Source organism: Paenibacillus sp. FSL M7-0134 (assembly GCF_038007865.1).
Taxonomy (GTDB): Bacteria; Bacillota; Bacilli; order Paenibacillales; family Paenibacillaceae; genus Paenibacillus; species Paenibacillus polymyxa_B.
This window is the reverse complement of record NZ_JBBOXV010000002.1, coordinates 1-115,343: the sequence shown is the minus strand read 5'-3', so window position 1 is coordinate 115,343 and position 115,343 is coordinate 1. Positions and strand designations below refer to the sequence as shown.

The following is a 115,343-nucleotide window of genomic DNA, read 5'->3' as shown; positions in this document are numbered from 1 at the left end:
TCAGAAGCAGGCTCTAGCGGTAAAAGAACTATCCGAAGTAGCACGCAATCTGACCACACTATCAAACAATCTGCAGCGACATGCTGACCAGTTCCGGGTGAAAAATGCTGAATAGTAAAAAAGGGATTACCCATGCATGATGAATTGTGACTCGTAAGATGAACCTTTGAAAAAGCGTTTCTTTTACGGGTCATTTGCGTTTTCAACAGATGAATACAAGATGTGTCTGGAGCGGATCAGTGGCAGATGATCTATGCGTGCGTGTCGACTAAGAGGCACTTCTTTTCTTTACATACTAAACATGCATCTGTGCTGATTGCCCATGATTGGCTATTTGCGGCTTCAGTTCATCCATGATGCATTCAGCCGCTTCCTCGCCAGCCTCGACGCATTCAGGCCATTTTGTAAAATCAAACGCCGCAATATGTCCGACTTCAGGGCGAATAACAACGTCTGCTAGCCGGAGACTATTATGCTTTCGTTCGGCGGTCATCAAGCTGTAAGAGCGGTATACAACTTCCACCATATTTCGCGGCGGCTTCTTTTCATGTCCCCGTGCCACATCAACAGCAATTACTAAACAATCTGCTTCCCGACTCATCTCTTCTACAGGCAAATTGTTTAATACCCCTCCGTCGACCAGCATCTTGCCTTCATGCATCACAGGAGCGAATAAGCCAGGAAACGCCATCGTAGCCCGCAGTGCTGTCACCAAATCACCTTGTTCAAAAATGAATTGCTTGCCTTCCAGTAAATCGACAGAAACAGCTTCAAAACGGATAAGAAGATCCTCAATCTTCTGCGTATGCTGTCCATACTGCTGCAGTAGCTCATTCACCACCGTATTCATGCTGTTACCGCCAATTAAACCACGATGGCGTATGCCGATATCCAACAGGCGGTATTTAGGTGTCTTTTTAATACAATCCAATAGAGCATCCGTAGGAACACCCGCCGCATAAAGTCCGCCAACAATGCCGCCCATACTCGTACCGATGATACAATCGACCTGAATCCCGTGTCTTTCGAACGCTCTCAGTACCCCCAAATGAGCAAGTCCTCTGACTGCTCCCCCACCCAAAACCAATCCTACCTTCGGCATATACGCAACCCCTTTACATGTATTTACTGCATGCGTCCAAACACACAAAAGACCCAAAAACTAAACGTAAGGAGGCCAGCTTCCTCTCCTCACAAATGACTCATTCCTGTTATATTCAAAAATGAAAAGCCTCGCTTAGAAAATCGGAAAGCAACCCTTTTTCCTCGTCAGAAAGATCCGAAATGGATTGCAGAAAACGGGAAACCAGCTCCGTAATTTCAAGGCCTAGTTCATCGTTCATCGTTTGTAAGGCCATACCCAACACAGTGCCAACAAACATGGTCATGCCCATTTCCTTGCTTGGCGCTGTAAGGACAATCCGCTGAATCCAGGGACCTCTTTTACCTCCCAGCTTCTTCAAGTACATCAAAAGCAGCCCTATAATATAGGCGCAAAAATTGATTCTGACACTGGCTTCAGGAATTTCAGCCCAAATTTTTCGGACCGCCTCATTGGGACCTGTATTGTTCAAATCCTTGAGCAGTCCCGAGATATTCTCGACGGTTTTTTTCCAATCCACCAGATCCACTAATTCATTCCGGGACTGGTTGAACAAATCCGAAGCTTTATCTGTAGGTACAAATACAACCTGTGAACGTCCGGTTACCTTGGTATTCACCTCATAGCTGCGCGTAATAAACCCGAGCTTTTCAATTTCTTTCAGCATGTCATAGGCCGTCCACTTACTAACCCCTAATGATTTAGCCAAGGCCTCATAATGAATAGGTAGTTTTGTTTTTTGGTACAGTTCCACTAATGTATGCAAAAATTGCAGTCGGCGTTTAGTAAGTGACACGATAGCGTTGTAACCTCCCTGTGTAATTCTCTATGAATTCGTTTTTGGGTTTTTTGTGTCTAAATATTAGCACTGAATACCCATATAAGCAAGCCTCATAATGATTATTGATTCTCACACAGCGAGCTGCTCTTTTACATATTTCCTTTTTAATTGGCTTGTGTTATATTTTTATCCATATCGTTTTTTGGTTTTTTTGGTCTTTACGGTCTTTTGTGTGATTATTTTATTGGAGGGAAACGTTCATGCAATCAGCTCTCAAGCCCAACGGCATTACTATTACGGGTGCAGGATTCTATGTACCGGCATCACTATTCACCAATTTGGAATTAGCCGCATCTCTGGATACATCCGATGAATGGATCACTCAGCGAACAGGTATCCGTCAGCGATATATCGCAGAAGCATCCGCAGAAACCTCTGATCTTGCCGTCCTGGCTGCAACTCATGCTTTACACCGTGCTCAATTATCATCGGAAGATGTGGATCTTATTGTAGTGGCAACGTCCACCCCTGACTATGCTTTCCCTTCCACGGCCATGTTGGTCAAGCAAAAGCTAGGAAGCCGCGCACCTGCATTCGACTTATCGGCAGCCTGCTCCGGTTTTGTATATGCCCTCTCGATCAGCAGTGACATGATGAAGGCGGGTGCATACCACAACGTCCTGGTGATTGGAGCAGACAAGTTCTCCAAAATCGTAGATTGGCAGGACCGTAATACCGCCGTTTTATTTGGAGATGGAGCAGGTGCTGTTGTCCTTCAATCTCATCCCGGTGCTTTCTCGTCTTTTTCCTTGCTTGGCTCGGAAGAACGTGGAGCAGACATGCTGATCTCCCCCGTCACAGGGCCTATTACAATGCATGGACGAGAGGTTTTCAAGTTTGGGGTGCGCATTCTGGAATCTATGCTGACTAAAGTTATGGAGGAATTAAGATTAAGCATAGATGATATTGCTTTGATCATTCCGCATCAGGCCAATATCCGAATCATTGAACATGCGGCAGTTAAGTTGAAAATTCCACTGGATAAGTTCTTTATAAATATCGAAAAATACGGAAATACGTCAGCTGCTTCTATTCCCATTGCGCTCGCGGAAGCTATGGAACAGCAGCGAATTCAAGCTGGTGATATTGTCGTCCTGGCTGGCTTCGGCGCAGGATTAGCCTGGGGTGTTCAAGTTATTCAGATCGCATAAATTCTTCAGTTCAACAGACAAAAAGGAGTAAACTAAAATGGAGCATTCGCAAACGTAGCGAGTGCTCCATTTTTATGTTTTGAAAGCCAAGCAGAGTTCACCTTTATCCGAGTAGGTGCATACATATAACCTAGAAGTGTGTATTCAAGCACTCCAGACTCATACCTGTTCTTATGATGGAGGTAGCGCGGCTGTTTTCACCTGTTTCGTATAAGAAGGATAGCCTCCCGTATGCTGGAGCATTTCGATTTCACGCAAAATACGCGGCAAGTCAGCGACCGAGTTCATCACGATGTGGGCTCCTGCCCTTTTCAAACCATATACACTCTGTCTGCGCCGTTCCTCAGCCACTCTGTCATCCGCTTCATGGCTGGTCGTTTGAGCTGCGGTCGTCACGCTTTCGTTATGGTTCAACACACCAATCGTCCATACACCGGCGTTCCGTCCCTCTTGCATATCGGCTACTGTATCTCCTACTTTCACAATATCGCTAAGTGGGAATACCTGCAAGCGATGTGCAATTTCATAGATCATCCACGGATAAGGCCTCCCCTGCGAAACTTCACAAGGGGCTACCATACAATCCAACGTATAGGGTGACTGTGCAGGCGTAAACTTGTGACTGAGCATTTCCATCGGACAGGATGCAGTGGCGCCTGACTGAATGCGACGATCCTGCAACTCCTGCAGCGCCCTGTCTATACCGATAGCAGGCTCAGCCCCTTGGATCAAGGAGCGGAGAACAGGGACAAGCTCAAGATAAATATGCTCAATATCCGCTCTGCCAGGATGCGCACCAAAGCACTCCAGCCATTTTTTCCGAACCTCTGAAAGTCCCAGCACATTCGCAATATGATCCCGGATCGGCATTCCTCGCCCATGAGATACCTGTTCTTCAGTTACCTGTATACCTTTCCATCTGAAAATGTCACGCATTCCCTGGGTTAAGCCTCGTCCTCCGGGGTCTAACAATGTACTTTCGAGATTAAAAATAACCGCCTGTATCATGCAATCCCCGCCTTTCCGTACCGCGGCTATCCGCAATCTTTATTTTGCTTAGGAACATGATACACAGCTAACGTAAACTGAAGTGTCGTAAACGGTAAGCGGATTGTAATTGAAAATAAATTCCTTGATTGGTTATGAATACCGAGTGTGATAAGAGGAGGAGTCGCAACATGAGACAGCCTTGGAATGAATTTAATTCCAAAATGCCTTGGCGGATGGAGCTTGGTTGTTATGCGCTGAATAAACTGGCCTGTGGAGGATTGGTTTTTGGTCTCTTATGGGTCTACTGCTATCTGACAGAGGAAATAACAGGAATTCCTCTGACTATAGCAGGCAATAGTGGTGAACTGACCGCGCAGCTGTGGGCCTATGGTTTTGCCCTTCCTGCCGCTCTTGCCGCTGATGCGCTACGCGATCTTTTACCCTGGCTTCGTAAGCCCGAGCAACTCACCCTATACCTCGCTGCAGGATTCAGCGTCTTTCTCCTGCTAGGTTCTTTGATGTCGCCTGCCGGAACGGGCATTTCATGGAGCAACGGCATAGCAGGTGCAGGGATTACACTGCTGTATTATGGAGGAAGGTACTGGCTGAACCGTGAATATGGATTACAGATCATGCTGGCCTTCCTCCTGCCACTGCTGCTATGGCCTATAGGGCTTCAATAATGTCGCCAGCTATCACAGAGGCAGGATGCTGGCGATGACGTGCGGCTGTTTCTCCAGCCGCACCATGCAGATACACGCCAAAGGCTGCTGCCTGCGCAGCATTCAGACCCTGGGCCAGCAAACCTGCGATGATGCCTGTCAGCACATCGCCCGCACCGCCTGTCGCCATCCCAGCATGGCCTGTGGTATTGACGTAGGCTGTTCCGTCGGGACAAGCGATGACAGTGCGCGCTCCTTTGAGCACCAGCGTGACCCCACGTGTTCGGGCGTACTCCCGGGCATGGGTGATGCGGTCACGCTGCACCTCTGCTGTCGGTATGCCCAGCAGACGAGCCATTTCACCGGGGTGCGGCGTTAGTACGACCGCCGCACTTCTCGGCTTCCAAGCCTCCAGCTCAGGCCCCGCCGAGGCGAGGATGTTCAAGGCGTCCGCATCAAGCACGAGCGGACCGCCGTATTCTTCCCACAGGCGGCGCAGCCAGCCGGTGTCCCCTGCAAAGCGGCCGAGGCCGGGGCCGACGGCCAGCACATCACGTGCCTGCGCGAGCTGTAGCAGCTCGTCTGCGGAGTCGGCATTCCATTCGCCGTCTCCGCCTGCTGCTGCGGCAGCGAGCATCAGTTCCGGCGCGGCGCCAATGACGCGCGGCAACAACGCCTCGGGCACCGCCCACGTGACAAGGCCGCTGCCGATGCGCAGAGCGGCACGTGCGGCCAGCAAGCCCGCGCCGCTCATGCGCAGGCTTCCGGCCGCGACGAGAACATGGCCGTAGGTGCCCTTGTGCCCGTCCGGCACGCGGCTGCGGCTTACATCCACATCCAGTGCAGCGCGCAGCGTGTCACGGGTCAAGAGCCGCAGCTGCACGCCACACTCACGTGCAAGGCCGGGTGGAATACCGATGTAGCGTACCACCACATCGCCTGCAGTCCCGGCGCCCGGATATTGGACGAGCCCACGCTTCAAGTAGGCGAGGCATACGGTGACGCGCGCACGAATGCACGGCTCGTGCAGCGTACCTGTGTCGGCGTCGAGGCCGCTAGGCACGTCTACCGACACGAGCGGCACGCCGCTGGCATTGGCCTCGCGGATCAGCGAGGCGTAGGGTTCGCGCGGCGGGCCTTGCGTGCCCGTACCCAGCAGGGCATCGACGATGCCAGAAGCGCCGCACAGGTCGAGGGAATCCCGCCCATAGAGGACAGACGGGATTCCCAGAGCCGCGATGATATCGCGCTGCGCAGCCGCTTCACCGCGCAGCGTGTCTGGCGGCTCGACGTACACAACGGTGACACGCAGCCCTGCATCCGTTAGATGGCGGGCCGCTACCAGTCCGTCACCACCGTTGTTGCCTTTACCTACGAGGATATACCAGTGTTCTCGTTCCCGTAAGTCATGTCGTCCTTGACTCCACGACTCTGTCCGTATAACACCGCCATGTCCCGGTATATCCCCCGGCCCTGTGTGTGTAACCTCTTCTGCCCACTGCGGCCCTAACACTTCAGCACGCTCAATCCCACGTGTTAGATCAGAAGTGCCTACTGAGAAGCCGCCATTGCTCTTCCCACTTCTCTCGGCACGTAGCTTCAATACCTCGTCAGCTACCGCGCACCCGGCATTTTCCATCAACGTAAGGGCCGGGATACCCAGCCTGTCAATTGTGTACCGATCCAATTGCCGCATTTCTTCGGCGGTCACCATATACATGCTTTTCGCCTCCCATATGGCTATCCCTGCTTATTAATACCCGACTGTAAAACGGGAATTGACAAATTCCCCTTCTACTAACTCATCAATCAGGGCTACCGCATAATCTTCGACCGAGATACGGCTATGGCCTAATTCGTCAACCACCAAATGATCCAAGCCAATACGGAACTGTCCTGTACGTTTTCCCGATTCAATCATTCCGGCAGGACTACAATAGGTCCAGTCTACATCCGCAGCGCGGTACAGCTCCAGTGCATCTGCATGGGCAGCCGCCAGCGGCTTCACTTCCTCCGGAAACTCGGCGGTATCCATGAGGCGTTCACCGTTTTCTGTTTTCAGACTTCCCGCTCCGCCAACGACAAGTATGCGCTCCGCGCCGGAACGCCGGGTTCCTTCCAGCAAAGAACGAGTCGCTTCGAGCAGTTCTTCCTCTTCTCCAAACTTGGGACCGTACGCGCTAATGATAGCATCGTGCCCTTTGGCCACTTCCGTAACGGAATTCGGATTTAGAATATCTGCTTGAACCACCGTCAAGTATTCACTTCGCTCCGTCACACGTTGGGGGTCGCGGACCGCTGCTGTCACTTCATACTTGCGCTTGATTGCTTCCTTTACTAACGCTTGACCAATGGTTCCAGTTGCTCCAAAAATAATAACTTTCATATAAATATGCCTTCTTCCTGTCTATAATTTACTTACTGTTATTTATCCGTTTTATCTCCAGCTTAAACCCGTGCAAGATATCGATTCGATGTCTCATGATCTTCTGTTGCAATTTTTATATTTTTATCCATACCGAATCTACCCTCCTGCTTGTATCTTGTCTATTTTACCAAAAAATACTTCATATATCCTGGTCAAAGGTATACAAGCCCTTGAAATGCCTGTGTAGTCTGTGCAATAGTGTAGAAAGAACAATGGAAGGAGGGATTGCGGGTGTCCCCGACGGACTTCGCGGCGTTAGTCGCATATATCTCACCCGGTCTGATTGCCTTCCTGCTGGCGTTATCTTTGCTGGTATGGCTGTATGTTCACAGTGCAGCCCAGCTTCGAAATTCGCGTCAGCAGCGGCTGGAAGAATTACAGGAATCGCTGCGTATCTATGGACGATTAGCTGGTTGTCTCCAAACCGCTACCCAGAATGGGTTCAATAACAGCGAAAAGCAGTACCAGAACGGACTCATCCACGCTCTTCAGGAAGCCAAAGCTGCTCCCTATTTGACCCCTCACCTTCAAGAGCAGGTTCAAGCATCCCTTCGGGAATGTGATACGTTCCGCAGAGAATTGCTTCTCAAATCACTGGAGCGTGAAATGAACAAACTCATCGAGGAACGGCGTCTGGTTCTGCTGGAATCTCATGCTCCGGGCTGGGGAACAGCATTGTGGAAGCTATTACGTCCAGCAGCTGGTCCGTTGGCGCTGGCAGGAATCGTCTGGTTGGTCTCAAGGCTGGTTGTGGAACTGATAGCCTCCAGCCATGTCGATGTTAGTCTGCCCGACACTGTACAATCTGCCTCATGGCTCATAGGGTGTGCATGGATGAGGTTCGTTTCTGGCTTGATCGCCCTACTGTATGTATACCGGCTGATGACCCTGCGCAGGCAAAATGATCTGGACGTGACGGCATCCCATTTTCCAACAAGCCTGTTGTGCATGGTGATCGCCGCTGTCGCTCTGTTTCAATGGATCGGACCGGAAGCGTCTCCCTACATACTGGCTGTTCAGCTTGTGCTGTTCTTGATTGGCTTCCGACTTACCCGAGGCCGCTCGCGCAGTGATCGTCCTTATGTTGGTCACCCCGGCTTGATCAAGGCAGATGCTTCTCAACATCAGGATGTACACACAGCAGATAAAGATAAAACGGCTGACTCTTCTTTGGCAGAAGAACATATCCGGTCCTAACACCAATGGCACATGACTCTATCCCGTATCCACCCTGCAAATCACATACCATCACAGGACATCCCAACAACAAAGAAAGAGTTCATGGGGTGTCCTGTTTTTTGAACAATTTCCGGCTTTTTGAGGGGTTAGGCTTGTGCCAGTGATCAAGGAAAGGGTATATTGTTTATATAAATGTAAATCATATCGTTTTTTATGTATGATTATTGAAAAAAATCCATATATGTTAAACTACCATCAATTTATGATGTGCGTTAGAATTGGAGGAACTATGCAACTGGACATTTCTGAAAAATCACTTCCCGTTTATGAAGCGCTGGCCAGTGAGGTTCGGCTAAACATGATTGTTCTGCTTGCGGAGAAGCCTATGAATATACGTGAGCTGGCGGAAGCGTTGGGGCTCAGCAGTGCGATTATGACGATGCATGTCAAGAAACTGGAGAGAGCGTCCATTATTTCGACCAAAATGCTGCCTGGACGAGGCGGGGTACAGAAAGTGTGCTCACTGGCTACAGACAAAATTGAAATCGCCATGCCACGCTATCAGCAGGATGTACGACAATTCCATCAGACGGAAATTTCTGTCGGACACTTTACAGATTTTGAAATACAGGCGACCTGCGGACTGGCTACCGTCGAAAAGATCATTGGTGAATTCGATGAGCCTCGTTCATTCTTGGACCCTGAGCGCTTCAATTCCAAAATTCTGTGGTTTAGCCAGGGATATATGGATTATAAGGTGCCAAATTTCCTACTGTCCAGCCAAAAAGCTGAGGAACTGGAAATTTCGATGGAACTATCATCCGAGGCCCCTTTTACCAATGATAATTGGCCTTCAGATATCACTTTTTTCCTAAATGATGTGAATTTGGGTACATGGACCAGCCCAGGGGATTTCGGGGATAACCGTGGTAAATACACACCTGCATGGTGGCCTGATTTTATCAATCAATATGGTCTCCTTAAAAGACTTCGCGTTACCTCCGAAGGTACCTTTATGGATGGCAAGCAAATATCCGACGTGACTTTAAGCCAAGTGCTGATTGATCAGAAGCAATGGAAATTCCGCATTGCCATATTGGATGATGCCCAGCATGTTGGAGGGGTTACCCTGTTCGGTACCGGATTCGGTAACTACAATCAGGATATCCTGTTCCGTTTGTACTACAAACATACAGAAAATCATGCCAAAACAGTAGCGGTAGAAGCTGGCGATAGCAGCAAATAGCTTTTAGACCACTTCAAGACCTGAACACGGCGTTTGGCCCATGCCTTTCATGGGAAACAAAGCGCCGTGTTTTATTTTTCATCCACTTATATCGTACTCTTTTGCCACATGCTATCCGATTAGCGAACAGGTTCAATACATACAGGTGAAGGAACCTCCAGCACATATCCCGTTCGGGTCAGCCGTCCATCCTCACTATGGATGGCAAAGGATACGATGTTGTTTCCATCCTGATTCGCTACTACCAGATAACCGGACAGGATGTTGAAGTTACGGGGTGTGCTGCCGAAGGTTTCCACCCATTCAACCGTCTTCAGCTTGCCGCTGTCCAGATCGACATGGTATAGCACGATGCTGTCATGGCCGCGGTTTGACACATACAAAAAGCGTCCACAGGGCGTAATCCGAATATCGGCTGCTGTATTTTCTACATCTATAATGCCTTCTGGCAGTGTGGACAGGCTTTGCAGCAATGTAAGCTCACCATTACGTTCGTTATAACTAAACACAGCGACTGTATTGTTCAACTCATTGGCGACAAAAGCATATGGACGCGAAGGATGAAAAACCAGATGACGCGGTCCAGAACCGGGTGGCAAATCTGTCTCACGATGGGTCACCAGTTTTCCATCCTCCGTCAAACGGTATACCACAATCTGGTCCAGTCCCAGATCACATACCATGGCATACTGTCCTGAAGGATCTGGAATAATCGAATGCGGATGTGCCGCATCCTGGCGGTCCTGGCGAATACCTGAGCCGGTATGCTGAACTTGCCCCGACATGTCTCCTAATCCTCCTGCTTCCGTCGCAGGGAACACAACGGCATTGCCGCCTGAATAGTTAGAAGCCAGCACATATCGTCCATCGGTTGTTACGGAAACATAGCAAGTATGCGCTCCCTCCGTCCCTTTTCGATCCAAAGGATGTAATTCCCCCGTCTGGGCATTCACCTGATACGCATACAGCTCGCCTCCTTCTGTTTCACTGGTAGCGCATACAGCTTCGTCCCATCCGGGTGTAGAGCGAGAAAAGAAGGCCTCTCCATTCCTTCCACACCTCCAACAATGCGCAGATCACCATTGGTCACACACAAAGCACATACATATATTCCTCTTTCCTGACGAGACGCATAAGTTCCTGTATAAAATAACTGCTCATTCCGCTCTTCCATCGGCTCTCATCTCCTTCTAGCTGTTTTTTTACATATTATCTGGCTTTTAGCTCTACTATTTGTCTTGTTGTAAACTCATCATGCATTATTACCCAAGATTCTGTCGTTTCATTAACGTTTCGCGATGTATGCAAAAAAAATAGCCTCCTTCGGCGCCATCTGCGGTTCACAAGAACGTCACAGTTCACACCAAAAGAGACTAATTTCACGAAAAGAACAACATTAAACCGCTGTGGTTTGCGTATCTCTGCTTTTCCATTTTACAGCCAGACCCAAACTAAGAATGAGAATGGCTGCCCCAAAAATGTATGGCAAATTGATATGCACCTCGAACAATGTACCCGCAAGCGCAGGTCCTAGAATATTACCAATACTCATATAAGCATTGTTCATACCAGCTGCAACTCCCTGCTCATCCCCCGCCATTTTGGATAAAGCAGTATTAATGGCTGGCCGAAGCAACGACGTAGCGGTAAAGAAGATGAGCGATACCCCGAGTACATAATAAAAGTTGCCAGAGAGCAGCATAAGCACAAGGGAAATCGCCGAAAACAGAAAGGAACCGATGATGACACCTTTTTCGCCAAAACGGTTTAACATCGGACTGATTACCACAGCTTGAATCACGGTTCCGACCAGTGCACCTACGGTAATAATGATAGCAATATCACGCTCATTATAATGAAACTTCCCCGTCACAAAGAAAGGAAACATCGTTTCAAAATGTGTCAGTCCAAAGGTTAAGGTGAATATCATAATCAGCAGCATAAAGTAAGGCTTGCGGAAAGAAAGGGCAAACTGTTTAATCACATTGTCCCGTTTGGCCTTGACATTCCGAAACTTCAACTGTTTTTCCAGTGATAAGGTTTCGGGTAGCATAATCAAGGAAATCAGTGCAGCTACGCCCGATACGGCCGCCGAAACATACAAGGGCGTACGAATCGAGATATCTGCCAGCAAACCGCCCACACCAGGACCGATCACAAAGCCAAGAGACATGGCGGCACCCAACAGCCCCATTCCTCTACCGCGATTGTGGACCGTTGTAATGTCAGCAATATAGGCCATCATCGGAGGAATCATAAAGGCTGCCCCTGCACCACCCAGTAAACGGGAGATATACAATGTGGTCAACGATTCCCCAATAGCAAACAATACAGAAGAAGCCGTCATGATTACCAAACCGATAATAATCATTTTTTTACGTCCGTATTTATCGGACCATTCTCCCGCTAGCGGCGAAAACAGGAATTGGGTTAAGCCAAACACAGCAACCAAATAACCACCCGTTTCACCACTGCCTCCCAAGGAGCTCATAAACTTAGGGAGGATCGGAATAATGAGGCCAATTCCCAGCATGGCAATAAACATATTAATCATCAAAATGACCAGCGGTCCCATTTTCAACTGTTGTGAATCTGACATGTTGCGTTTTGTCCTCCTCAGGTTCTTTATTTCGTATACGAAAATCTTATTTTGCAACCATTTCAGCAAAACTCTTCATTATATTAATAGAGCGAGAGACAAATAACAATCATAAAATACTTCCGATAACCCTGAATCTTTCCTTTGACAGGACAGCAAAAAGGAACAACCTGAAATGGCGATGTTGTCCCTCTCATACGAACGACCAGGGTGAATTTCTGGAACGGTCTGGCGGTCCCTACGATCCCTATTGTGGATCTTCGAATAGCTCCTGTATCATCTTTTCCTTGTTATTCAGAAATTGCTTGGTGATGATAAAATGATCGGTTTCCTCCAGTGTCCGGATGTCGATCCCTTCATGTGTCAGATGATACAAGATGGAATCTGGATACGCCATCAAAATGGGGGAATGAGTAGAAATGATAAACTGTGAGCCCTGCTGCACCAGCTCGTGAATCCGTGCAAGCATGGCCATCTGGCGCAAAGGCGATAACGCAGCCTCCGGTTCATCCAAAATATACAATCCTTGTCCTCCAAACCGATGCACAAAGGCAGCAAAAAAAGACTCGCCATGCGACTGCTCATGCAGCGATTTGCCTCCGTAGGAGTTTCGAATAGGTGGGCCTCCACCTTCGCGATCCAGCTCGTCGATATGAGTCGCCACATTATAGTAGCTTTCCGCCCGGAAAAAGAAGCCATCCCTCGGCTTTTCTATCCCTCTCACCAGCCGGATATGCTCATGCAGTGAGGAATGCGTGGCTTGTGTAGAAAAATTAAAATTTTTAGTACCGCCCTCTGGATTAAATCCCCACGCGACCGCGATTGCCTCCATAAGCGTCGATTTACCTACACCGTTTTCTCCAATAATATAGGTAACGGAAGGATGGAATTTAAGTTCATTCCACTGGTGTAAGGCTTTTAAGTTAAACGGATATTGGCTCTTGTCAGCATCTGGAGGCCATATCAGCTCCAGGCGACGTATAAAAAGATTACGATCCCATATACTCATGTCCAGTTCAGCTCCATTGCCAAGCAATTCACTAGGTTTTCCATTATTATATTGGAATTATTTACAGCAATCAAACTGAAACCCCATTTCGTAACCCTTCTGTTGTTATTCAAACGATTATTACAGGTATAATATATAGTAATGTTCATCGGGCATGAAATCTAAGCACTTCATTCCGTGTACATCTCATTCTTTTCCAAGCAGGTGAATCTATGAAATCTAATCACAAACCGATTCAATCCTTTAAAATCGTACAGTTCGTGATGACCGTCTACAGGCAACGATTGACACGTATTCTGCTACCACTGGCTGTACTGGCTTTTATTATATGGGAGGCCGGACGAGAACTAAAAGACTTTAATCTGGCGCGTATGCTTCATGAGCTGCGGCGAATGGATGCCACCTTTCTGATCGAGATTGGCTTGTTCTCACTAGCTGCCGTGGCGGCTATGAGCGCATACGATTACGTAATCAGGCATCATTTCAAGCTTCAGGTCAAGCCTGGAACGACATTTCGCTATGCCTGGATCTCCAATACCTTCAATAATGTCTTTGGTTTTGCAGGCTTTACAGGAGCGGGACTTCGCACAGTGCTGTATAAAAAAAGCGGGGTGCCGTTGGGTGTCATCACCTCTGCGGTCGTATTTCTTTCGCCAGTCGTCATTACCGGACTATCTTTGCTGGCTTGGGGAGCCATTGTCCATCTGTATCCGGTACAGCCTGTACTGGATGCTCATCCGTGGCTTCAATGGGCGCTGTGGGGAATGGCATTGTACCTGCCGCTATTTCTGATCATGCAGCGCTCCAAACGGTACTCCACATGGTTCAACAAGGGAGAAGGACAGCTTTCCTGGTCCACCATCTCCGCTTCCATCAGTGCTTCCCTGCTGGAATGGCTGCTGGCTGGCCTTACCTTTGCATGGATCGGCTCGCACTTGCTCCATGAACTGCCGATGCATGCTGTGTTCGGCATTTATGTAATAGCCGCGATTGCCGGGTTGATCAGTCTTGCACCCGGAGGGGTCGGTGCATTCGACATCATTGCCCTGCTCGGGCTGCAAATGGCGGGAGCCAACTCAGATCGGGCACTGGCTGTGCTGCTGGTCTTTCGTGTCTTTTATTACATCATCCCGTGGCTCATCGGCTTGGTATTAGCCGCGCTGGAAATGATTCCGCGTAACGAGCGCCTGAATCAGCTAGCTGAGACGGGCTGGGACTACTCCCTTAATGCGTGGCAGAAGGTATGGGGCTGGCCTGGTCAATTCCGGTTTTTGGCAGATCTAGGAGTATGGGCGCTTGGTAAGCTGGTACTCATCTCCGGCGTGGTGCTTCTTTTGTCGGCAGCTACGCCAGGTCTGTTATATCGGCTCCGTTTTGCTGAGCATTTGCTCAGCCTGCCCGTCATGCGCTTGTCGCATGAAATCTCAGTCATCATCGGGATTATGCTTGTCGTCCTGTCCCACGGAATCTCTCTGCGTATTCGCAGAGCATTACGACTGACATTGATATTGCTGCTGGCCGGCGCCATTTTCACCTTCATTAAAGGTCTGGATTTTGAAGAAGCCTTATTCCTACTGTTCGTGGCGTTAATGCTATGGATCTCGCGCTCGCGGTTTTATCGGGTCAGTGCACCACTGAATCGGCACAATATTTTAATATGGGGCGGATTATCTCTACTCGTAACCGGGGCTTATTTTATCATTGGGGCAGGCTCCAATACTCCGTTTATGCGCCATTTGCACGCCAAGGTCCATCTGGACTTTTTTATGAACCGGAGCGATTACGGAGTTACTGCCGTGTTTAGTCTGATTTTGGCATGGGTTTTCCTGACGGTGTATTTCTTTCTTCGACCTCAGCGTGGTATCAGCAATCTACCCGACGCACAGGAGCTCGATAAGCTAAAAGAATTTTTGGAACGACAGGGTGGTAATCTCGTTTCCCACATGCTTTTTCTGGGCGATAAATATCTGTATTGGACCAAAAATGAACAGGTCGTCATTCCCTATGCCCGCAGTCGGGACAAACTGATTGTATTAGGTGACCCACTCGGTCCAAAAGAACGCGTGAGTGAAGCGATTCAGGAATTTCAGCGGTTCGCAGATCGGTATGCGTTAACGGCTGTATTTTATCAGGCATCACCGGAGTATTTGTCCATCTATCACGAGAACGGCTATCGCTTTTTCAAACTGGGCGAGGAAGCATTGGTGCCGCTGGAATCCTTTACACTGACGGGCAAAAGCAATCAAGCGCTACGCAGCGCCAAAAACCGCTTTGACCGCGATGGCTACTCATTCGAAATCATCCAACCGCCTCTAGAGGCGTCACTGATTGAGGAGATGCGACATGTTTCGAATATTTGGCTGGACGGGCGCAAGGAGAAGGGATATTCACTCGGCTGGTTCAAAGAGCCCTATCTTCAGTTGGCGCCGATTGCATTGCTAAAGGACTCTGAAGGAAAAGTTATCGCTTTCGCTACGATGGCCCCTGCCTATGATCATGGACGGACGGTCTCCATTGACCTGATGCGCCACTTGCCTGACACGCCAAATGGCACAATGGATTATTTATTCACACGGGTCATTGAGTGGGCCAAGGAGAGTGGATATACGACATTTAATCTGGGAATGGCACCGCTGTCCCAGGTAGGGCAAAGCGAAAAGGCATTGCGCGAGGAAAAGCTGGCTCGACTTGTTTTTCAATACGGGGGACATTTTTACGGCTTTCAGGGGCTTCGGCGCTTTAAGGATAAGTTCAAGCCGCAATGGGAGCCGCGTTATCTGGCCTATCCGGCTTCTGTCTTTCTACCGATCCTGACGCTGGAGCTGGTATATCTCGTGTCCAAACGCTCGGACTAAACAAAGGGCTAACCAAAAGGCTTTTGACACCTAACACGACGTAAAAAAGGGTGTTCCCCAACCACGAACGGTTGCAGGAACACCCTTTTACATTCACAAATCTTCTTAGAAGCTACCTTTTACAACAACTTCAGACAGTGGGAAACGTCCTGATGGACGTGCTGGTACTTGTGCCTTACCTACGCTAATAAGCAGGGTTGGCAGGTAACGTGCCGGAATATTGAATTGCTCGATCAATTGTGCTGGAATGAAACCGCCCATTGCGCAAGTGTCGTAGCCCAGAGATTTAGCAGCCAGCATAATGTTTTGTGCTGCAAAAGCAGAGTTCAGGATGGCGGCATCGCGAGCTACTTGCGGGTTTTGGTACGCGCCGTTGATTTGACCTACCAATGCGTCACGGATTTCCGCTGGCAGTGCGCCTGCTTCTACCGCTTGATCATAAATGACGGTGTTACGGTTTGCTTCCAAATCACCCAATACAGCAATCGTAACGGAACTTTCCACTACTTGACCCTGATTGTAGGCGATAGGTAGCAATTTTTGCTTGTCCGCTTCGCTTTCGATGACAAGGAATTTCCAATGTTGAAGGTTCCAAGCGGAAGGAGCTTCTATCGCGGCAGTCAAAATAGCCTCCAAATCTTCCTCTGGCAATTTAAAATCCTTAACATAGCTCTTTACCGCGTGTCTTTCACTAATAGTAGATAGAGTTTCATTTTTTGGACTGCTCGACATTCTAGGCACTCTCCTAATTTCTTAATATATATCTAACTTGAATCCTCATTAACTTCCCAAACTACTGCAATTATAAAAATGATAGTGAATGATGTCAATATGTTTAAGTATGACCCTGCACTCAAAATACAGTACAATACGGATAAAGACATGCATATCGGCATATGCCTGCCGATGGGACAAGACACGGGTGAGTTCATTTTGTTCTCATTTGAATTAAAAAAGGAGCGTTACTATGATTGGATCGTTTAAAAAAACGGATATTGCTTTGTTTGCCGCCTGGGTTGTAGCTTGTGTGGCAACTTTGGGCAGTCTGTATCTCAGCGAGATTTTGGGGTATGAGCCTTGTAAGCTGTGCTGGTTTCAGCGCATTCTGATGTATCCCCTGACCCTTCTGCTCGGAATTGCATATTTTCGAGGAGATTCGGGGATACGTCGTTACGTCATGCCGTTGGCTATCATTGGAGGCGCGATTGCGGCCTATCATTTTATCATTCAGCGCATCCATGCAGCCGCCAAAGCAGCTGCGCAAACTTCAACTTCCTGCGGCAGAGTATCCTGTGAACAGGATTACCTGAACTGGTTCGATTTTATCACCATTCCTTTTCTCGCACTGATCGCCTTTATCCTTATTATTGCAGCCATGGGTTATATCATGCGTCAGGAGAAAAAATCAGCTCAAGGAGAGGTACAAGCAAAGGAACTCGCATAAGTATGAAAGAGACCTAATTATAGGACCCGTTACCACCAAGAGGCGTATAATCCGCTTGCCCAAGGAAAGACTGTAACTAAATATATCCATTGCATATGTGCTATAATGTAAAAGGTTTGCAGTCTGTCCAATAACGCTTATATTCCTTATAGAGGGGGCCAGTCCATGTTTCATATTAGCACCCCATTGCTGCAATATGGCGCAACCTTCGGTATGATCTTAATCGCTATATCGGCTATTTTCATCCGTATGAAGACAGGTCATCGCCCGATTAATGCCAAAAAAATCATCATTCCTCCGCTCGGCATGAGCACCGGGTTTATGATGTTTGTGGTGCCAGAGGTACGGGTTCCCTGGCTTTGGGCGCTGGGCGCTTTTCTGGTCGGCTGGTTTATTTTTTCTTACCCGTTGATCCGCAGCACCAAATTTGAATTGCAAGAAGGGCTGGTTTTCGTGCAACGCTCACGTACCTTCTTTTTTATCCTGATCAGCCTGCTGATCATCCGATTGCTGTTGCATGAATTTATTCAGCATTACATTACCATTCCGCAGACAGCAGGGCTATTTTTCATCCTAGCCTTCGGGACCTTGTTACACTGGCGGCTTCGTATGTATTTCCAATATCGTCAGTTCGTTCCGAACGAGGCGGAAGTTCGCATCTGACAAACAGGTTTTTAACATGCATGCTCGCATGTTGCTGTATAGACCAAAAAGACACGTTCTCCTAACAGGAGCCGTGTCTTTTTGGTCTTTTAGTCTATCAGGTCTACATTATGCATTCCGGAAAAAGGAGCTACTCGATTGCGTCCCTCTGTCTTCGCAGTGTACAGCATTCGATCTGCCTGAACATGCCTGGGACTGGAACGGACATGCAGCGGATGCTTATAGCAAAAGAGACCGTCCTCTGGACAGCCCCTTTTTCTGTAACATGTCTAGCTCATTCAACCCGTTAGTCTGTATGTCACCGATGAATGCCTGCTTTTATTGCTGGGTCAAAATGATCGGACCCTCTGCCGTAATGGCCAGCGTATGCTCGTATTGCGCAGACAAGCCGCCGTCCAACGTACGTGCGGTCCAGCCGTCCGCATCAATTTTACTGCGGTATGTGCCTGTGTTAAGCATCGGCTCAATTGTAATGACCATGCCCTCTTTTAAGCGTGGTCCACGGTGCGGCGGTCCGTAATGTGGAACCTGCGGTTGCTCATGCATCTCTTCCCCGATGCCGTGCCCAATAAATTCGCGTACGACCGAGAAGCCTTCCGCTTCCGCGTAGGTTTGTATCGCATGGGAAATATCTCCGATCCGGTTACCGATAACAGCTTGCTCAATCCCTTTATACAGTGATTCCTTGGTAACGTCCAGCAGCTTTTGCGCCTGCTCAGACACATTACCTACCGCATACGACCAAGCGGAATCTGCCAGCCAGCCATTCAGGTTCACAACCATGTCGATCGTCACGATGTCCCCGTCCTTCAACGGTGTCTTATTCGGAAAGCCGTGGCAAATCACATCGTTAGGTGAGCCACATGTTGCAAACTGGTAGCCGTTATAGCCCTTTTGCTCCGGTGTTGCGCCATGCTTCTTCATAAAGGATTCTGCGAAAGCGTCGATTTCCAGTGTCGTAATGCCTGGCTTGATCATTTTGGCAATTTCCCGGTGGCAAGCAGCCAAAATGTCTCCAGCTTTTTTCATATTTTCAATTTGTTCTTTGGTTTTAATGATAATCATTAAACGGTCTCCTTCTTTTCCGTGTTCGTTCCACTTTTCACTGCTTCTTTTTTCTGCTTCTATTGTAACGCTAAAAGCAGCGAAATGGAACCGATGTCAACTGACACCGTTTACAAGGATCTTAAACGGGGTATATAATACTCCATAACTTGTATACCAGTATGCAAAATTATTTCCAAGATAGGAGTATCCTATGAAATATCCAACAACCTGGTTACAGGGCGCATCGCTTGGGGAAAGGATTGCTTGTGAACTTCGGCTTCAGATTATACGGGGTATTCAGACGCCAGGTACTGTGCTATCTGAGAATCAGATTGCTGCCGATTTTGGTACCAGTCGTTCTCCGGTGCGTGAAGCCTTGAAGGCACTCTCGGGCGAAGGACTGATCCGTTTGGAACGCATGGGGGCGGTTGTCGTCGGCATGACACCCGGTGATATGGAGGAGCTATTCGATGTGCGAATGCTGATTGAGCATTTTGTTGTACAAAGGTATGTACATAGTGATAATGCCACATTGGTGACTGTTTTGAATCAGATGATTGACAAAATGGAAGTCGCTCTCAAGTACAGGGATGTCGTTGAATTTTCTCTTCAGGATTTTAATTTTCATGAGGCTCTGGTTCTGGAAGCAGGCCATACCCGTATTCTTCATACCTGGAACGGTATGAGACAGTTAATCCTGACGGTCATGTTAGCTGCGACAGAACAACGATTTGCGTCCAACATCGAAGAATCACAAGTCACGATTCACAAACATCGAACCTTTGCAAACGCTTTAAATCAAGGGAATGCTCAGGAGTTGTCGGGATTTATTGAGGATCATTACCGTGATACCCGCAACGCGGTTAACGACAGCGTCCTGTCTCCCTACAGAAAGACATCGTCCTAGCCGCAACATGCGTGACAAAGAGCCGATGTACCGCGCTTCATGCGTTTCTTGCTGGCGCGGTTCTCTTTTACATTAAAGTTGTCGACAAGTATACATTTAACTACACATATAAGAATAAGGAGGCATACCTTCATGAACACATTATTCGGCTTAAGCCATAACGCGTCCCTGCTCATATGGGCGCTAGTTACCGTCATTCTTTTGATTTTGCTGATTGCCAAATTCAAATGGAATCCCTTCGTTTCACTGCTGCTTTCGTCGGTATTTCTCGGACTGGTTAACGGGATGCCGGGACATGAAGTTACTGCCTCCATTACCAAGGGGCTCGGTAGTACGCTAGGCTCCATCGCCATCGTGATCGGTTTAGGCACCATGCTCGGTAAAATGATGGCAGAATCCGGGGGTGCCGAACGCATCGCGACCACACTGATGGATCGTTTTGGTGAAAAACGCGTTCATTGGGCGATGATGATCGTAGGCTTTATCGTGGGTATTCCAGTATTTTTTGAGGTTGGTATTATTTTATTAATTCCCATCCTGTTCACGGTTGCCCGTAAAATGAATATGTCTCTGCTGAAAATCGGTATTCCAATGCTGGCAGGACTATCGACGGTACACGGCCTTTTACCGCCCCACCCGGCTCCGATGATCGCGATTGAAGCCTTTAACGCCAATATTGGACGCACGATAGGATATGCACTCATCGTGGGCATTCCATCCGCCATTATTGCAGGCCCGGTCTTCGGCGCTTGGATTGGCAAAAGAATCATGGTCAGACCTTCCGAGAGGCTGGACGAGCAGTTCAGAAATACGACGGGACGGTCGTTGCCTCCTTTTTGGATTACTCTGTTCACCATTTTGTTGCCTGTTATTCTAATGCTTAGCGGATCAGTCGCAGAAATCGTAGACCCGGCCAATACACATCCGCTCACTGTATTTTTCAAATTCATTGGTGATGAGGTTATGGCATTGCTGATTGCGGCTGTGTTCTCTTTTTTCTCGCTAGGCTATGCACGTGGTCTAAAGAAAGAGGACTTGTCCCGTTTTACCAGTGAATGTCTGGCACCAACAGCCTCTATTATCTTAATTATCGGGAGCGGCGGTGCATTTAAAACGGTATTGATCGACAGCGGTGTAGGTCAGGCCATTGCAGCGGTCGCTACAGGAGCCCATATGAATGTGATTGTATTTGCTTTTCTGGTCGCTGCGCTCATTCGTGTAGCCACTGGATCAGCGACAGTCGCGATGACGACAGGCTCCGGTATTGTCGCACCTGTGCTGGCACTTACTCCCGGCGCGAATGTCGAACTGGTCGTCCTTGCTACAGGAGCCGGGTCGCTGATCTTGTCTCATGTGAATGACGCCGGTTTTTGGATGATTAAAGAGTTTTTCAATATGACGGTTCCGCAGACTCTAAAATCATGGACCGTTATGGAAACCATCCTCTCCCTGGTCGCTTTCGGTTTGATTATGCTGCTGAGTGTGTTAATTTAACGATAATGAGCTAATAACGGTAAGTGAAGGGGAGATTGAATATGACAGACACCCGATATATGATCGGCGTCGATATCGGCACAACCAGTACCAAAGCGGTGCTTTTCGAAGAAAACGGCAATATTGCCGCCCAGCACCATGTGGGCTATCCGCTCCATACACCTGAGCCGGATGCGGCAGAACAGGACCCGGAAGATATTTTCAAAGCTGTCGTAACGACGGTGCAAGAGATCATGAAACAAAGCGGAGTGTCAGCCGAGCATGTGCTGTTCGTCTCCTTTAGTTCGGCCATGCACAGTGTACTGGCGGTGGATAAGAACGGCAAACCGCTGACCGCCTCCATCACTTGGGCAGATAACCGTAGCGCCAAATGGGCCGAAGCGCTCAAACATGAATACAACGGACACGACATTTACTTACGTACCGGAACGCCCATTCATCCCATGTCACCGCTAACGAAACTGATGTGGATTACACGGGATTTACCGGATATTGCGGCCCAGACGTATAAATTCATTTCCATTAAGGAGTACGTTTTTGCCCGGTTATTCCACCAATATGTCGTGGACCACTCGATTGCCTCTGCAACCGGACTTATGAATTTGCAGCAGCTGGACTGGGATGAGGAAGCACTGCACATTGCAGGTGTGACGAAGGAGCAGCTATCCGAGCTGGTGCCGACAACTCATGTGCTCAAAGGGCTGGATGAGACCTATGCGCATGACATGGGTCTACTGAAGACGACTCCTTTTGTAATCGGGGCCAGCGATGGTGTCTTGTCCAACCTCGGTGTGAATGCGATCAAACCTGGAGTTGTCGCGGTTACCATCGGCACCAGCGGAGCCATCCGTACCGTAGTTGATAAGCCGCTCACGGATGCCAAAGGGCGCTTTTTCTGTTACGCCTTAACCGAAAAGCTGTGGGTCATCGGCGGCCCGGTGAACAATGGAGGTATAGTCTTCCGCTGGATCCGGGATGAATTTGCAGCCTCCGAGGTGGAAACGGCCAAACGACTGGGACTTGATCCATATCATGTGCTGACCCAAATTGCGGAACAGGTACGTCCTGGCTCCGACGGTCTGCTCTTTCTTCCGTACTTATCCGGTGAACGTGCGCCCCTGTGGGACCCAAATGCTCGCGGCTCCTTCTTCGGTCTGTCCCTGCGTCACAAAAAAGAGCATATGATTCGCGCCGCTCTGGAGGGTGTGCTGTTCAATTTGTATACCGTCATGCTCGCCATGGAAGAAGTCATCGACAGACCGTCAGTCATTCACGCCACTGGTGGATTTGCACGCTCGGAGCTATGGAGACAGCTCATGGCGGATATTTTCGATCAGGAAGTCATTATCCCCGAAAGTCTGGAAAGCTCATGTCTGGGCGCAGCTATTCTGGGCTTGTACGCGCTGGGACGGATTGATTCGCTGGATGCTGTGTCCGGTATGATCGGTACCACTCACCAGCACAAACCTGTAGCAGAACACGTGGATATTTATCGCGATTTACTACCGATTTATATCCGCATTTCACGTAAATTCGAAGAAGAGTTCAAGGATATTGCGGAATTTCAGGCCAAGTCCCTACAATCTTAAATTAGTGGAACCTGTTCTAACGCTGCTGCGTATTACCTTTTTATAAAAACCTGTCTATGTCAGTTGGGCAGGGTAAGAAGGAGGATTAGACGATGCTTAAACAATTACTGCACCGCCTGCTACATTCCACCTCTCATTCTCATAAGCGGCGATACAGCAGCTCAGACCATTATTACGAACGTGAACGTAAACACCATTCTTCTTCAGACGGTTACAAGAATAGCCACAATGGGCACCGATATTACAAAGATAAACGCCGTCATTACTCCAGTTCTTAGCCAAACAACAAGAAGTAGCGACGGAATAGAGCGTACCACAAGAAGCATGCCACAGGCTCCTTCAAACCCTATAAAGCGAAGACCCTTCTCATCTCAAGGGCCTTCGCTTTATTGTTGTGCGCCCTTCGTTATGCAGGGCAACATCTGTGCATTTTACAGGAAATCGGTTATGACCGAAATTACAGAAACAGGGTTTTAGAGATGATCACCAGCAAAATAAACAGAACAAGAATCGCTCCTACAGAGGTCCATGCTCCTACGCCGCAACCCATACCGCCTACTCCACACATATGACTCATTTACAACACTCCCTTCGCTCATTTACAGAATCATTGTATGTAGACCTGGTCAAATGCGTAAGGGGGGCATTCCCCCATTTTTGCGGCGAATGCCTGTTTATTTTTAGGGACTATCTATGGGTTAATCTCAAGCAGCAACAATGCTTCCTCCAGCTCTTGCATAAACTGTCGGCTATTCTCATAACGTGGCCGAATCTGAAAAAGACGCTCCAGCATTTGACGCACAGGTGAACTCAGTTTCAATTCTTCCTGCCAGCTTGCTGGCGGTTGATCTGGCTGAGGCTCGTAACTGCTATACAGCATAAAAAGCATTAAATGTCCGACATCGTACAAATCGCTGTAGACGGCGACGTCTTGTCGCTCAGGTGCGCGCTTTTCCAGCATGGATTCGGTAAATACATCTTCCTGTCGCTCTCCCATCGCCAGAGCAAGACCAAAGTCGATCAGGTAAGGCTTCCCCTCGCGGTGAATCACATTGGGAATGCGGATATCCCGATGGATATAGCCCCGTTCATGCACATGCAGAACTCGCTCCATTAACTCCAAAATGTAGACAACGCATTCCTGTTCTGTAAAGGAACGCTCCTGTTCAAATATAAGCTCCTCCAGCGTCATGCCAGAGATGTATTCCATGACCACAACTATTCCGTTCGAATGCTCGACACTTTCGAGTAGCTTCGGAATATTGGGGTGTTCCATCTGCCGCATAATATGAGCCTCTCGCTGCAATAGCTGAACTGCCTTTGCCCGTTTGCTCGGTCTGGGCAATTTCACCGCCACCTCTTGTCCGCTGTGCCGATCCAAACAGAGATAGGTCAGACCATAGCTCCCCATGCCTAAAAGCGAACAAACATCATAACGTCCGCTCAGCAAGTCACCAGGCTGTTTCGGATAATCCATCCATGATTCAAATGCGTTCCGCAACCAAGCAAACATACTTATATCCTTTCCTCTACATGCCGCAGCAACGTTTCTTATGCGGCTTGTTCGTATTCTTGTATTCCGTTATTATACCATCCACGATAAAAGACCATCAGAACCGGGAAGGTCTGATGGTCTTTATCAGAAAAGATGCTGGTTATGCCTCTCTGCGTCTGCGCGGTGTCAGACCAAGCCAGGACAACAACGAACTGCGCGATTTTCGTTGCCTGCCCTGGTAGGTACGCAAATTCGTAATTAACTGCCGGTCCCGTTCCTCATCGATCCTTTCTTTCATCCAGCGTTTTTGGTCCTCCAGTTGGTTAGACAGGCTGATATTCTTTTCCACCAAACGGCTGTGCTCTGCTTCCAGCTCCTCCAAACGGCTCCGCATTTCCAACAATGCAGTTTGCACCATGTCCTGCATCTGCGCCAGTTCTTGCGGCTCTACGGACTCCTGCGTTTGTACGGATACAGGTGCTTGCTCCAATCTATACTCAATGGTAGATGCCAAAGTCTGGAACTCCTCCTGCGACTGTAGCTGCATCATGGGTTCCTCTGACAGTTCCTGAGCATTCATTTCATCCTGTAACTCTGTCAGTTCAACCGTAGCAGCAGCTTGCGCCTGCATGACCGTCTCTTCCCTGCCCTCAGCCGCCGCCATTATTTCTTCCCAGGTTGCGGTCAGTGACTCAGCATCCGAGATGGGTGGCAAGCGGAATTCCTCATCCTCCATTTGAAAGGGAGCGGTCACTCTCTCAAGCACCACCTGAACCGCCTGCTCCATCGTCATATGCTGTTCACGCAATGCCCAACGCATCACCTTCAAGCACTCAACATCCTCAGCACTGAACATTCTCGATTGATTCGCGGAACGCTGAAACACATACCCTTGCTCCTCCAGCGCCGCTGCATATTTACGAAGGGTACTCGCCCCGATTCCCAACTGCTTTGCTGCTTCCGTTGTCGATTTGCTTTCTTCCATTTAATCATTACCTCCCCGGATGGTATGGAAAGAAATTAGCTTGTATATGTAGAATTCGCGAAATCCATTGGAAACCCTTTGGCAAAAATGTTCTAATATTGCAGACTGCTAAGAACCTTTGTCATAACGGAATATTTGTAGAAATACAAGAAACGACATTGTAAGAGAATACTTTCGTTTTATGTACCCTTCAGACTCTTTAAAGAGCGTCACATAAATGTCACACTTTCATGATTTCTATGGCACCATTCCTTCCATCAACATGGTCCATGTTATAATTTATACAGCGGTCACCTTAAATATAAATTGAAACGTCCTCTCCTACCTTCCAGTAAAAGTATTGATAATTTACGTTCATTCTACAATTAATCCTAGAAAGACACCTCTATTTACAGTTCATTTTTAATTTTCCAGAATGGAGACAAAAAAATGGATATTTTCAAAAGATCAGCAATATGTTATGTTATGTAACGTAAAATGGATTTCAGGCATAATTTGTAGCATATTAACGTTCGCTGGAACGAGGAGGCAACATAGATGAAGGGGAAGGCAAGGAAAGTAGCTATTGTCGGCGCGGGAATGGTCGGTTCGAGCTGTGCCTACTCAATGGTTAATCAGTCCATTTGTGATGAGATCATGATGATTGACCGCACGTATGATCGGGCTTTGGCCCATGCACTGGATCTGTCCCATTGTATGGATTTTACGTCCACACGTACCAAGGTACGTGCAGGCACGTATGCAGACTGCACGGATATGGACGTTGTGATTATAACGGCTGGAGCCAACCCTAAACCGGGTCAAGACCGCCTATCTGTGCTGGATGACGCAGTGCTTATTACCAGAGAGATTGTAACAGCGATTATGGAGGGTGGTTTCGACGGTATATTCGTCATTGCCGCTAATCCTGTCGACATTGTAACGTATATGGTACAAAGTATATCCGGTCTGCCGCGCAACAAGGTGATCGGCACGGGCACCTCCATTGACTCATCCCGACTCAAGACGTTGCTTTCTGAGGTGTTTTCCATAGATCCGCGCAGCGTACAAGGATATGCGCTTGGCGAGCATGGCGAATCCCAATTCGTTGCCTGGTCACATGTCACGATTGGTGGTAAGCCACTCTTGCACATTTTGCGTCAGCATAAGGAACGATTCAGCCACGTCGATCTGGACGACATTGCCCGTAAAACTCGGGATGCAGGCTGGGAGATCTTCACCCGCAAAGGCGCCACTTATTTTGGTATTGCCAATGCGCTGGCGTACATTACTCGTTCCATTTTAAATGATGATGGTAAAATTATAGCGGTCTCTGCTGTATTGGACGGCGAGTACGGACACACCGATGTCTGCACGGGCGTTCCGGCGATTATCGGCAGCAGAGGAATTCAAGAGGTCATCGAGCTGGAGCTAAGTCCGGAAGAACAAGCCAAGTTCGACGCCTCTTGCCACCTTATCAGCAATAATATCCGTGCCATTTCAGGCTTAGTGTAAACCAATAGCACAGTAAAAAAACTCCTTACCCTCATTTAGGATAAGGAGTTTTTGCAATCCCCGTATTTCGCCCTATATCTCTTTATAACGAAATACTGTCAGTCCCGCCAACGTAAATACGACAAAGCTACCTATTATAACCGTCAACAGTGTATCAGTTGGCACCATGAACGCCCCGAAGTTGTCTCTTCCACTCGGCATCATCGCCAATAAAGGCTGTGTCCATGGATAGTACGGACCGTAGGTTTGAGAATTGGCGACCAGAATATTCGGCACGGTGAAGACGAAATTCAACGCAAGCGGTGCGGCAAAGCTGGACCACAGGAAGGACACCATCAACTGCAACGCAGCCAGCGGCAGGCAGGCTACCCAGCCGGCGAGCAAACTTTGAGCGATCACGGCCCATGGAATCGGTCCGTTCATACCCTGCACAGCTCCAACACCCAGCAACGCTCCTCCGAACAGTAGCTGGGTCAATCCGACCATAGCCATAATGATGGTCAGCTTGGCCGCATACAGACTCGTGCGGGACAATGGCAATGACATCAGCTGCTTCCAACCGCCGCCCCCATGCTCGAATCGGCAGACCAGAGATGCAAATACGGCGGTCAGCATCGGCATGAACAGCAGCGCATGAACTGTAAGCATGGCAGACAACAACACCTGCCAATTCCCTCCCGGGTTTGCCAGCAAACCAATCAAGACGGCAATGGCCGGGCTGACGAGCGCAAGGAGCCAGACGGGCGATTTCGCCATTTTCATACGTTCAACAGAAAGCAGCCGTACATATCCTCCGAACATTACGCCACATCCTTTCGGCTAAAATGGGCCGCTGTCAGCAGGCTCAGAAGCACACCCGTTCCGCACCCGACGGACGCAAACATCCACGCTTGAGGTGCAACCCATGCGAATTGAGGCCAGGCCAACGGAAACCATTCGGACAGCTGTGAAGCAAACAAGCTGCCGATGCCTAACGTAATGCCCAGTGTTACAGGCAGAGCCTGGTTATGGAACGTGACCGTTAACCACAACAATAATACGAGCATAGGCAGCGTGCCGCCTAAAGGCCAAAATCCAAGCCGCAGTAATTCTCCAATCGGCGCCGGCTCTCCTCCGAAGCCGAGTAGCATGCCCAACACCCACGTCCCTACCGTCAGGAGTACACAGGACACACACAGCATCCCGATCGCCAGCGTCAGCTTGGCCATATAGACGCTGAATTTGGAAATCGGCAAGGCCAGTAGCTGCTTCCAGGAATTAGACATATGCTCCACATTCGCCAACATGGAAGCGACCATAGTGGCTCCTAACACCAGCGCAAGGGGGACAAACATAGCGATGTTATCCATCAAGGATTCCCACAAATGGCCCTTGTATCGCGGAATCAGATAGTCATAGCGGAGTCCAAAGTTCAGCGCCTGCATCGCCACCAGCCCAAGGGGACCGAGAAACACCAGGAACCAGATTCCCTTTCTGCGTGCTTTGAGCAGATCCGCCGTGAGCGCCCGCAGCATCATAAGGAAGTTCCTCCTTTGCCCACCACTTGCATGAACATATCCTCCAGCGATTTGCGGCGTTCCTCCACACGGTATACGGCATGCGTATTTTCGACCAATCTTCTGACCAGCAGCGCAACAGCCGCATCATTCATGTTCTCGAAATCCAGCGCCGATCCGTCCTTCACTGAATGGTAGCCCTGCTCACGCGCAATCAACTGGGCTGCTTCCGGTTCCGACACTACGATCCGAATTCCTCCCGCAGATTCCTGACGGAGATTATGAATCGTATTTTGAAAGACCAGCTCTCCTTCACGGATAATACCCACAGTATTCGCCATATGCTCTACCTCGCTCAACAGATGGCTGGATACCAGCACGGTGATCCCCCGTTGCTTGGGCATCGCCTGAATCAATGTGCGCATTTCCTGAATACCCTCCGGGTCCAAACCATTCGTAGGCTCATCCAAAATGAGCACTTCGGGATTCCCAAGCAGGGCTGCTGCAATACCCAGTCTCTGCTTCATGCCCAGGGAGTAGCCTTTGACTGGACGTTTGGCATGCTTGGTCAGTCGGACGACCTCCAACACTTCCGCAATGTTTTGCTTGGGTACATTCAAAATACGGCGAATGGCCTCCAGATTTTCAATTGCGTTCAAATGACCATAATACGAAGGATACTCCACCAACGAGCCGACTTTACGCAAAATATCGAGCTTATGTCTGCGAATATCTTTGCCGAATATACGGATCGTTCCTCGAGTTGGGCGAATAAGTCCAAGCAGCATGCGGATTGTTGTCGTTTTTCCCGCTCCATTCGGACCCAGAAATCCGTAAATATCTCCTCGAGCTATTTTCAGGTCCAGCTGATTAACCGCCGCGCGGCCTTTGTATATTTTGCTGAGACTGTTCGTTTCAATAATGTATTCGTTCAAGTTCCTCACCTCGACACCTATCGTAACGTGCCAAGTTTAAAGCCAAGGGAACTCTGAGTTTAAGTTTTGTTTAAAAAACGGATTCGGGTCCCGGCTGATGAACTGAAAATCTCCCTCTCCAAATTCATTTCGCGAGCCAGCAGTTCTGTAATCGCCAAACCAATCCCTGCCCCTTTTTCACTGGACTGTTGCTCCATACCGGGCCCTTTATCTGTGATAACCAATGCCTCTGTCCCATTATCTTTCTGTACTTGAACACCGATAAATCGGCCTGAGGCAGCATGGCGAACTACATTTTGAAAGAGATTGTCCAGCAGACGACGGAAGCCTTGCTCATCGACATTCCACACCATGCTATGTTCGGGCAGGTCGATATCCACTTCAAAGCCCTCCTTTTCCCACACCGGATACCAGCTGGCTACACACTCCCGCACTAGCCGCAGGATATCACGCGGTGTGTTATTCATAGTGTATTTTCCACTAGCTAGCAGATTATAGGTGAGCAGATTGTCGATCAGGCTCCCAAGGTCTTTTAGCTTGTTTTCCATCAGTGTAATCGACTGTTTCCCTCTGCTGCTCAGATTTTCACCATCTAGTGTATACAGATGGCTACGCACGACCGTAAGCGGCGTTCGAATATCGTGTGACAGATCCGCGACCAGTCTCTTCCGCAGCTCTTCCTCCTGACGCTCACGTCCCCGACTCTCGGCCAACTGCTCGACCATCTGATTAAATGCTTCCTCCAGCTTGCCGATTTCATCCGGGCGTCCAGTGGTAACAAGAATAGGCAAGCCATCCTCTCCTCGCTGCGACATGGCGGCCTGAAGCTGCAACAGTCTTCGCCGAATGCCTCCAAAAAACAGAAGAGATACGAATATAAAAGTGCCCAGAATTAATACGATAAAAAAGAGATAGTACATGAACATGCTACTATCTGTAGGTGGCTGTTCAAAGAACGAACGAGGCACTTTTAACACCATATAGCCTTGATTCACATCATTCTTGCCCCCGCCAATAAAGGCTACTACCGTAAACGGCCCCTCATAGCTTGCTTGCTTCATAAAAGCTATAGCCTGCGCAGCGTTCCATTGTTTTGGCATGTTAGGTTGTGTCGGTAACTCCAACCTTGTTTTACCTGCGGGATCCACCCAAAATATTTGTGAGTTAGGGAACATATCTTGTTGTATTTTGCGCAGATGGACTGAGATTTGCTCTGGTGTGGCTCCCTTCAAGGCTACAGCTTCGCGATGCCAGCTATTTTCGGTGTGAGTAGCAGAGGGATAGTAAGCGTTTTTAGGCTTGATATCCGCCCCCCAATTCAAAAACACGCTATATATCAAGGCTGTAGCAGGCAACACAATGGGCAACAGCATCATAGCAACCACAATAATGACCAGATAACGGAACAACAGTGAACTGCGAAACCGACCTCCCTGACCTGGCCTAGAGCTGGGGTGTAGCCTCCTCCAATCCTTGCGCGTCCTGCTCATTATGCTTTCACCCGATATCCTACACCACGGATCGTCTCAATGATGCGGGGTGTCGCAGGATCAATCTCCAGCTTTTCGCGAAGGTGTCGGATGTGGACCATTAAAGTTTTGTCTCCGTCAATATATGGGTCCCCCCACACTGCTTCATACATTTGCTCTTTCGTCATAATCTGGCCCAAATGCCGCAGCAAATAAGCAAAAATGTGATATTGCTTGCCTGTCAGTGTAATTTCCTCCCCGGTATCACGGTTCACAATACGGTTATCAGGAGAGAAGACAGAGAGATGCCCCAGTTGTAAGGATTCTTCCGGCACGGTTCCCGATCGGCGCAGCAAAATCTCCATACGTGCTATGAGCTCGTCCGGGTGAAAGGGCTTGGTTACATAATCGTCGGCGAAATCCAGTCCTTGCAGCTTATCGTCAATGGATGTACGGGCAGACAACATGAGAATGGGAAGCTCCGGGTACTCTTTTTTGAGCCGCTTCCCCATGGTGAATCCATCCAGACCGGGTAACATCACATCCAAAATCACGAGTTGGCACGTACGGGCTGCTTCCACAGCCCCCTCCCCGCTGCGAAGCCATACTACAGCGTAATTCCGCTCTTCCAAATACTGATGCGTCCAAGCACCAATATCCTGGTCATCTTCGATGTATAACACATTTGTTTTCATCATGGGCACCTACTTATCGTTTTTCTTTTATGTAATGGGCATTATAGCATTTATGGTACATGACCCACTTAAAAAGGTTAATAACTACCTTATACGACATACGCTTCACATTTTCAAATTTGAATGCTCGTGAAAAAAGGAGGCCTACCCGATGCTGCTGGAAGCGATATACCATCACCCGAAACGCAATTGGGCTTTTGGTTATAATGATGAAACGATATTTCTACGGCTACGTGCGAAGAAAAATGACCTGAATACCGTTCATGCTCTCACCGGAGATAAATACGATTGGGACCGCACCCGACAGCTTGTCCCGATGTCCAAATTCGCTACCGATGGCAGGTTTGATTACTATGAATGCAGCGTAAAACCTACTCATCGTCGGCTGAAATATGGATTTTTGCTAGAAGACGGTGAGGAACGTATTTGGATGAACGAGGACGACTTCACCACCCTGGAACCTCAAAACGCAGACAGTCTGTTCCAATATCCGTTTTTGAACCCGATTGATATTCTGAAGCCACCTGTATGGGTGAAGGATGCTGTATTTTATCAGATTTTCCCGGAACGTTTTGCGAACGGTGACCCCTCCATCAGCCCAGAAGGTGCAGAGACATGGGGCGGAACGCCACAAAGAGACAATTTTTTCGGTGGCGATCTACAGGGGATTCTGGATCACCTGGATCACTTGAACGAGCTAGGGATTAACGCCATATATATGACCCCTGTCTTCAAGGCAACGACCAATCATAAATATGATACAGAGGATTATATGGAGGTGGACCCGCATTTCGGGGACAAAAAGACATTAAAAAAACTGATCGATGCCTGCCACGAACGAGGAATTCGGGTGCTGCTTGATGCGGTTTTCAACCATTCAGGGCGTACGTTTAAACCGTTCGTTGACGTGCAGGAAAAAGGCGATGCCTCACCTTACAAGGACTGGTTCCATGTACATAGCCTTCCCCTGGAAGTGGTGGATGGCACACCGACTTATGATACATTCGGGCTGGAACCAATGATGCCCAAGCTGAACACCGAACATCCTGAGGTGAAAAAGTACCTGCTGGATGTAGCAAAACATTGGATCGAAGAAATCGGCATCGATGGTTGGCGGTTGGATGTGGCAGACGAGGTGGATCACGCCTTTTGGCGGGAATTCCGTACTACGGTCAAGCAGGCCAATCCAGATGCGTACATTTTGGGTGAAATGTGGAATGAATCGTCTGAATGGCTTCAGGGGGACCAATTCGATGCAACGATGAATTATCCGTTCACCTACGCGGTGAATGATTTTTTCGTCAAAAAAGTGACCGATGCCCAAAACTTTGCCTTCGCCATCGGACGACAGCTGGCCCGCTATCCGCAGCAAGCATCCGAGGTTGCCTTCAATCTGCTGGATAGCCACGACACACCACGCCTGCTGACACTGTGCGGGGATGACAAGCGGCTGATGCGACTGGCCGCCCTGTTCCAGTTCACGTACATGGGCGCACCCTGCATCTATTACGGCGATGAGATCGGTCTGGATGGAGATGCCGATCCAGGCTGCCGCAAGTGCATGGAGTGGGACACCGACAAGCAGGACCGCGAGCTGTTCGACTTTTACCGCGAACTGATTGCGCTTCGTAAGGGGCACCCTGTCCTCCGTGATCAGGGAAGCATCACCTTTTTGGAGGCACAGCCAGAGGGCACCTCACTTGCCTACGAGCGCCGCAGCGAGGAAGAAGTAATGCTCGTGCTGCTCAATCGTTCCGATGAGGAGCACGTTTTTGAACTGGACATTCCTGAGCAGGAATGGCAATTAGCTTTTGGCGAAAGCCAGTGGTCCAAAGGAGCGAAGGGGTTGCACGCCAAGCTTCCACCCTACGGATACGCTGTACTGAAGGCAGCACCTGCTCGGTCAGTAAAACCTGCTTAAGAGGACGATGTCAAGACGGGAAGCAAGGCATCCGCCTATATAGGCGGATGCTGATGAAGGTACCTGCCGAATAACGGCAAAAAAAGCGAGACCACCGGGAACAAGATGTTTACTTGTTCCTGATGGTCTCTTTACGTCGAATAAGAACTTCTATCCAAGCCGTTTATTTATTTTTAACATCTGTTCTTACTACCCCAACATCCGAAGCATTGATCGAAATGGGGTTACCGCCTTGTCCTGTCTGAGCTGAAGAAGATTGTCTGACGACCACCGAAACTCTTTTATTCTTAAATCCAGTTCGTCTTGTTCTCCCCAATGCAATACCTCCTTAAATATATACGTGAGTTCCTTAAACCTCTCAATTACGACTCAACCGTGAAGAGATATGCTATATGAATATGCCACTGTAGAAAACAGGTAGCGGCGAATAGCGGATCATAGAGAAAAGAGGCTCGGTGATTCACACAAAAAAACGAAATTTCCATCCATGCAAAAAACCGCTCCAAGGAGATACCTTGAAGCGGTTTTTTAGCGCTACCTGAGCCAGTAGAGCAGTTTACGCAGGTAGCGTCTGTGTTTTCAATTGCACGTACAACTGGTGCGTCACCTGCTGCGGCTCAATACCCAACTCATCTTCCAGTATTCTGACGAAGCTTTCATAATGCTTTTGAGCAGCGGTATAATCGCCCAGTTGGGCATAGGCGGTCAGCAGCAGACCGCAGATATCGTCTGAGTACGGCTCCCGTTGCTGGAGGCTGAGTAAGCGCTGAACAGACTGCCGGGTACGACCTGAGCGAAGCTCGTCTCTCGCCAGCTCAGAAGCACATGCCAGATACATACTGCGCAGCTTCTCCCTTTTTGCATACGCCCACGGGTAATCGTACTCCTCCAGATAGTTGCCACGGTATAGAGCCAACAGGCTCTCAATACGCGGCGTACCGCCGCTACCGGATGCAGCCCATTCGGATATTCCCCGCTCGAATAGCTCCACATCTGTAATCCAGCCATTGCGGTTCAAGCGGTAGCGATCCAGATTGTATTCCAGCTTCGTATCTTGCATCCGTTCTTTCAATGCCTTGCGGATTTGGTAAATGGACGTGTGCAGGTGAACAACAGCCTTGTCCAAATGATATTCAGGCCATAGCGCATCCAGCAATTGTTCTTTGCTCACCCATTCCCCTTCATGGTGTAGTAAAAAGGAAAATAGCTCCTGTGACTTTAATGTGCGCCATTTGAAGGGTTTCGCTCCTACGGCTTCCTGTCCATCCTCCAAAATTTCAAGCTTTTGAAAACAACGTACCTTGGGGGATTGCTCTGCTGTAACTCCCAAGCTGGAAGAACGGGGATCAGCCAGCGTGGCTGCAATCCGATCTAACGTTTTGGATAGCCGCCGGGCATGAACGGGCTTTAACAAGTAATCCAGTGCTTGCAGCTCGAACGCTTCAATAGCATATTCCGAGTACGCGGTCACAAAGACGATATGAATATGGGAATCCAGCTGTTGAATCCACTCGGCGGCCTCCAGACCGTTCATCTCTGGCATTCCGATATCTATAAAAACAATATCCGCACGTTCTGCCGCCAGATGATCCAGCCCCGCTTGTGCAGACGTATATTTGCCCATTACCGTTAACCGTCCGTCCGCCTCCAGCAACCGTTCCAAGTAGGTTAATGCCGACCGCTCATCATCAATCAAAATCGCCTTCATTTGTGTCTGTACTCCCTTCCTGCTGCAACCATCCATCATGATGCTCTATTTACATGCTATCTGCTTTATCCTTACAATTTTTAATTCCTTATATTTTATATATCGTATCATCGCGGACGCGACATTAGCTTTTCCGACAAATGTACTGTACTTTTTTTATTCATCGGTATTCCGGGGCGAGATCGTTTCCGGCACACGGAAGCTTACCGTCGTCCCTTGCATTGAATTACTTTCAATCCGCAATCCTTCTCCATACATATGGATAAGACGGCGATGGATATTCCGCAGTCCCACGCTGGAAGATACATGATCCTCCGACAACAGCTGTTCCAGTCGCTCGGACGGAATCCCTACGCCGTCATCGGTCACGCTGACTACAAAATCGGTTCCATCCTCCTGCACAACCACTCGCACGGTTCCACCTGTTGCCCGTTGCATCACACCATGTCGTATCGCATTTTCCACGATGGGCTGAATGCTTAATGGCGGGATAAGCGACCGGATGTTCCTTCCTACCTCTACGGTCACCTGCAAACGTTCTTCAAATCGTGCTTTTTCCAGTGCCACATACGATTCTACCAATTCCAGCTCCTTGGATAACGGTACCGTATTCTCCCTGTTCTGAAAATCAAAACTGCCCCGCAAATACTGACTCAGCTCCATGAGCAGCTCCGCTGCTTTATCCGGGTCTACGGCTACGGTCGATACAATAACATTCAATGCATTGTACAGAAAATGTGGCTTGATTTGTGCCTGTAAAAAGGCCATTTCCGAACGCACCGCTTCCTCCGCCGAATGACGCATGTTCAACAGCGTGCGCACACGCGCCTTTAATTCCTCAGCATCAACAGGCTTACGTAGAAAATCATTAGCTCCCGCCATAAAACCCGCGCGGATATCGCCGGGCAGGTCGCGTGCCGTCAGCAGCAACACTGGTAGCTCGGACAGGGAATACCGTTCCCGTATCCGTCGGCACAGCTCAATACCGGACATTTCCGGCATCATCCAATCCGTAATGACTAGGTCAAATCGGGTACGGCCATTCAGCATGTGAAGTGCCTCCTCGGCATGATCCACTGCCACCACGCTACAACCTGTGGTATATAATAGCTCCTCCAGCACCCGAAGATTAACCTCATCATCATCCACAGCCAGCACTTTGTAGGGAACAGTCTGAACTTGCTCTTGGGCATCCTCTTCATGCGGAATCACATTCTGACCCGACGTCACGCCAGGCTGCAATATAACCGCAGACGAAACATCTTTTTGAGCTTCATGTGCCAACGTTCCGGTCTGCGCCAAGGGTAGTGTAAAATAAAAGGTCGAACCCTTGCCCAATCTAGATTCTACCCGGATATGACCACCATGCAGCTCCACTAGACGACGGACTATGCCTAATCCAAGCCCTGTTCCACTGTATCCTTCATCCTCAGCATTCGCCCCTCGGTTAAAAGGTTCAAATATATGCGAAAGATGCTCCTGGGCAATACCGGACCCGGTATCCTTCACACTGATTTCCATTTCGCGGTTCCCCGCTTTGGCAGAGATTACGATTTCGCCTTCCTCCGTAAATTTCACCGCATTACCCAACAAATTGTACAAAATCTGAATCAGCCGATCCTCATCCGCATCCACCTTGGGTAACGAATTGGGCCATTCTTTGACGAATTGCAGCTTTTTCTTACCCACCGTATGACCCAATACCTCCAGCACGGAATTTACAGCTGCCTGTACATTAACAGGCCGGCGATTTAAGGCTAATCTTCCATTTTTCAAATTAGAAAAATCCAGAATATCGTTAATTAAATAAGAAAGTCTTCGTCCTACATTCGCAATCAAGGACAAGTTGTGCTTTTGCGGCTCATTGAATTGTGCCCCGTAACGGTCTAGCATGGATTGAGCGATATTAATAATTCCATGTAGAGGAGTGCGCAACTCATGTGACGTGTTCGCCAGGAATTCGTCCTTTAACCCATCCAGTGTTAGCAACCGTCGTGACAGGTTCTCAACCTCCATAAACGAATGTACAAAACGTTTGGCCAGCAGAAGCGTTTGAGCCAATACGAATATGAGCATTTCATAGGCTGTCACCCCGCGCACATCTCCCCAGCCCAAAATATACACAAAACTAGTCACTACAATCATAAGTATGCTCATAATACTAATGACTAGCAGTGCAGCGTCATCCGTCCGTTGAAGAAGTCCACGAATCAAGATCAGTAATACATATCCCACACTGACTACGCCAAAAAGAAGAATAAACGCTTCAAAGGATGAGAGTATCAGTGTAGGCAACATTAGCCCCATACCTAGCATCAGTGCGGTTGTAATATTATAGAGGCGCAGCACGATCCGATTCATAACAATCTGCGTCGAAAGATGAACATACCGGATCAAAAAATAGTAGAACAGCGTTGAAGAGAACGACTGTATTTTCAGTATCCATTCATAAGGTAAGTCCGGTATTCCCCAGACCAGCAGCTTTTCTCCATGTGTCAGAATGTAAAATAAAGCCGCGATGCAAAAGCATCCTAAGTAAAGCAATGCCTTCTCCTTTTTACGTAAAAGATACAGCATGATAAAAAATACGGTAGGCATAAAAAAACCCGCTATCAGTACGGTGTCCTCTGCCATTGCAACTTCCCGGCTATGCGTAATACTCTCGTAATCCCCAAATAACAATGGGTAAATGATCCCACCGGAGGAATAACTATAATTAGCCACATGCACGGTAATATCTACCGATTGTCCATCTACCGCTGCAAATCCAACATAAGGAGCATTGCCCTGCTTGCCTTTGTCGGCAGAAACAGAGGGAATACCACTCGCTCCTACCTCTGCTCCGTCAATCCATACTCGGCTGGAACTCCGAATGTTTTGCATATAGATGCCGTACAGATTTTCCGCTTTTTCAGGCAACAGGATACGAATATGATAGGTTCCATATCCGGTCGCCTGTCCCTCAGGCATCCACTGATTCCATCTACCAGGCACATCCACAATCTTGGTAGAATATCCCGTTTCCATCCCCAATTCTGAAGAACTCTGATGATTTACCCAATCCTTATCTTGCAATTCATGAAAGGCTGAAGGTTGCACAAGCTGGTTGGGGTAAAATTCCCACTCCCCTCCCAGCTGTACAGGGCCTTCCTTTTCGGGATGCCAATTACGCAAATTTATAACGCCGTTATGAGCTTTCCAATGACTGTTTCCAGATAATACACCCGACACCAACGGATACACCGGCAACGCAACCGCAAGCAGAAGTATAATAAAAAATAAAACACCCTGTTTTTTCATAAATCCCCCGCTCTTTTCAATATCGTCTATCTTTTAGTATCGGTTATTCTAACCAGCTGTATTAGAAGCGCCCCCCATGCAAAAAGGGACGCCCGCCGCAGACAAAAATCTGTGCGGAATCGTCCCCTTCTATACATCCTTTACTTCCTTTATTTCCCTTATTAAGGAATCATGCCTTCATCATTACCACCGCCAGGAATCGAGCCTGAATCGTCTCCGCTGTTATCGCTTGGTGGCGTTGCTCCACCACTACTGTCGCCGCTTCCTGTTCCGCTGCTATCGCTTGTTGGTGTTGCTCCACCACTACTGTCACTGCTTCCTGTTCCGCTACTATCGCTTGGCGGCGTTGCTCCACCACTACTGTCGCCGCTTCCTGTTCCGCTGCTATCGCTTGGCGGTGTTGCTCCACCACTACTGTCACTGCTTCCTGTTCCGCTGCTATCGCTTGGCGGTGTTGCTCCACCACTGCTGTCGCTGCTTCCTGTTCCGCTGTTTTGTTGCTGGCTGGCTACAAAATCTTTATACTCCTGAATCGCATCTTCCAGATTCATATAATTTTTCTTAATTTCCGGCATAGGATAATACTGGTCCAGACGATTGAATGCATCCACTACTCTGTGAAAGTAGACCGTCGTAGGATCTGTACCATTTGCTGTGAGCAGATTGTTCGCAATGGTCTTGAGCTCATTGATATCCTGATCAGTTACTATCCATTTGGATTGGTAGTTCGCAAACGCTGTAATCAAATCCGTGTTCGCCTGGTCTACCTGCAGCTGTGTGCTATCCGGATTATTAAGCACAAGGCTTGCCTGATTAATTGACCCTTGAAGTTCTTCGTTATCTTGTTCGGTATAATGACGGCCGAACGTCTGAACTTCATTATTAGCTAAATTTATGTTGTAATTCAACAACGTGGTATCCACCGCTATTGGTACGGCATACTGGCTCTGTACCTGTTGCAACTCCTCGTATACAGGAACAACGTCTTGTAATTCAAAGCTGGACAAACCCAAGAAGATGGAGGCATGCTCTGATGCAGAAGACAAGGCTTGCTGGGCTTCAGCGCTTAATGCGCCTGAATTTTGCACCAAAATTCCATTGATCGATGCCTGCATTTCAATGATTTCGGCTCTCAATTGTAGTCTTTTCTCGTTATATTTTTCAATATAGGTCCCTTTAGCCTGACTTAATTGATTATAAGAGATCACCAATTGCTCCTCAGGAGTAAACGGCATAATGAGTGCAAAGTTGGCTTGTGCTGTTTGTTGCTCTAAAGACAGCATTTCCGTATTCAAGTAATTACGAGCTACAGGGTTAGACAGCAGTTTTAGATGAATGTCTTGAACCAGCTGCTGCAGTTTTTCCCGAATTGTAGCAGGCACTGGAGCAGTGAATTCCGCAAGTCTTTGACTCAGCTCCATGTTCAAGGTCAATACGTCCTGCTGCGTCATAGCGGTGTGCATCTTCTCTGTATATTCCTGAATGAGGTTGCCCAGTTCAACATTTTGAGAGCCACTCTGATCGTAGATAACCTGCGCTTCTTGTAAAGTATTTTTAAGCACTGAAAAGTCTGCTGCTTGCAATGCCAGAAATGCTTCTGTCGTATCTTTTATTTTTCGTGTCCATTCGTCCAACTGCTCAGTTGTAGCTAATGGGTTCACATATACACTTAATCCTTCCCTCACTAAGGACTTGTAACGCGCTTTGTCAGTTTTCATATTCTCCACACGATCCGTTACATCGAGAAAATGCAGATAGGTATCTCTGAGTTTTACTGATGCATTGTAGACTTCAATTACTCGACGCAAGCTTACTACTTCCCGATCCACAATATTTTGAGGAGCATTCCCTTCCAACACATTGTTGCCAAATTGAATAGCTTGACTTAGTGATTCATCCCAAAGAGGCGGGAATTCGTCGCCAACCATTCGGTTTTGTTCAAGGGTAGTCGAAGCTACCTGAATCAGTCTAGTTAATTCCTGTGTCCCAATCACTGGTTTTGTGGCTGAGGCTGTGTACACAGAAACATCCTGCTTCAATGTGCTGAGCGCTTGATCTACCTCTGCCTGTGTAGCTGCTGTATTGTTCAGTACCAGCATAGCTTGATTGATTGCTATGGACAGGCTTTCCTTCGCTGCGGCCGTGTAAAGCGCCTGATCCGTTCCACCCTCACCTGCACGCTCCAGTAGTTCTTTGGCTGCATGGACTTCTGTCTCCAGCTGACTGCGGTCTACGCTGATAATGTCACTATCGTGTTTTTTCTTATCTTTGCTATCTGTGTCCGTGACAACCGATCCAGCAGAGGATGAGTTCTTCGTACCATTTACGAGACTAACAGCTTCTTTCATCGCATCATAGTTAATGATAACATCCTGCGGCTGTTTTTGTTCCGGCAGGTTAAGCTGGTTGATTGTAGCTCCCTTAGCCAGCGTAATAAAAGGAACGCCCACATATTGTGATGCATCCAGCAAACCAATACTACCGCTAACCAACAGCTTGCCCAGTCCCTGTTGCAAAGAAACGCGGCTAATCGCGGCATTTCCTTCGGTCACGATCGATGCATCATCTTTCAGCGTCAGGTTGTCAATCTTCGTTGTCCCGGTTGCTGTCAGCTTGGCATCCTTAGAGCCCAGCTCCACACCGGACCATGCCGTATTTTCTAAAATGGCCGATACAGGCTGATTCCCTGTACCTTTGATTTCCAATACCCCTGTGGAGGACATGTTCTTCAAGGTTACCGAGCCATTAACGATCAGGCGCCCCTCAAAAGACACACCCTTGCCATCAAAAACGCCACCGTCTGCGTTAATTTCCAGCTTATTCACACCTGTCAGCGTACGCAAGTTACGGTTAAGGTCGAATTTCGCCCCTTTTAATACAGCTTTGTTATTTTCACCGAACAAACCTTGCAAAGACCCTTCCAACTGGTAAGGGATATTTCCGATGCGAACGGTATTGCCCTCTGATTTCACTTCTCCTACCGGATGATCCAGCAGGCTGACGAATACTTCTGCACCACTCTCCCGGTTCAATGGATTTTTCAAATCCGTTGCAGAAGCATCCTCTGATAACAGACCGTAAGAGCGGGCAACCTGAACTGCATTTTGCTGTACATTCGCTGTGCTGGCATCCTGTAAGTCCATTGCACGTACTAGCGATACGATCAGTTCTTCCTTGGTAATGGCATCCCCCGGACGGAACAGTTCCCCGTTGCCTGTCATATACCCGGCTGCACGTACAGCCTCAATATAGGGAGCGCCCCATGCATCGGACGATACATCCATAAAAGAAGTTTGCGGCTGATTGTTAACTTCCAACTGGAACAGACTGCACAAAATTTTAGCCGCCTCTGCGCGGGTCAAATTCTTTTGCGCCATAAAATCGCCCTGCTTACCGCCTGTCATCAAACCCAAGGTGCGAGCTTGTGCTACAAATCCAGTTTCGCTTTGCGTATCTGCTGTTGCTGCATAAGCAGTCTGAGCGCCGCCCATCCAAGGCAGAGATACGATTGAGCCTGAAGCAATACCCAATACCATCGCAGATGCAATCCATTTATTTCGTTTTACAAGTTTCAACATTTCCACTCCTAGACGCTATTTATTGGCATATATCCTGCTTTATCAAAGTCTTTAGTCATGTTTAGTTCTACGGATTATGCAACCAAGGAACTATGCTAAGAGAATTATACGAAGTCCCACTGAACCAATTCTGAACAATAAGACCTATATGATGGCATCACGCAACAAAATCGCTTGACTTGGAGTGAACTCCAAATGTAATAATATCCGGTGTAAGTAGCTGGAGTAGACTACATTTGAAGAAAACAATATCTAGGAAAGCGAGGTATAATTAAATGGACTATGTGAAACTTGGAAATACCGGCTTGGATGTATCCCGCCTTTGTCTTGGGTGTATGGGCTTTGGGGTTGCAGAACGGTGGATTCACCCATGGATACTAGATGAAGAGCGCAGTCGTCCAATTATAAAAAATGCCCTGGAGCTAGGTATTAATTTTTTTGATACCGCGAATGTATATTCAGATGGAACTAGCGAAGAAATTGTTGGACGGGCTTTAAAGGATTATGCGAATCGAGATGAAATTGTCCTCGCGACAAAGGTTCATTTCCGTATGCATCAAGGCCCGAATGGTGCGGGACTTTCCCGAAAGGCTATCATGAGTGAAATAGATAAGAGCCTTAAGCGACTGGGGACAGATTATGTGGATCTGTACCAAATCCATCGCTGGGATTACAATACCCCTATTGAAGAGACGATGGAAGCATTACATGATGTTGTGAAGGCCGGGAAGGCAAGATATATTGGTGCTTCTGCCATGTACGCATGGCAGTTTCTGAAGGCGTTACATGTTGCTGAAAAGAATGGATGGACCCAATTTGTATCAATGCAGAATCATTTAAATCTCTTATATCGTGAAGAGGAAAGAGAGATGCTGCCGCTTTGTAAAGAAGAAAAAATCGGTGTGATTCCATACAGCCCGCTTGCAGGTGGAAGATTGACGCGTGATGTGCAGGAAACAACACATCGTTCCGAAACCGATCAGGTTGCGAAATCTAAATACGATGCGACTGCCGATACCGATCGATTGATCGTGGAGCAGGTTGCGGCCATCGCAGAAAAACGTGGAGTTCCTCGCGTTCAAATCGCACTTGCCTGGTTGCTACAGAAAGAACCGGTAACAGCTCCCATTATCGGTGCTACGAAAACGTCTCATCTCGAAGATGCAGTAGCTGCTCTTTCGATTACGTTAACACCTGAAGAAATTGCATTGCTGGAAGAGCCATATGTTCCTCATCCGGTAGTTGGCGCTCAGTAAATATGGATGAAATGACAGTTTCGAAATAAGAAACGACAAGAACGCCCTATCCATTTACATAGGGCGTTTCTTGATCAGAAATCAGGAGGTGAAGTCAACATGTTGATCGCAGAAGTAAGCAAAAAATTCGAACTATCTCAGGATACACTCCGCTATTATGAACGCATCGGACTTATTCCGCGTGTGAACCGTAATAAAAGTGGAATCAGGGATTACACGGAAGAAGACTGCAGATGGGTTGAATATATCAAATGCATGCGAGGCGTAGGGCTTCCCATTGAAATTTTGATTGAGTACGTTAGGTTGTTCCAGCAGGGTGATGAAACGATAAATGCTAGAAAAGAACTCCTAATGGAGCAGCGTAAGCAGCTCATTGCAAAAATGGAAGATATGAACAACGTATTGGAACGCATGGATTATAAAATTACAAGCTATGAACAGACAATAGGTAAAAAAGAAAAACATCTAATTTAACCCCTACGTGCTTTGCGGGAGAGCAGGTTTCCCAAGGACTGAACACCTTGAACAAACAAGACTAGAATGATGACGGTAATCAGCATAACCAGCGTATCAAAACGTTGATAGCCATACGCGATCGCCAGATCGCCAATTCCGCCTCCACCGACCGCACCAGCCATAGCAGTAGCACCAATCAGACCAATAGATGCTGTCGTTAACGACAAAATCAGAGAACTGAATGCCTCAGGAAGCAAAAAGTATCGAATGACCTGGAATGGAGTCGCCCCCATCGCATCTGCTGCCTCCAGTATCCCCGGATTCACCTCCAACAGCGAGTTTTCGACCAGCCTGCCGATATATGGCGCAATATATACAATCAAGGGGACAATTGCCGCACTGGTCCCAATGGATGTATTCACAATCAGACGGGTTAACGGAATGATCGCAATCAGCAAGATAATAAACGGTAAGGAACGAACAATATTAATAATCGGATTCAAAATATTGTGCAGCCATTTGTTCTCCAGAATTCCACCCGGACGAGTGATGACGAGTAAAATACCGATAGGGATACCGATCAGGGCACCAATGAATAATGATATGCTGACCATGAGCACGGATTCATACAAAGCTTCCCACAGTTGATCCCAGGTGATCGTAGTTCCTGTAATCATCATAGACTCTCTACCTCCTGAATATGGACTCCTTTGCTCTTGAGAAAATCAACAGCCTGCTGAACGGCATGCTGTCCGCCGCGCAGTTGTATCGTCATATAGCCAATTGTCGTTTCTTGAATCTCCGTCATGTTGGCAAACAAAATGTTCACGTGGATATCATGCTGCCGAATCAATTCATGAACCACCGGATCAGAAGCAACCTGCCCTATAAATTCCAGCTTGTATATTCGCTGTGATTCTTGCTGTTCGAACGTTTGCAGCACACTCTCGGGTACCGTATCGTGAATGACCGTGCGTACAAAGCTCTGTGTCGTCGGGTGCTGCGGCTGCCCGAATACCTCCAGGACATTGCCCTGCTCGATGATTTCCCCCTTTTCCATTACGGCAACCTTGTTGCATATTCGCTGGATTACCGACATCTCATGGGTGATAATCAAAATGGTAATCTTGTATTCCTTGTTAATTTTGTGAAGCAAGTCGAGAATAGACTGTGTGGTCTGCGGATCAAGTGCCGAGGTTGCCTCATCACAGAGCAAAATGGACGGGTTGCTCGCAAGCGCCCGTGCAATCCCTACACGCTGCTTTTGTCCGCCGGAAAGCTCGTTGGGATAGCTATTCGCCTTGTCCGACAATCCTATGAACGCCAAAAGCTCTTTTACACGCCCCTCTATTTCCCGTTTGTTGCGCTTAAGCAGCACCAACGGAATTGCAATGTTGTCGAACACTGTTTTCGATTCCAGCAGATTAAAATGCTGAAAAATCATTCCGATCTTCTTCCTTACCTTCCGAAGCCCAGAGGTCGAGTAGGTATTTAACTGCTCCCCCTCAACAAGAACCTCTCCGCTGGTTACCTTCTCCAGACGATTAACCAAACGGATCAGCGTACTTTTCCCTGCGCCACTGAATCCGATAAATCCGAAAATATCTCCTTTATCCACTTTGATATTTATATTTTTCAACGCTTCAATACTTAGGCCTTTTCTCACGTAGGTTTTGGATACATTCCTAAGTTCAATCATGAGTCCTAACTCCTTCCGTTCTCACAAGTATGTAAGATGTTCTGAGCTGATTGCTTTTCTTTGCCATGAACGATCGAATTAAATCCGAGTATTCTAGTAAGTTTTATAAAGTATACTACTTCGATTTAATATTCATGTCAATATGTGTTTTGAGTCTGGTTAGTCCATGTCCTTGCATAAATCAGCATGATATTGCAGATGGTATGAAATATGCCGAAGCATACACACCTTACCCGAACGGGACGGAAGCGGAGGAACATAGATGAAGCGAATATTTACCTTGTGGCTATGCGTTGCAGTTATGGGGATGTTGGCAGTTACGGCGGAACCCGCATGGGCCACTCAGACTGTTGACGGACAGCCTTATCATTTTGGATTTAAAAAAAGTAAGGGAGGGGAGCTGCCTTCTATCGCACAAGAAGGCTTTATGCACCTGATCGAAAGACAAGGTGGCATCTTTCTGGGGGATACGACTAAAAAAGAATTATTTCTCACTTTCGACAACGGCTATGAGAATGGGTATACTCCGAAAGTGCTGGATGTATTGAAGGCCAAAAAGGTCCCAGCCGCCTTCTTTGTGACAGGGCATTTTGTAAAAGACCAGCCTGCTTTGATGCGACGCATGGCAAGTGAGGGTCATATTATCGGAAACCATTCATGGAGCCATCCTGATATGAGCACCATTTCTTCGGCAGAGATCCGGTCTGAGCTGGATCGGGTACGAAATGCATCGGCAGAGCTAACCGGGCAAAAAGAAATGAAATATGTCCGACCGCCTCGCGGCATTTTTAGTGAAAAAGCTTTGGCTTCCTGTCGAGAAGCCGGATATACGAGCGTATTCTGGTCTGTAGCTTACAAGGACTGGGACACAAATATTCAGCAAGGAACGGACTATGCCTATCGTCAAGTCATGCGTCAGCTCCACCCTGGTGCGGTCATTCTGCTCCATTCCGTATCCAAGGACAATGCCGAGGCGCTTGCTTCCATCATCGACGAGGCTCGCAAGCAAGGGTATGAGTTTAAAAGTCTAGACGACCTTAAGGTGAAACATTATCACTAAATAGTAATTGAATTTAATGAGTCGATATCATAATGAGCCCGATCCACACCTGCCCATGGTAGCCAGTGTGAATCGGGCTTTTTAGTTTACGACCAAGGAAGGTAATGGATATAATGACTGTAAGAAATGAATTGGAAAGCACTATTTTTTGGAGGTACATCATGCATTTTGTATTTGATCTGGATGGAACGATTTGCTTTAAGGGTCAGTGTGTGTCGGATAAGATCGCAAGCTGTCTGGAACAATTGTCCCGATCGGGACATGAAGTCATTTTTGCCTCGGCACGGCCGATTCGCGACATGTTACCCGTACTTCCTAAACGCTTTCACACCTATGCTCTGATTGGTGGCAACGGCTCTATGATCTCCCAACAAGGCAGTATAACTCACGTGGAATCCTTTTTACCAGATGTGAAGAATGCCCTGCTCGCACTACTGGAGGAACACCAAACCACCTACCTGATTGACAGCGAGTGGGATTATGCATATACGGGTGCAGCTGATCATCCTATACTCAACAATGTGGATATCAGCAAGTTGGCGCAAAAGCTGCCTTTGGCTTCCCTGAAATCCATCGTAAAAATGCTCATTTTAACTGCTGACGATATGGATGAGCTGGCCGCCAAGCTTTCGCCGCTCGGCGTGGTCATCCATCAACACCGTAATGAACAAGTGCTGGACATCAGCCCGCAAAATATCCATAAATGGAACGCACTTCAGAAGCTTGGTGTGCAGCCCCGTCAATTTATCGCCTTCGGCAATGATGCGAATGATATACCGATGTTCAGGGAGGCACACCATGCTGTCATGATTCATCAACATGCTGAACTGGCTGCCTTCGCGACTGAATCGATCCCTAATGAGGGGGAAAATCAAGAAGACCTGATTATCGCCAAAATACGTGAGTTGGCTGAAACAGTTACCATTTAGCCAAACGCCAAGAAAGGGAAGGTCTCTCTATGAACCTTCCCTTCCTTTTACCATTCTACAGATAGCAACGCCTATTGCACGCTTAGCTTATACACTCGGGCTTCATAGGGGCGCAGCTTCAAGGCATGCAGTTGTTCCCCTTGTACCGGCTCGTAGTTGGACAGCAGCAACTCCGCTTTAGCAACAGGAAAGTCCTCCTCGGGCCAGTGGTACACCGGATCACGATCAAAGAAATTCAAAATGACCAGCAAACGCTCTTCTCCCAGCAAACGAGTGAATACATACAGCTCCGTATCTAGCGGCAACAGCAGCTTGTATTCGCCATAGACTATGACCTCATGTTGTTTGCGCAGAGCAATCAACTTGCGATAATAGTGGAAAATCGAGTCCGGATTATTTCTTTCTGCCTCTGCATTAATGTGCGTGTAGTTATCATTAATCTTCATCCACGGCTCTCCATCGGTAAATCCGGCTGAAGGGCCAGCATTCCATTGCATGGGAGTACGCGCATTATCCCGACTTTTCCGCCAGATCTCCGCCATAATCTGTTCCTCAGACTCACCGATCTTCCGTTGCTGCTCATAATAATTCAATGTTTCCACATCCCGGTAATCATCAATTGACGGGAATGCGATATTGGTCATGCCAATTTCCTCACCTTGATAAATATAAGGCGTACCCTCTAACATATGTGTGAAGGTTGCCAGCATTTTGGCTGACTCTACGCGATATTGTCCATCATTAGCAAATCGCGAGAGGGCCCGCGGCTGATCATGATTGTTCAGATAATTGGCATTCCATCCTTCCTCATGAAGCACTGTCTGCCAGCTGCTCATTATTTTTTTCAGCTCCACCAGTGTCCACGGCTTGGATTTCCATTTTTCCGTCCCTAGCCCTTGTGCATCAATAAACATGTGTTCAAACTGGAAAACCATATTCAGCTCATGCCGCTGGTCCCCCACATAATCAAGCGCCTGTTCCGGTCCTAAACCAGACGTTTCGCCAACTGTCATTAAGGGATAACGCTCCAGTAATTTTTCATTCAGCATCCGTAGAAGTACATGTACCTGTTCTAGATTGGAAAAGAGCTGATAGGCACGTACCAAGGTTCGTTTGTCAGGATTATCGGCATCCGGCAGCCCCTCCGCTTTGACAATATGGGCAATGGCGTCAAAACGGAAGCCATCGACTCCCTTTTTCAGCCACCATTCCACCATGCGGTAGAGCTCGCCCACCATCTCTTCATTTTCCCAGTTCAGATCTGGCTGATGCTCGGAATATAGATGCATGTAATATTCGTCTGTAAGCTTGTCATATTTCCACACTGAACCGGAGAAATACGATTCCCAGTTGTTCGGATATCCGCCATTTTTGCCTGTTCGCCATATGTAGTAGTCCCGCTTCGGATTATCCTTGGACGAGCGTGACTCCGTAAACCACGGATGCTCATCCGATGTATGGTTTAATACCAAATCCATCATGATTTTGATGCCTCGTTCATGCGCCTGGTGAAGCAGTTCGTCAAAATCCTCCATCGTTCCAAACTCATCCATAATGGCATAATAATCGCTAATATCATATCCGTTATCGTGATTAGGCGATTTATATACCGGACAAATCCAGATTACATCAATACCCAGCTCACACAAATAATCCAGCCTGGACAAAATGCCTCGCAAGTCTCCTTTACCGTCTCCGTCAGAATCCTGAAAACTGATCGGGTAAATCTGATATACAACGGCTTCCTTCCACCATATTTTTCTAGGCATGTTTCCCTCCTGTAGCTTCTCTGTACATCCAATAGCTTATGCTCTTAACATACACGCAATACCTGTCTGCGAATCGTTGGTGTAGGGGAACAAGAGTCTTGTAAGCTTGCTTCGACGCATTAGCAGAGCCGCTATAACCTACGGAGATTTATTTTAAAAAAATATTTTGCAAAACAGGTTGTAAAAGTGGACCTGGCGTTACCTATATTTATGAACTGCCCATATACATGTACTCAAAGCGGTGCCACTTTTGAATAAAAGGAGGAATTTACATGAACCATCGACCCAAGGAGCCAAAGGATCTGATTGTGGAAACTGCTGTGATCCCGCCCAACATCCATGTGGACGTGGAGTCAGCCACTGAGGGGGGAACACGCCGCCTGATGCTTAGCGATAACCCGGAGACGCTTACCCATGTGACGGTACCTACCGAGCAAGCCACCCTGTGGCATGACGTGGTTCGCACGACAACCCGAACAGTCAAACATCGCATTTTCGGCTGGCATTATAACAAAATCGGCAGCGCTGTTAAACTGGGCATCACCGTAGAGAACAGAAGCGCCGCTAAACTAGAAGTACGACATATTGAACGTGCCCTTAAGATTGTGCCTGAAGACGGCAACTGGATTATAGATGTCGGGCAGTCTATTGCCAAAAGCTGTTTGGCGGGTACGATGGAACGTCTGAAGCCAGCAGACCGTCATAAATTCGGCAAAGGCACCGCCCTGCTGGAGGAATTTGAGCTGGCCGAAGGATCGCTGGCCGGATTCATCTATGACCTCACAGTAGAATTTGCTGAAGGCCACGGTACGCTGGATTATGTGATTCGCACCGTGATCAGCAAGGATACGCAGACGGATCTGCGCCAGATTCATATGGATGCGCTTCCTCCCGTACCTCCACCACAGGCGCATCCACGAGGGGTGTGGTCCTTTTCCGAAACGAATGCGCGGATGCCAGAGTACGTGGTGGGGCAGAGCGCCAACTATCGGGCGTGTGCCACCAAAAAGCTGAACGGCGAGACTCCTGCCGATCTGCTGTTTACCGGGGCACGCAGCGAGCTGGGGCCTGCGCTAGATAATCGCGGACAATTCGGAACCATATACAACGCGACGATTCCCATCGTTAATGACAGTGACGAGGTACGTATCGTACGAATCTATGCCAATCCACGTGGGGGCGCGTTCGCCGGGTCTGTGCGTGTGGATGATCGTGTATATGGTATCCCTCTGCTACGAGATAATACCAAGGTATGCCGATTGGCTGATATCAGCGTCCCTCCCGGCAGATCTAGCTATGATCTCAGCTTCATGGTTGCAGGGAGCGCAACCACACCCTTGGGGCTATACGTCATTACACTATAGCTGTGCTCACGATGACTGAATGAGCGAACGTGGAGCCAAAATTTTCACAGAATATGGTCTGCTCTATAGTAAATGGAGCTGTCCCAAAGCTGGTTTTAAACTTTATTGGACAGTCACGCTTCGTCATTAGTATAAAAAAGCGCGAGTGCAAGGGTTATTCCCCCCTGTAGCTCGCGCTTTTTGGTTCATGCTCACCCATTTGAGCAGGTTATGGTCAAGCGAAGGCACGTAGTCCTCTTCGCCGCCATACCCGGCATCGGCGATGACCATCCCCGGTTACCCGGTTTGTGTCAGAATAAATATCGCTCTATTTGAACCGCTGGACCTGCCTCGAAGGCATAATGGTCAACTCTGGAATATTGACATGCTCCGGTTGCTCTAGTGCATAAAGGGCAGCTTCTGCAACATCATCGGGATGCAGCGGCAAAACGCTCGAAGCAAACGCCCGAATTTCCTGCTCGGGATATCCGGCCACCTGCGAAAATTCCGTCGCCACCGCCCCGGGGTGAATCGCAGTTACACGAATTCCTTGCGTACTGGTCTCCAAACGCAATGCGGAGGCTATGGCACTAACGCCGTACTTGGTAGCGCTGTATAGTCCTCCTCCGGCAACCACTTCCTTCGCTGCAATAGAGGAGACAATGACAACATCCCCCTTGGCCTGTTCCCTCATTGGCTGAAGTCCGTACTTCAGTGTCAGGACAAGACCGTGCACATTCGTCTTGTAAAGCTCCTCCCATCTTTCCAGTTCCACTTCTGCCAGCGGGCTTCGATACCCGAAGCCGGCATTGGCAACGATAATGTCAAGCCGTCCCCAGCGTTCAAGAATGGCGTGAACCGCCTGCTGTACGTCTTCAGCTTTTTGGATATCGGCAGGTATTGCCATGACCTCGTACAATTCCTCTTGGTGCAAGTCGCGAACCAATTCATCCAATCGTTCCTGACGGCGTGCCAATACAGCTACATACGCGCCTCGCTTTGCCAGTTTTTTGGCAATCGATGCCCCAATGCCGCTGCTTGCGCCTGTTACCAAAGCTACTTTCCCGGCCAGGCTTTCCTTCGCTTTCCAGGATAATCTCAATTCATCCAATATCATGTTATACCCTCCCCAAGCTTATTTGGTTAAAAGCACACGATGAACACCCTGGCTGCCTCCAGGAGCTGTACCTATATATAAATATCCGTCATGGTTTACAGCCGTGGTTACCCCATAAAGCGAGCCTTCAGGATCATGCCAGCTTCCGATGAGTTTACCCTGCGGATTAAGCTCCACAGCAAGCCCATGCTTCACAGGTGCGCTTGCACCGCTGAGCAGCGATTGAGGCAATTTGGCCATCATTCCAGCCAGCCATGGGCTTCCATGCATCTGATCTACAAAGGGAATACGTGTTGTGAAGAGACCGACCCAGAAATGGCCTTGATCATCACGCGTAATGTTATCCGGAAAACCGGCGAGATTATCCGCAAAAATATCCGAAGTTCCCTTCTTCGGCCCTTTGAGCCAATATCGGGTCAATTGGTAGTGATACGACTCTGCCACAAGCACAAAATCTTCGTCCGCAGACAAGGCAACCCCGTTCGCAAAATAAAGGCCTTCCAACAGAACTGTCGTCTGCTTGGTCGCCGGATCATATTTCAGCAAACGTCCATGTGGCTTGTTCTCGGCGATTTCTTTGAAGACTACACTGCCATAATTGGAGGTGTCAGAAAAATAAATGGTACCATCTTTGGCAATATCCAGCTCGTTGGCCAAATAGATCGGTGTGCCGTCGACTTGATTGGCCAACACCGTCACGTTTCCGGAAGGATCTACCGACAGCAGCCCCTTCTTAACATCCGTAACGATCAGATTTCCACTTGCGTCAAACATAAGTCCATTGGGCGTTCCTTTGGTATCTGCATATAGCTGGGCCTTTTGCGGATTGCCCTTTGTATCAAAGGCAACCTTATAAATTTTCCCGTCGGAGTCTCCCGTATATAAATTTCCTTCCTTGTCAAAGGTGATAAATTCCGGAAACTTAGGGGCAATTGTAACAAGCTCTGCGGAGCTGAGTTTGTTGTTTTGTTGCCATGGACCCGCTTGTTCAAAAGAGGGGGCCGAAGGTGCAAGCCATTTTGCAGGCTGGACAGGGGAAGGGATGAGCATAAAAATAACCATTCCCAGAAGGATTACCGCCAACAGCGATAATCCGGTTCTGCGTACCCATTTACGCGGTTTCTTAGTCTTTCTTCCTTGAGAATCTTTGACAGATAAATCGGGTTTACTGGGCATTAGAGTGCCTCCTATGTGATGTGAATAATATTTCAGCATTTTGCATAATTCGATTCCCAACGCTCGAAAGTACACTATATAGACGAACTAAACCGTTTCGATCTATATATTGCTGATTTGAAATCGCTCTTGGGATTTATGCAAAATGCTCATTTATATTTGAACGACGATTTTACCGAAATACTGTTTTCCTTCAGCCAAAAGTGCGAAGGCTTCGCCGATTCGGCTGAGCGGGAATACCCGGTCAATGACAGGATGTAAACGATGGCGGGAAATGGCACGATTCATGTTTTCGAAATGTTCCCGGTTACCGACTTGGCTGCCGCGAATCGTCGCAGCCTTCTGCAAAATGCTGGTGACATCAAACTCAGGAATAGTCAAGCCCGATAAGAAGCCGACCATGTTCACAGTCCCTCCGGTACGAAGTGCATTGATGGATTGCGCCATTGTTGCCGCTCCCCCTACATCCAGGACATGGTCGACTCCGCCGTCTGTCAGCTCCAGAACCACCTTATCCCACTCGGGAACTTCCGAATAGTTGATTGTCTGCCATGCGCCGAGATCCTTTGCCCGTTCCAGCTTGTCATTGCTGCTCGATGTGATAATTACCCTTGCTCCCGCCATCAGAGAGAATTGAAGCCCAAAGATGGAAACACCGCCTGTTCCTTGCAAGAGCACCGTATCCCCCGCTCGCAGCCCACCGGATTCCATCAGCATGCTCCATGCGGTTAATGCTGCAATCGGCAAGGTGGAAGCCTCCTCCCAAGAAAGGTGATCCGGAATGGCGACGACCCCATCTTCATGCAGAACGATATATTCAGACGCCACTCCACTGAGCGGGCCTCCCAGACTGTCCTTTAAGACCTCCGCTCTCGTGCTCCCGCCAATGAATTTCTGTTGTAAATTTGCCGCTACCCTTTGTCCAATCTGAAATTTTGTCACCCCTTCGCCCACAGCTACAATTTCACCCGCTCCATCGGATAACGGAATGAAGGGAAATTGAATGCCGATCGGCATTAGCCCGTTGATAATCACCAAATCCCGGTAATTCAGGGACGCTGCCCTTATGCGGATCAGAACTTCCAGCCGTCCCGGCACCGGTATGTCAAGTTCCGTCAAGGTTAACTCTTCAAAGCCAAAACCGTCTTTCAGTTGCACTGCTTTCATTTTGGTTGTCCTCCCTGTAATGTTAAACTTTTTACCTAGTATGGATACGGTGTATTACGAAAGAAACACTGTTTCTTATACAATACACTGTATCCAATTGTCTTCAAGACGTCAATCTTTACTTTAAAAATAAAAACGGTCGTAAACTGCCTCCGGGCTTTTAACGTTCCTTACCAAGTAAAATTGGAGACTAAGTGGCTTCGCTTGTCCAGAACTTACTCAGGTGGGCAAGCAGACCAAAAAACGCGAGTTGCAGGGGTGAAATAACCTCTGCAACTCGCGTTTTTTACATTAATGGTGATAAAGCGCTGTCCAATAGAATTGGAATTTGCTTATGCCACAGCCTTATTTAAGCTCCAATTTTTATAAACTACGTCTACTTAAATTTGTTCCTGACTATATTACGCTACTAAGCATAAAATTGGAGGGCGGACCAGGCTCCGGCTTGCCAAACAAATAACCCTGAGCCAGTGACACACCTGCTTCACGACAAAATTCAAAATCCTCCATCTGCTCTACGCCTTCAGCCAACACTTGGCCTCCAAAACGAAAAGCCGATTCTACAATCCCTGTAATTTGCCGCTTCTGATCACTGTTACTATGACAGCCGTCAATTATACTGCGGTCAATTTTAACATAATCCGGCTGAAGGCAATTCATAAGCTCTGTCGTAGAATAACCTGCCCCCACATCGTCCAGGGCTACCGAAACTCCTCGATTGCGATATTGATCAAAGATATGATGCAAAAAATTAAGGTCGTCTATCTCTTCCGTTTCTACGACCTCAAATACAAAATCCTTCGTACTCATGGATAACCGATCAATCGTCTCAAAGGTGTGATTCAAGCAATAAGCCGGATTATAAATGGTGGAAGGGAGAAAGTTAATAAAACGTTTAATTCCCGCCGGAAGGCATGTTGCACTTTTTTCAATAGCGGAAATACGAGCCGAGCGATCCAGATGAGCATGCAAGCCAGCTTCACGGGCGATTTCAAACAGCCGGAAAGGCTGAAAAGGTCTCTCTGCATGTGACGGACGCAGCAAAAACTCAAACCCGATAATATCCAGCTTGTGATCAACAATAGGCTGCATATGGCTGGAAAAACTTTGATCCTTAATAATACTCACGATATCTGGATGTTGCAGTCTGGCTTGCAATTGACTAAATAGAAGCCAGTCCTCATATCCTTCGATATAATGCAAGCCCGTTACCACAACTTGCATATGGTTCAGGTATTCCTGCGGCAGACGAGCCAGTCCGTTAACCAGCTGTTCCAGCTCTGAACGGCTGTCAAAGCGAAACTCTATGCTGCCCTCACGCCCATGTTCCTGCTTCAGTTGTTCCGATAGCATACCCAAACCATCTAATGCTGGAGTAAGCGACACCCTGGAATGCCTAATTCTGAGCAATCCTTGATCCTTAATAGGTAATATGATGCTGCAATTGCTGCATGTCATAATGGTCCTCCTCGGAACAATTTTCCGGTTTTTTCACCATTATATCACAAATAACTAGAACAAAAGCACTATATAATTACGTGTTTTTACAAAAAAGTAGCTTATTCTTAACGACAACTTAGGACTTAAGTACATATTCGACAAAAATCAGAAAACTTTTTGCAATCATGATAAATTCGGGGCTGTTGTTTTTGGCATCAAAAAAAGCAGCAAATCTCTTGGTTAAAGAGACTTGCTGCTTCATTCTGATATTGAGTGGAAACTAAAATCCGAAGTTATTTGGACGCCTTCGGCTTCGTTGTTTTAGCTGGTTTAACAGCTGCAGGTTTGGTCGTTTTAACAGCTGGTTTTGCTGTTGCTTTCGCGGGAGCCACAGCTTCCTTTACAGGAGTGGTTGCTGCACTAGGCTTAGCGCCAGCTTTTAAGCTGTATTTGGCAAAGCCGTCTGCCGCGCTGCTCAAGTATGAAATTTGTTGATTTCCTGCCAGCACGTCTTTGGCATCAGGAGAGGACTCGAAAGTAACCTTTGCCTGACCAAAAGGAGCAATAGACCAATTGCCGTCCGCCGATGGATTAATCGTTCCGTTCGTACGGATATAGTCAATAATGACCTGGCGACTTTCATCCGGTGCTGCCATCACAATTCGTTTGCCATCTGGGTTAGCCAGTTTGGATGAGGAAGCACGATAGTTATTGGTAGCTACGATAAATTTCTGCGCAGGATCAATAGCCTTCCCATTGTATTGCAGATCCTTGATACGATGAGCTGAAGAATCAATAATCGTTCCCTTGGCATCATATCGTGCAGGCTGAGTTACATCAATCTGGTAATTCACACCGTCAATGACATCAAAATTGTAGGTTGGGAAATCTTTGTTGATCAGCGATTGCTCCTCAGTTTGCTTTGGATCAATGCGGTTGAACTGACCTGCAGACCACTCCAGCCATTCCTGAATTTCAGCACCGGTCACTTCTACAGCATGAACCGTGTTCGGATACACATACAGGTCGGACACGTTTTTAATCGCTATCGTACCTTCAGGAATGTTGGTGTAATACTCGGCTCCGTTTCGACCACCGGCCTTGAATGGAGCGCCTGCCGACAATACGGGAAGATTTTCGTATTCGGTCCCTTTAAGATGGTTTTGAACATACCATTTCTGTGCATTCGTCACAATTTGAATGGAAGGGTCATCCTGCACTAATGCAAAATAACTGTTAATCGGTGCAGTCGTTGTTCCAACAGGTTGGCGAACATAATCCAGCGTTCCTTGATGCTCTTCCTTGATCGAATCTGTCAGTTTGTAGTCAGGAGTAAACTGCACAGCCTGGTTAGTGGTACTCACAACCGGACGTACTTCAGACTGAGAGTTAGTTACGTTCCACTCGCGATTTCTCTTTTCCAGGCTCAGGTCAATAATACCCAGCTCCTTGCCCCATGAGGAAGCTTCCACAGCCGGTACGCCGTTAATGGTTCCTTTATCTAGATCTACACCCTTCATTTCTTTAAAATCAGGGCCGGGGAAAGATTTATGAGCATGCCCAAACAGAATAGCGTTAATTCCGTCCACCTGGCTTAAATATTTAACGGCATTCTCCATCATTGGCGTTTGCGGCACATCCTCATAACCTGTGTGCGCAAGCACGACAATAATGTCAGCACCTTCCGTCTTCATTTGAGGAATAAACTTTTTCGCCGTTTCCACAATATCCTTCGTAACGACTTTATCCTTCAAATTGGCTTCATCCCACTGCATAATTTGTGGTGTGACCAAACCGATGACGCCCACTCTAAGGATGTGCTCTTGGCCCTTCTCGTCCGTTACCGTTTTATCAAGAATTCGATAAGGGGTAAAATAATTTTTAGTAGCTTGCCCCCCCTTGTCAACATAAACATTCGCATTTACGTAAGGAAAATCGGCTCCCTTGAGCGATTTCTCCAGAAAATCGAGACCGTAGTTGAATTCGTGGTTACCCACTGTCGCCGCATCATAGCCCATCAAGTTCATCATCTTGTAGACTGGATGGACACCGCCTTCTTTTTCATAGGTTTTGTTTCTGGCCATATAATCGCCTAATGGATTGCCCTGTAACAAATCACCGTTATCGAACAGCATGCTGTTTCTTGTTTCACTACGCGCCTGTTGGATCAAACCAGCTGTGCTAATCAAGCCATATTCGTTGGTTTCTTTGTCTGAATAGTAATCATAGTTCATCAGCGACGCATGAATATCCGTTGTTTCCATGATCCGCAAATTCACCGTAGCGCTATCGCGAGAATCGCTAGCTGCCCAGGATGGAGCGGCCGAAAACACCAGCATGCTACAAGCCACAACTGCTGCTGTAAACCCTTTAAACCAATTTTTACGAAATAACAAAATATACCCCTCCTCATTAAGGTGTATGCCTCATATACATACTTTTGCACATATATGTAAGCCTTGAACCCACCATTTCTATTTTAATCCAACGCCAGATAAAAGAGTAGTCATTTACTTAAATTATTTATGAAAAAATAATTAATTTTCTCAAAAAATAAAAAGCCAGCAAACCTCCTAAAAAACTCGGAGATTCACCGGCTTATCCATTTATATTCGTATTACTTCTTCCAAACCTGGCGCTCAGATTGCTGACCCACATACTCAATGCGTGTCGGATTCACGTCCAGAATGACATAATCGGGATCATCCGGTCCGGAAAACCATTCCTTCAAGGAATCGTTCCACACTTGTTTGCGCAGCCCCTCATCAGTTGTGATCTGGACGGTAGCCTCCACTTCTACGACTTCCTTCGTACCGCCAACTTCATAACCCAGCAGCAGATAAGCATTCGGATTGTCCTTTAGCTCCTCTACTTTATGCGTTTTGCGATCTGTCGCCAGATGAATGTTCATTCCATCGTTAAAAAGGGCCATATAGCGTACTTTCGGTTTGCCACCCTCTACCGTACCTAACGAGCAAAATTTGTTGTTATCCAAAGCCTTCACAATGGCTTGTTCCAGTTGGTTGCGATCCAATGTTTCCGTTTTACCCACAGTACAACAACTCCTTTTCACGAATTAGAATTCTCTACGGCCACGCCATTGGGCACCAGCCCATCTGAACCTACTTGCGTAGCTGTTCTGAAAATAACATGACCGGATCGAATCGAATTGATTCATGCTCATTTTCAGATCAAAGCTCACAGTAAAAGTGTACCCTGTCGTTCGGCAAATGAACCGTCACCTCTCCCTTCATGCTGGACAGACCCGCATTCAAGGCATATAATCGTCGTAGTAAACCCGAATAAATGAACCCATTAAACCATACAATGCCAGGGGTGCTGGAATCGGCCGGCTGAGAGTGTGTCCCAAGACACTGACCCTTACAACCTGATCTGGGTAATGCCAGCGTAGGAATGCTTAAGCAAGATGTGCCTTTTTTACATAGGACCATCCCTTACTTTGGTATATACAAGCGCAAGCGTCCCGGAAACTCGGGGCGCTTTTTTTGTTGAAGATTATGTTGTTGGAAAGATCGCATCCGGCAGATGTTATTTTTAGAAAATGGGTAACTTAAGCTGTCTGATTGGACGGATAACGGGTAATTAAAGGAGAGAACACAACGATGAAGCGCATGAAAATGTTAAGCCTGGGACTGATCAGTCTGTGGCTCATGGCCCTGACCCTGACCGCTTGCGGTGGAAGTCCCCCCACATCCCAAGAAGCGGCTCCCGCTACCGACACTCAAACGTCTACTCCGGCAAAGGGGCTCAAAGATGTTAAAGTCGTGCTCGACTGGACACCCAATACGAATCATACGGGACTCTATGTCGCTAAGGACAAAGGATTTTACGAAAAAGCGGGTTTGAATGTCCAAATTGTTCAACCTGGCTCAGGCGGAGCTGATCAAATGGTTGCTTCTAATGCTGCACCTTTTGGTATCAGCTACCAAGAAGGCGTCACACAGGCTCGTACGCAAGGCGTGCCGCTTGTATCCATCGCTGCGGTGATTCAGCATAATACCTCAGGCTTCGCAGCCCCGGTAGATCGTGGAATTAAGAGCCCGAAAGATTTTGAAGGTAAAAAATACGGCGGTTGGGGCTCTCCCGTAGAAGAAGCGGTCATGAAATCCATCATGGATTCAGACAAAGGCGATGTGAGCAAAGTGAAGATCATCAACATGGGCAATGCAGACTATTTTACAGCCGTGAAGCGGGATATCGACTTTGCCTGGATTTTCTACGCATGGACCGGAATCGAGGCCCAGCTTCGAGGTGAGCCATTGGATATGCTGTATGTAAAAGATTATTCCAAAAGCCTCGATTACTATACACCTGTAATTGTGAGCAACGAACAGACAATAAAAAATGATCCCGAGCTGGTCAAAGCGTTCATGGACGCTACCGCACAAGGCTATGAATACACTATCGCTCATCCGGAAGAAGCCGCAGACATCTTAAGCAAAGCTGTACCGGAGCTGGATAAAAAACTGGTACTTGCCAGCCAAAAATGGCTAAGCCCGCGTTATCAGGACGATGCCGCGCAATGGGGTGTGCAAAAACCGGAGGTATGGCAAAACTATTCGGACTGGATGTACGAACGCAAGCTGCTCAGCAAGCCTTTGGAAGTCGATAAAGCCTTCACAAACGGTTTCCTGCCCAAGCGTTGATCATTTGTTAAAACGCTAAATAAGACTGAACTAGAGAAGTGAACGAAGCGCCACTACGCAGTCGGATGGTGCTTCCCATCGCTGCTGTACCCAGATTTCTTTTATGAATATCCAGAGGTTGAAATCTGGGTACAAAGGCGAACGCTAACGCTTGTACAGCACCATTCCGCCCACTTCGTTCTCGTTCCACTTGGTTTATTCTTTAGTTTCTCATATTATCTAAGCGCTAAGTAGGTGCGCTTGTGTGTTAAAAATGCCACACAAACCAGCTTTAAAAATAGGGTGTTTTTAAGGCGGTTGGCAGCGTAGTGGTTCATTTGAATCTGGAGAAGCGCAGCGATCGTAAGATCAAATGAAACGCGAAGCGGTCTCCCCGCCTTAAACCACCATATTTTTTTAATAACACTCCAAATAAAGGACAGGTGAATTTGCATGGCTAACACACTGCTCAGTATTCAAGTAATCCCTAAAACTCCTAATAACGAGGACTCTTACACGTATGTAGATAAGGCGATCGAGGTCATTCAGCGCTCCGGTGTCAAACATCAGGTGAATCCATTGGATACGACCATGGAGGGCGAGCTCGACGAGTTGCTGAAAGTGGTTAAAGAAATGCACGAGGCTTTGACGGAAGCGGGCAGTCCCAGCGTCATTTCACAGATCAAAATCGCACATAACCCACAAGGCATCAGCATGAACAAGCTGACCGAGAAATATCGCCCATGAATCCGAAAGGCAAGAACGCATCCTGGTGGAAAAGCGTATGGCCGCCCTTTGTGGCGGTCCTCTTCTTTTTAGCGGCCTGGCAGGGGGCGGTTTCCTATTTGCATGTTGAATCCTGGCTGCTGCCTGCTCCATCCCTCATCGTACAAGAGGGCATAGCCCAGACGGCGCTGCTTGGTGCCCATACATGGGCTACGATTCGTCTGACACTTGCGGGATTCGCGATAGGGACAGCAACGGGACTGTTGATCGCCATCGTTCTTCATACGATTCCTTTTCTCAAATCCGCCCTGTATCCGCTGCTTATCCTGAGCCAAAACATTCCAATCATCGCCCTGGGACCGCTGCTCATGGTGTGGTTTGGTTTTGGGGTGCTGCCCAAGCTGATGGTCATTACCCTAGTATGCTTTTTTCCTGTGGCTGTAGCGGCCATGGACGGGCTGACTCGAACAGACCGTACGATGATGAACTATATGCGGATGTCGGGTGCAAGCCGCATGGCTATTTTTATGAAGCTGGAGCTGCCACATTCCCTGCCGCAAGTCTTTTCTGGCGTTAAAATTGCTGCTACCTATAGTGTGATGGGTGCGATCATTGCGGAATGGATCGGAGCTAGTGAAGGAATTGGATATTATATGCTGCTGCAAAAATCGGCCTATCGCACGGACCTCATTTTTGCCGCCATCGGCATTATTGTTGCACTCAGCTTACTCATGTTTGTGGTTATTTTACTACTGGAGAAATGGCTGGTTCGCTGGAAACCCGATCGAGAGTAGCTTCCTCCTTGAATTACATACAGCAAAGAAAGGACGTGGCGCGTATGAGTCTGCATCCGACTGACTTATCATCATACAACGTGGCTAATGAACAACGAACCGGGGAACAGCAGAGTCCTTCAACCGCTCCTCCTGCTTTGGAATTGGACGGGATCAGCCTCGCCTTCCGCGAAAAGCGAAGCCTACTGCCCGTACTGCAGGATGTATCCCTCACAGTCAAGCCAGGAGAATTCGTTTCCCTCATTGGTCCGTCAGGCAGCGGCAAAAGCACGCTGTTTCACATCATCGGCGGGCTACTCAAACCACAGCAGGGACGTATCCGTATGCACGGACGGGACATGACTGGTGAACGTGGGCATATCAGCTATATGCCGCAGCAGCCCGCCCTTTTCCCGTGGCGTACCACGCTGGACAACGTACTGCTTGGGCAGGAAAATGCTCCACGTAAAAATACAGCAGTACCCCCTCAGTACGCCAGTGAACGCGAGCGTCGCAAAGAAGCCTTGCAATGGCTCGAACAGGTTGGACTTGGTAAATTCGCCAAGGCGTATCCACATACGCTGTCTGGTGGAATGCAACAGCGCGCAGCCTTTCTTCGCGCACTGCTCAGCCCACAGGAATTAATGCTGCTGGATGAGCCGTTCAGCGCACTCGATGCGCTGACACGTGCAGACATGCAGCAATGGTTATTACGGATGTGGGAAAAGAACCGCCGTTCTGTGCTGTTTATTACCCACAGCATTGAAGAAGCGTTGCTGCTCTCCGACCGCATCTATGTGCTGTCGGCGCGACCTGCTTCAGTGGTGCATGTCGTAGATGTCCCTTTTCCCCGCCCGCGTAGGGAAGAAATCACCCTCGATCCGCTCTTTATTGAATGGAAGCGGACCATGACCAGCTGGATGCGCGAGGAAAAACATAAACTGGACGGCGACATGGACAATGCTCAGAGCGTCCACAAGAATATCCCAGAAGATGGATTGAATCGACATGAGTGACGTAAAAGTTCGATGTGCATTGAAATGGAACAGCCAAACAAAGCCAGGCTTGGATTTGACCGCAATTGGACCCGCTCCATTGATCGACGCGCATATTCATGTAGACAGCTACCCGCCCGAACAACAGGAATTATTGCTCGCTTCACTTGCCAATAGCAGCGTCCAAGCCGTGATAGCCGTGTCGATGCATCTGGGCTCCAGCCGAGCCAATCTGCAGTTAGCCAAGCGTTACCCCGGGCTGGTACGACCAGCCTTTGGCTTTCATCCCGAACAGGCTCTTCCACCGCAAGCTGAGCTTGAACTCTTGTTCAACTGGATGGACGAACATGTACAGCAGATGGTCGCCGTGGGTGAGGTCGGCTTGCCCTATTACAATCGGCTGGAAGCCTCACAGAGCGGTTCACCTTTTGACCTCGCTCCCTACATAGTGCTACTAGAGCGCTTTATCCAGTTTGCAAGCAAGCATAACAAGCCCATTGTCCTGCACGCCGTTTATGAGGACGCAGACATCGCCTGTGACCTTTTGGAACGTCATGGCATCACACAGGCGCATTTTCACTGGTTCAAGGGCTCTACCGCCACGATCGAACGTATGGCCCGGAACGGCTATTATGTCTCCTTCACACCGGATCTCTTGTACGAAGAAGAGATCCGCAGTTTGGCAAGACAGTATCCGTCTGATCAGATCATGGCAGAGACAGATGGTCCTTGGCCGTTCGAGGGACCTTTTACTGGACAAGAGACACATCCCCGGATGACTGCCGACGTCATTCGTGCGTACAGCAAACTGACCCATCAAGATGAATCTGCCGTCCGTCAATTATTTTATGAAAATACGAGACGCTTTTACTCACTATCTGATTGATAAAGGCATACCAGCTATTTACTGACTGGAAGGTTTACAACCACAACATGCAACCAAAGCAAAGAACCTCCTTATTTACGCGGGACTTCATCATACGTAAATAAGGAGGTTCTTGTATTTTCAAACGTATATAGCTCAAATACTACTTGTATTTTGTAGAGTTTTTTGTCGCCACTCAGCTTTTATTGCTTCAAGAAACCCTTCTGTTCCAAAAATGGCTTCAACTGCAAGCGCGCTGGCTCGGTCAGTCTCGCAGCCATTTGCTCAGACCATGGCGTAGAGCGTTGACCGCCTGTACGTTCCTTCAAATATTCCGCTGATGTGTGATCGTATACCTCTACAGCTTTCATCGTCTGATTTTTGTCGTAACCGTTCATATGCAAAACACCGGACAGTGGAAGACGTGGACGCAAGCCCGTTTCCTGATCCGGTACACCAATACACATACCGAACACTGGATACACCAGCTCTGGCAACCCTAACAACTCAGATACCTCTGCTATTTTAGTACGAATGCCGCCGATGTAGACGATGCCCAGGCCCAGTGATTCAGCGGCTACCGCTGCATTTTGTGCGGCTAACGCGGCATCAATGGTCGCAACCGTATAATTTTCAACGGAACCTTCATAGGAAGGCTGACCTGGCTGATGGTGTAGTGTGACCTGCTTCAGACGGTACAGATCTGCGCACCATACCAGAAACGCGGGGCATTGCTCAACGTAAGCCTGTCCTCCTGCCAACTCGGCCAGTTTTGTTTTTAAAGAAGGCTCGGTAACGGCAATAACGGTATATGCCTGCACATTACTGGACGAGGAAGCCATTTGGCCAGCTGCCACAATAGCTGCGAGCTGCTCGTCGGTAATGGGGTCTGACTTGAATTTTCGCACAGACCGGTGGTTCATCAACAAGGAAATCGTATCATTCATGACTGCTTCACTCCTAATCCATAATATAAGCTCTTTATCTACTTCAAGCCTGTGAGTATACGAAGAAGTTCTTGCATGCTTGCATGGCACTCCTACAAATATTATGGAACTTTCGCGAATGATAAGCAACCTAACGTGATGAAAGTTGAATGGTTTAAAAAAACAAACGCAACAAAAAGCAAGCACGCAGAAAACCAATTGTGCGTACTTGCTCTATACTCTGATAATAACTTTATCTCGCAACAGATGTCCGACAGTACGCTATCCTGCTAATACATCCATACATTTACAGCTTCACCCGTTGGAGACGCAGTGCATTCAGCACGACCGAAACAGAGCTAAATGCCATGGCTGCTCCCGCCAACCATGGGGCAAGGAAGCCCAAAGCGGCAATCGGAATACCGATCACGTTATAACCGAGCGCCCAAAACAGATTTTGCCGTATGTTTGTCATGGTCCGGCGGCTCATTTCGATCGCATCAGGAATGCTGTTCAGGTTGCCACGCATGAGGGTAATATCCGCCGCCTCCATTGCCACATCCGTTCCCGTGCCCATCGCCATCCCAATATTAGCAGTAGCCAGCGCAGGCGCATCGTTAATACCATCCCCAACCATAGCTACGATCATGCCCTGCTCCTGAAGCCGTTTCACTTCTTCAGCCTTTCCTTCAGGCAGCACCTCCGCCAGCACTCGTTCAATTCCAGCCTCGGCGGCAACAGCCCGCGCAGTCCGTTCATTGTCACCCGTAATCATGATCACTTCAATGTTCATCGCGCGCAGACGGGTAACTGCCTCCCGTGACGTTTCTTTAATCGTATCCGCCACGGCCACCAATCCAGCATAGGCACCATCCACAGCAACAAGCATCGCGGTTTTCCCTGCGCTTTCCAGCTCATTCATATGCTGCTCAGCTGAGTCATCTATCGCGATGCCTTCCCTGCTCATCAATCGGCGTGTACCCGCCAATACCTGCTTACCTTCCACATGCGCCTTCACACCATAACCCGGAATATTTTCAAAATCTGTCGGTCCTACTAGCTCAATGCCTCGATCTGCAATCCCCTTTACAATGGCTTCCGCCAGCGGATGCTCCGAGCTTTTTTCTGCCGCACCGAGCAAACGCAGCAAATCCTTTTCAGCCAAGCCGCTTGCTCCAACCATAACATCCGTCAGCTCTGGCTTGCCATTCGTAACTGTACCTGTCTTATCCAACACCACTGCGTTGACTGAACGGGTCATCTCCAAATGCTCGCCGCCCTTGAACAGAATACCGTATTCAGCGGCACGTCCCGATCCTGCCATAATAGACGTTGGGGTTGCCAATCCGAGCGCACAAGGGCAAGCAATGACGAGAACTGCAATCATTTTCTCCAGTGAGCCTGCAAAATCAGTCGGCGTCACAAGGAAAAACCAGACGATAAAGGCCAACACAGCGATAACAACAACAATGGGGACAAAAATACCGGAAATCTGATCCGCAATCCGCTGAATCGGAGCCTTGGAGTTTTGCGCATCTTCCACGACCTTAATAATACGGGCCAACGCCGTATCACCACCCACACGCTCAGCCTGGATACGTAGTACCCCGTTTTTATTGAGCGTCGCCCCTGTAACTGCGGAACCTGCTTCTTTTTCAACCGGAAGACTCTCACCACTTAACATGGATTCGTCCACTGCCGAACGTCCGTCCACGACCACACCATCGACAGGAATTTTCTCGCCGGGTCGTACAATAAAGATATCCTTCACACGTACCTGTTCGATCGGTATATCAAGCTCTTGTCCATCACGTACTACACGTGCCGTCGTTGCCTGTAGACTCATCAGGCTCTTGATCGCCTCGGACGAACGCCCTTTGGCTACCGCTTCGAACCATTTACCAACCAAAATAAGCGTAATTAGCACCGCGCTTGTCTCGTAATACAGCTCTGGCATGGTCATGACAGGCATTCCCGCCATTCCCTCCATGACATCAGACGGACGCAGAGTAAGGTACAAGCTGTAAAAATAAGCCGCAGATGTACCCAGTGCAACTAACACATCCATATTCGAACTGCCGTTACGAAGCGCTTTGTACGCGCCCACATAAAACTGCCAACCAATGACGAACTGAATCGGCGTTGTCAGCACTAGTTGGAACCATGGATTCAAGAACAGTTCTGGCACATAAATCCATGATGTAAAGGAAAAATGAGCCACCATTGCCCACAACAACGGAAATGACAGCACTGCAGACACAATCCACTTCCATTTTTTACGATGGATATCCTTACTGCGCACATCCGCAATATTGTCCTCAGCGCTCTGCGGAATCGCTCCGTAGCCTAGCTGTTCAATCTTGCTCACCAGATCACCAACCGCAATACTTCCCGCTGCATATTCCACATGAGCTGTTTCCATCGCCAAATTTACCGTGGCACCTGTTACACCAGGCATCCGATTCAATCCCTTTTCAATCCGGGTTGCACAGGCCGCGCAAGTCATGCCCGTCACATTCAGATTGGCTTCTTCACTTACAGTTCCAAACCCAAGAGAAGCAATTTTATCGCGAAACTCAGGGATCTCCACCTGCTTGGGATCATAGGATATCGACGCCTGCTCCAAAGCCAAATTCACATTAGCCTGTGCCACACCGTCTATTCGATTTAAACCTTTCTCAATACGGCTTGCGCAAGCGGCACAAGACATCCCCGTAATATGAAGCGTTGTCTGCTTGTCACCGTCGGTCGCACGGTTTTCCATGGTAATCCTCCTCCTATACCCCAGTGGGGTATATCATATCCAAAAAGAAAAAGCTTCTAATATGGAAGCTTCTCCTTCGAAACAAGTCTGTTCACACATAAAGCATCTTCAGCTTAAACAACATCATAGCCCTGGTCTTCAATGGCTGTTTTCAGAGCCTCAACGTTCAGCTTGGACTCGTCATATTCTACATTCACTTGCTTCGTTTCGAGGCTGACCTTGCCGGTAGCGCCAACTTTCTCCAAAGCCCCTTCTACTGCCTTCACGCAATGATTGCAGCTCATGCCTTCTACGTTCAATGTAACTTGTGCCATTTTCTTTTCCTCCCCAGGGGTACTTCCGTACCCATAATGTGTATGAATACTACTCTTAACGGATCAGCTTCTTGACCGTAACCAGCAGCTCGTCAATCACTTCCTGCTCTCCTGCCTGCATGCGCTCAATGACACAGCTTTTCATATGCCCTTCCAGCAGCAGCTTACCAACACCATTCAGCGCGGACTGGACAGCCGCAATCTGGTTCAGTACATCGTCACAGTAGGTATCCTTCTCAATCAAGCCCTTAATTCCGCGAACCTGACCTTCAATACGGTTCAACCGGGATACGAGGCTGTTCTTGAACTCTGCCGAATGATGACTTTTTCTAACTGTCTTTTCCCCGTCTGTTCCACAGTGATTCTCATGGACTTCAGTGTGGGAAACAGGTTGCTCCTCAGCCATACATCAGCCTCCTGTGTGGTGTATACATGCATTTATGCATTTGTTATATCCCTATCATAATATACCCCCGTGGGGTATGTCAACATTCTAGAAAAATGTCACTTTTTCGCCCTATTTTAAGCCTTCGCGCGTGCTTCCTTAGCAAGTACGACAAAGCTTAATAGCGCTCCAACCTCGGCTATAGCTATAACGACCGCCATCGGTACGGGGGTTGTTCCACTCCCCAAGCCTACTAGCGGTGAAGCGATGGAGCCAAGTAATAGAGGCAACAAACCAAGCATGGCGGACGCACTGCCTGCGGAGCGCTGCTGACTCTGCATTGCCAATGAAGTCGTCGTTGTACTCACAATCCCTACGCAGGAAACGACAAAAAACAGAGGAACTAAAACAGCAAACAATTGGCCTCCGGTAAAGGCTACAGTAAGCAAGCTAATTCCGGCTACAGCCGCAATTACCAGACCCGACAAGAGTAACTGTCGTTCGCTGAAGCGACCCACGAGTCTACCCGTCAACTGCGAAAACAGTACAATCCCCAAACCATTCACTGCAAAAATGATGCTATACGTCTGAGGAGAAACCCCGAAAATATCCTGAAGCACGAATGGTGAGCCAGCGATATACGCGAACATCGCTCCTGTAATCAGCGCCTGTGAGAAGGCATAGCCCATAAAGCGTCGATCGGCAAACAAGTGACCGAGTGTTCCTAGCGTCTGCTTCAAGCCACCGGATGAGCGGCGGTTAGTTGGCAACGTTTCTGGCAAACCCAATACGACGGCAATCAGCATAGCCACGCCGACTACACAAAGCACCATGAATACACCACGCCAGGAAACAAAGTTCAAAATGACACCGCCCAGTACTGGTGCAGCGATGGGGGCCACGCCGTTCACCAGCATGAGTAGTGAGAAAAAACGTGTCAACTCTTTGCCCGAGTATAGATCACGGGCTACAGCTCTGGAAATCACGATCCCCGCCGACCCCGTAAGCCCTTGAATAAAGCGAAGCACAATGAGCATACCGATATTCGGCGCAAACACACATAACAGCGAAGCAGCAGCGTACAGAATGAGCGAGATCACCAGCGGTCCTCTGCGACCCCTTACGTCGCTAAGCGGACCAGCAACGATCTGGCCAACGGCCAGTCCCAACAGACAGGCGGTTAAACTAAGCTGCGCCAGCGAAGTGGTCGTATGCAAATTGTTCGCTAATGTAGGCAGCGACGGCAAATACATATCTATGGACAACGGCCCGAAAGCACTCAATGCACCCAGGACAAAGGCGATCCATAATATTCGCGATTTGGTCATATCTGCGGCAACCATAACAGTATTGGATAACCGGTTCATAATAATAATCATCCTTTTCAAAAAAATATAAATAATTACTTCAATGTATCATGATATCACTCATTTCGTCTGGCTTCGAATAATTACACGCTAATCCGCAATTTTTTTTCAAAACTGCTATATATCAGGCAGGAATTTACCAATTTCAGGTCGAATTATACGGTAACCAAAACAAAAAATTTGTGGAATCTGGAGAATGATAATGGTCTATGATGGAGTGCTACTAGGTCTCATTGTAGGTCTGTTCAGAGGAGGCTGGCGGCAAGGTCTGATCCGTTTCAGTCAAATTCGCCTTATAGCCGGCTGGATGTTCCCCGTGCTGCTGCTGGTACAATTCATTATTTTTTATTTCCAGGAAAAGTGGGCTTGGCTGGCAGCCATTAACGGGTATCTATTTATGGGAGTCTACGTGGTTGGATTGATATTTCTCTGGTTGAACAGACATCATAAGGGATTCAAGCTTATTATAATCGGCGTATTGATGAATTTTATCGTTATGGCGGTGAATGGCGGCAGGATGCCGGTCTCGTTGAGCGCTTCGGAGGTGCTGGGTCCCTATTATACAGATATGCTTAAATCCGGAAGTGTCATCTCGAAACATTACATGATGGATGCGAGCACGCGTCTATCATTGCTTGGTGACATTATTCCTCTCTCCAAGCCCTATCCCCGCACGCAGGTAATTAGTATTGGAGATGTTGTCATGAATTTCGGGATGTTCCTGTTTATCCAAAGCATTATGGTCGTGAAGAGAACTAAGGATAAGCAGCAAGAAACCAATCCCCGCCACGCCTAGTGCACACCTTATTCCAAGGAAGGGAGGGAACCCTATGAAAAACTTGAAATACTCCCGTGTGATTATCAATGCTATTATCGTAGCTTCTGTCATAATTGCTTTGACTTCCGGTTACAAAATCGGGGGCTAGTCACCGATAAGAAAAAAAGGAAGCACAGGCTCAACAAAACAGGCTGGATTCCGGCCTGTTTTTTCATGTGAAATTTTCGATTACAAAATTGTAAATTATCCCATTCACCCCTGGTAGCTTTGACATCAAGATACGACAAGGCAGGAGAAGAAATGATGAGTATAATAAAAAAGCTGCAAGAACGGGTTACCGCGACGGGAATATATGTGTTTTTCATATGTTTGGCAGGCGTGATCGTCCTCCTGTATACGAACCAATGGTCCTTTTTGCACTATACGACAACAGAGTGGGTCACGATCTATTCCCTATTGGGAGCAGTTCTGATTCTGGAGCATTTTACATTCCAGCTACCACCGGCCAGTAACAAGCAGTCCATGGATTCCTCCGTGTATCTGGCTTGTATTTTTGTGCATGGCACCGAAATTGCTATTCTGATTTTGTTGTTAAATGTAATCATTGCCATGTTCCGGCACACAGAGCTGTCCTGGTGGAAGCATACCGTCAATTTTTCCATTTACGCCCTTTCCATTTTCCTGTCTTCAACAGTATTTGAACTAAGCGGCGGAACGCAGGGAGCTTTAAACCAAGATCATTTCGCTTCCTACCTGCTGGCGTTGATTTGCTACTTTGCGGTGAACACCATCACACTGGGCATCTACTTTTATATCGCATACAAAGGGTCCTTCAATGAGCTTAAACAGGCTTTTTTGGCTGAATCCCTGCTCGTATACTTATGTACACTCATTCTGTCTTTGGTATTGACTACACTGATTTATAACAACGGCATTTTAGGACTTTTGCTGTTCCTTGGGCTAAGCATGCTCCTGTCTCACGCATTCAAGCAAATGTTCACGCTGTATCGGGAAATCGAAGAAAAAGCGAACATGGATCGCAGAACAGGGCTATACAATCACAGCTACTTTGAAAATACACTTGAAGCTGAATTGAATATATCCCGATCCGAGAATACTCCTCTCAGTCTGGCGCTGATTGATATTGATGATTTCAAAAAATACAATGATCATTTCGGTCATCTTAAAGGCGATCAGCTACTGGGATTTCTCGGTGAGTTTCTTAAGAAGGAAACCTCCGGCACCCACATCACCGTATCCCGCTACGGTGGAGAAGAATTTACTCTGCTTATGCCCGAGCATACCGCTGAACAAGCATATGAAACAGTCAATGCTATTCGAAAAAGATTAAATGATTCTCGTTATGAGGGTGTTGAAATTTTTCCACACGGCTGTCTGTCCTTCTCCGCAGGTATTGCACAAAGCCGCATTGACATCTACGACAAATCACAGCTGGTCGATCTGGCGGATAAAGCCCTGTACTACGCCAAGAAACAGGGCAAAAACATCGTTCATACGCACGGAAGTTTAAATGAAGTGGAGCGCGAGGTCGATCTGGGGCAGGATATTCGCGATCTTGAGCAGCAGCTTAATTTGTTCTTGTACAAGGATATTAACACTTTCAAGCATTCCAAGCGGGTTTTCAGATATGCAGCAGACATGAGCGATGTACTTCAGCTCGGACCGGAGGATAAGCGGCGTTTCATACTAGGTGCCCTCATTCATGACATTGGTAAACTGGAGATTCCCTGGAATATCCTCAATAAAAAAGAGAAACTGTCCTGTGAGGAATGGCAGATGGTGCAAGCGCATGTCATGTGGGGCAAACGTATTGTCGAAGCCAACGAACGATTCATAGATTTGGTTCCTTTTGTGGAGCTGCATCATGAACGTTATGACGGAGGAGGCTATCCGTTTGGCTTTAAGGGCGAGCAAATTCCACGTTTATGTCGGATGCTGACGATCATCGACTCTTTTGACGCGATGACAACCGAGCGCCCCTATCAACCCACCAAAACGTTCGAGGAGGCCATTGAAGAACTACGTGCCTGCTCGGGTAGCCAATTCGATCCCAAACTAACGGCTATTTTTATCCATTATATTCAACATAAGCAATCTGCTTTCACGGATCTCATGGAAACAGAGCTCTAGTTCCTTCATAGGCTCTTCCTCTTTGCCCCTAGCGTGGTTGAAATCGTCCTGAATTCAACCACGCTAGGGGTTTTCATATGATTGGCATTTTGTATAATGCTTATTATTTCAAATTTCATATAAATGTCATAATTCGCTCCATCTATTCACGCTATATGCACTATGATTAAGATAGGAAGGGGTTTGTCCGTATAAAATGTTACAAATGGGGATATCCTCGCTTCAAGTAATCGAGAGAAGGTGACTTCACAGGCATGTTGTACCTGTCCAGACCAGCCCGTGTGGCTTGTCTTTTATTGCTGTGTCTCCCCCTTCTGATCCTGTTTCCTCACTCTTCGTGGGCTCATGCATTTGTCATTGAATCCAGTCCGACCGAAAATCAGGTTTTGGACAAGTCGCCTTCTCAGGTGACCATCACCTTCAATGAAGATTTGCAATCTGCCTTCATGTCGATCAAAGTGACCGATGAAACAGGCAAGCGGGTCGACACAGGAAAAGCACAGCTTGACCCGAATCACAAATCCACCATGGAAATCCAATTGATTCCAGGGATGAAAAATGGAATTTACTCCGTCAATTGGAGAGCTTTATCCGCAGACGGACATCCGGTTAATGGAGTCATTCCATTTCAAGTAGGCAGCAGTTCCAATGCGCCTACCCATCAAGCTACCGCACCTGAAGGCTCAGGGACATCACGAATCGACTTAATCGCTGTCCGTTGGTTTCTTTACATAGGACTATCGCTGCTTTTTGGAGCGATTTGTTTCCGGCTGTTCATCTTACCGAGCATAAGCCAAGACAAGAATCGAAGTGAACAGCATAAGCAAAATCAGCGGCCCTTTGAAACATTGCCCCGCTGGACTAAGCTGCTATGGAGCGGCTACGGCATAACGTCTGCCGCCATTCTGATCAGCCTGCCACTTCAGGCTTCATGGGATGCCGGGGTTTCCATCAGGGAGGGCTTCTCATTCCCGATTCTGGGAGAAGCTCTCCAGTTTACTGGAGCCGGACAAATTTGGTTTATCCAGATGATTCTCGTGCTACTCCTAAGCGTAACGCTGATTTACGCGCTGGATCACAGCATTTCGAATCGCCAGCGCCGTCTTTGGGGATACAGCTCGGCTCTCCTAACGCTATGCCTCATGCTGTCCAAGGCCTTTGTCGGCCATCCGGCAGCGGCTACGCATCCAGCTCCAGCCATTGCGGCGGACTTCGTCCATCTCGCGGCAGCAGCCTTTTGGATCGGCTCACTTGCCGTCATGGTCGTGTGCCTGCCGGTTGCCGGAGCAGAGTTGCCCGTATCCGAGCGGGCAACTCTGCGACAAGCCGCCTTGCGCCGCTTCGCCGGCTGGGGCATTGCGATGGTGGCAGCGTTACTCGCCACCGGTATATATGGAGCCGTGCTGTACATTCCGGCTCCCTCCATGCTGCTGAACACGTCCTATGGACTCGTTCTGCTCGGCAAAGCAGCGCTGCTGCTAGTCATGCTGGTCTTCGCGGCCAGCCAGTTCCGCAGCGCACGGCAAGCGGCGGCGAGTAAGCGAGCCGCTGGGGGATTGCGTGCCGAGTTGTCCGTCGGCCTGCTCGTGATGCTGTTGACCGCGGTGCTCACTCACCTGTCACCCGGCCAGGCACCTGCTGTACCGTTTGAGGAGACTCGCACTACGGGCGAATATAACGTTACACTGGCAGTCAGCCCCAATGCTGTGGGCAGCAATGAATTTAAGGTATCCGTTCAGGATAGCAAGGGTGCTGCCGTTTCGGGAATCCAGCAGGTCACGTTAACGCTCACTCCAGCAGACCCTGACCAAGATCAACAGGAATTTGTTCTGCCCGTAAAGCAACAACAACCATTCCGCAGTCAGGAATTGATGACCTCCGAAGGAACATGGGCGGTAAAAGTACATGCTCTGACGGCATCACTCGATGCGGTTGATGCTGAATTTACCCTGCATGTAGGCGGTAAAAAATAATTATTTTATACTTAAAAGGAGCGAAATGAATATGAATACAACGATTCAAACAGCAAAATCCAGATTTTCCAGGTTTGCAACCTCTGTGGGTCTAATTGCGGCGGGTGCCTTACTTTTTGCAGGCATGGCCAGTGCACATGTGACAGTTAAGCCTTCTATTTCACAACCTAATGCATGGGAAACGTACACATTGAAAGTACCCGTGGAAAAAAACATTCCAACCACCAAAGTCGCCTTGAAAATTCCGAAAGAGGTCGTTTTCAAACAATACGAGCCTGTACCGAATTGGAAGGTAGCCACCGAAAAAGACAGCTCTGGCAAAGTAACCACCGTGACCTGGACGACTGAAAAAGACGGCATTCAAGCGGGTCAGTATCAGCGTTTCAGCTTTGTAGCGCAAAATGCAGACCAGAATACCGCAGCAGCCTGGGACGCCTTCCAATATTATAGTGACGGAAGTATTGTGGAATGGACAGGCGACGAAGGAAGTAACAACCCTCATTCCATTACCGAAATCACGGCGGAAGCCACGTCCGCAACCCCTGCCGCAGACAGCGGACACGATTCAGCGGGTATGGCAGCAGGCCACGCGAGCACAGATACGACTAAAGATAGCAGCAGTCCCGCACCTGCTTCGAACAATGCTGTAGAAGCTGCCCCTGCTGCTTCTGCTCCTGCCAGCTCTACTGCACAAACGACAGCACTCGTCCTCTCGATCATTGCAGTCGTTCTTGGTGCCGCAGCTGTCGGCATTGCACTCAAGCGCCGCAAGTAATCTGGGTTACGAATGAAGTTAAGATCGTTTTAAAAAGAAAAAGCTGACACCTAGTTAAAGGGGTCAGCTTTTTTTGTATGAAAGAAAACGATTAATATTCAGCTTTAATACATACTCAGATTCATCTCATCCTATTATTTCACATTCACCTTTCTATCATTTTTTTGGTAAAATGGTAGATACCTCACGATTCTAACATGATAGCATTGCAATCTATTGAGCATAGGAGATCATAGGATGAAAATCGTAAATAAGGCTCTGTTATCTAGCGCTATTTTCCTGAGTACCGCAGCGGGCATCTATAGCCCCTTGGCACAAGCCGAGACCGGCAAGATCAGCATTATGCTGGACGGATATCCATTACCGTTCCCCGTACAACCTGCCATGATGAACGGCACGACCATGGTTCCCTTTCGCGCTATTTCTGAGGCTCTCGGCATTACAGTGAAATGGGATCAAGCCAGCCAAAGCATCACTGCTACCAAAGCGCAAGGCTCTGCTACCAAACAGGTGGTTCTAAAGATGGGTAGCCGCAATGCCACAGTGGACGGACAAACGGTTCAACTAACAGCCGCTCCGCAAACCGTGCACGGCAGCACCATGATTCCGCTGGGCTTTTTCGGGCAGCAGTTTGGAGCCACGGTGAACTGGAACCAGGGAACACGGACGGTCTCCATTACATCGCCACGTGAAGCTATGTATACAGTAGGCTTCTATGCGCTGTCTTCCTTTGACCAAAAATCCAAAATACCGGATTTTAACGCAGTTGCCTTCGGCTGGAGTCGAATTGATACGAACGGACAATTTACGACAAACGGCAAGGAATACAAATGGCCTCAAGCCGCTGGAACCGTAACGCCGGAGTCCATTGTGCAGGAGGCAGACAGCCAGGGGACTTCCCCTTACCTGATGGTCTATTCCGGAGATGGCAATCACGAACTGACCAAGGTTTTGGAAAATGCGCAGCTTCAAGAACAAACCATTTCCCAAATCGTCAGTACCGCCACCGACAAACAATTTAAAGGCATTACGCTAGATCTGGAAGGATTGGGCTGGAGCGGCGATAAAGCCAAAGCGCGTTCAGACTACAACGCCTTTATTCAAAAGTTATCGGCCAAAGCGCATCAGGCTGGACTCAAGCTCACCGTCGTTCTACATCCGCTGAACAGCTCTTACTCTGGCTATGACTACAAAACGCTGGGCAATCTGGCGGACGATCTGATCATCATGGCCTATGATTACGGACAAAAGGCTACGCCTGAGCCTTTGGATAAAGTGGATGAAGCCATACAACTGGCCTTGAAGGAAACCTCGCGCGACAAGCTCATTTTGGGGATTTCGATGGGTAGTGAAAAAGATAGCACCGTTAACGCCAAGATCGGTTTAGCCAAACGTTATGACCTCAAAGGAATCGCTATCTGGCGCTTGGGCATCATTGGAGAAACGGCTTGGGCGCAGATGAACGAAGCCATCGAGTTTAAATAAGTGCACATTTTATCTAAATAACCCAGACCTTATTCCGCCCGCTAATGATTTCTTATGCGTCTTCTATGAAATCATTTGGCGGGCTTTCTTTATGCCCTTTAACAAAAGTGCTTGCCTGATTTGGAAGTTGTCGTCACAGGCTCGCAACCCTGTTCTCCATAGAAGATCCCCCAGTCTCTCATAAAATCCAGCAACGGCCTTAACGTATCTCCCAACGGGGTAAGCGAGTATTCCACACGCGGTGGGTTCTCATTATAAATTTCACGGTGCACAATGCCATCTCTCTCCAGTTCACGCAACTGCAAGGTTAGCATTCGCTGTGTAATATTAGGCAAGGTCCGTCGAATTTCGTTATAGCGCCGCGGTCCTGTCGTCAAATGATACAAGATGACTCCCTTCCACTTGCCGCCTATAACCCCGACGGTTTTCGCTACCGGACATCCAAAATTAACGCTAACTGCATGTTCCATCTCCTGTGCCATGTATACCCCTTCTTTCTGTAGAATGTGTAAACCAATAGCCCCAGACGTATGACAAGGAACAAATATGTGCGTACTTGTTCCCTGCAAAAGCTTTCTATATGATAACTATATATTCGATATCAGCTCTCATTATAGTAGCAGAAAACCCATAGAGTACCAACTAAACCCATATCAAAAGGAGTACATTTTATGTCTAATACATCAGCTAAAAAACAGGAAATTCTGGACGCCTTTCTGTTCAGGCACGCCACGAAAGAATTCGATCCCAATCGCATCATACCAGAAGAGGATTTTCAGTTCATTCTCGAAACCGGGCGACTTTCTCCAAGCTCCGTTGGTTTTGAACCATGGCAGTTTGTAGTTGTACAAAATCAGGCATTGAGAGAAAAGCTGGCTGCAGTTTCCAGCGGCGGTCAAAAGCAGATTCCTGCGGCTAGCCACGTCGTCCTGATTTTGGCGCGCAAGGATGTTCGTTATGATTCTCCTTACGTGGAGTATATGTATAAAGAGGTTAAAGGTATGTCTGAGGAGGACTTTGCCTCACTGCCAGGCCGCTATAAGATTTTCCAGGGTGAAAATCAACGCTTACTGGAAAACGAACGTACGTTATTTGACTGGGCTTCCAAGCAAACCTACATTGCCTTAGGCAATATGATGACAGCGGCGGCTCAGATCGGTATTGATTCCTGTCCAATTGAGGGCTTTAACTACGATCAGGTGCATGCCATTTTGGAGGAAGAAGGACTGCTAGAAAACGGGCTGCTCGATATTTCAGTCATTGCTGCCTTCGGTTATCGCGCTCATGAACCCAAGCGGGAAAAATCCAGACAACCGCTGGAAAAGGTCACCCGCTGGATTCTGTAATCTAATATCCCGAGTCTCTCCCCCAAGCACTGAACACTGAAGCATCAAAAAAGCGGGCTTGCGGCACTTCATCTGAATGATGAACATACCGCAGCCCGTCTTTTTTAGGTCACTTCAATCTCTATTAAAATACCCTTGGAAGCCAGGTTATCCAGGCACTCCTTCATATACTCATCGTCATGCTCCACATATGCACCCGCGCCTGCCAGTTCCTCACCCAGCTCCGCCTCCCAAGGCTCACACTGCTTACCGCGATACAACGGCTGTTCCCATAGTGGATCAACATTGTACCCTCTGCTTTTCATTTCGTCCATAATGAGCCTATGATAGCGCACCAGCAGCATTGGGTGATAATCGAACACATAATTCACGGTGGCGTGTGGCTTGCCCCACCCATTCCCGCGCAGGGCACAGCACTCACGATGTTGCCCCAACAGTTGCGGACGGGGTAACCTGTCGATTAAATGTTCATGCCAAAGCCTCATGCTTCCACAACCCTATCTGTAGCTTTTTCTGGTCTATTGGATTAGCATACGGATACCTGTCAGCACAATGCCGATCAGGAAGCCTGTAACTGCGCCGTTAATACGTATCCACTGCAAATCCTGTCCCAGTTTGTCCTCCATCAGTGCAATCAGGGATTTGTTATCCATTTTGTCTACATTTTCGCGTACCAAGTTACCAATTCGACTATGGTTGGCTTCCACCAGTCCAGTAATACCTTCCACAATTCGCACATTGATCTTGTCCAGCAGCTCGGTATTCCCTCTTAAATCAGTCAGCATCCGATCCAATAGCGGTAAAATATAGGTCTGCACATAGCTTCCGTCTTCCATGTAGTCCAATAAGCGTATACGCAGTTCTTCCATTTTGCCCAGCACTGACGCATCGCCTTCCCAGGCTTCAACAAGGCTATCCTTCCAGCCGTTCAACCCTTCCTGAACCGTATCTTTCGTCGCCAATCGGGTCACCTGTGTTCTCAGACCATCCAGCACGGCCTGGCGGCGCGGGTGCTCTTCCCTTTGCAGTTCTGCTACCTGATCCAGCAGGAAATGACGAATCATTTCACCCATACGCTCTTCGTTCAGATAGCCGAGGAATGCGTTCAAGGCAAACTGCATCAGCCCGCTCACCTGCAAACCACTAACAGCCTGCATCCCTAAGGTGCCCAGCGTATAACCCGTTTCGGGTCGCAAAAGCCAGGACTCTGCTTGCTCCAGCGTATAATCCAGTGCGCGGCGATCATAGCCCTTCTCGCTGGTCTGACGAGCAAGCGCCTCTAGCAGCGGTCCGGTGTCAAAGTCAGTCACCTGCCGCTTGAGCTCTGCCACGATGACCGGAGCCAATTCCGCGAGCGGGAGCGACTGGACGAGACGCTTGGCAAGAACATCTATGGATGCCGCCGCCTCCGGCGTGCGCATTCCTTTTTCCACACCGCCCAGTACCAAATCGGCCAAACGAATATCTGCAATTTTAGACGCAATGCTGTCTTTGTTTAGCAGGTTATTTTCCACGGTACTCACCAATGCATTCGTGAGCTTGTCCCTATTTTTAGGAAGCAGCGCCGTATGTGGTATCGGAATGCCTAGCGGATGACGGAACAAAGCAGTGACAGCGAACCAGTCTGCCAGTCCCCCTACAAGTCCTGCCTCAAAAGCTCCGGCTAATAAACGAGCCCAGCCATATTGCTGGAAGGGCAATGTGGCTGCAAAGCCTGCCCCTAGAATAACGAGCGACCAAGCCGCTGCGGTTTTCGTACTTTTTGGTTTTCCCATCCTGTAATCCTCCAAACTGACTGTCGAGTAAGTAAAGCACTATACCTGTATTACCCATCATATCATTGCCCGTGTCATTTCCAAAGTTGAAAGCACTTTTGATGAAACGCGCAAGGGCACTTTTTGCGTAATTTTTTATGCATATATCTCTCTTTTTTACATTCATGTTTGTGAACAAAATCACAGTACTGGGCCCAAACTCTTATTTTCAATAATAAGCCTTACGAACCATTTTAACAAAACCAAGTCCCAATTTTTTTAAACCGAAAGGAGAAGTGAACAAGAAAGTTGAATGGGCATAAGATACCTTTTTTCAGTACCATTTTGGTATTTGACCTCAGAAAGGATTTGAATCCATGATAACCCCAGATTCTTTCAACAGCATTCGACTTTTTCATATGGATTATCAGATTAAATATCCATAAAAAGCGAGACTCCCATAAAGCTCACACACATAATTTGATATATAGACATATTTGTTGTGATAAAATAAACTTTTATAAATAGGAAATCATGTTTAATCAGCCATTATATATTGGTAAATCAAACCAAGATATGCTAGATAAAATTGCTTTTTTGTAAAGGAATTGAATATGACAACAGACCAAAAAAACAACGTGGGCCTCTGGAATGGCGATCCGGTCGTAATTGTACGCACTCCCTCCGCTTTTGCCAAGCAATCCCTTTTATATATCCAGGAATTAGGCTACTTTCAAAAAACTTCTGCTTTTACGATGGAAAGGAAAGAACTTGCCTCTTTTTTGCTTGTCTTTACGTTGTCTGGTAAGGGAGAATTACTGTACCGGGACAAGAAATATATCATAAAACCTCAAGATTTGTTCTTTATTAATTGCGAGGAATATGTTCAATACAGCACCTCCGGTCATGAATCCTGGGAGTATATCAGCCTGTACCTGTATGGCAACCTGATCGAAAATTTTTACGAACAATTTGCCAAGCATAATAAACCGGTCATTTCCATGCATAATCCGCATATTATATTGGATAAGCTCCATGCTCTGATTTGCGGGCAGTCTGACAGAAGTCTTTCCGCTGAGCTGCTAACGTCCAGGCTCATTGGTGAAATACTAATGTGCATTTTGCAACATCCCTATGATCATCCGCATGTGAATGCTGAAACCCTCAGCGAAGTACGCCGGGTACAGCAATATTTGGATCAGTCCTACTGTGAGCGAATAACACTGGACTCGCTGGCAGACATGTTTGAATTAAACAAGTTTAATCTGGCTAAAAATTTCAAAAAGCAGATCGGTTTCTCTCCGATTGATTATCTCATTAATGTCCGTATCACAGCCGCTCAAAGCTGGCTTAAAACCAGTGACATGTCCATTGTGGATATCGCAAGGTACGTAGGGATTCCCAATACGAGCCATTTTATTAACCTATTTAAGGAGCATGTAGGAGAAACACCTCATTCCTTCCGCAAAAAATGGGGGAACCGTTCCAAGTTGTAAATGAGAGGTTACATGAAATCAGTTTGATAGATGATAGACGCACAAGCTATTCAAGTTAATGGCAAAACTGTCGAAAGGCAGTGACGCAAAACTATAGGGCCTTCCTATCCGGATGGCAGCCAGCTACCAGATGAACGAGCTTTTTATTATGTCTTTTTTACATAGATCCATCACAAATTGCTATGCCTCTCTCGAAGAAAGCCCTGATCGCTATGATCAGGGCTTTTTTTCTATTGGGATAGTCATGTCTGCCTAGCATGCTGAATATACTAATTTCGAACGAAGCATTGCCATATTACGATGAATAGGAGAATCACTTGGAGCATGAGAACAAAAATAAATGTAATGATCATTGCCTTATTGCTCATTGTCCAAAGCTTTTTCAGCGCAACGCTGGCTTACGCAGATGCTCCAGCCCCAGAACTGCCGCAGAGTGCTGTATCTGATCCTACACCTACCGTTACAGATGCTGTATACGTTGTCCCAAACCTTGAACCTCCTGGGGAGATTCCTTCAAACACGGTCCCCTTCGTTCAAGGAGCAGTCAGTTCAAAGTCTCAACATGATGCAGCTCCGCAGAGCATATTAACGAAGTTGAGCCTGACCGACGAAGCAGGGCGTGTCATTGATGCGGTATATAGTCCAGACAGCCAATTCGACATCGGATCAGCCATCCAACTAGGCTATGAATGGGAGCTTCCTGACAATACCTATAAGTCAGGGGACACCTTCACCTTTCATTTACCAGAACAGTTTGTCATCTACACTGATATCTCATCTCCGTTAGTCACTACCGATGGAACCGTGGGATACTTCACAGTAGATCGTCAGGGCAAGGTTATCATGACCTTTAACCAATATGTAGAGAATCACTCCAATGTCAGCGGCAAACTACAAGTTAAAACCGAGTTTACGAAAGAAACGGTGAAAGGCAGTACAGAGATCATCATTGCGATTCCGATCAAAGGCGGGGTGCAAACGGTCATCGTGAATGTAAAACCCCAGTCAGGGCCAACCCTAAGCAAACAAGGGAAAATAGCTGGCACAAACCAGATCGACTGGACCATTGATGTGAACAAACAGCTAAACACCGTAAAGCACGCCCTCATCACCGATCCCATTCCTTCAGGGCTGGAACTCAGAAGAGACTCTATCCGGCTCTATCATCTACAAATCAATATCGATGGCTCGACCGTTGTTCGAGACCTTGTAAATGGGAGTGAATATGCCATTGAAGCAGATCAAGCCGGGACAGGGTTTGTGATTCGTTTTCAAGACGATAGCATGAACACGGCCTATCAGATCCAATATTCCACACGCATTATTGGCGACGAAACACGTTTTTCCAACACAGCAACGCTTTCAGGAGATGCGATAGAGAACGTCGCTGCTACCGCTACTGTTCAGGTAGAACGTGGTGAATTCTTGTCCAAAAAGGTTGAAAAATATGATCATGCCACACAAACACTCTCGTGGGCCATAAGATATAACTTCAGCGAGACAAAAATCCCCGAAGCCAAAGCTCTTTTAATTGATCATTTCAACAAAACTCAAGAATTGCTGCCCGGTTCTTTGAAAGTATTTAAGGGAAACACACTGGAGGAACTCCCATCGTGGGCGTATACTGTCATCCCAGTTGATTATCCGGACCGCAACGGCTTCAAACTTCAATTCAACTTCGACGTAGATTCAGCCTATACCATCCGATACCAGACTCAAGCCAGAGGCCGTGTCTATGATAATGGAAAAGTTATAAACATCATAACCTCGGATGGAACGCAGAAGATTGTATCGACGGAAATCATAAGCGGAGTTATGACTAAAATGTATGACACACCCAATTACAACACCAAAATCATACCTTGGGTGATTACCATCAATACAGACTTGTACATCATGAAAAATATTGTCATTCAGGATGTGTTTCCAAACGGGGGCTTGGCTTTGTTACCGGACACCCTGAAAATTCAAAGTGTTGACGGAACAACGGAGCTACGTGCGCCCACGGATTATGAGCTGGTTCCGCTATCACAGGACTATAAACAAGGATTTACGCTCATTTTTCATAAAGCCATTCAGAAGGCTTATACAATCAAGTATTCAACCACCTATAATAATGACTGGAAAACGGATACGACGAAGCCCGAGTTTCGTAATAAATCCCATATAGAATACCAGTTTGAAGACGGAGAAAGATCATCGCAAGGAGTGGAGTGCCCGATCTGGCCGGACTTTATGACACAACGAAACGGTGCCAAGCAAGGAAGCTATAATGCAACCTCCAAGCTCATTACCTGGGACATTAAAGCTAACTACAATCGCAAGATTCTGAATCACGCGGAAGTGAGAGACCCCTTGTTGCAAGGTCAGAAGTTACTGCCCGCCTCCGTAAAAGTATACGATATGACCTTGCTGGGATGGTGGGATGGCGTACAAAAAGGGGCTGAAATCCCAGCAGATCAATACACCATTATTCCTCCCTCCGAGCAAAATGGTAATGAATTGCGTATCCAGTTCAAGGAGCAAATACAGACTCCCTACTGGATTACCTTTCAAACTTCATTGGAAGGAGAACTGATTGAAAAAGAAATCCACAATCAAGCCCTTCTACTGGATGGACAAAAAACAGTCTCTGAATGGGCAGCGCAAGTCGCGGTACCTCATGGCGGAGAATATGTATCTAAAGTCGGTACACAAAATGGAAATAAGATCGATTGGAGCATCCGCATCAATGAAGGACAGTCCCATGTATCTAACGCTAAAATTATAGATCAGCCTAGCAACAATCAAATCCTAATTGAGGATTCCTTTCATTTGTACTCTACAATCATCGCTGCCAACGGAAATACCACCAAAAGCACCGAGTTGATTAGAAACCAAGATTACAAGCTGTATATCAAGACAGACGCTCAAGGCCAGCAAACTTTTGAAGTTACTTTTGCCAAGGATATTTCCACTGCTTTTATACTTGAATACCAATCGTTCATTCATGCTGAAGACAAAGCCAAGGTGAGTAATAAGGTTGCCTTTGAGGGGGATCGCTTGACGACAGAGATGCGGGAAACCAGCCAGGAAATCATCGTACGAACGTCTTCCGGCTCCGGTTCTGGCGGGGGTGTGACCGAAAGTCTTGAGCTGACCAAGGTAGATCAGGATATGCCTGACAAGGTACTGCCTGGCGCACAGTTTGCGCTCTATGATAAAGGTCAAAAAAGAGCCCCGCTCATTCAGACCACCAATGCGGAAGGCAAAATCATCTTTTCCTCCTTGCTTCATGACGATTATATCTTGGAAGAATTGGCAGCACCGGAGGGCTATAAAATCACCGAGGGCAAGCTCGAGATCAAAATAGACGCAACACTGCGGCAAAGCTCTGGCGTAAAGAGGGTTGTGATCACCAATCGTAAAGAAAAGAAAAACGAACCAGGAACGCCTACTCATCCAGACCCTTCACCCCCGTCCGGAGGCTCAGGTAAAAAACATGATAAAGATCCGGAAATACCCGATACTCCGTCTATAACCGTTCCTCCGTCATTGCCAAAGTCTCCGGAGGACATAGTCCCTCCACAGGAGGAACCTGCGCCTATACCGCCGGAGCCGGAGCCGCCAGCCGTCATGCCTCATCAAGATCCTCCTCCTCCGGTGGATTCGAAAGACGATCCCGAACCTAAGATCCGTCTCAAGGTTCCGGGAAAAGAACCTGAAGATCCGGAGGATACACCTGCGGTACACCAATTGCCCCAAACAGGTGAAAGCAGCCCCGTTCCGTTCTATTTGACAGGCATAGCGATGGTTATATGGGGCGTATTTTTGAAATTCACACGAATAAACAAAAAATAAAACCGATCACCTGCCCTGATCTCCCGACTCATTCCATTCCCGATTGGAATGAGTCGGGAATGGGGCATTTTTCAAAAAATATGTATAATCCGTATATTGCTTAGGGGAGGCGAGATTGCTGAGTCTGCGTAAACTTTCCTACGTATTTATTGTGTTAGGCTTACTTTTTATTTTGTTTCCTAAAGCGATGGAATGGAATGAGGATCAGGAACAAAGCAAGCTATTAAAAGCAGCAGAGCTACCATCTGGAAAAAGCGACGCGCTATGGCCCCCCAGTCTTACGGACAGCTATGCTCGCTTGTCCACTCGTCTTACAGAAGTTCCGGTTAGTGAAGCACGACAAAATACTTCCCCATCCCCTGCTCCCATGGTAAGCGCTAATGAACAAACTCCCATAGCCACTATTAGTATAAGTCGTATTGCTTTAAAGCTCCCTGTATTGGAAGGCGCAACGAGGATAAATATGAGACACGCGGCTGTACATATGCCGGAAACGGGGACGCTGGGACAAGCAGGGAATGCCGCCATTGCTGCTCATCGAGCCCGTACCTCTGGACGTTTATTTAATCGTCTAAATGAATTGAAGATCGGGGATAAGATTGTTGTTAACGCTCGGGGTAACCAATATGTATATAGCGTTTATAGCCTGAAGGTGGTCGATCCTACGGACGTGTCTGTTCTGAAAAGCTTCAAAAAACAAAAGCTGCTTACACTGATTACATGTGACCCTCTCGTAAACCCCACCCATCGTCTCATTGTTCAGGCGAAACTAAGCACCTAAAGCTATTTTAAAGCCCTATTTCTATGAGTAAACATAAATCAGGCGGGCCATTCCTGTTCATTACAGAAATACACCCGCCAATGCTCACATCATGATTCAGTTGGATTCTTGGCAATCAGCTTGAAATCATCAAAGTGGAATCCTGGTGCAACCACACAGGTTACCAGCACGGGCTCATCCCCAAGCGGACGTGCCGTTTGCCATACTGCTCCTGGAACGAGTGCTTGTGGATGCTGTCCTGCCTCCACATCCGCACCGACGATAATCACAGTTTCTTCACCAGGCTCTTCTCCACTTCCACCCAATTTCAACTCTACAGGGCTTCCGCTATGATATAACCACAGCTCATCAGAATGGACCACATGCCACTCGGAGAACTCACCCGGATGCAGCAAGAAATACGTAGACGAAGCTGCAAAGCGCGGACCGGAATACACATCCGGCAGTACAGGCTTCGGAATTTGGAAATGGGCCTTCCACATCTCTTTGTACCAGCCGCCTTCTGGATGGGGCTCCATGCCCAATGCCGTTACTAGCGGTGAAATAGCTTTCGTCATTGTCTAACCTTCCTTTACCCTAAATTCCTTCTTCCCTACTGTAAAACATAGCGTTGCTTTTGTCACGTTTCTCCCTTGGCATGTCGAGGATCAATAGTTTATGTCAAATTTAATAACATAAAATTACGGATATTTATTCGTTTTCAACATATAAATAACAGTTTACTAGCAAAAAACACACCAAAATACATTACACGTAAAGTTTAGTGACATAAAATCTTGTTTTTTATTGTAAGCTTATAGTATCATGAGAGAAATTTTTAAATTCTAATAGAGCTTGATCATGTCAATCCGTCTACTAAGCTATGTATCCAAGCCTAAAAAGGGGTGAGCTCTCTGATCCAGTTTCGCAACGTCAACAAGCATTACGGTCACTTCCATGTACTCAAAGACATTAATCTTCAGATTAAGGAGGGCGAGGTCGTCGTAATCATCGGTCCCTCCGGCTCGGGTAAAAGCACCCTGCTTCGCTGCATCAATCGTCTGGAAACGATATCGGATGGGGAGCTGATCGTTAACGAGATCCCTGTACATGACAAAAAGATTGATATTAATGCCTTCCGCCGCAATATCGGGATGGTGTTCCAACATTTCAATCTGTATCCCCACAAAAAGGTGATTGAAAACATTGTACTGGCACCTATGAAGGTACTGGGCATCTCGAAAGAAGAAGCTACTCAAACAGCCATCACCTATCTAAAGCGCGTCGGAATCGAAGAAAAGGCACAGAGCTACCCCGCCCAATTGTCCGGTGGACAGCAGCAGCGGGTCGCGATCGCCCGTGGGCTCGCGATGAATCCAAAAATTATGTTGTTTGACGAGCCTACTTCAGCACTTGATCCCGAAACGATCGGAGAGGTACTGGATGTTATGCGCTCGCTCGCCCATCAGGGCATCACAATGGTCATTGTCACTCATGAAATGGGCTTTGCACGTGAAGTGGCGGACCGCGTGATTTTTATGGACAAAGGACAAATTTTGGAAGACAGCCAACCTGTCGAATTTTTTCAGAATCCGGGTGAAGAACGGGCTCGCCTGTTCCTGAGCCGTCTGATTCATCATTAATAGACTACCAATGTAGCGTAAATCGAAAGGGGAATGTTCTGATGAGAAAAAGATTTCAATGGAGTACTTTGGTGCTGGTAGCTTTATCTTGTCTGCTCGTCTTGGCAGGCTGTGGAGGCAAAGAAGGAGCGGCAACGTCGGGGAATGAGCCGGCAGCAGCCAACGGGCTGGAAGCGATCAAACAGCGTGGCAAACTGGTCGTTGGTGTGAAATACGATACCAAGCTGTTCGGACTGAAAGACCCGGCTAGCGGAAAAGTAGAAGGCTTTGATATCGACATCGCTAAGGCTGTAGCCAAACATATTTTTGGCGATGAAACCAAACTTGAACTAAAAGAAGTCACGTCCAAAACACGAATCACCTTATTGCAAAACGGGGACATTGACGCCATTATCGCGACGATGACCATTTCGGACGAACGTAAAAAGCAGGTTGATTTCAGCGACATTTATTTTAACGCCGGGCAATCTCTGCTTGTGAAAAAGGGGAGCCCCATCACCGGGCTGGAGTCTCTGACCCCGAAGACCAAGGTGCTCGCCGTGAAGGGCTCTACCTCCGCCAAAAATATCCGTGAAAAAGCACCTGAAGCAACGATATTGGAATTCGAAAACTATCAGGATGCTTTCAACGCCCTCAAAGCAGGTAAAGGAGAAGCCTTGACTACGGATAACTCTATTCTGCTCGGCATGCAGCAGCAAGACCCGAATTATACTCTTGTAGGCGGGAACTTCACAGAGGAACCTTACGGCATTGCAGTGAAGAAGGGGCAAACCGAACTGCTACAAGCTATTAATGATACGCTCAAGGAACTGAAAAGCAACGGTGAATACAATAAGCTCCACGAGCAATGGCTTGGGGTTAAACCCGAATAGTATTCTTGTGAAGGAGCCGCGATTGCGAGCTCCTTCCTTTCTTAAGTCTGGATAAGGAGGTAAATTCGCAGATGCTTACTTTTGATATCAACGTACTTTTCGATCATAGCGACCGTTTCAGAGAAGGCTTGCTTCATACCGTTCAAGCTAGTGTCATTGCCTTGATCGGAAGCTTTATTCTGGGGGCTATTATTGCCATCCTCCGAATTGCGCCTTTTAAATGGCTGAACTGGATTGGTACCGTCTATGTAGAGGTCATCCGCAATATCCCATTGCTGATCGTCGTACTGTTTTTTTATCTCGGGCTTCCTACTTTGGGCATCCCTTTGGACGGATTCGTATCTGGAACGCTCGGATTGACTGTATACACAGCCTCCTTTATTGCTGAAGCCATACGTGCCGGCATTCAATCTGTGCCCAAGGGGCAATTTGAAGCGGCAAGGTCCTCCGGGTTGAGTTACAACCAGACGATGATCAGCATTATTTTACCGCAAGCCATCAAAATTGTACTGCCTGCGATCGGCAACCAATTCATTAATCTGGTCAAAAACTCTTCCGTGCTGGCTATTGTGGCCGGACTGGACCTAATGTATTACTCGGACCTCATTAACTCGGATACCTTCCTGCCCATCACAGTCTACGCCATCACGGCGCTGTTGTATCTTATCTTGACGGTTCCGCTTAGCTTTCTTGTACTTTATATGGAACGGCGTCTGTCCAAAACATCCTAAGGAGGGAAGCCCGTATGGATTTCGGTGGATTGTTTGTGTGGCCTAATGTGCGTTTTATACTGGAGGGCTTCCTGCTCACACTGGAGGTTGCTATTTACTCTATCGTGTTCAGCTTCGTTCTTGGTATCTTATTCGGCATTCTGCGCTATACCCGCTTACCTGTTATTTCACAGGTTGCAGCCTTTATCATTGATCTCATTCGCAATCTTCCATTATTGCTCATTATTTTCTTCATCGGCATGGTTTTACCATCCATCGGAATTTCGATTTCCCTCAAGTGGGCAGCCATTACAGGCCTGTCGATCTTCGAGGGAGCCATGATCGCCGAGATTGTGCGCAGCGGTCTGAATTCGGTCCATAAAGGACAGGTGGAAGCCGCACGTTCCTCCGGTTTAAGCTATTCTCAAACCTTATGGCATATCATTCTGCCCCAAGCGCTTCGTCGCATGGTGCCCCCGATGGTCAGCCAGTTCATTTCCCTATTCAAGGATACCTCACTGGCTGTCATTATCAGTTTGCCGGAGCTGACGCATAACATTCAGATTGTCGGTGGGCAAAATCAATCTTTTGTCATTCCAGCCCTGCTGTTCGCAGCTTTCCTGTACTTTGCTGTCAATTACAGTATGTCACTGATTGCACGCAGGCTGGAAGTTCGTACACATTAAAGCTCCTGATACTCATCAGGGTTGCCACTAGTTGGAACGCACTGTTAGTACAGCTTGTATCTTTTCAATCAATCGCTTCAACGCTTCTCCCTGATAACGGCCAGACTGATAAATCAACTCTAGCTGACCCTGGAGCACGCCGCACAAAATAGGTACAGTGCAAAATTGTGAGCGATCCAATTCTGCCGCAAGGGACTCCGTCTGTAGGGTTACGGCAAGTCCCTCCTGTACCCAGCGCAGGATTGAAGGTATGGAATTTGTCTCCAAGACGGTTGCAAAGGGATACCCACGATCACGGAAGCACTTCTCAATCAGTTTCCTGCCGGGATGACACTCTGGCTGCATCGCCCAGGGTACATGCCTCAATTCGTCCAGCGTAATGGAAGTACGGTTGGAAAACACATGCTCTACCGGAACAACAAGACAGTAGTTCTCCGTACGAAGAGGAAGCTGGACAAGCCTTTCATCCGTACCCGAATGCAGCGTAATGCCAACATCCACTCGGTTATCCAACAGCTGTTCTGTTACATCAAATGATGGATGGATGTGCAGGCTGACTTTAGGAAATGACTGATGAAAATGGATAAGCATTTCTTGCAATGGTTCCTCCAGCTCCGGTAATGCGATACCAATCCGCAAACTCCCGCGTTGCTCGGTGCGCAACTCCTCAATGGAAGCCTTTGCTTGCTGTAAATCCTTGAGCGCATGTGCACTGTGTTGCAGCAACAATTTTCCGGCATCTGTCATTTTAATTTTCTTGCCTGCACGGTCAAAAAGCGTCATGCCCAATTCCTCTTCCAACGCCTTAATTTGCAAGCTAAGCGTGGGTTGGGAGATTCCGATCTTTTCCGAAGCTTTCGTAAAATGCAGTTCCTCGCATACGGCAATGAAGTATTGAAGCTGACGTATTTCCGTCTTCCTTCTCTCCCTTCGAGAATCCCCAGAATGATTGCATTAAAAGGTCAAAAGAAGCGCAAAATCGGATCCATCCGGTTCGCGCTTCTTCTTCAGGTTGTTGCGCTTTTTTAGATTATTGGGCTACTTCGGCTTTTTCCGCAGTCAACGTAATATTCGCAAACGTGTCTGCATCATACTCCTTGCCACGGGTAATATCGTAATTAGCTACCCGATTATTCACTGCCTCCAGCGAATAACGGAATAACGTCGGTACAATGGGCGCCTCCTCGCTCATATACGCCTGCCACTGATTGTATATATCTTTACGATAATTGTCGTCAAAGGCTTTCACAGACACCCCTTCCTGCAACAGCTTATCATTCTCTTCACTGGTAAAGCGCGAGTAGTTAAAGCTGGCTCCGCGTCCATACAGCCCACTAGGGTTTACATCTGTACCTGTACTCCATGCGCCGCCAAAAATATCAATGCCGGGGTCATCCTTCTGCACACGATCATAGAAAGAATTGAACTCAAGCAGACGACCGTCCACCAGCTCGACATGAAGTCCGACATCCTTCCAGTTTTGCAAATAAAACTTTGCCAGCGATTCAGCTGTCGCATCTCCGCTCATTGCCGCATAATGGAGCACCAGTTCCTTGCCCTTAGGGTCCTCACGGTATCCATCTCCATTGGTGTCCACATAGCCTGCCTCGTCCAGCAGCTTTTTCGCCTTGTCCGGGTCATACGCGATGCCCTTTGCATTTATATCATGATATCCCTTAAAGGCAGGCGGAATCAGGGATGTTGCTGGAATCCGAAGTCCATGATAGAGCTGCTTGCCGACCTGCTCATTATTCAGCGCATAGCCGAGGGCCTGACGCAATGACTTGTTCGCCAGCTTGGCGTTCGGGTCCATGATATTTAGATTCTTGGCCTGATCGAATTTGCCCATCTTAAAGCCCACATAGCTATAAGATAATTCCTCCTGACCGAGAAACTGTACATTTTTCGGATTACTGGCCTCATTGTAACGGGTGGTTGGATAGCTGGCCCAATCGACTTCTCCACTTTTCAGCGCCTCGGTAATGACATTCGGGTTCACCACCTTCAGATGAAGACCATCCAACTTGGGCTCACCGTGGAAATAATCTTCATTTTTGACGAATTCCACAGATTCACCTGTGACCATTGATTTAATTTTGAACGGTCCATAGCCAATCGGATTTTTACGGACAGGATCAGATCCGGCCATATCTTTCACGGGGATATTCTGAAATACCTTTTTCTCCAGTGGTGTAGACCAAAGTCCCGATTTCACCGAAGGATTAGGTTCCTTGAAGTGAATGGTAACCTCTTTCTCATTCAGCACCTTGATGCCAGAAATGGTTTTGGCCTTACCCGCGTGATAATCCTCCATGCCCACAATGTTGGTCATAAAGCTATCATAACGCGGACCTTCGTAGTCTTTATGACCGATCACTTCATAGGAAAAAGCATAATCCTCTGCCGTTACGGGATTACCATCCGTCCAGTTCAGTTTGGGATCAATTTTTACAGTCACCGCCTTATTGTCTGGGGAAAAGGAAATCGTCGCCGCTCCTTTATTATCAATATTTAGATTGGAGTCAATCGAAAACATAGAAGGGTAGAAAAACTGGAAGACTTCAAAATCAGGATTGCCTTCATAAAATACAGGATTCAGAATACCTTCAAAAGGGGTATCAGACACGAGTGCATAATTGATGATGCCACCCTTAATCGGGGCCTTATCGTTCTTGATCGCCTTCTCCAGCGCTGTGGCATTCACCTGCTTGCTGTCGGACCCTGTGCCGCCTGTACCGTCAGACGATTTCCCTCCATTCGAAGCGGAAGGCGAACCGCTGCATGCGGCCAGAGAAAGCACCAAAATTGCAGATAGAACAGGCAGAATTCCTTTTTTCCAGTGTTTAACCATTGTAAATCCCTCCTTGTCATTGTCCTTATCCTTGAACTTCGGTTAACCCAATCGTTGTCTGGCATCCGTGGCGCGTTTGAGCGCCTGGCCAATAAAGTTAATCGCCAGCATTAGCACCAAAATAAGCAGTGAGGCAGGCAACCACATCCACCAGCTATTCTGCAAAACATCCGGGTCATTCGCATAACTCACCAGTGTACCCAAGCTTGGAGTAGATTCCGGTAAGCCAAAACCGAGATAAGAAAGCCCGGTCTCAATCCCGATATTTCCCGCGAGGCTGAGGGTCAGATTGACGATCACGACCGAGCTAAGATTAGGCAGCACGCCAAACCAGATGATTTTCCAATTGGGTGTGCCAAGGGTTTTGGAAGCCTGCACATAATCCAGTTCGCGCTCCGACAACACCTTGGCCCGGATCAGACGTGCTTTTCCAATCCATAAAAAGGCAGTCATAATGAAAATAAAGGACCCTATGCCGCTTTTGGGTACAATGCTGACAAATACGATGACCAACATCAGAAATGGAAGTACCAGAATAAAATCAATGATCCGCATGATGATGTTATCGACCAGCCCCCCATAAAAACCAGCCAGCAAACCTAACGTTAAGCCAATAGCGGCAGATAACAATGTAATCGTAAAGCCGATCGTGAAGGAATTGCGGGCTCCAATGACCAGCTGGCCAAAAATATCCCTGCCCGCTCGATCTGTGCCCAGCCAATGCACTGAGCCGGGAGCTTCACGGATTGCGCCCAAATCCACCGTCGTGACTACATCCTGATTTACAAACAGGACAGAGGCATATATAAAGATCAAGAACAGAATTACAAAGCCAATGGAAACCAAGGCCATTTTGTCACGCACCAGCTCACGACGCAGTACAGACCAACTGGATGGTGATTTACGAATGATTTCCGGCGTGAAGACCTCCTCCACCTGTATAGACACCATAATCCCTCCCTTTCTCTAGACTTATTCGCTATTCAATTCGAATGCGGGGATCGACTTTGCTCAGGATGACATCAGATAAAAGGGTCCCTAATAGCGCCAAGAAGCCGGAGACCATGACCAGTGCGTTCACGACTGAAAAATCCCGTTGAGTGATGGACTGGAGAAATAATTGTCCTAACCCCGGATAACCGAAAATAGATTCAAGGAAAATGTTGCCTGCAATTACTCCCGTCAGGTCATAGCCCAAAAAGGCAGCAATCGGCAATAGAGAGTTTTTGAAAATATGGCGGGAATAAATTTTACCTTCGGGCACCCCTTTGGAACGCGCTGTTTTCACAAAATCCTTCAGTCGTGTGTCAATGACCTCATTGCGCAAATACTGAATCGTAGCCGTTGTACTGAGCAATGCGCCTGTAACCGCCGGTAAAATGAGATGATACGACTTGTTCACGTAATATGACCATGTCCCCGGCTCCACGCCTACATCCACACTGCCGCTGGTTGGAAACCAGCCGAGCCTGAATCCGAATACGTACAGCAGCAACAACGCGAGTATAAATAGAGGTGTGGCAAAGCTGAGATAGGTATAGCCCACTACGGTTTTGTCCAGCAGACTATGCTGATAACGACCGCTGAGTACGCCGAGCGGAATGGCGATCAGATACGTCAGAACCAGAATTACTACGCCCAGAAAGAACGTGTTTCCCAGACGGCTGCCAATCAGATCGGTAACGCTAATTTTATGTACATAAGATTTGCCCAGATCCCCGTGAGCAAGCTGGACGAGCCAGTTCCCATACTGCACCCACACCGGATCATTCAGTCCCAGTCTTTGTCGCTGTTCTTCCAGTGCGGCCGGATTCAGATTGGGTGTCGAAGTAATAAGTCCTGTCAGTGCATCCCCCGGCATAGCCTTAGCCAGGAAAAATATAAGCACGCTCAGTGCAAAAAGTTGAGGGATCATAACCAGCAGCCGACGCAGTGTAAATTTCCACATTTCTGTACCCCCCTTATGGTAGCGCGACTTGATGAGATGGACTTACTGATTTTAGTGCAAACGGCTTTCCACTCACGTCTAGATGTTTGGGCAGCTCTGTTTTGTAGGAGGATAAGAGCATTCGCCTTTTTTGGGCATTTTCCAGCCGTTTTGTAGGATCAATATTGGGAATGGTTGCAATGAGGCGCTGGGTATACAGATGCTGTGGACGCTCATAAATGTCTTGCTCGCTCCCCTGCTCCACTAGACGGCCCCGGTACATAATACCGATTTGGTCGCACATATGACGGATAATACCCAAGTCATGACTGATGAACAAATACGTCAAATTAAATTCCCGTTGCACATCCTTCATAAAATTAAGCACCTGTGCCTGCACGGAAACGTCCAACGCCGACACCGGCTCATCAGCAATGATCAGCTTGGGGTTTAATGTCAGCGCACGCGCGATCCCGATCCGTTGCCGTTGCCCCCCGGAAAATTCATGCGGATATTTGTAGGCTGCATCGGCGTTCAAGCCGACCTTTTCCAGCAACGTCTGTACTTTCCTCCGTTCCTCCTCACTGCTCAGCCTTTCAAAATTTCGCAGCGGTTCAGCAATGACATCCAATACGCGCTTGCGCGGGTTGAGCGAAGAGTAGGGGTCCTGAAAAATCATCTGAATGTCTCTACGCAGCGGATGACGGTTGTTACGGCTCAGAGCCGCAAGGTCCTTTCCCTTAAAAAGAATCCGTCCGCTCGTCAGCTTATTTAGACCGATGATCGTCCTGCCTGTCGTCGTTTTTCCACAGCCGGATTCTCCCACCAGCCCGTATGTCTGGCCTGCCTCAATGCTGATCGACACGCCATCCACTGCTTTCACCTGATCGATAACACGCTGGAAGAAACCACCGCGCACCGGATAGTGGACCCTCAAATCATTTAACTCCAGTAGTGCCATGAGCAGCTTCCCCCTTTGCCTCGTCTTCAAAATGAAAATGCTGGTAACATGTACAACGGACCCAATGTCCAGGGGAAATTTCATTTAGTTGGGGATGGTCTTCATGCACTCCCTGCTGAATCCAGGGAATACGCGGGGCAAAGCGACAGCTATTGCGGGGAATATCTTGTAATGAGGGAACAATGCCGCCGATGACATGCAGTGATTCCCCCTTGGTATGCGATCCCGGCATGGAAGCAAGCAAAGAACGCGTGTACGGATGCTGTGGATGCCTGAATAATTCAAAAACATCAGCGCTCTCCACGATTTCTCCGGCATACATGACCACCACGCGGTCGGCTACTTCTGCCACAACACCAAGATCATGCGTAATCAAGATAATTCCGCTCCCACTCTCCTGTTGAAGCTGTTTGAGCAAGTCGAGAATTTGCGATTGGATCGTTACATCGAGCGCAGTAGTTGGTTCATCTGCGATAATAAGAGAAGGTCGGCAAGCTATGGCAATCGCGATCATCACACGCTGACGCATCCCTCCTGACAGTTCATGCGGATACTGCTCATACACACGCACAGGATTCGGTATATCTACGCTTTCCAGCAGCTCCAGCACACGTTCCCTTTTTTGCTTCGTAGATAGTGACGTATGATAATCAAGATTTTCCTCAATCTGCTTACCAATGCTCATTAACGGGTTGAGTGCTGTCAGCGGGTCCTGAAAGATCATGCCAATGCCCGCTCCGCGGATTTTATTCATTTGCCCTGAAGAAAGACGGTTCAGGTCCGTGCCTTTAAAAAGGACCTCTCCCTCTACACGCGTGCGTTCCATGTCATGCAGTTGTGCGATCGAAAGCGCCAGCGCGCTTTTGCCACAGCCGGATTCTCCGACTACAGCCAGCACTTCATTGGGGTTGACCGTCAGATCCAGATGGTCGACTGCGGGGTGATATTGATCCTTGATGCGAAAAGATACGGATAATCCTTTAATTTCCAACACGGGTCCGGTATTCAATGCGCGCTTCCTCCATTCTCCATGGTCTTGTCCCGCTTATTCTCACCATGTTTGATGTTTAAAACCTCTCATGAACATTACATACCGTTTTTGTCGGAATAATTTGAATACATCCTATCACCAGTATATGGATATATCAATTAAGATTATGCTATCAACATCATTTAAAAAATCAATGATCCAGCAGTAGCGCGGCCTTTCTGGCACAAAATGTAATGAAATAACCAACCACAGGTTAATTTTCATCACAAAAAAAGTCGCCTGATCCCTCTGCAGGGATCAAACGACTAACTAATACCAGCTCACATTGAGCTTCTGGCGATAATTATGAAGCCGCTCCATAGGAGCCAGACTTGAACGTTCTAGGATCGTACCATTTGTAGCCTGCTGCTGGAGCAGACCAAGGCTCAGGCTGCGGTTCTGTGGAAGCCGCAGGCTCCTCAAATGGTAGAAGCTTCGTTGGCTGATCCAGAGTCAAACCTGCCACATCAGACAATTTCGTGTAGTCCTGCTTCCATGCAAGCCATTGAACCGTTTGCACCAGGAAGGTGGAATCATCCACTTCTTTAAAACCATCATATGTCTTCTTCGACTGTCCGTTTTCCTCACGCACATATTTCGGTGTAGCATCTTCTACAGGGGAAGAATCACCGATGAACGCTGCCTTGCCTTGACCTACCTTGGAGATAGCGGCATAAGGTCCTTCCGCACGGCCCCCGCCGTTATAAACTCCCTGGTCTACCGCATTACCCCATTTTTTCGTGCCTGAAGGGATATAAGCAATGCCTTTAGCCTTGGTAGGATCAATAATAGCCAGCGTAGATCCTGCATGCATTGCAATCGAGCGCACACCCTTGGTAATGCCGAAAGATTGATCTGCGGCTACAATGTCGGTAGCATTCACATCACCCAGCGCATTGTAACGGAAACGAACGCCAAAGTTGGCCGCCAGCCAATCGGAGCTTGTTAATCCTTGCATCGCCGGTGATGCAGCTTCTTCTGCAGTCATGCCCTTGGCCGGATTAGTATAGGCTCCACGACGGTAACCATTCATAACCTCGGAGGAATCCCAACGGTTTTTGTTACGGTCCGCATTATAATGATCGGAGATGAAGAAGACGCTCCCCCCGCTATTCACGTATTGCAGCAGGGCAGCCTGCTCGGATGCCTTAAAGGCAACATTCGCTTCACCAATAATGAACACATCATATTGGCGCAGCTTGTCAAATGTTATGGCCTGCTCTCCATAAGTAAAAGGAATAGGACGATTCAATTGGTCTACCGTAAAGCCTACATTACGCAGTCCATTGGCAAAGTCGGAGAAGGCGCCTTCAATGACCCAATCTGCTGCACCAGCGGTCTGTGCGTGCGTATTATCGAACAGCACCTTTTTGCCTTTTCCATCCGGCAGTGTAGTACCGGGTTGACCCGGGTTGCCAGGTTCGCCTGGTTCCCCCGGCTCGCTTCCGCTCACCAGTTCAACAGCGCTTGGACTTTTCACTCCACCAAAATTATTGTAGGCGCCGAGTGTACCCGTCACACGAATTTTGCTGCCGATCAGCTCAGGATGGCCTGATAGCCCATATTGCCCTCTGTACGCTGAAGTCAGCTGTACATCCAACAGATTAGACGTATTACGTTCATTTGCCTGATCGGCAATCAGTACGTTAAAATCATTCGCAAACGGGGAAGAAAAGTTAGCCGTTTTCGATCCGGTAGCATGTCCGACGATGTAACCTTCCACCGTCACCGTACCTCCACTGCTTTGGCGCTGAAGTGCTTCGGCTACTGTCAATGCTCCCTCCGCCTTGACCTGACCGAATGGAACGAAGATCCCAATCAGCAGTGATACGATAGCTGCTAGATGCAACATCCCTTTTAAGCGTGAACCTGTGAATCGCAAGCCTTTTACCATACGTCAATATCCCTCCTATGATTTCCATAAATATACTTGTCCTTTATCAGATTAGCCGCCAATCTTCTAATTCCTTCCTGATTTCATCCATAATTATGTAAATTTTAATCTTTTTTATTGGGAACGCACCTGTTTATGTAAAAATTAAACCTGTGATTGACACCGAGCACGGCATACATTACGCTAAGAAAGACATGTAGAACGGTATATGCGAATGAAGATGACGGGAGAGTCTGTCCAGGGAGCCTACACTCTGGCGGCACCGAAGGAGCAAGGCGTCAGCACCCGGCTGACGGATAATCTCTCAGGTCCATGTATCGTCATCTGACGCAACTCTGGAGAGAGCGCAAGCCACCCAAGGGGTAAGGCGGTAAGAACACCGCACGAAACTCTCAGGTAACGAGGACAGAGATAAGGGAAACTTCCTTATCCTGTCCTTTTTTGTGCTCACATTGTGCGTCAGCATTAAGAACCGTCATAACCGCGCAAAGACGCGGAAATACCATATAGTATGGTATTAGAACATACAGGGGGCCACACCATGCGTTTCAAAGATGTATTTTCCATTATCGGTCCGGCCATGACCGGACCTTCCAGTTCACACACCGCAGGCGCTGTGCGGCTCGCACGCGTTGCCCGGCACTGGCTCGGGGCGCAACCTGATCGTGCCCGCATGACACTGTACGGCTCCTTCGCTGACACGTATAAAGGACACGGTACAGACCTGGCGCTCATCGCAGGGCTGCTTAATTACGATACGGACGATCACCGGATTCCGGATGCCGAGCAATGGGCAGAGCAAGCCGGGATGGCCGTGGAATTCGCCGTCAGCGGGCTACCAGCGCCTCATCCGAACACCGTCCGTTTCGAGCTATGGAAGGGCGAGGATCAGCGCACACTGCTTGGCTCCTCCATCGGCGGCGGCAGCATCCATGTCCAGCAGCTCAACGAATTCCGGGTCAATCTGACTGGGGAGCTGCCTACGCTGGTGCTTCTCCACTCGGATAAGCCCGGTACATTGGGCGCGATAACTTCAGCGCTGGGCGCGGCTCACATTAACATTGCCTATATGCACGTAGATCGCAAAGGCCGGGATGGTGAAGCACTCACCGCCATCGAAACGGACAGTTCTGCTCCGGCTGTATTGATTGCGGAGCTGCGTTCTTTACCTCATATGTATGAAATTAAGATGATTAATTTGAAAAAAGGAGCTGAATCCGATGCGGTTTAGCCATCTGCATGAAATCAGCGCTTTATGCGCTGAAGAATCCACCACAATTGGCCGTTTGATGATTCAAGAGCAGGTACAAGAGACGAATACAACGGAGGAAGAAATCTTTCGCCAAATGTCTGATTATTATGAAGTCATGAAGGAAGCCGTTCATCGCGGTCAGACACAAGACACCGTATCCCGCAGTGGATTGACGGGCGGTGACGGCAAGCGCCTAGCCGAGTATCTGCGGTCAGGGGAAACCTGCTCCGGCGATGCCTCCGCGCTCGCCATGGCTTATGCCCTCTCTGTGTCGGAGGTAAATGCATCCATGGGTCGCATTGTCGCCACGCCTACCGCAGGCTCATGTGGGGTTATCCCTGGTGTGTTCATCAGTGCGCAGGAGCGGTTCGGCTGGGATGATGAGCATATGGTGAACGGCCTGTTCGCCGCTGGAGCCATTGGCTACGTGATCGCCAACAACTCCTTCATTTCTGGCGCGGAGGGAGGCTGTCAGGCTGAGATTGGTTCAGCTATCGGGATGGCTGCTGGCGCTATGGTCGAGCTGCGTGGTGGTACGCCTGAACAGGCTGTTCACGCCGTGGGCCTCGCTCTTAAGAACACGCTCGGCCTGATTTGCGATCCCGTCGCCGGACTCGTGGAGATTCCGTGCATCGTGCGCAACGGGCTGGGAGCCGTGACTGCGCTTGCCGCAGCGGATATGGCTTTGGCGGGTGTGCGCAGCGCTATTCCGTCTGACGAAGTCATTGACGTGATGCTTGAAGTCGGCAGTGCGATGCCGTCGAAGCACCGCGAGACCGCCAAAGGCGGCTTGGCCCAGACGCCCACTGGCAAGCGTTTGACTGAATCACTTACACGCAACACACCGACCAAGAAGGATAAGTCATAATTTATAAGCGGTAGCCTCCTTAAAAAAAAGAGCAAGCATGTCATCCTTGGACGTATGCTTGCTCTCTTTTTTACTGAACGGTTACCTGTATCTTCGTCATTTTACCTGCATATTTCACAGTAATTACTGCTTTGCCCTTGCCCTGTGCCTTAATGTTACCGTCTTTGACGGTCGCAACAACAATTCTGGACGAGGACCAGACAGCCGGTTTGGAAACATCCTTCTCCGACTCATCCTTATACGTGGCTGTAGCCGTAACCTTGGCCAGCTGTCCTGCCTTCAAATTCAAAGCAACTTCGTCTGTTTGCAGATATTTAAGCGTATCAACATCCACGGGTACGCTGATTACCTTCCCGCCAAACTTCGCCTGAATGTTAGCTTTACCGTAGCTAACCGCAGTAACCTGACCCTTTTTAACAGTGGCTACCTTATAATTAGACGTTTTCCATTCAGCTTGGGCCGTAACGTCCTTTTCTTTACCATCACTCGATTTAACCACAATCGCGATGGTTTTTTGATCTCCGGATTTAAGTGACAACGCGATTGCATCCGCTTCAATCTTTTGCGCTACGTCCACTTCTACCGTAAACGTAATGTTTTGCTTGCCATATGAAGCAGTCACCGTTGCCTTACCGCTACCATTCGCTTTGATCAAACCTTCGCTAACTTCAACCACTTTTACATTGCTAGTTGTCCAGGTGGCGTCCTTGGTTACATCTGTTTTTGTACCGCCACTCTTAACTCCTGTTACTTTTAGCTGCTTCGTTTCCTGAGCACCAAGCGCAATTACACGCGAGTCTGTTTCCAGACGGTCTACAAGGCCTACTTGTACGTTAATCGTCAGTTTTTTGCCATTATAGGTCGCTGTAATAACCGCTTTACCAGCGGATTTACCCGTAATCGTTCCTTTGGACACAGAAGCAATATCTTCCGCGCTTGAAGCCCATTCTGCATCCTGTGTTACATCTTCCTTACGCCCATCCGCATAAGTAGCCGTCAAAGTTGCAGTATAGTCCTCATCAATATCAATCGTTGCCGTTTTGGAGGACAGAGACAAATCACCGGGTACATTTACGGATACCGTAGCTGTAACTGTTTTGCCACCATAAGAGGCGGTGATCGTAGCCTCACCTGTTTTATAACCCGTTACTTCTCCCGCACTGACAAAAGCGATATCTTCATTGCTGGACTTCCACTCTGCCTTACTTGTGATATCTTCTTCCGTACCTGTTACATACGTTGCGGTCAGCTTGAGCTTTTTGGATTCCTTGGCATTCAGGCTCAGCTTGTCCTCACTCAAATCCAAATATCTGGAGGTTTCGACATCTGTCTTGATCGAAACAGTCTTATCTCCATACTTAGCGGTCACCGTAGCCGAACCCGCTCCAATGGCCATAATCGTTCCCTTATTCACAGTCGCAATTTTTTCATCGCTGGATGTCCAAGTAGCTTTATCTGTGATATCCGTTACCGTCCCATCCGGGTAAACGGCAGAAACTTGTATTTTTTTAGATTCATCCAGACGGAGAAAAATATTGGATTCGCTGGCTTTCAGCTTATTCGTTTGATCGACATCTACCGAAATCGTAGCGGACATCGTGCCATATTTACCTGTAATTGTCGCCTTTCCCGCGCTGTAGCCGGTAATGGTGCCTTTCAGTACATCCGCCACAGCTGCATTGCTGGAGCTCCATTCAGCGGACTCTGTTACGTCCTGTACCGATCCATCCGGGAACGTCGCCGTAAGTTTAACCTTCTCAGTATCCTTCAGCAAAAGAGAAACCTCTGATGAACTGACATCGAGACGTTTAACCTGCTCCACCTGCACAGCAATGGTTACGGTCTGTTGACCATATACGGCCTTAATATTGGCTGTACCTGCTCCCTGAGCGGTAACCAATCCGTTAACTACTGTGGCTACCTTTTGATTATCGGAGGTCCAAGTAGCATCACCCGAAACCTGAGCTGTTGTATTATCACTGTATGTCGCTGTCAAATCAACCTGTCCTGTACCGCTTGAACGCAAGTTCAGGCTTTGTACACTGGATGTCAGCGCCTTAACCTTTTTCGTTACATGTACCTGAACCGATTGCACCTTCTCTTTATAGGTCGCAACCACGGTGGCTTCCCCTTCAGCCTTGGCCGAAACTGTACCGTTATACACAGTAGCAATAGCTGTATTATCACTTTTCCAATCCGTGCTTACGGTTACATTCGAGGTTGTCCCATCGCTAAAAACAGCAGTAGCCGTCAACGCAGCCGTATCTCCCTGCTGCAAAGTTACCTCGTTAGAGGAAAGGACAATCTTGGAAAGCACCGCATCCGCAGCAGATGCAAACCCTGCATATGATGTAAAACTTGAAATCAGGATGACCAACGCCAGAAAACCGGACCATCTATTCTTCAAAATCTAATTCCCTCCCATTCCAAAACTTAAATTAAGGATTTCGCAAAATCCTTACACCTACGTTTTATGTCGTCATATGGAAAAGAATAGTTTAGGCTTCGAAGGAAATTTGGTCCTTATTAACTAGATCATTTCTGATAAAGATTAGACATTACAATTTGTGTAGCTTCAGAGCCATAGTGAAGAGTTTACCCAACAGACCCACAACCTCGCATTTACAAACAGCTATAAGCTGCTGCGCGAACTCTCAAATGATGGTATTCTTCCATATTAGGAGCCAGTTGGTGCATATAAACGACGGAGAATTGTTCGCTTGGATCTATAGAAACCCAAGTGCCTGCTACTCCCGTCCAGCCAAATTCTCCAATAGAACTATTTGCATGCCCAGCCGCTTTATCAATTAACGTGCGCACGCCCAGTCCGTAACCATAACCTGTATGATATGAATTAGTAAAATCCAATAATTGATCTGTATTCAGATGATTGGTGCGCATTAAATCAATGGTTTTCCTCCCTAATAGCCTCACACCATCTACCATACCTCCATTCGACAGCATTTGTGAAAATGTAAGGTACTCCTTAACTGTCGAATACAGACCTGCGCCCCCACTTTCATATAGAGCATCTGGCTGATGATATTCATCCAAGAAACCCTCTATTTTTTCTAGCTCTCCGGCGTCTGTTCGTTGGTAAAAGGAGGCCATTCGCGATTCAATATCTCCACGATATCGGTAACCTGTATTGTTCATTCCAAGCGGATCAAATATTTCGTCCTTTAGGAATTGCCCTAATGATTTACCTGAAATCACTTCAATAAGACCTGCAACCAGGTCATGTCCATATCCGTATAACCAGCGTGTTCCCGGTTCAAAAGAAAGCGGAATCTCAGAAAGCGCTTTAATTTCTGTGCGCAGATCATATTTCCCCTGCTTTTCCTTTAACGTTGTAAGGACCTTTTGCATTGCCCGTCCTGTCTCTGAAGACTCGGAAGCGTAAGGAAGACCCACACTCATATTGAATATATGCTTAATTAAAATGGGTTTCTCCGCCTTATCCACATAGGTGTATCCGTTAGGAGCGGTTTTGAATACATGCGCATTACGATATTCGGGAAAATATTCATACAAAGGCTCATTCAACAAAAATTGCCCGCGTTCGTACAGCATAAGTGCAGCCGTACAGACAACAACCTTTGTCATGGAAAACAAGCGATACACTGTATCCTCAGTGATTGGCTTTCGGGCTTCCAGATCAGCATATCCATGATATCCTTCATACAACACTTGACCATTCTGGGCAATGGCACAACCGCAACCTGCTGGCCCATTTGCTACGAAATGTTTCAATAGCTGATCTACCTTGTCAAAACGAGACATATTCATCCCTCCTATTTTTCCTTCAAAAGAAACAACCTTCCCCTCGCGCTCTAATTTCCTGTTCCAACAAGCTCAGCGCGATCCCTTGTAAGCGCTTATTCCCCGCATTTATTTTAACGGTAAACTTGGTAAATACATAGATTATTTGTCATAATCAGATGGCTTTACATTAACAGCTCGGCCACCGTTTCCTTCCAGCGATGGATCACCGATTCCGGTTCCTTGAGACGGACCGTGACACCTGTCAAGATATCCGCATATTGGGCCGACTCTTCTCTGGCTGCAAAAACATGAGCCGCAAATCGCTCACGTACATGCTTGGCTTCGGGCAAAGCAGGCAGATGTTCCAGCAACAACCGCACATAATGCGCCTTCCCCCCGGTAAACACCGCAAGCGTCGCCTTCCCGGTACGAATCATGTTGCCCGTCGTGGTCGTGCCTGGCCATAGTGCCAGACGCAAATTCCCCTCGTCCAGCGCTACAACTTCGCCCACACTAATCATCGCTATGTGCGGCCACTGATCTTCCGTGACCGTCAGCAGCATCATTGCTTCATGCTGCTTGTCCTCCAGTCCCTTACCGTCCAGTAGCGTGAACAGTTCCTTACCAATCCTTGGTGTCTGCATGAAGTATAATCCCCTTTACTTTTGGCCTATAACTTCAAAGTACCATAATTTACGGCTACTTACGAACGACCCTATATCCGCTCTGGAATAGGAGGAACATGAGCAGCATTCGGAATATCTTGGGGGTTTACCTTGAACGCCGATTTATACTTTGCTGGATCAGTAATGCTATCCGGTTCTGAGGTCCGCCATGTGAACAGGCATACAGGGCACAACAAAACCTCCCAGGCGCCTTTAACTGGCGAGCGGGTAACAACTTCTGAACGATTAGATTCACAACGGGGACAAATATGCATCTGTCAGCACTCCTTTAATCTTTCTTTATTTTTAAAAATATTCAGCGAAGCATTTGGCTCAACTTTTTCTCCCATTCCGCTACACCCAACGGGGAATCGAGCGACTGCGAGTAATGTCCTCTAATATCCGGTGCTACAGGTGTCGTCGCATCCAATATCATTTTGTGCGTCATACCTGCCGGATCAGAGCCGGGGTCAAGCGGTAAAATAGACAAGCCAGGAACAATGACAGCATCATGCTTTGGATGAAGCTTGGTGGATAAAGCCCACATGACCTGCGGCAGATTGAACGGATCGACATCCTCATCCACCACAATGACCAGCTTGCAATACCCTAATCCATGCGGAGTTGTTAACGCACGCATTCCCACAGCCTTTGCAAAGCCGCCATACCGGGTTTTCGTGGAAATAATAGCGACCAGCCCATGCGTATACATGGCATTAACGGCTACGATTTCATTAGGAAAAGCATCCTTAAGCTGCTGAAACAACGGTACACTTGTATTCACACCGATCATATAATCCGTTTCCGTCCAAGGCATCCCGATGTACAGATGCTCAAAGATAGGCTGTTTGCGGTGATATACACGATTAATCTGAATGACTGGCATCGCGCGACCGCCGGAATAGTGACCTGTGAATTCACCGAATGGACCTTCATACTCACGTTCACCTGCTAACACTTCGCCTTCCAAAATGACCTCGGCTCCCCAAGGCAGATCCAGATCTGCATTCTTCGCTTTGACCACACGATAAGGCTCACCCTGAATGGCGCCCGCCATCTCATATTCGGATTGATCGTACAGCAGCGGCGTAGAAGCAGCCGTTGTAATCACAGGCTCACATCCGAGGGCAATAGCGACCTTCAGATTTTCGCCGCGCTCCTCAGCCTGACGGATATGGATCGCAATATCATGCTGTGGTACAGGCTGGATGCCCAAACGGTTCTTGCCTTTTACCTGCATCCGGTACAAACCGACATTTTGCTTACCGTAGGTGTCCGGGTCATCCAGATCGCGTGAAACTAGAATTGCTTTATCCAGATAAAACCCTCCGTCCCCCTGATTCAAACGAAACAACGGCAAAATATCAAACAAATTAATATCCTCTGTAATCTCGACTTCATGAAAAGGAGCGGTTTCTTCCCGCTTCACGGGCACCGGAAATTGTTCATAGCGTCTGGCAAATTCAAAAAACTGCTCCTTGAGCGGCGTGTTTTTGGGCATTCCCATCATGAGGGCATGATTGGGCCAGGAGCCCATCACATTCATTGCAATACGAGCATCCGTATATCCATAGATGTTGTTGAAAAAGAGAGCAGGCGTCTTATCTCCAAGATTGTTTAATGCTCTGTTAGCTGCTGCGAGGTCCGGCTCCGGCTTTACCTCATCGCTGATCGTGAGTAATTGTCCCTCCTTTTCCAAGGTGTGTAGAAAATCGCGAAAGTCTTTATAAGCCATTGTTCATTCTCCTTCGTCTTTCGATTTCTCAATTCTGGTGCAGCCTGGAGTCATTCTGCTTCATTCCATCCCAGCGTTTGGCTGCGGTTGTGACAATACCGAACTGATCCAATGCACGAAAAACAATATGATCCACTAATTCCTCGATACTTGCAGGATGATTATAAAAGGCAGGCATCGGCGGCAGGATCATCACGCCCATACGTGACAGCTCCAGCATATTTTCCAGATGGATACTGCTTAATGGTGTTTCCCTGGTCATGAGCAGCAGCTTCTTTCGCTCCTTCAGCATCACATCCGCTGATCGGGTAAGCAGGTTGTCCGCCATACCTATACGAATAGAGGCAAGGGTCTTCATGCTGCAAGGAGCGACGACCATGCCGTCTACTCGAAAGGAGCCGCTGGAAATACGCGCAGCCTGATCCTTATACGAGTAGACTGCATCCGCCATTGCCTCCACTTCCTTCACCGTGTAGCCTGTCTCATAGGGAATGTTCGCAATAGCCCACGGGGATAGCACCAGATGGCTTTGGACTCCAGCCTCTCGTAATTGTTGTAATATACGGATACCAAAGATCGACCCTGTCGCTCCCGATATTCCTACAATGATTTTCTTCATATGTCCCCTCCTTCCATCCCATCGTTTTATGTTCACCCATGCATTACTGTCAAAAATTATACGCCCGTTCCTTGCACACGAAAAATATATATAATATATGGAATACATACTTTAAAAGTATTCAAATTGAAGCGTTGTTTAGAAATAAGGAGGAATCCCAATGGACATGAAGCATCTGCATTACTTTTGCGTCATCGTGGAGGAAGGGCAAATCACCAAGGCCGCCAAAACGCTCAACATGGCCCAGCCTCCGCTGAGTCAACAACTCAAAAATATGGAGGACGAGCTTGGCGTAAAGCTGATTTACCGTGAAGGAAAGAAGTGGGAGGTAACCGAGGCCGGATATACACTGTATACACGCGCCAAGCGATTATTGGCTGAAATGGAGGACACCTGTAGAGAAATTGGGGAGTTTGAAAACAAAGTAACCGGCACACTTGCTATAGGCACGTCATCCGCCTGTATGTCTCTGATTACTGAACAACTCAGCCGCTTTCATCAGGATTTTCCAGAGGTATACGTTAAAATAGGACACGGAGACACACATCATCTGGAAGAACTGCTGTACCAAAATAAAGTGGATCTGGCCCTGCTGCTGCTTCCGGTAGATGACAAATCGTACCATACGATTGAACTGGAGGGCGTTTCTTTTGTTGCGGTTCTTCCGTGTGAATGGGCAGATCGCCATCCCAGTGGGGAAATTACATTACAGGAAGCTGCCAGCTATGACCTCTTGTTGGGACGCCGAACAGAAGGACACGGACTATACGAAACCGTCATCCGCAAATTTCAGGAACACCATCTTATTCCGCGCGTCGTACTGGACTGTCCTGAAATATCGACCATTCTCTCACTCGTTTCCACAGGCATGGGAATTACTATCATTCCAGACGCTGGCTTGGGACAAGAATACGGGGACAGATTTCGCACACTCTCCATTAAGGAGCCATTCCCCTTCACACGGCCTGCCGTCGTATGGCGCAAGGATCGTTATTTATCCAATGCAGCTCGCAAATTTGTTGAACTGCTACAAGCTGGAGACACGAAAAAGACTGCTCCCGAGTAGATGCTCTACCGCTCTACTCCTGAAACAGTCTGATGCTTGAAGAACTTCCTTCATTCGGTCGTTGATACCGCCTTATTTGACTCCCTGATGTCTATACTCGGTTGGAGTCATTCCACATTTGCGCCGGAATACCTGTGTAAAATGCCTCATATCCTGATAGCCGATCCGCTCTGAAATATCAGCCAGTCGCAGATGAGGATCACTGAGCAGCCGCTTCGCCTCCTCCATACGCAAGCAAATGACGTAATCCTTGTAGCCTTGTCCCGTCTTTTGCTTGAATAACTGGCTGAAATACACCGGATTCAAAAATACGATTGAAGCCACCTTCTCCAGCGACAGCTCCTCTGTAAAGTGAGCCCGAATGTATTGCAATGCCACATCTACCGTATGCATTCCTTTGCGGAGACATTCTCCTGTATCCGCTGCTGCGGCTGCAATCTCCTCTGGCGTACGTCTTAGTCGCGCCACCTCTTCAGGTATGGAGGCAAAATTGTGATGAACACCCGAACGTGTAATTTGTAGGGGCACCTTCACATAACGCTTCAAATGGGATTCGAGCAACGTCTCTAGCCGTGCGGCCTCTGCCTCATCTCTTACCCTTGCAATGCCCAGCAGACTATGGCGGTCTAGACTGACGACAAAGCCGCTGCCTCCTGCCTCAATGAGCTCGGACAGTACATTTTCAATCATAAAATGCTCCAGATGTGTCTGCTTGTGATCAGGTTCCATGCGAACCATGAAGAGATGGAATTCCGGATAATTTTCGACAAAAGGCTGTATATCCAGCTTGCCCGTATCCAGTCCAAGGGCATAGCGTTGGAAAACGGCTTCACGCAAATAAACCATATTGGATTTGAGAAGTCTACCCTCGTTCGCCTGCTGCGAGGCCACAAGCGCTTCGGCTGCCAGTATTTCAATGCACTCCAGCAGCTTTTTTTTACCAATCGGCTTTAACAGGTAGTCTTTGGCACCCAGCTTTACTGCTCTTTGTGCATATTGGAAGTCGGAATGGGCCGAGATGACAACCCACTGCAGATGAGGATGCTTTCGCTTAGAAATACGCATGAATTCCAGACCATCCATACCGGGCATCAGGATATCAGTTAATACAATATCTACAGGATGCTCCGCCAGAATGCCTGCTGCCTCCTCGGTGGAAGCAGCGAGATGAATGCCGCAGGTTGGTAGAGCTTGGCCAATGGTACGCCGAATCCCCTGCCGAATCATATTTTCATCGTCAGCTATCAGAATATTCATGTTTCTCCTCCTTCTGTGGCAGAGGCACACTTACAGTGGCTGTTGTTCCGGCCCCAGGTGCGCTAGAGATCCGTAGGCCGTACTCTTCTCCGAACATGTGCCGTAGCCGTAAATTTAGGTTTTGCAGGCCGATGCCTCCCGCCTGCCCGCTGCCCGCCTGTTTGCCGGGTTCTGCCAAAGCGACCTGGACCACCTCCCATCGTTCGTACTCCATCCCTGCACCGTTGTCGATGATGTGCAGGCTCAATACACCGTCATATTCCTCCGCTCTGACGAGCAGCTTGCCACCTGTATCCGCATGAAGAGGCTCCAGTCCGTGCTTCACTGCATTTTCAATCAATGGCTGTAAGGTCATTTTCGGCAGGCGGATATCCATCCATCGTTCATCAATGCTAATGTCTACAGATACCCTACCCTCCAGCCGAGTTTGAATAATGGTGAGATAGTGCCCAACCTGCTCCACTTCTTCACGAAGGCTTACATCGGCCCCCTCTTCCCAATGGCTGCTGTAACGGAACATATGGGATAAGGAGAGAACCACCTCTCCGAGCTGATCTTGTCCCTTTTCATCCAGCATCCAATAGATCATATCCAGCGTATTATACAGAAAATGTGGATTGACCTGCGTCTGTAGCGCGTGCAGCTCCGCATTTTTTTCACTGACCGATGATATACGCACCAGCTCGATTAGCTCTGCAATCCGTCTTACCATATGGTTAAAAGAGGTAGCTAGTTGATTGATTTCTTCATAGGATTTGGTGTTTACCGTATGACGGAAATTTCCTGTCTCTACCCGCTTCATTTCCCGAATGACTCGCTTGAGTGGAAGGGAAATGCCTCTGGAGACGATAGATGCAATTAACGCCGACACAATAATAAGTATAGGTGCCACGATAAATAAGTACCTTTGATTTTGCACCAACTCCACGTTCAGATCCTCACTAGGTGTCACACTAATCACAGACCAGTCGGCAAACGGCAACTTGGAAGCGATTACAACTCTTTCATTACTTCGATTTACAATAACATCCTCCTCCGGTACCTGCTGCTCTAGATTTTGCAAATCCGGTGGCGGATCAGAGGAAGTGGCCGACACAATTCGATTTTCATGACCCAACAAATATACCTGACTATTGGTGCCTAACCGCAAATTGTGGAGAGCGGACAAAACAGAACGCGGCTCAGCCTCAAACAGGACAATACCAATCGGCTTGTGTTCATCCAGATCATAGAGCTGCCGTCCAAACGCAAACACGGGTCTGGTTTCCACCTGATCAATGACAGAGTGAGGATACACGCCCAGCCATGCAATTTTGCCCGCCGACTTTCGAATTTCCTTATACCATTCCGTATGTTCGTAATGAGTATCAATGACATTCATATAATTGCCATAGTTATATACCTTGCCTGTGTCTGTGATGACATGGATGCCAATCAGATCCTCACGCGAATAATAGATAGCGCCCAGAATATTCGTAATCGTACGTTCGTTGATGTAATTGACAGCAGGTAAATCACTACTATCCGTCGTCAACAGACGAACCAAATCCATATTGTTGCTGATCGATTTGGAGAGACTGTTATAGCTGCCGAGTAGCAATTCGAACAGGCCTGCCGTCTGGGATACATTTTTACGCGCCAGCTCGCTGACCTTATCATGGAACTGCACCGTAGTACGGTTGTAAAATAATAGACTGACCGCCAGCACAATGCCGGACATGCTCAACAGGAACAGAACAAACAAGCGGTATTGAATGGATTGAAAACGGCGCAGCATACCTCCGTGCGCTCCTTTCGCATCGGCCGCCTATCCTTTAACCGCTCCCGCAACCATGCCCTTGGTGATATTTTCGGACAGAACAAAATAAATAATAATGACCGGTAAGGCACCCATGACTAGAAAAGCACCAATATTACCGTAGTTCACAGAATACTGGCTGACGAACGTATATACGCCGAAAGGGAGAGTTTTGAGCTTCTCGGACGAGATAAAGGTGGCAGCCATAATGTATTCATTCCAGATGTTAATGAAAGTTAAAATACATACCGTCATGATAGGCGGAATCGAGATGGGTAAGATTACACTGCGGAAAATACGATAAATGCTTGCTCCGTCAATGTAAGCGGATTCTTCAATTTCGTGGGGAATGGACCGCATAAAGCCGGATAGGATGAAGACCGCAATCGGTGTCTGAAAAGCAATGTAGGGTAAAATCAGTGAGAAATACGTATTCAGAATATGGACGTTTTTAAACATCACCATCAGCGGCAGCAGCGTAGCTTGCATCGGGATCATCATCCCGATCAAAAACAAAGTCAGCACAACAGCCCCGAAGCGCCAACGAAAACGTGTAATCGCATAAGCAGTCATCGAGCTTAATAAAATGACGAAAATCATCGTAACCCCGGTCACCAGTACACTGTTTCCTAAATAACGCAAGTAGCTCCCTGATTCATAGGCTTCCTGATAGTTGTGCCACTGAGGCACTTGAGGGAGTGCAAAGAAGCTTGAGCTCAATATCTCTTCATTCGTCTTCAACGAATAGGTCAGCAGCCAAAAGAGTGGATACAGCTGCGTGACAATTAAGATTGCCAATAAGGAAAAGACTCCCGTTTTTTTTAAGGCATTCAACAGTTCCATCTCCTTTAGCTTACCTTATTTTCGATTCGTTTGAAAACAAAATTTATCACAATTGTAAATGACAAGCAAATCACTACGAGAATTGAAGCTAATGCGCTGCCATATCCGTATTTCATCGATAAAAAGGACATATTGTACATATACGTAGATACTGTATCCGTTGCATGAGCTGGTCCTCCACCCGTCATCACCCAGATCAAATCAAATGATTGCAGGGAGCCGATAAATGCTAATACAATTGATATCTTGAAAATAGGTACAATGAGCGGCAGCGTAATATAGCGGTCTGCTTTAAATCCTTCAGCTCCATCAATTTTAGCTGCTTCGTACAGCTCATTCGGTATATTTTGCACCCCGGTAAACTGGATAAGCAAATGATAGCCAAAATACTGCCACAACGATACAAAATAGAGGGCGTACATCGCTATCTGCGGTTCCGTCAGCCATGAGCGCGTCCAGCTTTCCAGCCCAATCGCCAGCAAAATACCGTTCAGCATTCCACCCATCGAAGCTGGATTATAGATCGTCTTCCACAGCTGCCCGATAATGACCACCGATAGAATAACCGGCAGAAAATACATCGTAACCAGCGTATTGGCCTTACGCACATAACGATTAAGCAAGATCGCCAGCAACAGACAGAACGGAATTTCCAGCATGGAAAACACAGCGAACATCATAGTCCGTTTCACGGACGGCCAGAACACTGAATCTGCTGTAAAAATCCGTTCAAAATTAGCCAGCCCCACGAACTTTGCCTCGGCGATTCCGTTCCAATCCAGCAATCCGCAATACACCGACACCAGAATCGGAACAAATACCATACAGGTATACAACAACAGGCAGGGTAGCACGAAAACGGCAATGGTACGTGCTGGCACCTTCAGTACATTCATGCTCTAATCTCCTTTGTGTTGATTCTGAACATCTTCTGAGGATGCACAACCTACATGATTTCCAATCAGGGAAGGAGCACTCTGCCCCCTCCCTAGTGTCAGCTACTTCAGGATTTTGCAAAATTCGATTCCAGTCGCTCCAAAGTGCAATATCTAGACGAACTAGGCCATTTCGATCTATATATTGTTCATTGGGAGTCGCTTATTGGATTTTTGCAAAATCCTCACTTATTTATTCGCTTCAAAAGTGTTCTGATGTTCCTTGGCAACTTGTGCAGAGTCTTCTTTTTGCACGAACAGGTTTTGAATGCTACTCAGATGCGCCTGCGCAATAGCCGGATTCATCGTATTATCAAAAGCGAGATCGCCCCCTTTTACATTCTTGAACAGCTCATTAAGACTAATCGCTAACTCGGAGTAGCCCGCTTCCTTCAGATCACCTTTCATTTTCTGACCACTGCCAATCGCATTTTTCAGATCAAACTGAATTTTGGGCATCTCCGTAATAAAATAGTGCAGAAAATCCTTCGTCTCCTGTAAATGTTCACTGTTCGCAGATACCGCAAATGCGCTGCCCGGCGCAATTACATACTCATTCACATCACCCTTGCCATTCACCGTAGGGAATTGAAACGCTCCTACCTTACCCGCTACCGAAGAAGCATCAATAGACCCCGTTTCCCATGTACCCATGATATACATCGCGGCTTTTCCAGTTTTAAAAATATTACCACCTGCATTGTAGTCAATAGATGTAGCTCCATCCGGGAAAGCTCCTGCCTGCACCAATTCCTGAAATGCATCCACCGCTTCCACAAAAGCTGGGTCGTTAAACGTCTTTTTACCGTCCAGTACATCATTGAGAAAATTCGGCCCTTCATTTGTACGCAACAAAATATTCATAAAAAGGAGGGAACCCGTCCATGAATCCTTTTCCCCAATGGCAATCGGAGTAATTCCCTTCGCCTTCAACGTCTTGACCGTCGTAATCAGCTCGTCAAAGGTGGTCGGCAACTTCTGGATTCCCGCCTGCTTGAACAGTTCTTTATTGTAAAACACCACTTCTATATTGTTACCGTCCGGAAAAGCATAGAGCTTATCGTCGAAGCTATAGTAATTAAGAAGTCCATTCTGAAACGTATCTTTTAACCCCTCTTTATCAGCCACATCGTTTAATGGAGCCAGCAGCCCAGCATCTACGAATGGCTTCATCTGTGCAGCCGGGTTTACAATCGTGATATCAGGTACTTCCTTCGCCGCTGCCTGTGTTTTCAGCTTAAGCTTTTGTTGATCTGTATTTAGCGAATCCAATTCAATTTTGACATGAGGATGATCCTGCTCGTATTGACCTACAATTTGCTTAATCATTTTGTACGAAGGGGTGCTCGGATCAGGATTAATGTTCTGAAAGGTAATCGTAACATCTTTCGTTGCGGTGCCTCTGCTCGGTTCTCCTGAATTTCCCGGACTTGCGCTTTGTCCGTTATTACAAGCTGCCAGCGTCAATGCCAAGGCGCTCGCCATCACAATGGCAAACGCTTTCATTTTTGTTCTGCTCATGGTCTTTTTCCTCCTCTTGTTGAAGCATTGCGCAATTTGCCCTCCTTATTGGTGGACACTCAATGCCCGCTTGTTCTTTTCATTATGTTCCATAGAAAAGACGTGAACAATGCGTGAACTTAAGGAGAAGGGTTTGTTTTTTCAAGCCCTCATTTGCGTGCTTCAAAATTCATTCATATCATAACTTGCAATTTATCTAGAACACAGGCATAATATGAATAAGATCATAGTTTGATAATGATTATCATTATTAAATGATAAATACACATAGACTTTAAAGGAGGCAGGACCGCAGTGAAAGAAACTTTTAATAAAACCTCCCTGCATATTGATGATTATTTGGATCTTCTCAATCTTGCCGTACAAGTCGGAGATACAAAGTGGCAAAAAGAAATTACCCGTAAACTTCAAGCCTTGAGTGTCCTTCAGACAGAACAGGTTGAAATAGATTAACTTCCCCAGTTAATACTGTCCTCAGTTAAAAATGCTGACTAAGCACCACTATACAAAGGACAACCAGGATACCATACAACTTTTGACCGAATCCACGATAATGATCTTTCATGTGAATGATAAATGAATCGGTTATAGGAAAAAGAGCACAGCCCGTTAAGGCTGTGCTCTTTTATCTT

At 47.7% G+C, this 115,343-nt stretch carries 100 protein-coding genes, 2 pseudogenes and 3 riboswitches (1 of these 105 running past the window's edge); of the genes and pseudogenes, 42 read left to right on the top strand and 60 right to left on the bottom strand.

The genetic code is table 11. The features are described from left to right. Positions 1-115 carry the 3' portion of a methyl-accepting chemotaxis protein gene (locus NSQ58_RS16265; RefSeq protein ID WP_340859030.1) on the top strand. It extends 1,637 nt beyond the left edge of the window, so only the last 115 of its 1,752 coding nucleotides appear in the window; its start codon lies beyond the left edge, outside the window; its stop codon occupies positions 113-115. Between the two features lie 180 nt (positions 116-295). Here the strand turns inward: NSQ58_RS16265 and NSQ58_RS16260 are convergent, their stop codons facing one another. Together NSQ58_RS16260 and NSQ58_RS16255 are read right to left on the bottom strand one after the other, a co-directional pair. Further along, the gene (locus tag NSQ58_RS16260) at positions 296-1,102 is read right to left on the bottom strand and encodes a patatin-like phospholipase family protein (protein ID WP_075153623.1); all 807 of its coding nucleotides are present in this window, start codon (positions 1,100-1,102) and stop codon (positions 296-298) included. Between the two features lie 115 nt (positions 1,103-1,217). After that, complete coding sequence (locus NSQ58_RS16255) at positions 1,218-1,898, bottom strand: DNA-binding protein (RefSeq protein ID WP_025723692.1); 681 nt, start codon at positions 1,896-1,898, stop codon at positions 1,218-1,220. Positions 1,899-2,143: 245 nt separating this feature from the next. On the opposite strand from NSQ58_RS16255, the gene NSQ58_RS16250 reads away from it, so the two are divergent. Further along, positions 2,144-3,094 carry a beta-ketoacyl-ACP synthase III gene (locus tag NSQ58_RS16250; protein WP_025723691.1) on the top strand — a complete coding sequence of 317 codons (951 nt, stop codon included), beginning with the start codon at positions 2,144-2,146 and terminating at the stop codon, positions 3,092-3,094. Between the two features lie 171 nt (positions 3,095-3,265). Here NSQ58_RS16250 and NSQ58_RS16245 read toward each other — a convergent pair whose 3' ends face one another. Further along, positions 3,266-4,102, bottom strand: a complete 837-nt coding sequence (locus tag NSQ58_RS16245) for an HAD hydrolase-like protein (RefSeq protein ID WP_023986748.1) — start codon at positions 4,100-4,102, stop codon at positions 3,266-3,268. Positions 4,103-4,272: 170 nt separating this feature from the next. On the opposite strand from NSQ58_RS16245, the gene NSQ58_RS16240 reads away from it, so the two are divergent. Then, positions 4,273-4,767, top strand: coding sequence for a hypothetical protein (locus NSQ58_RS16240; RefSeq protein WP_023986747.1), 495 nt, complete (start codon positions 4,273-4,275; stop codon positions 4,765-4,767). Here the strand turns inward: NSQ58_RS16240 and NSQ58_RS16235 are convergent. Together NSQ58_RS16235 and NSQ58_RS16230 are read right to left on the bottom strand one after the other, a co-directional pair. Next, positions 4,751-6,466, bottom strand: coding sequence for an NAD(P)H-hydrate dehydratase (locus NSQ58_RS16235; protein ID WP_341057856.1), 1,716 nt, complete (start codon positions 6,464-6,466; stop codon positions 4,751-4,753). The two genes, NSQ58_RS16240 and NSQ58_RS16235, sit on opposite strands and share 17 nt — an antisense overlap. Positions 6,467-6,499: 33 nt before the next feature. Beyond that, a complete protein-coding gene (locus NSQ58_RS16230; protein WP_023986745.1) occupies positions 6,500-7,132 on the bottom strand; it encodes an NAD(P)-dependent oxidoreductase in 633 nt (210 codons plus the stop codon). 273 nt (positions 7,133-7,405) lie between these two features. Between NSQ58_RS16230 and NSQ58_RS16225 the strand changes: the two genes are divergently transcribed. Continuing rightward, a complete protein-coding gene (locus NSQ58_RS16225; RefSeq protein ID WP_341057855.1) occupies positions 7,406-8,371 on the top strand; it encodes a hypothetical protein in 966 nt (321 codons plus the stop codon). Positions 8,372-8,642: 271 nt separating this feature from the next. Continuing rightward, on the top strand, positions 8,643-9,599 hold the full coding sequence (locus NSQ58_RS16220; protein ID WP_023986743.1) for an ArsR/SmtB family transcription factor: 957 nt from the start codon (positions 8,643-8,645) through the stop codon (positions 9,597-9,599). A 119-nt stretch (positions 9,600-9,718) separates the two neighbouring features. On the opposite strand, the pseudogene NSQ58_RS16215 reads toward NSQ58_RS16220, so the two are convergent. The 3 genes and pseudogenes from NSQ58_RS16215 to NSQ58_RS16205 all read right to left on the bottom strand — a co-directional run bounded on the left by NSQ58_RS16215 (position 9,719) and on the right by NSQ58_RS16205 (position 13,207). Continuing rightward, positions 9,719-10,773: pseudogene (locus tag NSQ58_RS16215) on the bottom strand (lactonase family protein). A 222-nt stretch (positions 10,774-10,995) separates the two neighbouring features. Then, complete coding sequence (locus tag NSQ58_RS16210) at positions 10,996-12,198, bottom strand: MFS transporter (protein ID WP_028541191.1); 1,203 nt, start codon at positions 12,196-12,198, stop codon at positions 10,996-10,998. A gap of 247 nt (positions 12,199-12,445) precedes the next feature. Beyond that, positions 12,446-13,207, bottom strand: coding sequence for an AAA family ATPase (locus tag NSQ58_RS16205; RefSeq protein WP_023986740.1), 762 nt, complete (start codon positions 13,205-13,207; stop codon positions 12,446-12,448). 212 nt (positions 13,208-13,419) lie between these two features. Between NSQ58_RS16205 and mprF the strand changes: the two genes are divergently transcribed. Next, entirely contained in the window at positions 13,420-16,062 is a 2,643-nt protein-coding gene (gene mprF, locus NSQ58_RS16200; RefSeq protein WP_068941073.1) for a bifunctional lysylphosphatidylglycerol flippase/synthetase MprF, read from the top strand. A gap of 105 nt (positions 16,063-16,167) precedes the next feature. On the opposite strand, the gene NSQ58_RS16195 is transcribed toward mprF, so the two are convergent. Then, entirely contained in the window at positions 16,168-16,794 is a 627-nt protein-coding gene (locus NSQ58_RS16195) for a nitroreductase family protein (RefSeq protein ID WP_023986738.1), read from the bottom strand. Between the two features lie 99 nt (positions 16,795-16,893). On the opposite strand from NSQ58_RS16195, the gene NSQ58_RS16190 reads away from it, so the two are divergent. From NSQ58_RS16190 to NSQ58_RS16180, 3 genes are all read left to right on the top strand, one after another. Beyond that, entirely contained in the window at positions 16,894-17,046 is a 153-nt protein-coding gene (locus tag NSQ58_RS16190; RefSeq protein ID WP_023986737.1) for a hypothetical protein, read from the top strand. Then, positions 17,030-17,506, top strand: coding sequence for a disulfide oxidoreductase (locus NSQ58_RS16185; RefSeq protein ID WP_023986736.1), 477 nt, complete (start codon positions 17,030-17,032; stop codon positions 17,504-17,506). Before NSQ58_RS16190 ends, NSQ58_RS16185 begins: the two co-directional genes overlap by 17 nt. Positions 17,507-17,671: 165 nt before the next feature. Next, complete coding sequence (locus NSQ58_RS16180) at positions 17,672-18,169, top strand: CcdC family protein (protein ID WP_023986735.1); 498 nt, start codon at positions 17,672-17,674, stop codon at positions 18,167-18,169. 318 nt (positions 18,170-18,487) lie between these two features. Here the strand turns inward: NSQ58_RS16180 and map are convergent, their stop codons facing one another. After that, positions 18,488-19,234, bottom strand: a complete 747-nt coding sequence (map, locus tag NSQ58_RS16175; protein WP_013308498.1) for a type I methionyl aminopeptidase — start codon at positions 19,232-19,234, stop codon at positions 18,488-18,490. Between the two features lie 193 nt (positions 19,235-19,427). Here map and NSQ58_RS16170 point away from each other — a divergent pair, with 193 nt between their 5' ends. The 4 genes from NSQ58_RS16170 to NSQ58_RS16155 all read left to right on the top strand — a co-directional run bounded on the left by NSQ58_RS16170 (position 19,428) and on the right by NSQ58_RS16155 (position 23,484). Beyond that, the gene (locus NSQ58_RS16170; RefSeq protein ID WP_071559407.1) at positions 19,428-20,123 is read left to right on the top strand and encodes a GntR family transcriptional regulator; all 696 of its coding nucleotides are present in this window, start codon (positions 19,428-19,430) and stop codon (positions 20,121-20,123) included. A gap of 132 nt (positions 20,124-20,255) precedes the next feature. Further along, a complete protein-coding gene (locus NSQ58_RS16165) occupies positions 20,256-21,617 on the top strand; it encodes a GntP family permease (RefSeq protein ID WP_028541193.1) in 1,362 nt (453 codons plus the stop codon). A gap of 41 nt (positions 21,618-21,658) precedes the next feature. After that, entirely contained in the window at positions 21,659-23,206 is a 1,548-nt protein-coding gene (gene gntK / locus NSQ58_RS16160; protein ID WP_028541194.1) for a gluconokinase, read from the top strand. A gap of 92 nt (positions 23,207-23,298) precedes the next feature. Next, positions 23,299-23,484, top strand: a complete 186-nt coding sequence (locus tag NSQ58_RS16155; protein WP_075153617.1) for a hypothetical protein — start codon at positions 23,299-23,301, stop codon at positions 23,482-23,484. Positions 23,485-23,663: 179 nt separating this feature from the next. Here the strand turns inward: NSQ58_RS16155 and NSQ58_RS16150 are convergent, their stop codons facing one another. The 3 genes from NSQ58_RS16150 to NSQ58_RS16140 all read right to left on the bottom strand — a co-directional run bounded on the left by NSQ58_RS16150 (position 23,664) and on the right by NSQ58_RS16140 (position 25,686). Then, positions 23,664-23,783, bottom strand: coding sequence for a hypothetical protein (locus NSQ58_RS16150; protein WP_013369112.1), 120 nt, complete (start codon positions 23,781-23,783; stop codon positions 23,664-23,666). Positions 23,784-23,897: 114 nt separating this feature from the next. Next, positions 23,898-24,719: a serine/threonine protein kinase gene (locus NSQ58_RS16145; RefSeq protein WP_341057852.1), complete on the bottom strand. Its 822-nt coding sequence runs from the start codon at positions 24,717-24,719 to the stop codon at positions 23,898-23,900. A 142-nt stretch (positions 24,720-24,861) separates the two neighbouring features. Next, positions 24,862-25,686 (bottom strand): MerR family transcriptional regulator, encoded by an 825-nt coding sequence (locus NSQ58_RS16140; RefSeq protein ID WP_341057851.1) that lies wholly within the window; start codon positions 25,684-25,686, stop codon positions 24,862-24,864. Positions 25,687-26,223: 537 nt separating this feature from the next. Here NSQ58_RS16140 and NSQ58_RS16135 point away from each other — a divergent pair. After that, positions 26,224-27,180 carry an L-lactate dehydrogenase gene (locus NSQ58_RS16135; RefSeq protein ID WP_023986728.1) on the top strand — a complete coding sequence of 319 codons (957 nt, stop codon included), beginning with the start codon at positions 26,224-26,226 and terminating at the stop codon, positions 27,178-27,180. Positions 27,181-27,252: 72 nt separating this feature from the next. Here NSQ58_RS16135 and NSQ58_RS16130 read toward each other — a convergent pair whose 3' ends face one another. Genes NSQ58_RS16130 through NSQ58_RS16110 form a run of 5 tightly spaced genes read right to left on the bottom strand, consistent with a single transcriptional unit; the run spans position 27,253 to position 31,775 of the window. Then, positions 27,253-27,981 (bottom strand): ABC transporter permease, encoded by a 729-nt coding sequence (locus tag NSQ58_RS16130; protein WP_341057849.1) that lies wholly within the window; start codon positions 27,979-27,981, stop codon positions 27,253-27,255. Then, positions 27,981-28,697, bottom strand: coding sequence for an ABC transporter permease (locus NSQ58_RS16125; RefSeq protein WP_023986726.1), 717 nt, complete (start codon positions 28,695-28,697; stop codon positions 27,981-27,983). The genes NSQ58_RS16130 and NSQ58_RS16125 overlap by 1 nt, the downstream gene beginning before the upstream one ends. Beyond that, the gene (locus NSQ58_RS16120; protein ID WP_023986725.1) at positions 28,694-29,611 is read right to left on the bottom strand and encodes an ABC transporter ATP-binding protein; all 918 of its coding nucleotides are present in this window, start codon (positions 29,609-29,611) and stop codon (positions 28,694-28,696) included. The genes NSQ58_RS16125 and NSQ58_RS16120 overlap by 4 nt, the downstream gene beginning before the upstream one ends. Before the next feature lie 59 nt (positions 29,612-29,670). Continuing rightward, positions 29,671-31,101 (bottom strand): sensor histidine kinase, encoded by a 1,431-nt coding sequence (locus NSQ58_RS16115; protein WP_341057847.1) that lies wholly within the window; start codon positions 31,099-31,101, stop codon positions 29,671-29,673. Continuing rightward, positions 31,101-31,775, bottom strand: coding sequence for a response regulator transcription factor (locus NSQ58_RS16110; RefSeq protein WP_023986723.1), 675 nt, complete (start codon positions 31,773-31,775; stop codon positions 31,101-31,103). The genes NSQ58_RS16115 and NSQ58_RS16110 overlap by 1 nt, the downstream gene beginning before the upstream one ends. Positions 31,776-31,926: 151 nt before the next feature. On the opposite strand from NSQ58_RS16110, the gene NSQ58_RS16105 reads away from it, so the two are divergent. Next, positions 31,927-33,696 carry an alpha-glycosidase gene (locus tag NSQ58_RS16105; RefSeq protein WP_341057846.1) on the top strand — a complete coding sequence of 590 codons (1,770 nt, stop codon included), beginning with the start codon at positions 31,927-31,929 and terminating at the stop codon, positions 33,694-33,696. 163 nt (positions 33,697-33,859) lie between these two features. Here the strand turns inward: NSQ58_RS16105 and NSQ58_RS16100 are convergent, their stop codons facing one another. From NSQ58_RS16100 to NSQ58_RS16085, 4 genes are all read right to left on the bottom strand, one after another. After that, positions 33,860-34,012 carry a hypothetical protein gene (locus NSQ58_RS16100; RefSeq protein ID WP_167348614.1) on the bottom strand — a complete coding sequence of 51 codons (153 nt, stop codon included), beginning with the start codon at positions 34,010-34,012 and terminating at the stop codon, positions 33,860-33,862. A 240-nt stretch (positions 34,013-34,252) separates the two neighbouring features. Continuing rightward, the gene (locus tag NSQ58_RS16095; protein ID WP_069080461.1) at positions 34,253-35,404 is read right to left on the bottom strand and encodes a response regulator; all 1,152 of its coding nucleotides are present in this window, start codon (positions 35,402-35,404) and stop codon (positions 34,253-34,255) included. Positions 35,405-35,560: 156 nt separating this feature from the next. Then, positions 35,561-38,704 (bottom strand): ATP-binding protein, encoded by a 3,144-nt coding sequence (locus NSQ58_RS16090; protein ID WP_076265152.1) that lies wholly within the window; start codon positions 38,702-38,704, stop codon positions 35,561-35,563. A 161-nt stretch (positions 38,705-38,865) separates the two neighbouring features. Then, a complete protein-coding gene (locus NSQ58_RS16085; protein WP_341057845.1) occupies positions 38,866-42,282 on the bottom strand; it encodes an S-layer homology domain-containing protein in 3,417 nt (1,138 codons plus the stop codon). Between the two features lie 275 nt (positions 42,283-42,557). Here NSQ58_RS16085 and NSQ58_RS16080 point away from each other — a divergent pair, with 275 nt between their 5' ends. Both NSQ58_RS16080 and NSQ58_RS16075 read left to right on the top strand, forming a co-directional pair. Beyond that, positions 42,558-43,538 carry an aldo/keto reductase gene (locus tag NSQ58_RS16080; protein WP_068941055.1) on the top strand — a complete coding sequence of 327 codons (981 nt, stop codon included), beginning with the start codon at positions 42,558-42,560 and terminating at the stop codon, positions 43,536-43,538. A gap of 99 nt (positions 43,539-43,637) precedes the next feature. Next, positions 43,638-44,012, top strand: a complete 375-nt coding sequence (locus NSQ58_RS16075) for a MerR family transcriptional regulator (protein ID WP_279835079.1) — start codon at positions 43,638-43,640, stop codon at positions 44,010-44,012. Here the strand turns inward: NSQ58_RS16075 and NSQ58_RS16070 are convergent. Then, the gene (locus NSQ58_RS16070; RefSeq protein WP_023986716.1) at positions 44,009-44,674 is read right to left on the bottom strand and encodes a methionine ABC transporter permease; all 666 of its coding nucleotides are present in this window, start codon (positions 44,672-44,674) and stop codon (positions 44,009-44,011) included. The two genes, NSQ58_RS16075 and NSQ58_RS16070, sit on opposite strands and share 4 nt — an antisense overlap. Continuing rightward, positions 44,671-45,693: a methionine ABC transporter ATP-binding protein gene (locus tag NSQ58_RS16065; RefSeq protein ID WP_075153610.1), complete on the bottom strand. Its 1,023-nt coding sequence runs from the start codon at positions 45,691-45,693 to the stop codon at positions 44,671-44,673. The genes NSQ58_RS16070 and NSQ58_RS16065 overlap by 4 nt, the downstream gene beginning before the upstream one ends. 262 nt (positions 45,694-45,955) lie before the next feature. Here NSQ58_RS16065 and pdaA point away from each other — a divergent pair, with 262 nt between their 5' ends. Next, the gene (gene pdaA, locus NSQ58_RS16060) at positions 45,956-46,753 is read left to right on the top strand and encodes a delta-lactam-biosynthetic de-N-acetylase (RefSeq protein WP_023986714.1); all 798 of its coding nucleotides are present in this window, start codon (positions 45,956-45,958) and stop codon (positions 46,751-46,753) included. 161 nt (positions 46,754-46,914) lie between these two features. Further along, positions 46,915-47,682: an HAD-IIB family hydrolase gene (locus tag NSQ58_RS16055; protein WP_053324493.1), complete on the top strand. Its 768-nt coding sequence runs from the start codon at positions 46,915-46,917 to the stop codon at positions 47,680-47,682. A gap of 71 nt (positions 47,683-47,753) precedes the next feature. Here NSQ58_RS16055 and NSQ58_RS16050 read toward each other — a convergent pair whose 3' ends face one another. Continuing rightward, the gene (locus NSQ58_RS16050; protein ID WP_341057843.1) at positions 47,754-49,451 is read right to left on the bottom strand and encodes a glycoside hydrolase family 13 protein; all 1,698 of its coding nucleotides are present in this window, start codon (positions 49,449-49,451) and stop codon (positions 47,754-47,756) included. A gap of 272 nt (positions 49,452-49,723) precedes the next feature. Between NSQ58_RS16050 and NSQ58_RS16045 the strand changes: the two genes are divergently transcribed. Continuing rightward, entirely contained in the window at positions 49,724-50,815 is a 1,092-nt protein-coding gene (locus tag NSQ58_RS16045) for a hypothetical protein (protein ID WP_053324491.1), read from the top strand. Positions 50,816-51,122: 307 nt separating this feature from the next. Here the strand turns inward: NSQ58_RS16045 and NSQ58_RS16040 are convergent, their stop codons facing one another. The 6 genes from NSQ58_RS16040 to NSQ58_RS16015 form a co-directional block, all read right to left on the bottom strand. Continuing rightward, positions 51,123-51,911, bottom strand: coding sequence for an SDR family oxidoreductase (locus tag NSQ58_RS16040; RefSeq protein WP_028541208.1), 789 nt, complete (start codon positions 51,909-51,911; stop codon positions 51,123-51,125). Positions 51,912-51,929: 18 nt separating this feature from the next. After that, positions 51,930-53,087 (bottom strand): SMP-30/gluconolactonase/LRE family protein, encoded by a 1,158-nt coding sequence (locus NSQ58_RS16035; RefSeq protein ID WP_279835081.1) that lies wholly within the window; start codon positions 53,085-53,087, stop codon positions 51,930-51,932. Between the two features lie 153 nt (positions 53,088-53,240). After that, positions 53,241-54,254, bottom strand: coding sequence for a zinc-dependent alcohol dehydrogenase family protein (locus tag NSQ58_RS16030; RefSeq protein ID WP_071559422.1), 1,014 nt, complete (start codon positions 54,252-54,254; stop codon positions 53,241-53,243). Positions 54,255-54,650: 396 nt separating this feature from the next. Then, positions 54,651-55,712 (bottom strand): EAL domain-containing protein, encoded by a 1,062-nt coding sequence (locus NSQ58_RS16025; protein WP_071559423.1) that lies wholly within the window; start codon positions 55,710-55,712, stop codon positions 54,651-54,653. A 275-nt stretch (positions 55,713-55,987) separates the two neighbouring features. Further along, on the bottom strand, positions 55,988-58,090 hold the full coding sequence (locus NSQ58_RS16020; RefSeq protein WP_341057842.1) for a bifunctional 2',3'-cyclic-nucleotide 2'-phosphodiesterase/3'-nucleotidase: 2,103 nt from the start codon (positions 58,088-58,090) through the stop codon (positions 55,988-55,990). Between the two features lie 221 nt (positions 58,091-58,311). Beyond that, on the bottom strand, positions 58,312-58,746 hold the full coding sequence (locus NSQ58_RS16015) for a pyridoxamine 5'-phosphate oxidase family protein (RefSeq protein WP_279835083.1): 435 nt from the start codon (positions 58,744-58,746) through the stop codon (positions 58,312-58,314). A gap of 270 nt (positions 58,747-59,016) precedes the next feature. Next, a riboswitch (TPP riboswitch) is annotated at positions 59,017-59,126 on the top strand. 191 nt (positions 59,127-59,317) lie between these two features. Between NSQ58_RS16015 and NSQ58_RS16010 the strand changes: the two genes are divergently transcribed. Beyond that, the gene (locus NSQ58_RS16010) at positions 59,318-60,361 is read left to right on the top strand and encodes an ABC transporter substrate-binding protein (RefSeq protein ID WP_053324486.1); all 1,044 of its coding nucleotides are present in this window, start codon (positions 59,318-59,320) and stop codon (positions 60,359-60,361) included. Between the two features lie 7 nt (positions 60,362-60,368). Here NSQ58_RS16010 and NSQ58_RS16005 read toward each other — a convergent pair whose 3' ends face one another. After that, the gene (locus NSQ58_RS16005; RefSeq protein ID WP_155613642.1) at positions 60,369-60,551 is read right to left on the bottom strand and encodes a hypothetical protein; all 183 of its coding nucleotides are present in this window, start codon (positions 60,549-60,551) and stop codon (positions 60,369-60,371) included. Positions 60,552-60,793: 242 nt separating this feature from the next. Between NSQ58_RS16005 and NSQ58_RS16000 the strand changes: the two genes are divergently transcribed. From NSQ58_RS16000 to NSQ58_RS15985, 4 genes are read left to right on the top strand one after another with little or no spacing between them, the layout of a single operon-like run. Next, a complete protein-coding gene (locus NSQ58_RS16000; protein ID WP_053324485.1) occupies positions 60,794-61,087 on the top strand; it encodes an MTH1187 family thiamine-binding protein in 294 nt (97 codons plus the stop codon). Beyond that, the gene (locus tag NSQ58_RS15995; protein ID WP_023986702.1) at positions 61,084-61,860 is read left to right on the top strand and encodes an ABC transporter permease; all 777 of its coding nucleotides are present in this window, start codon (positions 61,084-61,086) and stop codon (positions 61,858-61,860) included. Before NSQ58_RS16000 ends, NSQ58_RS15995 begins: the two co-directional genes overlap by 4 nt. A gap of 44 nt (positions 61,861-61,904) precedes the next feature. Next, positions 61,905-62,855, top strand: coding sequence for an ABC transporter ATP-binding protein (locus NSQ58_RS15990; protein ID WP_053326524.1), 951 nt, complete (start codon positions 61,905-61,907; stop codon positions 62,853-62,855). Then, entirely contained in the window at positions 62,848-63,720 is an 873-nt protein-coding gene (locus tag NSQ58_RS15985) for a TatD family hydrolase (protein ID WP_075153605.1), read from the top strand. The genes NSQ58_RS15990 and NSQ58_RS15985 overlap by 8 nt, the downstream gene beginning before the upstream one ends. 182 nt (positions 63,721-63,902) lie before the next feature. Here NSQ58_RS15985 and nfsA read toward each other — a convergent pair whose 3' ends face one another. The 5 genes from nfsA to NSQ58_RS15960 all read right to left on the bottom strand — a co-directional run bounded on the left by nfsA (position 63,903) and on the right by NSQ58_RS15960 (position 69,455). Continuing rightward, a complete protein-coding gene (nfsA, locus tag NSQ58_RS15980) occupies positions 63,903-64,646 on the bottom strand; it encodes an oxygen-insensitive NADPH nitroreductase (RefSeq protein WP_023986699.1) in 744 nt (247 codons plus the stop codon). Between the two features lie 286 nt (positions 64,647-64,932). Next, positions 64,933-67,389 (bottom strand): heavy metal translocating P-type ATPase, encoded by a 2,457-nt coding sequence (locus tag NSQ58_RS15975; RefSeq protein WP_028541218.1) that lies wholly within the window; start codon positions 67,387-67,389, stop codon positions 64,933-64,935. 113 nt (positions 67,390-67,502) lie between these two features. Beyond that, positions 67,503-67,703: a copper ion binding protein gene (locus tag NSQ58_RS15970; protein ID WP_013308457.1), complete on the bottom strand. Its 201-nt coding sequence runs from the start codon at positions 67,701-67,703 to the stop codon at positions 67,503-67,505. A 55-nt stretch (positions 67,704-67,758) separates the two neighbouring features. Then, positions 67,759-68,109: a metal-sensitive transcriptional regulator gene (locus NSQ58_RS15965; RefSeq protein ID WP_013308456.1), complete on the bottom strand. Its 351-nt coding sequence runs from the start codon at positions 68,107-68,109 to the stop codon at positions 67,759-67,761. Positions 68,110-68,225: 116 nt separating this feature from the next. Further along, positions 68,226-69,455, bottom strand: a complete 1,230-nt coding sequence (locus NSQ58_RS15960; RefSeq protein ID WP_023986696.1) for a multidrug effflux MFS transporter — start codon at positions 69,453-69,455, stop codon at positions 68,226-68,228. A gap of 202 nt (positions 69,456-69,657) precedes the next feature. On the opposite strand from NSQ58_RS15960, the gene NSQ58_RS15955 reads away from it, so the two are divergent. The 5 genes from NSQ58_RS15955 to NSQ58_RS15935 all read left to right on the top strand — a co-directional run bounded on the left by NSQ58_RS15955 (position 69,658) and on the right by NSQ58_RS15935 (position 76,617). Beyond that, positions 69,658-70,251 (top strand): DUF5317 domain-containing protein, encoded by a 594-nt coding sequence (locus NSQ58_RS15955; protein WP_025723384.1) that lies wholly within the window; start codon positions 69,658-69,660, stop codon positions 70,249-70,251. Between the two features lie 282 nt (positions 70,252-70,533). Then, complete coding sequence (locus tag NSQ58_RS15950; protein ID WP_341057841.1) at positions 70,534-72,384, top strand: bifunctional diguanylate cyclase/phosphohydrolase; 1,851 nt, start codon at positions 70,534-70,536, stop codon at positions 72,382-72,384. Positions 72,385-72,638: 254 nt separating this feature from the next. Further along, entirely contained in the window at positions 72,639-74,357 is a 1,719-nt protein-coding gene (locus NSQ58_RS15945) for a copper resistance CopC/CopD family protein (RefSeq protein ID WP_279835087.1), read from the top strand. Between the two features lie 31 nt (positions 74,358-74,388). Beyond that, positions 74,389-75,132 (top strand): YcnI family copper-binding membrane protein, encoded by a 744-nt coding sequence (locus NSQ58_RS15940; RefSeq protein WP_069080870.1) that lies wholly within the window; start codon positions 74,389-74,391, stop codon positions 75,130-75,132. 237 nt (positions 75,133-75,369) lie between these two features. Next, positions 75,370-76,617: a stalk domain-containing protein gene (locus NSQ58_RS15935; RefSeq protein WP_023986691.1), complete on the top strand. Its 1,248-nt coding sequence runs from the start codon at positions 75,370-75,372 to the stop codon at positions 76,615-76,617. A 98-nt stretch (positions 76,618-76,715) separates the two neighbouring features. Here the strand turns inward: NSQ58_RS15935 and NSQ58_RS15930 are convergent, their stop codons facing one another. Continuing rightward, entirely contained in the window at positions 76,716-77,099 is a 384-nt protein-coding gene (locus NSQ58_RS15930; protein WP_023986690.1) for a winged helix-turn-helix transcriptional regulator, read from the bottom strand. Positions 77,100-77,288: 189 nt separating this feature from the next. Between NSQ58_RS15930 and NSQ58_RS15925 the strand changes: the two genes are divergently transcribed. Further along, a complete protein-coding gene (locus NSQ58_RS15925) occupies positions 77,289-77,963 on the top strand; it encodes an NAD(P)H-dependent oxidoreductase (protein ID WP_028541224.1) in 675 nt (224 codons plus the stop codon). Positions 77,964-78,067: 104 nt separating this feature from the next. On the opposite strand, the gene NSQ58_RS15920 is transcribed toward NSQ58_RS15925, so the two are convergent. Both NSQ58_RS15920 and NSQ58_RS15915 read right to left on the bottom strand, forming a co-directional pair. Next, the gene (locus NSQ58_RS15920; RefSeq protein WP_023986688.1) at positions 78,068-78,448 is read right to left on the bottom strand and encodes a TIGR02328 family protein; all 381 of its coding nucleotides are present in this window, start codon (positions 78,446-78,448) and stop codon (positions 78,068-78,070) included. 33 nt (positions 78,449-78,481) lie between these two features. Beyond that, positions 78,482-79,738 (bottom strand): DUF445 domain-containing protein, encoded by a 1,257-nt coding sequence (locus NSQ58_RS15915; RefSeq protein ID WP_068941032.1) that lies wholly within the window; start codon positions 79,736-79,738, stop codon positions 78,482-78,484. A gap of 593 nt (positions 79,739-80,331) precedes the next feature. Here NSQ58_RS15915 and NSQ58_RS15910 point away from each other — a divergent pair. The 3 genes from NSQ58_RS15910 to NSQ58_RS15900 all read left to right on the top strand — a co-directional run bounded on the left by NSQ58_RS15910 (position 80,332) and on the right by NSQ58_RS15900 (position 85,834). After that, complete coding sequence (locus NSQ58_RS15910) at positions 80,332-81,213, top strand: AraC family transcriptional regulator (protein ID WP_023986686.1); 882 nt, start codon at positions 80,332-80,334, stop codon at positions 81,211-81,213. Positions 81,214-81,263: 50 nt separating this feature from the next. Beyond that, positions 81,264-81,344, top strand: a riboswitch (cyclic di-GMP riboswitch). A gap of 193 nt (positions 81,345-81,537) precedes the next feature. Then, entirely contained in the window at positions 81,538-85,053 is a 3,516-nt protein-coding gene (locus tag NSQ58_RS15905) for a collagen binding domain-containing protein (protein WP_341057839.1), read from the top strand. Between the two features lie 115 nt (positions 85,054-85,168). Next, positions 85,169-85,834 carry a class D sortase gene (locus NSQ58_RS15900; RefSeq protein WP_341057838.1) on the top strand — a complete coding sequence of 222 codons (666 nt, stop codon included), beginning with the start codon at positions 85,169-85,171 and terminating at the stop codon, positions 85,832-85,834. An 89-nt stretch (positions 85,835-85,923) separates the two neighbouring features. On the opposite strand, the gene NSQ58_RS15895 is transcribed toward NSQ58_RS15900, so the two are convergent. Further along, positions 85,924-86,391 carry a cupin domain-containing protein gene (locus NSQ58_RS15895; protein WP_013308442.1) on the bottom strand — a complete coding sequence of 156 codons (468 nt, stop codon included), beginning with the start codon at positions 86,389-86,391 and terminating at the stop codon, positions 85,924-85,926. 327 nt (positions 86,392-86,718) lie between these two features. Here NSQ58_RS15895 and NSQ58_RS15890 point away from each other — a divergent pair, with 327 nt between their 5' ends. The 4 genes from NSQ58_RS15890 to NSQ58_RS15875 all read left to right on the top strand — a co-directional run bounded on the left by NSQ58_RS15890 (position 86,719) and on the right by NSQ58_RS15875 (position 89,724). Continuing rightward, the gene (locus NSQ58_RS15890) at positions 86,719-87,456 is read left to right on the top strand and encodes an amino acid ABC transporter ATP-binding protein (RefSeq protein ID WP_028541228.1); all 738 of its coding nucleotides are present in this window, start codon (positions 86,719-86,721) and stop codon (positions 87,454-87,456) included. A 41-nt stretch (positions 87,457-87,497) separates the two neighbouring features. Beyond that, positions 87,498-88,328 (top strand): transporter substrate-binding domain-containing protein, encoded by an 831-nt coding sequence (locus tag NSQ58_RS15885; protein WP_341057837.1) that lies wholly within the window; start codon positions 87,498-87,500, stop codon positions 88,326-88,328. Positions 88,329-88,399: 71 nt separating this feature from the next. Continuing rightward, positions 88,400-89,059: an amino acid ABC transporter permease gene (locus NSQ58_RS15880; RefSeq protein ID WP_023986681.1), complete on the top strand. Its 660-nt coding sequence runs from the start codon at positions 88,400-88,402 to the stop codon at positions 89,057-89,059. A 14-nt stretch (positions 89,060-89,073) separates the two neighbouring features. After that, on the top strand, positions 89,074-89,724 hold the full coding sequence (locus tag NSQ58_RS15875) for an amino acid ABC transporter permease (protein ID WP_023986680.1): 651 nt from the start codon (positions 89,074-89,076) through the stop codon (positions 89,722-89,724). A gap of 27 nt (positions 89,725-89,751) precedes the next feature. Here the strand turns inward: NSQ58_RS15875 and NSQ58_RS15870 are convergent, their stop codons facing one another. From NSQ58_RS15870 to NSQ58_RS15835, 8 genes and pseudogenes are all read right to left on the bottom strand, one after another. Continuing rightward, positions 89,752-90,507, bottom strand: a complete 756-nt coding sequence (locus tag NSQ58_RS15870; protein ID WP_256704500.1) for a LysR family transcriptional regulator substrate-binding protein — start codon at positions 90,505-90,507, stop codon at positions 89,752-89,754. Positions 90,508-90,513: 6 nt separating this feature from the next. After that, positions 90,514-90,594: pseudogene (locus tag NSQ58_RS15865) on the bottom strand (LysR family transcriptional regulator); the annotation flags it as partial. A 160-nt stretch (positions 90,595-90,754) separates the two neighbouring features. Then, positions 90,755-92,575, bottom strand: a complete 1,821-nt coding sequence (gene opp4A / locus NSQ58_RS15860; protein WP_028541232.1) for an oligopeptide ABC transporter substrate-binding protein — start codon at positions 92,573-92,575, stop codon at positions 90,755-90,757. A gap of 42 nt (positions 92,576-92,617) precedes the next feature. After that, positions 92,618-93,526 carry an ABC transporter permease gene (locus NSQ58_RS15855; RefSeq protein ID WP_023986676.1) on the bottom strand — a complete coding sequence of 303 codons (909 nt, stop codon included), beginning with the start codon at positions 93,524-93,526 and terminating at the stop codon, positions 92,618-92,620. 28 nt (positions 93,527-93,554) lie between these two features. After that, positions 93,555-94,523: an oligopeptide ABC transporter permease gene (gene opp4B, locus NSQ58_RS15850; protein WP_068941018.1), complete on the bottom strand. Its 969-nt coding sequence runs from the start codon at positions 94,521-94,523 to the stop codon at positions 93,555-93,557. A gap of 13 nt (positions 94,524-94,536) precedes the next feature. Next, positions 94,537-95,463 carry an ABC transporter ATP-binding protein gene (locus tag NSQ58_RS15845; RefSeq protein WP_028541233.1) on the bottom strand — a complete coding sequence of 309 codons (927 nt, stop codon included), beginning with the start codon at positions 95,461-95,463 and terminating at the stop codon, positions 94,537-94,539. Further along, complete coding sequence (locus tag NSQ58_RS15840; RefSeq protein ID WP_053324471.1) at positions 95,441-96,472, bottom strand: ABC transporter ATP-binding protein; 1,032 nt, start codon at positions 96,470-96,472, stop codon at positions 95,441-95,443. Before NSQ58_RS15840 ends, NSQ58_RS15845 begins: the two co-directional genes overlap by 23 nt. A 325-nt stretch (positions 96,473-96,797) precedes the next feature. Next, positions 96,798-98,387, bottom strand: coding sequence for a DUF6359 domain-containing protein (locus NSQ58_RS15835; protein ID WP_341057836.1), 1,590 nt, complete (start codon positions 98,385-98,387; stop codon positions 96,798-96,800). A 214-nt stretch (positions 98,388-98,601) separates the two neighbouring features. Continuing rightward, a riboswitch (glycine riboswitch) is annotated at positions 98,602-98,717 on the top strand. 211 nt (positions 98,718-98,928) lie between these two features. Between NSQ58_RS15835 and sdaAB the strand changes: the two genes are divergently transcribed. Both sdaAB and sdaAA read left to right on the top strand, forming a co-directional pair. Further along, positions 98,929-99,618 (top strand): L-serine ammonia-lyase, iron-sulfur-dependent subunit beta, encoded by a 690-nt coding sequence (sdaAB, locus tag NSQ58_RS15830; protein ID WP_341057834.1) that lies wholly within the window; start codon positions 98,929-98,931, stop codon positions 99,616-99,618. Continuing rightward, on the top strand, positions 99,608-100,507 hold the full coding sequence (gene sdaAA / locus NSQ58_RS15825; RefSeq protein ID WP_013308429.1) for an L-serine ammonia-lyase, iron-sulfur-dependent, subunit alpha: 900 nt from the start codon (positions 99,608-99,610) through the stop codon (positions 100,505-100,507). Before sdaAB ends, sdaAA begins: the two co-directional genes overlap by 11 nt. A gap of 70 nt (positions 100,508-100,577) precedes the next feature. On the opposite strand, the gene NSQ58_RS15820 is transcribed toward sdaAA, so the two are convergent. From NSQ58_RS15820 to NSQ58_RS15795, 6 genes are all read right to left on the bottom strand, one after another. Further along, positions 100,578-102,914: an Ig-like domain-containing protein gene (locus NSQ58_RS15820; RefSeq protein ID WP_068941007.1), complete on the bottom strand. Its 2,337-nt coding sequence runs from the start codon at positions 102,912-102,914 to the stop codon at positions 100,578-100,580. A gap of 215 nt (positions 102,915-103,129) precedes the next feature. Next, complete coding sequence (locus NSQ58_RS15815) at positions 103,130-104,290, bottom strand: serine hydrolase domain-containing protein (RefSeq protein WP_341057832.1); 1,161 nt, start codon at positions 104,288-104,290, stop codon at positions 103,130-103,132. 164 nt (positions 104,291-104,454) lie between these two features. Then, positions 104,455-104,916, bottom strand: a complete 462-nt coding sequence (locus tag NSQ58_RS15810; protein ID WP_341057831.1) for a pyridoxamine 5'-phosphate oxidase family protein — start codon at positions 104,914-104,916, stop codon at positions 104,455-104,457. 71 nt (positions 104,917-104,987) lie between these two features. Next, positions 104,988-105,212, bottom strand: coding sequence for a non-oxidative hydroxyarylic acid decarboxylases subunit D (locus NSQ58_RS15805; protein WP_028541239.1), 225 nt, complete (start codon positions 105,210-105,212; stop codon positions 104,988-104,990). Positions 105,213-105,253: 41 nt separating this feature from the next. After that, a complete protein-coding gene (locus tag NSQ58_RS15800; protein ID WP_028541240.1) occupies positions 105,254-106,672 on the bottom strand; it encodes a non-oxidative hydroxyarylic acid decarboxylases subunit C in 1,419 nt (472 codons plus the stop codon). A gap of 28 nt (positions 106,673-106,700) precedes the next feature. Beyond that, on the bottom strand, positions 106,701-107,291 hold the full coding sequence (locus NSQ58_RS15795) for a flavin prenyltransferase UbiX (protein WP_023986667.1): 591 nt from the start codon (positions 107,289-107,291) through the stop codon (positions 106,701-106,703). A 160-nt stretch (positions 107,292-107,451) separates the two neighbouring features. On the opposite strand from NSQ58_RS15795, the gene NSQ58_RS15790 reads away from it, so the two are divergent. Next, a complete protein-coding gene (locus NSQ58_RS15790) occupies positions 107,452-108,357 on the top strand; it encodes a LysR family transcriptional regulator (protein WP_341057830.1) in 906 nt (301 codons plus the stop codon). A gap of 72 nt (positions 108,358-108,429) precedes the next feature. Here the strand turns inward: NSQ58_RS15790 and NSQ58_RS15785 are convergent, their stop codons facing one another. The 5 genes from NSQ58_RS15785 to NSQ58_RS15765 form a co-directional block, all read right to left on the bottom strand. Continuing rightward, on the bottom strand, positions 108,430-109,614 hold the full coding sequence (locus NSQ58_RS15785; protein WP_028541242.1) for a response regulator: 1,185 nt from the start codon (positions 109,612-109,614) through the stop codon (positions 108,430-108,432). Beyond that, a complete protein-coding gene (locus NSQ58_RS15780) occupies positions 109,595-111,391 on the bottom strand; it encodes a sensor histidine kinase (protein ID WP_023986664.1) in 1,797 nt (598 codons plus the stop codon). The genes NSQ58_RS15785 and NSQ58_RS15780 overlap by 20 nt, the downstream gene beginning before the upstream one ends. A 30-nt stretch (positions 111,392-111,421) precedes the next feature. Continuing rightward, on the bottom strand, positions 111,422-112,255 hold the full coding sequence (locus tag NSQ58_RS15775) for a carbohydrate ABC transporter permease (RefSeq protein ID WP_013308419.1): 834 nt from the start codon (positions 112,253-112,255) through the stop codon (positions 111,422-111,424). Positions 112,256-112,260: 5 nt separating this feature from the next. Continuing rightward, complete coding sequence (locus NSQ58_RS15770) at positions 112,261-113,151, bottom strand: carbohydrate ABC transporter permease (RefSeq protein ID WP_023986662.1); 891 nt, start codon at positions 113,149-113,151, stop codon at positions 112,261-112,263. 228 nt (positions 113,152-113,379) lie between these two features. Next, positions 113,380-114,711: an extracellular solute-binding protein gene (locus NSQ58_RS15765; protein WP_023986661.1), complete on the bottom strand. Its 1,332-nt coding sequence runs from the start codon at positions 114,709-114,711 to the stop codon at positions 113,380-113,382. A 294-nt stretch (positions 114,712-115,005) separates the two neighbouring features. Here NSQ58_RS15765 and NSQ58_RS15760 point away from each other — a divergent pair, with 294 nt between their 5' ends. Further along, entirely contained in the window at positions 115,006-115,164 is a 159-nt protein-coding gene (locus NSQ58_RS15760) for a hypothetical protein (protein ID WP_179085475.1), read from the top strand. The last annotated feature ends 179 nt before the right edge of the window (positions 115,165-115,343 follow it).

Bases quoted from the DNA above. Each gene is read 5' to 3' on its own strand.
- NSQ58_RS15940 (WP_069080870.1), top strand. From the start codon at position 74,389: ATGAATACAACGATTCAAACAGCAAAATCCAGATTTTCCAGGTTTGCA.
- NSQ58_RS16115 (WP_341057847.1), bottom strand. From the start codon at position 31,101: ATGAGCAGGACGCGCAAGGATTGGAGGAGGCTACACCCCAGCTCTAGG.
- NSQ58_RS16125 (WP_023986726.1), bottom strand. From the start codon at position 28,697: ATGATGCTGCGGGCGCTCACGGCGGATCTGCTCAAAGCACGCAGAAAG.
- NSQ58_RS15770 (WP_023986662.1), bottom strand. From the start codon at position 113,151: ATGAATGTACTGAAGGTGCCAGCACGTACCATTGCCGTTTTCGTGCTA.
- NSQ58_RS15960 (WP_023986696.1), bottom strand. From the start codon at position 69,455: ATGAACCGGTTATCCAATACTGTTATGGTTGCCGCAGATATGACCAAA.
- NSQ58_RS15935 (WP_023986691.1), top strand. From the start codon at position 75,370: ATGAAAATCGTAAATAAGGCTCTGTTATCTAGCGCTATTTTCCTGAGT.
- NSQ58_RS15780 (WP_023986664.1), bottom strand. From the start codon at position 111,391: ATGCTGCGCCGTTTTCAATCCATTCAATACCGCTTGTTTGTTCTGTTC.
- NSQ58_RS15925 (WP_028541224.1), top strand. From the start codon at position 77,289: ATGTCTAATACATCAGCTAAAAAACAGGAAATTCTGGACGCCTTTCTG.
- NSQ58_RS15795 (WP_023986667.1), bottom strand. From the start codon at position 107,291: ATGAAGAAAATCATTGTAGGAATATCGGGAGCGACAGGGTCGATCTTT.
- NSQ58_RS16235 (WP_341057856.1), bottom strand. From the start codon at position 6,466: ATGTATATGGTGACCGCCGAAGAAATGCGGCAATTGGATCGGTACACA.
- NSQ58_RS15965 (WP_013308456.1), bottom strand. From the start codon at position 68,109: ATGGCTGAGGAGCAACCTGTTTCCCACACTGAAGTCCATGAGAATCAC.
- NSQ58_RS16035 (WP_279835081.1), bottom strand. From the start codon at position 53,087: ATGCCCAGTAAACCCGATTTATCTGTCAAAGATTCTCAAGGAAGAAAG.
- pdaA (WP_023986714.1), top strand. From the start codon at position 45,956: ATGAAGCGAATATTTACCTTGTGGCTATGCGTTGCAGTTATGGGGATG.
- NSQ58_RS16000 (WP_053324485.1), top strand. From the start codon at position 60,794: ATGGCTAACACACTGCTCAGTATTCAAGTAATCCCTAAAACTCCTAAT.
- NSQ58_RS16140 (WP_341057851.1), bottom strand. From the start codon at position 25,686: ATGGAAGAAAGCAAATCGACAACGGAAGCAGCAAAGCAGTTGGGAATC.
- NSQ58_RS15810 (WP_341057831.1), bottom strand. From the start codon at position 104,916: ATGCAGACACCAAGGATTGGTAAGGAACTGTTCACGCTACTGGACGGT.
- NSQ58_RS15920 (WP_023986688.1), bottom strand. From the start codon at position 78,448: ATGAGGCTTTGGCATGAACATTTAATCGACAGGTTACCCCGTCCGCAA.
- NSQ58_RS15930 (WP_023986690.1), bottom strand. From the start codon at position 77,099: ATGGCACAGGAGATGGAACATGCAGTTAGCGTTAATTTTGGATGTCCG.
- NSQ58_RS16240 (WP_023986747.1), top strand. From the start codon at position 4,273: ATGAGACAGCCTTGGAATGAATTTAATTCCAAAATGCCTTGGCGGATG.
- NSQ58_RS16210 (WP_028541191.1), bottom strand. From the start codon at position 12,198: ATGTCAGATTCACAACAGTTGAAAATGGGACCGCTGGTCATTTTGATG.
- NSQ58_RS15910 (WP_023986686.1), top strand. From the start codon at position 80,332: ATGACAACAGACCAAAAAAACAACGTGGGCCTCTGGAATGGCGATCCG.
- NSQ58_RS16110 (WP_023986723.1), bottom strand. From the start codon at position 31,775: ATGAAAACAAATGTGTTATACATCGAAGATGACCAGGATATTGGTGCT.
- NSQ58_RS16165 (WP_028541193.1), top strand. From the start codon at position 20,256: ATGAACACATTATTCGGCTTAAGCCATAACGCGTCCCTGCTCATATGG.
- NSQ58_RS16025 (WP_071559423.1), bottom strand. From the start codon at position 55,712: ATGACATGCAGCAATTGCAGCATCATATTACCTATTAAGGATCAAGGA.
- nfsA (WP_023986699.1), bottom strand. From the start codon at position 64,646: ATGAATGATACGATTTCCTTGTTGATGAACCACCGGTCTGTGCGAAAA.
- NSQ58_RS16065 (WP_075153610.1), bottom strand. From the start codon at position 45,693: ATGATTGAACTTAGGAATGTATCCAAAACCTACGTGAGAAAAGGCCTA.
- NSQ58_RS16230 (WP_023986745.1), bottom strand. From the start codon at position 7,132: ATGAAAGTTATTATTTTTGGAGCAACTGGAACCATTGGTCAAGCGTTA.
- NSQ58_RS15895 (WP_013308442.1), bottom strand. From the start codon at position 86,391: ATGACGAAAGCTATTTCACCGCTAGTAACGGCATTGGGCATGGAGCCC.
- NSQ58_RS15905 (WP_341057839.1), top strand. From the start codon at position 81,538: ATGAGAACAAAAATAAATGTAATGATCATTGCCTTATTGCTCATTGTC.
- NSQ58_RS15775 (WP_013308419.1), bottom strand. From the start codon at position 112,255: ATGGAACTGTTGAATGCCTTAAAAAAAACGGGAGTCTTTTCCTTATTG.
- NSQ58_RS16155 (WP_075153617.1), top strand. From the start codon at position 23,299: ATGCTTAAACAATTACTGCACCGCCTGCTACATTCCACCTCTCATTCT.
- NSQ58_RS15970 (WP_013308457.1), bottom strand. From the start codon at position 67,703: ATGGCACAAGTTACATTGAACGTAGAAGGCATGAGCTGCAATCATTGC.
- NSQ58_RS16040 (WP_028541208.1), bottom strand. From the start codon at position 51,911: ATGATATTGGATGAATTGAGATTATCCTGGAAAGCGAAGGAAAGCCTG.
- NSQ58_RS16050 (WP_341057843.1), bottom strand. From the start codon at position 49,451: ATGCCTAGAAAAATATGGTGGAAGGAAGCCGTTGTATATCAGATTTAC.
- NSQ58_RS15880 (WP_023986681.1), top strand. From the start codon at position 88,400: ATGCTTACTTTTGATATCAACGTACTTTTCGATCATAGCGACCGTTTC.
- NSQ58_RS15845 (WP_028541233.1), bottom strand. From the start codon at position 95,463: ATGGCACTACTGGAGTTAAATGATTTGAGGGTCCACTATCCGGTGCGC.
- NSQ58_RS15985 (WP_075153605.1), top strand. From the start codon at position 62,848: ATGAGTGACGTAAAAGTTCGATGTGCATTGAAATGGAACAGCCAAACA.
- NSQ58_RS16010 (WP_053324486.1), top strand. From the start codon at position 59,318: ATGAAGCGCATGAAAATGTTAAGCCTGGGACTGATCAGTCTGTGGCTC.
- sdaAB (WP_341057834.1), top strand. From the start codon at position 98,929: ATGCGTTTCAAAGATGTATTTTCCATTATCGGTCCGGCCATGACCGGA.
- NSQ58_RS16145 (WP_341057852.1), bottom strand. From the start codon at position 24,719: ATGTTTGCTTGGTTGCGGAACGCATTTGAATCATGGATGGATTATCCG.
- NSQ58_RS15815 (WP_341057832.1), bottom strand. From the start codon at position 104,290: ATGTCTCGTTTTGACAAGGTAGATCAGCTATTGAAACATTTCGTAGCA.
- NSQ58_RS16105 (WP_341057846.1), top strand. From the start codon at position 31,927: ATGCTGCTGGAAGCGATATACCATCACCCGAAACGCAATTGGGCTTTT.
- NSQ58_RS15990 (WP_053326524.1), top strand. From the start codon at position 61,905: ATGAGTCTGCATCCGACTGACTTATCATCATACAACGTGGCTAATGAA.
- NSQ58_RS15975 (WP_028541218.1), bottom strand. From the start codon at position 67,389: ATGGAAAACCGTGCGACCGACGGTGACAAGCAGACAACGCTTCATATT.
- NSQ58_RS16180 (WP_023986735.1), top strand. From the start codon at position 17,672: ATGTTTCATATTAGCACCCCATTGCTGCAATATGGCGCAACCTTCGGT.
- map (WP_013308498.1), bottom strand. From the start codon at position 19,234: ATGATTATCATTAAAACCAAAGAACAAATTGAAAATATGAAAAAAGCT.
- NSQ58_RS16085 (WP_341057845.1), bottom strand. From the start codon at position 42,282: ATGTTGAAACTTGTAAAACGAAATAAATGGATTGCATCTGCGATGGTA.
- NSQ58_RS15870 (WP_256704500.1), bottom strand. From the start codon at position 90,507: ATGACGCTTTTTGACCGTGCAGGCAAGAAAATTAAAATGACAGATGCC.
- gntK (WP_028541194.1), top strand. From the start codon at position 21,659: ATGACAGACACCCGATATATGATCGGCGTCGATATCGGCACAACCAGT.
- NSQ58_RS16075 (WP_279835079.1), top strand. From the start codon at position 43,638: ATGTTGATCGCAGAAGTAAGCAAAAAATTCGAACTATCTCAGGATACA.
- NSQ58_RS16190 (WP_023986737.1), top strand. From the start codon at position 16,894: ATGTTTAAGTATGACCCTGCACTCAAAATACAGTACAATACGGATAAA.
- NSQ58_RS16135 (WP_023986728.1), top strand. From the start codon at position 26,224: ATGAAGGGGAAGGCAAGGAAAGTAGCTATTGTCGGCGCGGGAATGGTC.
- NSQ58_RS16205 (WP_023986740.1), bottom strand. From the start codon at position 13,207: ATGAGTATATGGGATCGTAATCTTTTTATACGTCGCCTGGAGCTGATA.
- NSQ58_RS16095 (WP_069080461.1), bottom strand. From the start codon at position 35,404: ATGAAGGCGATTTTGATTGATGATGAGCGGTCGGCATTAACCTACTTG.
- NSQ58_RS15875 (WP_023986680.1), top strand. From the start codon at position 89,074: ATGGATTTCGGTGGATTGTTTGTGTGGCCTAATGTGCGTTTTATACTG.
- NSQ58_RS15790 (WP_341057830.1), top strand. From the start codon at position 107,452: ATGGACATGAAGCATCTGCATTACTTTTGCGTCATCGTGGAGGAAGGG.
- NSQ58_RS15885 (WP_341057837.1), top strand. From the start codon at position 87,498: ATGAGAAAAAGATTTCAATGGAGTACTTTGGTGCTGGTAGCTTTATCT.
- NSQ58_RS16080 (WP_068941055.1), top strand. From the start codon at position 42,558: ATGGACTATGTGAAACTTGGAAATACCGGCTTGGATGTATCCCGCCTT.
- NSQ58_RS16030 (WP_071559422.1), bottom strand. From the start codon at position 54,254: ATGAAAGCAGTGCAACTGAAAGACGGTTTTGGCTTTGAAGAGTTAACC.
- NSQ58_RS16150 (WP_013369112.1), bottom strand. From the start codon at position 23,783: ATGAGTCATATGTGTGGAGTAGGCGGTATGGGTTGCGGCGTAGGAGCA.
- NSQ58_RS16045 (WP_053324491.1), top strand. From the start codon at position 49,724: ATGAACCATCGACCCAAGGAGCCAAAGGATCTGATTGTGGAAACTGCT.
- NSQ58_RS15945 (WP_279835087.1), top strand. From the start codon at position 72,639: ATGTTGTACCTGTCCAGACCAGCCCGTGTGGCTTGTCTTTTATTGCTG.
- NSQ58_RS15785 (WP_028541242.1), bottom strand. From the start codon at position 109,614: ATGAATATTCTGATAGCTGACGATGAAAATATGATTCGGCAGGGGATT.
- NSQ58_RS16245 (WP_023986748.1), bottom strand. From the start codon at position 4,102: ATGATACAGGCGGTTATTTTTAATCTCGAAAGTACATTGTTAGACCCC.
- opp4B (WP_068941018.1), bottom strand. From the start codon at position 94,523: ATGTGGAAATTTACACTGCGTCGGCTGCTGGTTATGATCCCTCAACTT.
- NSQ58_RS16070 (WP_023986716.1), bottom strand. From the start codon at position 44,674: ATGATGATTACAGGAACTACGATCACCTGGGATCAACTGTGGGAAGCT.
- NSQ58_RS16250 (WP_025723691.1), top strand. From the start codon at position 2,144: ATGCAATCAGCTCTCAAGCCCAACGGCATTACTATTACGGGTGCAGGA.
- NSQ58_RS16260 (WP_075153623.1), bottom strand. From the start codon at position 1,102: ATGCCGAAGGTAGGATTGGTTTTGGGTGGGGGAGCAGTCAGAGGACTT.
- NSQ58_RS15765 (WP_023986661.1), bottom strand. From the start codon at position 114,711: ATGAGCAGAACAAAAATGAAAGCGTTTGCCATTGTGATGGCGAGCGCC.
- NSQ58_RS16130 (WP_341057849.1), bottom strand. From the start codon at position 27,981: ATGTTCGGAGGATATGTACGGCTGCTTTCTGTTGAACGTATGAAAATG.
- NSQ58_RS15915 (WP_068941032.1), bottom strand. From the start codon at position 79,738: ATGGGAAAACCAAAAAGTACGAAAACCGCAGCGGCTTGGTCGCTCGTT.
- NSQ58_RS16220 (WP_023986743.1), top strand. From the start codon at position 8,643: ATGCAACTGGACATTTCTGAAAAATCACTTCCCGTTTATGAAGCGCTG.
- NSQ58_RS16055 (WP_053324493.1), top strand. From the start codon at position 46,915: ATGCATTTTGTATTTGATCTGGATGGAACGATTTGCTTTAAGGGTCAG.
- NSQ58_RS16090 (WP_076265152.1), bottom strand. From the start codon at position 38,704: ATGAAAAAACAGGGTGTTTTATTTTTTATTATACTTCTGCTTGCGGTT.
- mprF (WP_068941073.1), top strand. From the start codon at position 13,420: ATGAAATCTAATCACAAACCGATTCAATCCTTTAAAATCGTACAGTTC.
- NSQ58_RS15995 (WP_023986702.1), top strand. From the start codon at position 61,084: ATGAATCCGAAAGGCAAGAACGCATCCTGGTGGAAAAGCGTATGGCCG.
- NSQ58_RS16195 (WP_023986738.1), bottom strand. From the start codon at position 16,794: ATGTCGAGCAGTCCAAAAAATGAAACTCTATCTACTATTAGTGAAAGA.
- NSQ58_RS16185 (WP_023986736.1), top strand. From the start codon at position 17,030: ATGATTGGATCGTTTAAAAAAACGGATATTGCTTTGTTTGCCGCCTGG.
- NSQ58_RS15835 (WP_341057836.1), bottom strand. From the start codon at position 98,387: ATGGTAAAAGGCTTGCGATTCACAGGTTCACGCTTAAAAGGGATGTTG.
- opp4A (WP_028541232.1), bottom strand. From the start codon at position 92,575: ATGGTTAAACACTGGAAAAAAGGAATTCTGCCTGTTCTATCTGCAATT.
- NSQ58_RS15855 (WP_023986676.1), bottom strand. From the start codon at position 93,526: ATGGTGTCTATACAGGTGGAGGAGGTCTTCACGCCGGAAATCATTCGT.
- NSQ58_RS15955 (WP_025723384.1), top strand. From the start codon at position 69,658: ATGGTCTATGATGGAGTGCTACTAGGTCTCATTGTAGGTCTGTTCAGA.
- NSQ58_RS15950 (WP_341057841.1), top strand. From the start codon at position 70,534: ATGATGAGTATAATAAAAAAGCTGCAAGAACGGGTTACCGCGACGGGA.
- NSQ58_RS16170 (WP_071559407.1), top strand. From the start codon at position 19,428: ATGAAATATCCAACAACCTGGTTACAGGGCGCATCGCTTGGGGAAAGG.
- NSQ58_RS15805 (WP_028541239.1), bottom strand. From the start codon at position 105,212: ATGCATATTTGTCCCCGTTGTGAATCTAATCGTTCAGAAGTTGTTACC.
- NSQ58_RS15800 (WP_028541240.1), bottom strand. From the start codon at position 106,672: ATGGCTTATAAAGACTTTCGCGATTTTCTACACACCTTGGAAAAGGAG.
- sdaAA (WP_013308429.1), top strand. From the start codon at position 99,608: ATGCGGTTTAGCCATCTGCATGAAATCAGCGCTTTATGCGCTGAAGAA.